General features: G+C 74.9%; 72 protein-coding genes, 1 tRNA gene and 1 riboswitch. Of the genes, 26 read left to right on the forward strand and 47 right to left on the reverse strand.

Annotation, left to right across the window (positions count from 1 at the left end):
• The first annotated feature begins 1,150 nt into the window (after window positions 1-1,150).
• A complete protein-coding gene (locus SCA03_RS22310) occupies window positions 1,151-3,349 on the forward strand; it encodes a DEAD/DEAH box helicase (protein ID WP_141275600.1) in 2,199 nt (732 codons plus the stop codon).
• Window positions 3,350-3,473: 124 nt separating this feature from the next.
• Window positions 3,474-3,546, forward strand: a tRNA-Lys gene (locus tag SCA03_RS22315).
• 885 nt (window positions 3,547-4,431) lie between these two features.
• On the opposite strand, the gene SCA03_RS22325 is transcribed toward SCA03_RS22315, so the two are convergent.
• The 20 genes from SCA03_RS22325 to SCA03_RS36420 all read right to left on the reverse strand — a co-directional run bounded on the left by SCA03_RS22325 (window position 4,432) and on the right by SCA03_RS36420 (window position 25,191).
• Window positions 4,432-4,776: a hypothetical protein gene (locus tag SCA03_RS22325; protein WP_086817919.1), complete on the reverse strand. Its 345-nt coding sequence runs from the start codon at window positions 4,774-4,776 to the stop codon at window positions 4,432-4,434.
• A gap of 297 nt (window positions 4,777-5,073) precedes the next feature.
• Window positions 5,074-5,739, reverse strand: coding sequence for a CatB-related O-acetyltransferase (locus SCA03_RS22330; protein ID WP_086817918.1), 666 nt, complete (start codon window positions 5,737-5,739; stop codon window positions 5,074-5,076).
• Window positions 5,740-6,021: 282 nt separating this feature from the next.
• Window positions 6,022-6,741: a DUF4232 domain-containing protein gene (locus SCA03_RS22335; protein WP_141275601.1), complete on the reverse strand. Its 720-nt coding sequence runs from the start codon at window positions 6,739-6,741 to the stop codon at window positions 6,022-6,024.
• A gap of 230 nt (window positions 6,742-6,971) precedes the next feature.
• Entirely contained in the window at window positions 6,972-7,958 is a 987-nt protein-coding gene (gene rfbB, locus SCA03_RS22340) for a dTDP-glucose 4,6-dehydratase (RefSeq protein WP_141275602.1), read from the reverse strand.
• A gap of 135 nt (window positions 7,959-8,093) precedes the next feature.
• Window positions 8,094-9,161, reverse strand: a complete 1,068-nt coding sequence (locus SCA03_RS22345; protein WP_030885483.1) for a glucose-1-phosphate thymidylyltransferase — start codon at window positions 9,159-9,161, stop codon at window positions 8,094-8,096.
• On the reverse strand, window positions 9,158-10,300 hold the full coding sequence (locus SCA03_RS22350) for a glycosyltransferase family 2 protein (RefSeq protein ID WP_230988850.1): 1,143 nt from the start codon (window positions 10,298-10,300) through the stop codon (window positions 9,158-9,160). Before SCA03_RS22350 ends, SCA03_RS22345 begins: the two co-directional genes overlap by 4 nt.
• 148 nt (window positions 10,301-10,448) lie before the next feature.
• Window positions 10,449-11,057, reverse strand: a complete 609-nt coding sequence (locus SCA03_RS22355) for a helix-turn-helix transcriptional regulator (protein WP_078873914.1) — start codon at window positions 11,055-11,057, stop codon at window positions 10,449-10,451.
• 318 nt (window positions 11,058-11,375) lie between these two features.
• Window positions 11,376-12,026, reverse strand: a complete 651-nt coding sequence (locus SCA03_RS22360; RefSeq protein ID WP_086816098.1) for a GOLPH3/VPS74 family protein — start codon at window positions 12,024-12,026, stop codon at window positions 11,376-11,378.
• A gap of 396 nt (window positions 12,027-12,422) precedes the next feature.
• Complete coding sequence (locus SCA03_RS22365; RefSeq protein ID WP_141275603.1) at window positions 12,423-15,203, reverse strand: class III lanthionine synthetase LanKC N-terminal domain-containing protein; 2,781 nt, start codon at window positions 15,201-15,203, stop codon at window positions 12,423-12,425.
• A gap of 58 nt (window positions 15,204-15,261) precedes the next feature.
• A complete protein-coding gene (mpaP, locus tag SCA03_RS22370; RefSeq protein ID WP_230988851.1) occupies window positions 15,262-17,106 on the reverse strand; it encodes a daptide biosynthesis intramembrane metalloprotease in 1,845 nt (614 codons plus the stop codon).
• Window positions 17,103-17,855, reverse strand: coding sequence for an ABC transporter permease (locus tag SCA03_RS22375; RefSeq protein WP_030885470.1), 753 nt, complete (start codon window positions 17,853-17,855; stop codon window positions 17,103-17,105). The genes mpaP and SCA03_RS22375 overlap by 4 nt, the downstream gene beginning before the upstream one ends.
• Window positions 17,848-18,606: an ABC transporter ATP-binding protein gene (locus SCA03_RS22380; protein ID WP_051845968.1), complete on the reverse strand. Its 759-nt coding sequence runs from the start codon at window positions 18,604-18,606 to the stop codon at window positions 17,848-17,850. Before SCA03_RS22380 ends, SCA03_RS22375 begins: the two co-directional genes overlap by 8 nt.
• The gene (locus SCA03_RS22385; protein WP_030885463.1) at window positions 18,603-18,836 is read right to left on the reverse strand and encodes a hypothetical protein; all 234 of its coding nucleotides are present in this window, start codon (window positions 18,834-18,836) and stop codon (window positions 18,603-18,605) included. The genes SCA03_RS22380 and SCA03_RS22385 overlap by 4 nt, the downstream gene beginning before the upstream one ends.
• Window positions 18,837-18,954: 118 nt before the next feature.
• Window positions 18,955-19,119, reverse strand: coding sequence for a daptide-type RiPP (locus tag SCA03_RS35210; protein ID WP_169729634.1), 165 nt, complete (start codon window positions 19,117-19,119; stop codon window positions 18,955-18,957).
• 72 nt (window positions 19,120-19,191) lie between these two features.
• The gene (locus SCA03_RS35215) at window positions 19,192-19,368 is read right to left on the reverse strand and encodes a daptide-type RiPP (RefSeq protein WP_158102286.1); all 177 of its coding nucleotides are present in this window, start codon (window positions 19,366-19,368) and stop codon (window positions 19,192-19,194) included.
• Complete coding sequence (mpaC, locus tag SCA03_RS22390) at window positions 19,365-20,756, reverse strand: daptide-type RiPP biosynthesis dehydogenase (protein ID WP_141275604.1); 1,392 nt, start codon at window positions 20,754-20,756, stop codon at window positions 19,365-19,367. Before mpaC ends, SCA03_RS35215 begins: the two co-directional genes overlap by 4 nt.
• Window positions 20,756-22,189 (reverse strand): daptide-type RiPP biosynthesis aminotransferase, encoded by a 1,434-nt coding sequence (gene mpaD, locus SCA03_RS22395; RefSeq protein ID WP_086815414.1) that lies wholly within the window; start codon window positions 22,187-22,189, stop codon window positions 20,756-20,758. Before mpaD ends, mpaC begins: the two co-directional genes overlap by 1 nt.
• A complete protein-coding gene (gene mpaM, locus SCA03_RS22400) occupies window positions 22,186-23,040 on the reverse strand; it encodes a daptide-type RiPP biosynthesis methyltransferase (RefSeq protein ID WP_030888627.1) in 855 nt (284 codons plus the stop codon). Before mpaM ends, mpaD begins: the two co-directional genes overlap by 4 nt.
• Before the next feature lie 4 nt (window positions 23,041-23,044).
• Window positions 23,045-24,205: a daptide biosynthesis RiPP recognition protein gene (gene mpaB / locus SCA03_RS22405; RefSeq protein WP_141275605.1), complete on the reverse strand. Its 1,161-nt coding sequence runs from the start codon at window positions 24,203-24,205 to the stop codon at window positions 23,045-23,047.
• 17 nt (window positions 24,206-24,222) lie between these two features.
• Window positions 24,223-25,191, reverse strand: a complete 969-nt coding sequence (locus SCA03_RS36420) for an LLM class flavin-dependent oxidoreductase (protein ID WP_030885450.1) — start codon at window positions 25,189-25,191, stop codon at window positions 24,223-24,225.
• 688 nt (window positions 25,192-25,879) lie between these two features.
• Between SCA03_RS36420 and SCA03_RS22415 the strand changes: the two genes are divergently transcribed.
• Window positions 25,880-26,941, forward strand: a complete 1,062-nt coding sequence (locus SCA03_RS22415) for a glycosyltransferase family 2 protein (protein ID WP_086815411.1) — start codon at window positions 25,880-25,882, stop codon at window positions 26,939-26,941.
• A gap of 228 nt (window positions 26,942-27,169) precedes the next feature.
• Window positions 27,170-27,655, forward strand: a complete 486-nt coding sequence (locus tag SCA03_RS22420) for a DUF3592 domain-containing protein (RefSeq protein ID WP_030885442.1) — start codon at window positions 27,170-27,172, stop codon at window positions 27,653-27,655.
• A 59-nt stretch (window positions 27,656-27,714) separates the two neighbouring features.
• On the opposite strand, the gene SCA03_RS22425 is transcribed toward SCA03_RS22420, so the two are convergent.
• The 13 genes from SCA03_RS22425 to SCA03_RS22485 form a co-directional block, all read right to left on the reverse strand.
• Entirely contained in the window at window positions 27,715-28,512 is a 798-nt protein-coding gene (locus SCA03_RS22425; RefSeq protein WP_230988852.1) for a DUF4232 domain-containing protein, read from the reverse strand.
• Between the two features lie 118 nt (window positions 28,513-28,630).
• Complete coding sequence (locus SCA03_RS22430; RefSeq protein WP_086818052.1) at window positions 28,631-30,301, reverse strand: GAF domain-containing SpoIIE family protein phosphatase; 1,671 nt, start codon at window positions 30,299-30,301, stop codon at window positions 28,631-28,633.
• 423 nt (window positions 30,302-30,724) lie between these two features.
• Window positions 30,725-31,903, reverse strand: a complete 1,179-nt coding sequence (locus SCA03_RS22435; RefSeq protein WP_086818050.1) for a methyltransferase — start codon at window positions 31,901-31,903, stop codon at window positions 30,725-30,727.
• A gap of 17 nt (window positions 31,904-31,920) precedes the next feature.
• Window positions 31,921-33,474, reverse strand: coding sequence for a histidinol-phosphatase (gene hisN / locus SCA03_RS37030; RefSeq protein WP_086818051.1), 1,554 nt, complete (start codon window positions 33,472-33,474; stop codon window positions 31,921-31,923).
• Between the two features lie 237 nt (window positions 33,475-33,711).
• Window positions 33,712-34,401 (reverse strand): methyltransferase, encoded by a 690-nt coding sequence (locus SCA03_RS22445; RefSeq protein WP_030885428.1) that lies wholly within the window; start codon window positions 34,399-34,401, stop codon window positions 33,712-33,714.
• A 166-nt stretch (window positions 34,402-34,567) separates the two neighbouring features.
• Window positions 34,568-35,851, reverse strand: coding sequence for a DegT/DnrJ/EryC1/StrS aminotransferase family protein (locus tag SCA03_RS22450; RefSeq protein WP_086817988.1), 1,284 nt, complete (start codon window positions 35,849-35,851; stop codon window positions 34,568-34,570).
• Window positions 35,841-38,339, reverse strand: a complete 2,499-nt coding sequence (locus tag SCA03_RS35555) for a hypothetical protein (RefSeq protein WP_086817987.1) — start codon at window positions 38,337-38,339, stop codon at window positions 35,841-35,843. The genes SCA03_RS22450 and SCA03_RS35555 overlap by 11 nt, the downstream gene beginning before the upstream one ends.
• Window positions 38,340-38,373: 34 nt before the next feature.
• Window positions 38,374-39,390 carry a Gfo/Idh/MocA family protein gene (locus SCA03_RS22460; RefSeq protein WP_030888602.1) on the reverse strand — a complete coding sequence of 339 codons (1,017 nt, stop codon included), beginning with the start codon at window positions 39,388-39,390 and terminating at the stop codon, window positions 38,374-38,376.
• Between the two features lie 309 nt (window positions 39,391-39,699).
• Complete coding sequence (locus tag SCA03_RS22465; RefSeq protein ID WP_030885416.1) at window positions 39,700-40,176, reverse strand: NUDIX domain-containing protein; 477 nt, start codon at window positions 40,174-40,176, stop codon at window positions 39,700-39,702.
• Window positions 40,160-41,656, reverse strand: a complete 1,497-nt coding sequence (locus tag SCA03_RS22470; protein ID WP_170223846.1) for a M28 family peptidase — start codon at window positions 41,654-41,656, stop codon at window positions 40,160-40,162. The genes SCA03_RS22465 and SCA03_RS22470 overlap by 17 nt, the downstream gene beginning before the upstream one ends.
• Window positions 41,657-42,155: 499 nt before the next feature.
• Entirely contained in the window at window positions 42,156-43,133 is a 978-nt protein-coding gene (locus tag SCA03_RS22475) for a LysR family transcriptional regulator (protein WP_086814947.1), read from the reverse strand.
• A 98-nt stretch (window positions 43,134-43,231) separates the two neighbouring features.
• Window positions 43,232-44,761: an MFS transporter gene (locus SCA03_RS22480; protein ID WP_086814946.1), complete on the reverse strand. Its 1,530-nt coding sequence runs from the start codon at window positions 44,759-44,761 to the stop codon at window positions 43,232-43,234.
• 174 nt (window positions 44,762-44,935) lie between these two features.
• Window positions 44,936-47,005: a collagenase gene (locus SCA03_RS22485; RefSeq protein WP_086814945.1), complete on the reverse strand. Its 2,070-nt coding sequence runs from the start codon at window positions 47,003-47,005 to the stop codon at window positions 44,936-44,938.
• A gap of 434 nt (window positions 47,006-47,439) precedes the next feature.
• On the opposite strand from SCA03_RS22485, the gene SCA03_RS22490 reads away from it, so the two are divergent.
• From SCA03_RS22490 to SCA03_RS22515, 6 genes are all read left to right on the forward strand, one after another.
• Window positions 47,440-48,141 (forward strand): GntR family transcriptional regulator, encoded by a 702-nt coding sequence (locus SCA03_RS22490; RefSeq protein ID WP_030885401.1) that lies wholly within the window; start codon window positions 47,440-47,442, stop codon window positions 48,139-48,141.
• 144 nt (window positions 48,142-48,285) lie between these two features.
• Window positions 48,286-49,023, forward strand: a complete 738-nt coding sequence (locus SCA03_RS22495; RefSeq protein ID WP_086814944.1) for a hypothetical protein — start codon at window positions 48,286-48,288, stop codon at window positions 49,021-49,023.
• 164 nt (window positions 49,024-49,187) lie between these two features.
• Complete coding sequence (locus SCA03_RS22500) at window positions 49,188-49,442, forward strand: acyl carrier protein (RefSeq protein ID WP_030885393.1); 255 nt, start codon at window positions 49,188-49,190, stop codon at window positions 49,440-49,442.
• On the forward strand, window positions 49,439-50,512 hold the full coding sequence (locus tag SCA03_RS22505; RefSeq protein ID WP_086814943.1) for a beta-ketoacyl-ACP synthase 3: 1,074 nt from the start codon (window positions 49,439-49,441) through the stop codon (window positions 50,510-50,512). The genes SCA03_RS22500 and SCA03_RS22505 overlap by 4 nt, the downstream gene beginning before the upstream one ends.
• A 55-nt stretch (window positions 50,513-50,567) precedes the next feature.
• Complete coding sequence (locus SCA03_RS22510; protein ID WP_141275608.1) at window positions 50,568-52,106, forward strand: wax ester/triacylglycerol synthase domain-containing protein; 1,539 nt, start codon at window positions 50,568-50,570, stop codon at window positions 52,104-52,106.
• 117 nt (window positions 52,107-52,223) lie between these two features.
• On the forward strand, window positions 52,224-54,482 hold the full coding sequence (locus SCA03_RS22515; protein ID WP_141275609.1) for an MMPL family transporter: 2,259 nt from the start codon (window positions 52,224-52,226) through the stop codon (window positions 54,480-54,482).
• A gap of 109 nt (window positions 54,483-54,591) precedes the next feature.
• On the opposite strand, the gene SCA03_RS22520 is transcribed toward SCA03_RS22515, so the two are convergent.
• The gene (locus SCA03_RS22520) at window positions 54,592-55,530 is read right to left on the reverse strand and encodes an NAD(P)H-binding protein (RefSeq protein WP_086814759.1); all 939 of its coding nucleotides are present in this window, start codon (window positions 55,528-55,530) and stop codon (window positions 54,592-54,594) included.
• A complete protein-coding gene (locus tag SCA03_RS22525) occupies window positions 55,527-55,964 on the reverse strand; it encodes a nuclear transport factor 2 family protein (RefSeq protein WP_086814760.1) in 438 nt (145 codons plus the stop codon). The genes SCA03_RS22520 and SCA03_RS22525 overlap by 4 nt, the downstream gene beginning before the upstream one ends.
• 306 nt (window positions 55,965-56,270) lie before the next feature.
• Here SCA03_RS22525 and SCA03_RS22535 point away from each other — a divergent pair, with 306 nt between their 5' ends.
• On the forward strand, window positions 56,271-56,855 hold the full coding sequence (locus SCA03_RS22535; protein ID WP_086814762.1) for a TetR/AcrR family transcriptional regulator: 585 nt from the start codon (window positions 56,271-56,273) through the stop codon (window positions 56,853-56,855).
• A gap of 36 nt (window positions 56,856-56,891) precedes the next feature.
• Here SCA03_RS22535 and SCA03_RS22540 read toward each other — a convergent pair whose 3' ends face one another.
• From SCA03_RS22540 to SCA03_RS22550, 3 genes are all read right to left on the reverse strand, one after another.
• Window positions 56,892-58,517: a bifunctional phosphatase PAP2/diacylglycerol kinase family protein gene (locus SCA03_RS22540; RefSeq protein WP_086814764.1), complete on the reverse strand. Its 1,626-nt coding sequence runs from the start codon at window positions 58,515-58,517 to the stop codon at window positions 56,892-56,894.
• A gap of 279 nt (window positions 58,518-58,796) precedes the next feature.
• On the reverse strand, window positions 58,797-59,579 hold the full coding sequence (locus SCA03_RS22545) for a phosphatase PAP2 family protein (RefSeq protein ID WP_051845959.1): 783 nt from the start codon (window positions 59,577-59,579) through the stop codon (window positions 58,797-58,799).
• Window positions 59,580-59,846: 267 nt separating this feature from the next.
• The gene (locus tag SCA03_RS22550) at window positions 59,847-61,175 is read right to left on the reverse strand and encodes a cytochrome P450 (protein ID WP_230988853.1); all 1,329 of its coding nucleotides are present in this window, start codon (window positions 61,173-61,175) and stop codon (window positions 59,847-59,849) included.
• Window positions 61,176-61,337: 162 nt separating this feature from the next.
• Between SCA03_RS22550 and SCA03_RS35790 the strand changes: the two genes are divergently transcribed.
• Together SCA03_RS35790 and SCA03_RS35230 are read left to right on the forward strand one after the other, a co-directional pair.
• A complete protein-coding gene (locus SCA03_RS35790; protein ID WP_230988854.1) occupies window positions 61,338-62,447 on the forward strand; it encodes an NUDIX domain-containing protein in 1,110 nt (369 codons plus the stop codon).
• Entirely contained in the window at window positions 62,368-64,383 is a 2,016-nt protein-coding gene (locus SCA03_RS35230) for a prenyltransferase/squalene oxidase repeat-containing protein (protein WP_051857141.1), read from the forward strand. The genes SCA03_RS35790 and SCA03_RS35230 overlap by 80 nt, the downstream gene beginning before the upstream one ends.
• Before the next feature lie 33 nt (window positions 64,384-64,416).
• Here SCA03_RS35230 and SCA03_RS22565 read toward each other — a convergent pair whose 3' ends face one another.
• Entirely contained in the window at window positions 64,417-65,955 is a 1,539-nt protein-coding gene (locus SCA03_RS22565; protein WP_086815883.1) for a cytochrome P450, read from the reverse strand.
• A 196-nt stretch (window positions 65,956-66,151) separates the two neighbouring features.
• On the opposite strand from SCA03_RS22565, the gene SCA03_RS35235 reads away from it, so the two are divergent.
• The 7 genes from SCA03_RS35235 to SCA03_RS22605 all read left to right on the forward strand — a co-directional run bounded on the left by SCA03_RS35235 (window position 66,152) and on the right by SCA03_RS22605 (window position 77,080).
• A complete protein-coding gene (locus SCA03_RS35235; protein ID WP_086815881.1) occupies window positions 66,152-67,924 on the forward strand; it encodes a cytochrome P450 in 1,773 nt (590 codons plus the stop codon).
• A gap of 21 nt (window positions 67,925-67,945) precedes the next feature.
• Window positions 67,946-68,221, forward strand: a complete 276-nt coding sequence (locus tag SCA03_RS22575; RefSeq protein ID WP_063764591.1) for an acyl carrier protein — start codon at window positions 67,946-67,948, stop codon at window positions 68,219-68,221.
• The gene (locus SCA03_RS22580) at window positions 68,218-69,480 is read left to right on the forward strand and encodes a beta-ketoacyl-[acyl-carrier-protein] synthase family protein (RefSeq protein WP_030885359.1); all 1,263 of its coding nucleotides are present in this window, start codon (window positions 68,218-68,220) and stop codon (window positions 69,478-69,480) included. Before SCA03_RS22575 ends, SCA03_RS22580 begins: the two co-directional genes overlap by 4 nt.
• A 505-nt stretch (window positions 69,481-69,985) precedes the next feature.
• Window positions 69,986-71,485 (forward strand): wax ester/triacylglycerol synthase domain-containing protein, encoded by a 1,500-nt coding sequence (locus tag SCA03_RS22590; protein WP_051845955.1) that lies wholly within the window; start codon window positions 69,986-69,988, stop codon window positions 71,483-71,485.
• 583 nt (window positions 71,486-72,068) lie between these two features.
• On the forward strand, window positions 72,069-73,577 hold the full coding sequence (locus SCA03_RS22595; protein WP_141275611.1) for a PP2C family protein-serine/threonine phosphatase: 1,509 nt from the start codon (window positions 72,069-72,071) through the stop codon (window positions 73,575-73,577).
• A 312-nt stretch (window positions 73,578-73,889) separates the two neighbouring features.
• A riboswitch (cyclic di-AMP (ydaO/yuaA leader) is annotated at window positions 73,890-74,057 on the forward strand.
• Window positions 74,058-74,397: 340 nt separating this feature from the next.
• On the forward strand, window positions 74,398-75,465 hold the full coding sequence (locus SCA03_RS22600) for a M23 family metallopeptidase (protein WP_371863975.1): 1,068 nt from the start codon (window positions 74,398-74,400) through the stop codon (window positions 75,463-75,465).
• Window positions 75,466-76,132: 667 nt separating this feature from the next.
• A complete protein-coding gene (locus SCA03_RS22605) occupies window positions 76,133-77,080 on the forward strand; it encodes an aldo/keto reductase (protein WP_030885347.1) in 948 nt (315 codons plus the stop codon).
• Between the two features lie 57 nt (window positions 77,081-77,137).
• On the opposite strand, the gene SCA03_RS22610 is transcribed toward SCA03_RS22605, so the two are convergent.
• Window positions 77,138-77,551, reverse strand: coding sequence for a PPOX class F420-dependent oxidoreductase (locus SCA03_RS22610; RefSeq protein WP_030885345.1), 414 nt, complete (start codon window positions 77,549-77,551; stop codon window positions 77,138-77,140).
• A 178-nt stretch (window positions 77,552-77,729) separates the two neighbouring features.
• Here SCA03_RS22610 and SCA03_RS22615 point away from each other — a divergent pair, with 178 nt between their 5' ends.
• Window positions 77,730-78,131 carry a (deoxy)nucleoside triphosphate pyrophosphohydrolase gene (locus SCA03_RS22615; RefSeq protein WP_030891124.1) on the forward strand — a complete coding sequence of 134 codons (402 nt, stop codon included), beginning with the start codon at window positions 77,730-77,732 and terminating at the stop codon, window positions 78,129-78,131.
• Window positions 78,132-78,189: 58 nt separating this feature from the next.
• Here SCA03_RS22615 and SCA03_RS22620 read toward each other — a convergent pair whose 3' ends face one another.
• The 4 genes from SCA03_RS22620 to SCA03_RS22635 form a co-directional block, all read right to left on the reverse strand.
• Window positions 78,190-79,461 carry a PrsW family intramembrane metalloprotease gene (locus SCA03_RS22620; protein WP_371863974.1) on the reverse strand — a complete coding sequence of 424 codons (1,272 nt, stop codon included), beginning with the start codon at window positions 79,459-79,461 and terminating at the stop codon, window positions 78,190-78,192.
• A gap of 614 nt (window positions 79,462-80,075) precedes the next feature.
• The gene (trmB, locus tag SCA03_RS22625; protein WP_086818400.1) at window positions 80,076-80,801 is read right to left on the reverse strand and encodes a tRNA (guanosine(46)-N7)-methyltransferase TrmB; all 726 of its coding nucleotides are present in this window, start codon (window positions 80,799-80,801) and stop codon (window positions 80,076-80,078) included.
• A 542-nt stretch (window positions 80,802-81,343) separates the two neighbouring features.
• Window positions 81,344-82,552, reverse strand: coding sequence for an L-2-hydroxyglutarate dehydrogenase (lhgD, locus tag SCA03_RS22630; protein WP_030885317.1), 1,209 nt, complete (start codon window positions 82,550-82,552; stop codon window positions 81,344-81,346).
• Between the two features lie 300 nt (window positions 82,553-82,852).
• Window positions 82,853-84,412 (reverse strand): NsdA family TPR-like regulatory protein, encoded by a 1,560-nt coding sequence (locus SCA03_RS22635; RefSeq protein WP_086815112.1) that lies wholly within the window; start codon window positions 84,410-84,412, stop codon window positions 82,853-82,855.
• A gap of 1,911 nt (window positions 84,413-86,323) precedes the next feature.
• On the opposite strand from SCA03_RS22635, the gene SCA03_RS22645 reads away from it, so the two are divergent.
• Both SCA03_RS22645 and SCA03_RS22650 read left to right on the forward strand, forming a co-directional pair.
• A complete protein-coding gene (locus SCA03_RS22645) occupies window positions 86,324-88,924 on the forward strand; it encodes an asparagine synthase-related protein (RefSeq protein ID WP_141275613.1) in 2,601 nt (866 codons plus the stop codon).
• A gap of 161 nt (window positions 88,925-89,085) precedes the next feature.
• Entirely contained in the window at window positions 89,086-92,982 is a 3,897-nt protein-coding gene (locus SCA03_RS22650) for an AfsR/SARP family transcriptional regulator (protein WP_141275614.1), read from the forward strand.
• A gap of 162 nt (window positions 92,983-93,144) precedes the next feature.
• On the opposite strand, the gene SCA03_RS37035 is transcribed toward SCA03_RS22650, so the two are convergent.
• Together SCA03_RS37035 and SCA03_RS22665 are read right to left on the reverse strand one after the other, a co-directional pair.
• Entirely contained in the window at window positions 93,145-95,931 is a 2,787-nt protein-coding gene (locus SCA03_RS37035; RefSeq protein ID WP_308698138.1) for a sigma-70 family RNA polymerase sigma factor, read from the reverse strand.
• A 553-nt stretch (window positions 95,932-96,484) separates the two neighbouring features.
• Window positions 96,485-97,363, reverse strand: a complete 879-nt coding sequence (locus SCA03_RS22665) for a TetR/AcrR family transcriptional regulator (RefSeq protein ID WP_030892363.1) — start codon at window positions 97,361-97,363, stop codon at window positions 96,485-96,487.
• Between the two features lie 843 nt (window positions 97,364-98,206).
• Here SCA03_RS22665 and SCA03_RS22670 point away from each other — a divergent pair.
• Together SCA03_RS22670 and SCA03_RS22675 are read left to right on the forward strand one after the other, a co-directional pair.
• Entirely contained in the window at window positions 98,207-99,619 is a 1,413-nt protein-coding gene (locus tag SCA03_RS22670) for an NAD(P)/FAD-dependent oxidoreductase (RefSeq protein ID WP_230988858.1), read from the forward strand.
• A gap of 173 nt (window positions 99,620-99,792) precedes the next feature.
• On the forward strand, window positions 99,793-101,646 hold the full coding sequence (locus SCA03_RS22675) for an ATP-binding SpoIIE family protein phosphatase (RefSeq protein WP_030892357.1): 1,854 nt from the start codon (window positions 99,793-99,795) through the stop codon (window positions 101,644-101,646).
• Window positions 101,647-101,762: 116 nt separating this feature from the next.
• Here the strand turns inward: SCA03_RS22675 and SCA03_RS22680 are convergent, their stop codons facing one another.
• Window positions 101,763-103,151 (reverse strand): MFS transporter, encoded by a 1,389-nt coding sequence (locus SCA03_RS22680; protein WP_169729680.1) that lies wholly within the window; start codon window positions 103,149-103,151, stop codon window positions 101,763-101,765.
• A gap of 207 nt (window positions 103,152-103,358) precedes the next feature.
• Between SCA03_RS22680 and SCA03_RS22685 the strand changes: the two genes are divergently transcribed.
• The gene (locus SCA03_RS22685; protein ID WP_030892351.1) at window positions 103,359-103,895 is read left to right on the forward strand and encodes a MarR family winged helix-turn-helix transcriptional regulator; all 537 of its coding nucleotides are present in this window, start codon (window positions 103,359-103,361) and stop codon (window positions 103,893-103,895) included.
• Window positions 103,896-104,038 lie beyond the last annotated feature (143 nt).

Raw genomic sequence — 104,038 nt, forward strand, 5'->3', positions numbered from 1 at the left:
AGCCCCGGTACCCCAACCTTCGTTCTCCACCCCCACCCGCGGGGCGGTGGTGGGGCGACGGAGACCAGCCCCGGTACCCCAACCTTCGTTCTCCACCCCCACCCACGGGGCGGTGGTGGGGCGACGGGCGGGCGTGACCTGTTGGGGTGACAAAGAGTTGGGCAAGACGCTCGCCGATGCCCCGCGTTGGAGGTCCCCGTGCGCCGTTCCCGTACCGCTCCCACAGCTGCCGCCCGGGCGACGGTGGGGGCGCTGATACTGGCGGCGGTCTCCACACTCAGTGGCTGTATGACGGTGTCCGGGGACGGCGGTGCGGGCGGCGGCGGCGACAACGCGACCCCGGTGGGCAACAGGTCGGACGACGACGGCGGTGCGGCGGAGCCCGAGGGCGGCGTGGACGGCCAGGGGCAGCGGGCCCGCGGCGGTGACGGGCCGGAGGGGCGCGGGCGCGGCGGCGAGGGCGAGGACGGCGAGCGCGGCGGCGCACACGGGAAGCACGGGAAGCACGGCGGGCACGGCAAGGGCGTGAAGCACGGCGGGGACGGGGGCGCGGGTGGAGGTCCGGGCGGAGGCTCGGACGGTTCGTCCTCGTCGGGTTCATCGGGTTCATCGGGTTCATCGGGCTCATCGGGGTCGTCCGGCTCGCCGGGTTCCTCGGGGTCGCCGGGTTCGTCGTCGGGGGGCGGGCCGGGCTCGCGGCCGACGCACTCCCCGGAGGATCCGGGGACCCCGGGCGGCGACGGCGGTGGAGACGGAGGCTCCGGTTCGCCCACGCAGCCGCCGGACCCGTCGCCGACGAAGACCGACCCCGACCCCTCTCCGACCCGGACGACGGCCTCCCCGTCGCTGTCCGCCTCGGATCACTCCCGCTCCCCGTCGGCCTGACGGGGAGCGCGCCGCCCCGCCCCCGCCGGCCCCGCTCCCCGGGGACAGGAGAGCGGTGCGGGCCGGTCGGGGGCCCATTTGCGTGGCTGCTCACCGGCCGCGTATGCTGGTAGATCGTTTGATCCCATTTGCCCGGCGCCGTCATCAGAGCGCGCCGCGTGGCGCGTTCCTCTCTGGCCGTGGCTGACCGCATGGAGGCGGTCTTTGCGAATTCACGGAGTTCTGGGCGCGTGCCGTATCGACTCCGGAAGGTTTCGCATTTCGCATGTCCGTCACCACGCATGACACCGTCCTGTCCGAGAACCCGGACAACCACCCCGAGCACCCCGAGCACACGGAGGCCGGAACCGTGGCCTCCGGTGCCTTCACCGCCGAAGCGGAGGCCACCGCCGACATCGCTGCCGACCACGACACCGACCACGACATCGACACCGCCGTCGAGGACGAGGACGTGGCGGCCGACGGCGGAGCCGAGGAGACGAAGATCACCTTCGCCGATCTCGGGCTGCCGGAGTCCGTCGTCCGCAAGCTGGCGCAGAACGGGGTGACCGCGCCCTTCCCGATCCAGGCCGCGACCATCCCCGACGCGCTGGCCGGCAAGGACGTGCTCGGCCGGGGCCGCACCGGCTCCGGCAAGACCCTCTCGTTCGGCCTTCCGCTGCTGGCCCGGCTGACCGGCGGGCGCACCGAGCGCAAGCGGCCCCGCGGCGTCATCCTCACGCCCACCCGCGAGCTGGCCATGCAGGTCTCGGACGCCCTCCAGCCCTACGGCGACACGCTCGGCCTCAAGCTCAAGGTCGTGTGCGGCGGTACGTCGATGGGCAACCAGATCTCCGCGCTGGAGCGGGGCGTGGACATCCTCGTCGCGACGCCGGGCCGGCTGCGGGATCTGATCAACCGCGGCTCCTGCTCGCTCGACGACGTCGAGACGGCGATCCTCGACGAGGCCGACCAGATGGCCGACCTGGGCTTCCTGCCCGAGGTCACCGAGATCCTCGACCTGGTGCCCGAGGGCGGCCAGCGGATGCTCTTCTCCGCGACGATGGAGAAGGAGATCGACTCGCTGGTCAAGCGGTACCTGGTCGACCCCGTCTCGCACGAGGTGGACGCCGCACAGGGCGCGGTGACGACCATGACGCACCACGTCCTCGTGGTGAAGCCGCGGGACAAGGCGCCCGTCACGGCCGCCATCGCCGCGCGCAAGGGCCGCACGATCATCTTCGTCCGCACCCAGCTCGGTGCCGACCGGGTCGCCGAGCAGCTGTGCGAGTCCGGGGTGCGGGCCGACGCGCTGCACGGCGGTATGACGCAGGGCGCGCGCACCCGCACGCTGGCGGACTTCAAGGACGGCAAGGTCAATGTCCTGGTCGCCACGGACGTCGCGGCCCGCGGTATCCACGTCGACGGCATCGACCTGGTGCTGAACGTCGACCCGGCCGGCGACCACAAGGACTATCTGCACCGCTCCGGGCGCACCGCGCGCGCCGGCGAGTCCGGCACCGTCGTCTCGCTGGCGCTCCCGCACCAGCGCAGGCAGATCTTCCGGCTGATGGAGGACGCCGGCGTGGACGCGTCGCGGCACCTCATCGCCCGCGGTGACGTCTTCGACGACGATGTGGCGCGGATCACCGGTGCCCGCTCGCTCACCGAGGTGCAGGCCGAATCGGCCACGAACTCCGCGCGGCAGGCCGAGCGGGAGGCACGGCAGCTGACCCGCAAGCTGGAGAAGCTCCAGCAGCGGGCCGGTGAACTCCGCGAGGAGGCCACGCTGTTGATCGCGCGCGCCGCGCGGGAGCGGGGCGAGGACCCGGAGACGGCCGTCGCCGCCGCGGCCGAGGCCGCGGCCGCCGAAGCCGCAGCCGAGGAGAAGGCCGAGGCCGAGCGCCGCGAACGCGCGGAGCGGGCCGAGCGGGAGAAGCGGGAGCGCCGCGAGCGCGAGCAGCGCGAGGGACGCGACCGGGACCGCGGCGACCGCGGCCCCCGGGGCGGCTCCCACGACCGCCGCGACGGCCGCCGGCCGTACGACCGCGGTGAGCGGCGGGACGACCGTGGCGGCTTCCGCCGCGACGACCGCAAGGACCGCGACCGCAACCGGGACGACCGCCCCTACGGCCGCGACCGTGACCGCAACCGCGACGACCGTCCCTACGGCCGTGACCGCGACGACCGCTCCTTCGGCCGTGACCGCGACGACCGTTCCTACGGCCGCGACCGGGACCGCGACCGCGACCGGGACCGCCGGGACAACGGCGCCAGGGGCGGCGGCTTCCGCCGCGAGGAGCGTCGCGACCGCGGCTTCCGCAACGGCGACCGCCCGTACCACCGCGACCACCGGGACCGCCGCGACGACCGTCGCCCCGGCCGCGGCGCCGACCACCGCTCCAGCTCCTACGGCCCCGGCCGCGGCCCGGCCCGCAGCTCGGACCGCCGCGCCGACAAGCCCCGCTGGAAGCGCAACAGCTGAGCCGTCCGGCCCGCCCGCGCACCCGGCCCGTGCTGTCGAAGGCATGGCCGAGTACAGCCTCGAAGGCGTTCAACCTGGAATGCCTTCGAGGCGCGCGCGGCAGCCGGGCTATGCTGCTCGGTGCGGGCCGTTAGCTCAATTGGCAGAGCAGTGGACTTTTAATCCATTGGTTGTGGGTTCGAGTCCCACACGGCCTACCGCGAGGGACGAGGGCTTCCCCCCTCCGACCTGCTGCGCAGCGCCCGAGATCACAGGAGTGTGGCTCGGGCGCTGCGGCGTTTCCGGGGTGTGTGCGGGGAGCCGGATGCGCCTGCGCCGCCCCTCGGGCCCGGGAGATCCCGGGCGGTGCCCGGCCCTCCAGCGTCCGCTTCCGCGGTGGGAGGTGTAGCAGACCGGTCGGCGGGCGCTCGACGAAGCGCAGAAAGTCACCGATCTCCACGGCCCCGTCCACGACGGCTCCCGCCTCCCTGAAGAGTGAGGAGCACGTCGGGGCTCCGGCTACGTCGCTCGTGGACTCCGGACGCTACGGGACGGGCGCTACGGGACGATCTCCGCTCCGACGGTCGTGATCGCCGCGTAGCCGAACTGGCCGCCGATATCGGCGACTTGCACGTGGTGCGATGAGAGAGGGGTAGAAATGTCGAACATCGAGGGCGCCCGCCTGTTCCGGGAGACCTGGATCGCCGGAGTCAACAAGCACTACCCGGGCGTTCCCAAGCAGAGCTATGTCACGCCCTGCTTCCGCAGTGCCTGCACCGTTTCCGTGCTACGCGGTCGGTCCTGCCGTGGGTGGCCGTCAGGGGACGCTGTTCGCTGATGAGGTCCCAGTCTTTCCTGTCCGGCCACATGACCCATCCCCACCCTGCTTCGGAATGGCTCACGTGGGGATGGTGATTGCACTTGTCCGGCAAGTGCGCCATGCCGTGCGGCGAGATCCAGATTCTCTCCGGTGCGGGGACGGCGCCGCTGTCTGTCTCGTCGGCCATGCCACGGATCCTGCCAGGCTTGGCGGCCGGGCAGGGAGGCATTGCCGGATCCGTGGTCCCGGTGGCCGGGCGGGTTCGGGCCGGGACCGGGCTCTGCTAGCGGGGGCGGGTGAACCAGTGTCGTGTCGAGGTCTGGGTCAGGAGTATGACGAGGACGAGGTTGCCGAGGAGGGGGACGACGCCGGCGGGGGTGCGGGCCAGCGACAGGAAGGACAGGACGAGTTGGAGGACGGCCAGCAGGACGGAGCCTCGTCGTACTCCGTCGCGTCCTGAGGTGTAGCGGAGGGCCAGCACTCCGGTGAGCACGTTCAGCAGGGTCAGCGGGGCGGCGGCTCCGGCGCTCCTCGCTCCGCCGTGGGAGGCGGCCAGCCACAGGTTCGCCAGGCACACCACGGCCAGGACGAGGGCCAGGACGCGGGCGGCCTGCGCACCGGCGGGCATGCGCGGTCTTCCGGTGCCGGGCGGGAACGGGCCGGGCTGGAGGGCGGGTTGAGGCCGGGATTCGACCGGTTGCCAGCCCGGGGACGGAGGGGGCTCCGCACTCATACGAGTCTCCAATGCGTCGGTGACGACCGGACGTCGCGCGTCGGCGGTCGCACCCTCATGGACATGTCCGTCCCATCCTCTACGGCCGGGCGCCCGCCGGTGCGGGGTTTCGCGCAGTGACCGGAGGTCGGGCGGAAGGCTCCGTCGGCGGGTCCCGGTTGCGGCGCGGGGTCCTCAACTCCGGGGGTGTGATCAGGAGGTGGGGGGTGTTGTGCGGGGTGCGGCCTGTTCCAGGGCTGTGATGTCGCCGGACATGACGGTGCGGAGGTGCTCGGTGAGGTGGGGGAGTGGCCAGTCCCACCAGGCGACGGTCAGGAGGCGGGCGATGTCGGCGTCGGTGTAGCGGCGGCGGATGAGCCGGGCCGGGTTGCCGCCGACGATTCCGTAGTCGGGTACGTCGTCCACGACGACGGAGCCGGAGGCGATGATCGCGCCGTGGCCGATCCGTACGCCCGGCATGATCAGCGCGCCGTGGCCGAACCACACGTCGTGTCCGACGACCGTGTCGCCGCGTCCGGGCAGCCCCGTGATGAGGTCGAAGTGGTCGGTCCAGGAGCCGCCCATGATCGGGAAGGGGAAGGTGGACGGGCCGTCCATGCGGTGGTTGGCGCCGTTCATCACGAAGCGTGTGCCCTCGCCCAGCGCGCAGAACCTTCCGATGACCAGCTTCTCCGGCCCGTAGTGGTAGAGCACGTTGCGGGTCTCGAAGGCGGTGGGGTCGTCGGGGTCGTCGTAGTAGGAGAACTCCCCCACCTCGATCAGCGGTGAGGTCACCAGCGGCTTCAGCAGCACCACGCGGGGCTGTCCGGGCATCGGGTGCAGGACGGTCGGGTCCGGGCCGGCCGGGGTGGCGGGCATGACGGCTGGCTTTCCTCTCCGGAGACGGACGGTTGGCGGGGCGCGGTGGTTGTCCGGGGCGGGGAGTCCGTCGTTCCCTCCCCGGCCCTGGACGGCCACCGTGCCGACCGGCCGGCCCAGTATGCGGCGGTCCGGGGGGCGGCACATCGCCTTTTCCGGCGGGGCCCTTCGGCCGGGGCTTTCGGCCGGTCTGCCGTCATGGCCTTCCGTCGTGGCCTTCCGTCATGCCGTCGCGGGTCCTGGTCCGAGCCCGGGCCGGGACCCGCGACGGCGGAAGTCCGGTCACTGCATGGCCAGTTCCGGGGTGGTGTTCCAGTAGGAGACGCGGCTGCTCTCGCCGCTGAGGGAGAGGCCGGCGCCGGGGGCCGTGAGGGTGGCGGTGTGGCCGGTGCCGTGCTGGTCGCGGGTGGCCAGTTCCACGGTGAGCTTCTTCTCGCGGTGCATGTTGGCGTTGTTGCCGGGTTCCAGGGAGAGCGCGGAGTAGGCGGACTTGCCCGGGTCGAGGGAGACCACGGACTGGGGCTGTCCGCCGCCGGCCTCGATCGGGGCCTGGGCGTCGGGGTAGCCGACGAAGGGGTAGCCGTACAGGTCGCAGCGGTCGCCGCCGGTGTTGGTGGCCTTGAGCAGGATGACCGGTGCGGAGCCGCCCGTCTGCTGGAAGCGGACGGTGGTGGTACGTACGTCGCACGGCTTGCGCTGGACGTCGCCGTCCCCGCCGCCCGATCCGGCGGTCGAGCCGCCGTCGCTGCCGCTGCCGGAGGTGGTCCGGTCGCCGCCGGAGCCGGTGTCCGAGCCGGAGGAGCCGCCGGTGCCGGAGTCGTCCTGGCCCGAGGTGCTGCCGCCGGTGTCCTGGGACGAGGCGGACGCGGACGGGGAGCCGGCGGCGTCGTCGGCGCCGGTGCCGTCGTCCTGGCAGGCGGTGAGCGAGAACGCGGCTGCCGCGGCCACGGCGACGAGGCCGGCGGTGCGGACGGTGCGGCGGGTGCGGCGAGCGGTCTTCATGGTGTGTTCCCCCTGGGTCGGTTCCGGCGCGGCCGCCCGCTTCCGCGGGGGTGTCCGGCCGCCTTCTCTGCTCGGTACGTCCTGTGAGATGGCGGTCGGCCGGGGGTTGTTCACGCGATCGTGTCCGTGTCCTGTAACAGCCTTCCGGGGCGCCTGTTGCCGGAGGTGTGCGCCGTCGTGCCGTCCGGGGTGCGGCGTCGTGCCGCCTCGATGCACGCCCGCGGGCGCGGTCAGCCGACGAGGGGTGCCCACCAGGCGCGGTTGGCGCGGTACCAGGCGACGGTGTCGGCGAGGGCCTCGTCGAACGTCCGGCGGGGTGTGTAGCCCAGCTCGTCGCGGATCTTCGTCCAGTCGACGCTGTAGCGCAGATCGTGCCCCTTGCGGTCGGGCACGTGCTCGACGCTGTCCCAGTCGGCGCCGCAGGCGGCCAGCAGCCGGTCGGTGAGCATCTTGTTGCTCAGTTCGGTGCCGCCGCCGATGTTGTAGATCTCGCCCGGCCGTCCGCCCTCCAGGACGAGCCGGAGGGCGCGGCAGTGGTCCTCGACGTGCAGCCAGTCGCGGACCTGGCTGCCGTCGCCGTAGAGCGGGACGGTGCGGCCCTCGATGAGGCGGGTGAGGAAGAGCGGGATGATCTTCTCGGGGAACTGGCGGGGGCCGAAGTTGTTGGAGCAGCGGGTGATGCGGACGTCGAGCCCGTGGGTGCGGTGGTAGGCGAGGGCGAGGAGGTCGGATCCGGCCTTGGCCGCGGAGTAGGGCGAGGCGGGGTCGAGGGGCTGGTCCTCGGTCCAGGAGCCGACGGGCAGGGAGCCGTACACCTCGTCGGTGGAGACGTGCAGGAAGGTGACGGGGTGTTCGGTGCGTGCCGCGGCCTCCAGGAGGGTCTGGGTGCCCAGGACGTTGGTGGAGGCGAAGGGGGCGCCGCCGGCTATGGAGCGGTCGACGTGGGATTCCGCCGCCAGGTGCACCACGGCGTCGTGCGCGGCGACGAGGGGGCCGACGCACTCGGCGTCGAGGATGTCGCCGCGGACGAAGCGGAGCCGTGCGTCGCCCTCCACCTCGCGCAGGTTCTCCGGATTGCCCGCGTAGGTGAGGGAGTCCAGGACGGTCACCGTCTCCGGGCGGCGGGTGCGGGGGGTGCGGGCGTGCGGGGCGGCCAGCAGGGTCCGTACGAAGTGGGAGCCGATGAAGCCGGCTCCTCCGGTGACGAGAACGCGCATGGTGGTCCTTGGTGGTCCGTGGTGGTGGGGGCGCGGGTGTGCGCTTCCGGGACAGGCGGCGCAGGCGGGGCGGTCGGTGGTGGGCGGGCCGGGTTCGGCGGGGACCGGTGTCGGGTCCGGCGGCGGCAGGCGGGGTCAGGTGGCGAGGTGGACGCGGCTGTGGTCGCCGAGGACCAGCCGGTGGGCGCGCGGCGCCCGTTCGGTGCCGGCGACCCGGACGGACCGGCCCACGAGGGAGCCCTCCAGCCGCCCGGCGTGCTCGATCGTCGAGTCCCGCAGGACGATGGAGAACGCGACCTCGCTGCCGGTGACGGCGCAGTCCTCGGCGACGGAGGTGAACGGCCCGATGTAGGCGTCCCGTACGACGGTGCCGGCGCCGATGACGGCCGGGCCGACGATGCGGGAGCGCTCGACGCGGGCCCCGGCGGCCACCCGGACCCGGCCGACCAGCTCGCTGGCGTCGTCGACGTGCCCCTCGACGGCGGGCGACAGGCCCTCCAGCACACGGCGGTTGACCTCCAGCATGTCCTCGACGTTGCCGGTGTCCTTCCAGTAGCCGGTGATCGTGGTGGCGCGGACGTCGCGGCCGGTGTCGATGAGCCGCTGGATCGCGTCGGTGATCTCCAGCTCGCCGCGGTCCGAGGGGGTGCAGGCGGCCACCGCCTCGTGCACCGCGGGTCCGAACAGGTAGACGCCGACCAGCGCGAGGTCGCTGCGGGGCCGGGCCGGCTTCTCCGCGAGGTGGACGACGGAGCCGTCGGCGTCGAGTTCGGCGACCCCGAACAGGGACGGGTCGGGCACCTTCGTCAACAGGATGTGGGCGTCGGGGCGTTCGGTGCGGAACGCGCGGACGCAGGCGCTGATCCCGCCGATCACGAAGTTGTCGCCGAGGTACATGACGAAGTCGTCGTCGCCGAGCCAGTCCCGGGCGACGAGCACGGCGTGCGCGAGGCCGCCCGGGCGGTCCTGCGGGAGGTAGGTGATCCGCGCGCCGAAGCGGGAGCCGTCGCCGAGAGCGGCGCGGATCTCCTCGCCCGTCGCCCCGACGACGACCCCGATGTCGGTGATGCCCGCCTCCACGATGGCCTCGATGCCGTAGAACAGCACCGGCTTGTTGGCGACGGGCACGAGCTGTTTGGCCGCCGTGTGCGTCAGCGGGCGCAGCCTGCTGCCCGTGCCGCCGGCCAGGACGAGCGCCTTCACCGGGTCCCCGCCTTCCGCCCGCGTGCGGACGCCGGCGCGGCCGGGGCGCACGCCGCGGCCACCTCCTCGATCAGCGCGCACACCCGGGGCTGGGTGGTGCGGACCAGCGCGGCGATCCGGCGGGCGTGTTCGGCGGTGCGGCAGCGCAGCGGCTGGGCCAGCACACAGCGCCGGTCCTTGCGGGTGACGACGAGATCGTGGAACGGCGGGGTGCGGGCCGTCATCGCGGCGGTCAGCTCCCTGGTCAGCTCCGCCGTGGGGACGGTGCCCCGGCCGCTCGGGGTGACGAACTCGGGGGTGCGGGCGAGCCGTTCGATCCACTCCGCGGTGTCGGCGGCGTGTGCCGCGCGGAACGGCTCGTCGTACCGCCCGTCCCGCAGCGCGCACAGGGTGGCGTGCGCGTGCCGCGGATCGTCGAACCAGGCGAGCGGCGCGTGGTGTGCGGGCCTGATGTGGTGGCGGCGGGTGCCGGTGTCGTCCAGCAGTACGGCCGTGCGGTCGAGCACCGTGGTCACGCGGGGCGCCAGGTCGGCGATGCGCAGCCACAGGTCCCAGTCCTCCATGCCGCCGCCCGCGTGCCAGGGCCCCGCGCGTTCGCCGAGGGCACGGCGGTAGGCGACGCGGGAGGGCTCCATGAGGACGCCCAGGGTCTGGAACTGAGGGTGCCAGCACATCTCGTGCGGACGGGAGCGCGCGGTGATCCGCCCGGCGCCGTCCTCCCGGACGAACCCGGTGACGACCATGTCGGCCCGCCCGGCAGGCCGGGCTCCCGCGCCGGAGGTCTCGCCGCCCTCGCCGCAGCCCGCGTCGCCGTCGCCGCTTCCGTCCCCGTCGAGGGCGGTGACGACGATCGACAGATGGTCCTCGCGCCATCGGTCGTCGTGGTCGAGGTAGGCGATGAGAGAGCCCCTGGCCTCTTCCAGCGCGAGGTTGCGGGGGCCGCTGGGGTGCCCGTGCCGGGCGGTGCGCAGCAGCCTGATGCGGGAGTCGGCGCGTGCGGCCCGCTCCACCCAGGCGTCGGTGTCGTCGTCGCTGCCGTCGGAGACGACGAGCATCTCCCAGTCCGGCATGGTCTGGGCCCGTACCGAGTCGAGCGTCGCGGTGATCGCCCGGGACCGGTTGTACGTCGGGCAGATCACCGACACCCGGGGAGGCACGCGGGAAGGCACGCGGGGAGACACCCGGGACGGCACAGGGGCAGGTGAGGAGTTCACGGATACCAGCTCTTCGCTTTCCGCCTCGGGGCGCCCGCCTCGCCGCTCGCGCGCGGGCGGGGCCGGGAGGGCGTCAGACGGCCCGCAGCCGCGGGGTCGGGCGGCCGGAGTTCAACAGGACGGCCAGCTGGGCCCGGTCCCGGCACTCCAGTTTGCGCAGCACGTTCGAGACGTGGAACTTCACGGTCGAGCGCTCGATGGTCAGCTTCTTGGCGATCTCCGAGTTCGACATACCGGCGGCGACCAGCGCGGCGACATCGTGTTCGCGGTCGGTGAGCTGCTCGAACCGGCCGCTCGGCGCGCTCTGCGGCGTCATGCCCGCCAGCACGTGCGGCACCAGCTCCGGTGAGATCCAGCCGCGGCCCCTGAGCACCTGGTGCACGGCCGAGACGAACCCCCGGTCGGGGTCGTCGCGGTCCACGACGCCCGCGGCGCGGCGGCTGAGCGGGGACCGCCAGAAGGCGTCGTCGCTCCCGCAGACGAGGACGATGAGCGGCACCGTGTCGGGCAGTACGGGCCGGGTCGTCAGCACCTCGGATTCGGCCACCACCACGTGGGCCTGCCGGGCCGGTACCTCCGTCGGGCCGTCGCAGGCGACGATCTCCCAGCCGGGCTCCGCCAGTGCGTCACCGACCCGGCGGTGCAGGGACGGTGTGGAAATGGCGAGGGCTATGCGCTCCATGTTCTCCCCCGATGATCCATGCCGGGGGGCGAGTGCCGAGCCCCTGGACGACCAGGCACTCGTTCCCCGTGCACTCACTTGAACATCGGTCAAAACCTAACATGCGTTTCGCGTGGTGCAGCCGGTCGTCCGGTGACGGTTGTGGAACGGGAGCGGAGCGGACATGTGCCCCGTGCCCGGCCGTCCGGGCAGGCCGGAGCACCGCGGGCCCGGGCCGGATGTCCCGGGTCCGCGGTGTCGTGGGGGCCGCGGTGTCGGCGGGGGCGCGGTGTCCGCCGTGCGCGGGCGGGGGTCAGGAGCCGTGCGCCGGGGCCCCGCTCAGGAGTTGACGATGATCGTCGCCGTCGTGGTGGAGGCGAAGGACGACAGCGTCGTCACGATGGAGTCGGTGATCTGCTGGAGCGCGGGATGCGCCCAGTGGCCCTGGGTGATCTCCGTGACCCGCCGTGCCAGCGCCTCCTGGTCGGCGTCCGGCAGCACCGTCTCCCACAGGCCGCCGTGGTGGATCAGCACCACCAGGCAGGCCGTGCGCTCGTCCGGCTCCTCGCCCCGGGTGGCCACGGCGGCCAGCCGCTCCCGGGTGGCCGCCACGGTCTCGCCCGCCAGCAGCTCGTACCGGGTGCGCCGCAGTGCGCCCTTGCGCTCCTCGCGCAGTGCGCCCTTGTCGGCCAGGGCGCGCAGCGCGGGGTCGAAGGCGGGGCGGCGCAGGGCGAAGATCCACCGGTGCAGATCGTCCTTCTCGCCCTGCTGGGCGAGCTGCTCCAGGGGGCCGTCCAGACCGGGCACGCCGAGGGGCGCGGCGTCGCGCACCAGCACGCGGTCGCCCTCCAGCCGGATTCTGTCCGCGAGCGCCAGCTCCAGGAGCGCGGCGGCCGAGGCGGCGTACTCGGTCTGGAGCTGGTGCCGGAACCGGCCGGAGTCGGCGTCGAGGGTGAGGAGAAGGAGCTGCTCGCCCAGTGTGAGGTCCATGGTGTCCTGCTCTCCGCCGTCCGGCGCACAAAACCTCCGGGTGGGCCGGACGGAACGGTCGAAGTGTCCTGGTGGAACGGGGTCGGTCGGGGTCGGTTGGAGACGGTCGGGGTCGGTCGGGAGTGGTCCGGGTCGGTCGGGGGTCGGTCGGCGGTGTGGCCGGGGGTGCTCGGTGGCGGTCGGGTGGAGCGGTGGCGCCGGCGGGGTGGCCCGGCGCTCCCGGACGGCCGGGGCGGGTGTGCCCGGGACGCCCGGACGCTCGGAGACGACGGATGCGGAACGAGGGGCTCGGGGGACGGGTTCCGTGCGACGGGCCCGGGTGCGGCGGGTGCGGTCGGGCCCGGGCGCGGCGGACCCGGGTGCGGGTGCGGCGGACTCGGGTGCGGGCGTGCCGGTTCAGAAGAACGGGAGCTGGACGCGTCCGCCCTCGAACACGGAGTGCAGGGCGAGCAGAACGCCCGCCGTGCCCGTCGCGACGTCCGTGGACAGCCGCAGACACTCCCTGCCGAGGAACGCGGGCCGGTCCTCGTGGCGTACGGCGTGCAGGCCGAGCGCCGCGAGCTGGGGCCGCAGCGCCTCGGCCGGTACCTCGCCGTCCGACAGGTGCAGCAGGGCCGTGAGCACCCCGGCCCGGCCGAGGAAGAGACCGGCTTCCGTGGTGAACCGCAGGGCCGTCGCCTCCCGCACGGTGTCGCGCACCGGCGCCCACCGGAAGTCCGGGCGGTGGACGAGGTGGTCGTGGAGCACCATGCCGGTGCCGCCGATGCCGACGGCGAGCAGCGGCAGCCGGCCGAGCGGCTCGGACGGCAGCGGGGCGCCGGGCCGCAGCCCGAGGGCCGTCAGATCCGCGTCGAGTGCGGCACCGGCCGCGTCCAGCAGTCCCGTCTCGCCGGTCTCCTCGTACAGCCGGAGCAGCAGCAGGGCCTCTCCCGTGGCGCCGTCGAGCAGCCCGGCCGGGGCCGGGCCGCGTCTGCCGGCGGGGTCGGCCGGTGCGGGCGGCTCTTCCCGTGCCGGCCGGGTGTGCCGCTCCGCGAGGCGGGCGCCGATCGCGACGGCCTTCTCCAACAGGTCGGTGGAGCCGGTGCGCCGGGCCAGGTCCAGATGTGTCAGGCCGATGCCGGCGAGGCCCTCGCCGAGCGCCGTGGCGGCGGGGCCGCCGTCCTCGGGGCCCGCGTCCGCCGGGGGTGTGCCGGCCCGGGCGAGGAGGTCGGCCGCCTCGTCGACGCGGCCGAGTTCGGCGAGCGCGTAGGCGATCCCGCTGTGCCCGTGCGCGAAGCCGGGCCTGGGGTCCTGCTGTGCGTGTGCGCGCTCGACGAGCCAGTCGGTCCATTCCGGTTCGACGCGGGCGCCGGTGCGGGCGAGCGCCCACAGCACACCGGCCGCGCCGTGGGCGAAGCCGGTGCCGCCACCGGTCCGCAGGAACTGCTCGGCGTCGCCCGGGAAGAGGCGGTCCAGGCGCTGCGGGGTGGCGGCGGCGCGGATGCCCTGGGCGAGGGCGTCGCGGAGCGCGGGCCAGGTGTCCCGCTCGGGGACGGTCCACAGGGGGGCTTCGTCCGCCGCCTCGCCGGGAGCAGGGGCGCGCCCTTCGGTGCGGGCGCGCCCCTCGGCCGGAGCGGGTGCCTCGGCGGGCGCGATCGCCCCGGCGGGAGCGGTGCCGGGAGCGGTGGCGGCCGGGGGCGGGGCGAGGGCGCTGCGGGTGCGGGCGGCGTAGTCGGTGGGGACGGGGAAGTGTGCGGTGATCAGGTCGAGGAGCTGTTCGACCTTCTGCGGGGACCACTGGAGGGCGCCCGCGAGCGGGGCGAAGACGGCGAGCCGGAGGCTGCCCAGCGCGTAGCGGTCGACGTGGGTGCCGGTGTAGCCGGCGGGCGCCATGAAGCCGACGGCGCCCATCTGCTGGACGGCGTCGTCCTCGACGGCGCTCGCCGTCTCGAAGTCGATGAAGGTGACGGCCGGGCCGCCCTGCCCGTCCGGCCCGCCCTGCCCGGCGCCCGGGGCCGTCCCCGCCGTGTCCGTCTCCGTCTCCGCGTCCGTGTCCGTCTCCGGGTCCGGGCCGACGAGGATGTTGCCGGGGTGCAGATCGCCGAAGACGACGCCGCGCTCGTGCATCCCGCGCACCCCCTCCTCGATGCGCTCCAGCACCCGCAGGGCCCACGCGGTGTACTCCGCGTAACTCTCCGGCGCGGTCACGCCGTTCAGCAGCGGGTTCCGCTTGCGCATCAGCTGGGAGAGCGGGGTGCCCTCGACATAGGCGCGGACCAGGAAGTGGTGCTCGTGGCCCTTGCGGTGGTCGACGAGTTCGGGGATGGCGGGCAGCCCGGCGAGCCGTTCGAGCGCCCAGTGCTCCTTGCGGTACCGGGCGACGGCGTCCCGCCCCTCGCTGTCCAGGCCCGCGTGCGGACGTGCCTCGCGCAGCAGCACCTGCCGGCCGGTGCGGGTGTCCGTCCCCAGGTAGACGCCGCCGCCGTTGGAGAAGTGCAGGGCCTTGGTGACCCGGTAGGGGAAGTCGCGCAGGGTGCCCGCGTTGCGCGCTGCCATCGCCTCCGCGAGGCAGTCGGGGAGGGTGACCCACTCGGGCGGGCGGAAGCCGGGTCCGCGCCGGTCGGGGACGAGTTCGCCGTCCGGATTCTCGATGCAGTAGACGGTCTCGCCGGAGGGCGAGCGCATGGTGCGCACCGCGAAGCCGCCGTAGCGCACGTACAGCGGCCCGGAGCGCCAGCGCAGATCGCTGAGGATGTAGGGGCCCGGCTCGCCGTCGAGCAGGCCGCCGAGTTCGTCGAGCACCCGGGCGAACTGCGCCTCGTCCAGCGGGTAGAGGGTGATGAACTTGCCGCTGCCGCTGCGCTCGCCGTACTTGCTGTTGCGCCGCAGCAGGGCGCGCGGGCTGCGCAGGAACTTGAAGGTGAGGCCCTCGGCCGTGCAGTACTTCACCGTGGTGCCGAGCACCCGCTCGGCGCTCTCCGGGGTGGCCGACACATGGATCTTCCAGCCCTGCCCGGGCAGTCGGACGCCGGGCGGGGTCAGCAGCACCCACTCGCTGCCCGGGGTGCGCTCCCAGCCGTCGGGGACGGGGTCGTGCGTGGCGGCGAAGTCCTCCTCCTCGGCCGCGCCGGCCGCCGCGTGGGTGTCGAACCAGGGCGTACCGGGCGGGCAGAAGCTGAGGTGTCGCAGGATGTCCATGGTCTCTTCTCCGGTGCGGTGCTGCCGGGTGCTGCCGGTGTGTGCGGTGCGCGGGCCGTCAGCGCAGGGCCGGCGCGATGTAGGTGAGGTACAGCCAGGAGCCGAGCGGCCGGTCACCGACCGGGACCTGGGCCATGCCGGCGCGGGCGCCGTCCGTCGCGCGCTCGGCGGCCGTCCGCTTCCCCGCGGACCCCGCCGATCCCGCGGATCCCGCGGAGCCCTCGGCCCCCGCGTCGGGGTCGTCGGGTGCTGCGGGTGTCTCCAGGCCGACGCGGTAGGCCGGTACGGGCAGGGCGCCCGCTTCCCGGACGGGGATGAAGGCGGACAGCGGTGCCGTGCCCTTGCGTGCCTCGCCGGCGGAGCCGTCCGCGACGACCGCCGTGCCGACGGGGGAGCGGGTGACCATGCCGCGCCGGATCAGGGTGACGTGGGTGCCGGGTGTGACGCTGTCCCGGTCCGCCGCCTCGGAGAGCACCAGCGTGGTGCGGTCCCCGTCGCGGACGAAGCCCGCCGTGATCTTGTAGGGCACCTGGACGAGGGTCAGCGCGGCGGTGACGGCCGCCGCCGTGAGCACCCCGGCGGTGACGATCCGCCCGGTGTGCGCGCCGCCGCCGCGGGCCTCCTGGACGATCTTCCGGCCGCCGGTCCACGCCCGGTACAGCAGATAGCTGATGCCGGTGAGCACGACGGCGGCGCCGATGACGCCCATGCCCTGGAGCAGGTCGAGCCAGAGCGAGGAGGCGAGCCCGATCAGATAGAGCGGGAAGACCATGCAGGCCAGCCCGAACGGCACCGACCAGCGCACGGAGGGCAGTTCGCGCTCGTACCGGCCGCCGAACAGGACACGGGCGAGGAAGCGGCGGGCGTCGGTCATCGCGCGGTCGCGCAGATGCGGCACGTCCAGATGCGTCATCAGCGCGATGTAGCCGTCGAGTTTGACGAACGGCAGCAGATTGAGCGTGCCCGTCACATAGGTGGAGACGGCGAAGACCAGCACGGCGTCCCAGGCGCCGCCCGTCCCGTCCGCGCCGGCGATCAGCGCGGCGATGGCGGCGCTGCCCGCGATCACCATCTGGGTGACGATGCCCGCGAGCGCCACATGGACGCGTTGTTCCTTGCGGGGCAGCCGCCAGCCGTCGGAGACGTCGCAGAAGAACGCGGGCGTCATGTAGAAGAGCATCACGCCCATCCGGCTGGGCCGCCCGCCGTGGTAGGTGAGGACCGCGCCGTGCCCCATCTCGTGCAGCGCCGTCGTCACCAGGGAGGCGACGCCCAGCACCATCAGGAAGGAGAGGGGCAGCGGCTTGCCGAGCGCGCTGCGCAGCACCGGCGCCTGGAGCGCCAGCGCGAGCAGCCCGCCCAGCGCGGCGCACACGGCCAGTACCGCACCGAACCTGTTGGCCACCGACCGCAGCAGCGGAGTGGCCGCACGCAGCAGCCGCTCCGGCTTGAGCATCGTGAACTGGAGGGTGAGCGGCGGGACGAACTTGAACCAGGTGCTGCTGCGGCGGCGCGGTGTGCCGTCCTCCAGCAGCCGCATCCGGTGCAGATTGCGGACCGCGCGCTCCACGTCCCGCTCGGTCCACGGCGGGCCGAGGGTGTCCACGAGCCCGGCGTGGTCGCGGGCGCCGTCCATGGTGTGCAGCAGCCGCACGAGGTCGCTGCCCACCCGGATGTACTGCTGCGCGCCGCGCTGCACCACCCAGGGTGCGCCCTTCTCGATCGGCTCGTGCACCAGCACGTCGGAGGCGAGGCGCGGGCGGGTCAGCAGCGCGGTGTCCGGCTCGGCGGTGCGGCCGGCCGTCGAGCCGTGCCCGCGGCGGGTGCCGTGGCGCAGGACCCGCTGGTAGCCGAAGCGGCGCTCGGGTACCCGGCGGTGCCGTCCGCGCCCGCGCGTGATCACAGCACGTCCCGCTTGTGGAAGAGGGCCCGCGCGGCGATGCCAGCGGCGACCAGCCAGGCGGCGATGGTCAGCGAGGCGGCGGGCACGGAGAGCAGCTCCGGCTTGCCGTCCCGGTAGACCGAGCTCATGGCGATGGTCAGGGTGAACTTGCCGACGGCCGGGGCCAGTCGCAGCAGCGCCTCGTCGACGAAGAGGGTCAGCCCGAGCAGGGTGGCCACGGTCGCCGCCTGGTTGCGGATGATCCAGCCGAGCAGCACGCCCCAGGGGGCGCCCAGCGTGGTCACGACGAACACGCCGATCAGCGTCAGCGTCGTCTCGTGCGTCCAGGCGGGCTCCAGCTGGGCCTGCGGCAGGAACACCGACGGCGAGGCGGCGGCCAGTGCGACGGTGAGCGCGCCGAAGACGACGCCCATGGCCAGGCCGACCAGCAGCTTGGCGGTGAGCAGCCGTCCGCGTCCGCCGCTCAGCAGCACGGATCTGCCGATCGCGCCGGACTGGTACTCACGGCTGACGAAGATCGCGCCGAGCAGCGCCGAGAACAGCAGCATCATGAACCAGGACCGCACGACCTGGTCGGTGACGCCCTCGATGGTGGTGGCGCCCTTGGCGATGTCCTTGTCGGCCTCGGTGACGTAGCCGCTGCCGGCCAGCGCCCCCATCAGCACGCCGATCAGCGCCATCGACCACCAGGCGCGGCCGGTCCACATCTTCGACCACTCGGCGGACAGGAGGCGTCGAAGGTCATGCATGGGCTCCGACCCCGCTTTCGTTTCCGTTGCCGACGAGGGAGAAGAACCGGTCCTCCAGCCGGACGGCCCCGTTGTCGGTCAGCTCGGCGAGCGTGCCGCTGTAGCGCAGCGACCGCTGGATGATCAGGACGTCGTCGACGGTCTGCTCCACCTCGGCCAGCAGATGGCTGGAGATGAGGACGGTGCGGCCCTCGTCGGCGAGCGAGCGCAGGAAGGTGCGCAGCCAGCGGATGCCGTCCGGGTCGAGTCCGGTGGCCGGCTCGTCCAGGACGAGGAGTTCCGGGTCGGCCAGCAGCGCGGAGGCCAGCGCGTGGCGCTGCCGCATACCGGTCGAGTAGCCCTTGATCTTCCGGTCGGCGCGGTCGCCGAGGCCCACCCGCTCCAGCACCTCGTCGACCCGGCGGGACGACAGGCCCAGCGTCTTCGCCCAGATGGTGAGATCGCGCCGGCCGCTGACGCCCGGCAGGGCGCCGATGCCGTCCATGCTGACGCCCACCCGGTGCGCCGCGTGCGGCAGTTCGTCGTAGGGGTGGCCGAAGACGGTGGCCCGGCCGGCGCTGGGCGCGGTCAGGCCGAGAAGCATGCGCAGCGTGGTCGTCTTGCCCGCGCCGTTGCGCCCCAGCAGGCCGACGATCCGGCCCGGCCGCACCTCGAAGGACACCGAGTCGACGGCGGTGACCGTGCCGAAGGTCTTGCTCAGACCTTCGGCGACGGCCACGGGCTGCCCGATCTGCCCGTGCTGCCTGGTCATCGCTTCCTCGCGGTACGGACGTTGAGCGCTGTACGCACCACGCAGGCGAGCAGGGCCACCGAGAACACCGCCATGCCGACGGTGCTCGCGCTGCCCTGGAGAGAGATCTGGCAGTAGGCGAGACCGATGACGAGGAACGGGATCAGAAAGCTGATCCTGCTGTTCGACTCGTACCAGGCCCCGTTCCCGCCTCCGGAGTTCCCGCTGGTACCGGGGTTCTTGTCGGGCATGGATCCCACATTCCTTTCGGCCCCGGGAGTGGGGCCCGGATACGTCCCAAGGCCCCGGATCCGGCAGGCGCCTGCCGGATCCGGGACTGCTTGTGCGTGCCTGAAGGCCGCGGCCTTATCAGGTGGCGATGGCGGAGGCCACGCCCCCGTAGACGGCGCTGACGGCGATCGAAGCCATCGTTCCGTCCTTGAAGTTGGACCAGAAGCCCGGGGCCTCCATGGCCTCCAGCTCCTGCATGTCCAGCTCCAGGGCGGACATGTCGTTCTTCAGCTCGTCCTGCATTTCCTCACCTCCCCCGAGGCTGCTCGACAGCAGTGGTGACGACGTGTCGTGGCGCTGATCAGGGGCTCCTGATCAGGTGACCACCGACGCGACGACGCTGTAGGTCACGGCGCCGCTGACGCCCGCGCCGCTGATGTAGCCGGTGACGGACCAGAAGCCCGGGGCCTCCATGGCCTCCAGCTCCTGCATGCCCAGCTCCAGCCCGGCGCCCTCGGCGCCGCCGAAGGTCTCGACATCCTGCACGTTCATCTCCCCCTCCCGGTCACTAGTTCCTTCTCCTGGCATCCGCCGCCCGGGACCGGAGGCCCGGCGGCGGAAGTCTGTGGACGGCGCTGAGCGTGCGCCGCGGGCCCGTGGGCCGCTTCTGTGCGAGCCGCTCCGGCGCGGGCCGTGTGCACCGTCCCGGTGCGCGCCGGCTCCTCGTGCTCCTGGTGCTCCTGGCGCTCCTCGTGCACCGCCCCGGCCAGCAGCCCCGCCAGGTCGTCGGCGGTGAGCCGGCCGAGCATCGGCAGCCCGGCGCCCCAGGCACGCACCGCACGGGCCGCGACCCCGGCGGCGGTACCGGCCGGCGCGGTGACGGTCCGGCCGATGTGCCAGCGGTCGGCGAGGTGCGCGATGCCGTCCGCCGCGTCGGCGGGCAGGCCCTCGGGGACGGCCGTGCGCAGCCGCTGCCACAGCCGGCCGAGCCGGCGGGCCGAGCCGTAGCGCTCGTCCCCGTCGGCCACGCGCCGCCACAGGGGCGGGAGCAGCGCGGCGACCGCGGTCATCTTGCGCAGCCCCAGCGCCGAGGACAGCTCGTTGGCCACGTACCAGCCGCGGTTGGCGTACGGCTCCCGGCCGAGCACCGTCCAGCCGGCGTGCGCGAGGCCGCTGACCTTGGCGAGTTCGGCCCGCACGGTGTCGTCCACGGCCCGGGACCGCTCGTGCGCGGCGCGTACCTCCTCGCCGAGCTGCACGGTGCGCACGGCCAGCGCCTCGACGAGCGCGTCCTCGGTGGGCAGGTCCGCGAGGTCGCCCACGTACAGTCCGGCCAGCCGGAACAGCACCTCCAGCGCACCCTCCGCCACGGCGGCGTACGGCAGCGTCGAGGTGGCCAGCGGATCGACGACGGCGGCGTCCGGCTGGAGCGTGGTGCCCATGACCAGGCGCTTGCCGCGCGGATGGTCCAGGCAGGCCACGGAGCTGAGTTCGGAGCCGGTGCCCAGCGTCGTGGGCACGGCGACCAGCGCCGGACGCGGCCCCTCGCCCCGCGGCGGCAGCAGGACCAGCCCGCTGCGCTGCGGCACCGCGAGCCGCTTGGCGGCCTGCGGGCCGGTGCACAGCCAGCCGGCGAGCTTGGCCCGGTCGAGCAGCGCGCCACCGCCGACGGCGACGACGAGCCCGGATCCGGCGAGCTGCCGGGCCAGTTCCCCGAGGGCCTCGACGCCGCCCGTGTCGTCGGGGCCGCCCGCCTCGACCGTGTGCACCGTGCGGCCGTGCCGGGCGAGCGTCCCGCGGATCCGCTCCGCGATCGGCGCCCCGGTGACGGCCGGGTCGGTGAGCACGGTGACGGACGTCTCGCCGCGGCTGCGCAGCCACGGACCGAAGCCGTCGAGCCCGTACATGGTGAGCGTGGGGCAGTGCCAGCCGAGCGCCATCAGCGGGCCCCGGCAGCGGTGTCGGCCGACGCGGTGTGCGCGGCGGTGCCCGTCGAGGTGTCCGTCGAGGTGTCCGTCGAGGCGTGCGCCGCGGTGTGTGCGCTGATGCCCGCCCGGACGCACTCCAGCAGTTCGTGCAGCTCCGCGTCGGTGTAGACGAGGGCGGGGAACAGCTGGACGCCGTGCAGCCCCGGGTGGACGAGGGCGCCCGCGTCCCGCACGGCGGCGACGAGCGCCGGGACCTCGGCCTGCGGCAGCGGCGCTCCGTCCGGGCCGCAGACCCGCACGGAGCGGAAGCAGCCGACGCCGGTGGTGCCGGTGACCCGCGGGTGCTCGTCGACCAGCCGGGCCAGTTCGGCGTCCAGCAGCCGGCCGAGCCTGCGCGCCCGGGCGACGGCGTCGAGCCGGTGCATCTCCTCCAGCGTCGCCAGCACCGCCGCGCAGGTGACCGGGGTTCCGGCCTGGGTCTCGCCGTGGCTGAGGAGCGCCCCGGCCGCGTCGAACGTGTCCGCCACCTCGCGGGAGGCGAGGACGGCCGCCGCCGCGCTCGTCCCGTTCGTCAGCCCCTTGGAGGTGATGAGCAGATCGGGACGCTCGGGCCAGCGCTCGGAGGCGAAGAACGCGCCGGTGCGGCCGAAGCCGGTGGCGACCTCGTCGGCCACCAGCAGGAAGCCGTGCTCGGCACGGAGCCGCAGCAGCGCGTCGATGTACTCGTCGGTCAGCGGGACGGCGCCCGTGCCGAGCACCGGTTCGACGACGACGGCGGCGACCTGTGCGCCCTGCCGGGACAGCAACTTCGCCAGGTCGTCGGGGTCGTTGGCGGCGACGTGCCGCACCAGCCGCTGGTCGACGCCGTACAGCTGCTGGCCCAGGTCCTCACCGGTGAGGGCGAAGCCGCCGAAGGTCAGCCCGTGGTAGCTGTCGCGCAGCCCGACGACCAGCTTGCGACGGCTCTCGCCCCGCAGCGCGTGATGGTGCCTGGCCAGCTTCATCACCAGGTCGTTGGCGGCGCCGCCGGAGGTGGAGAACAGCACCCGGCCGTAGTGCGCGGGCCCGGCGGCGTCGACGAGGGCCTCGGCGGCCCGGCGCGCGTAGCTGTTCTCGTAGCGGAAGACGCTCAGATAGGAGGCGTCGCGCAGCGCGGCGGCGGCTGCCTCGGCCACGGCCTCGTTGCCGTAGCCCAGGTTGGTGTTCCACAACCCGCTGGCGCCGCACAGCAGTTCACGCCCGTCGGCGAACCGCACCCGGGTGCCCTTGGCGGAGACGGCGCACAGCGCGTCGTCCCCGTGCGCGGACGGCTCCAGGAGCGCCGGCCACAGCGCACCGCCCCGCGCGGGCCCGGCCTGCGCCGTCCCGGCCGGGTGCGTGTCGGCCGCGTGCGCGTCCGCTGTGTGCGTCCCGGCTGCCGGTGTCCCGTGCCGTTCGCGGCTCATGCGGCCACCTCCGCTTCGAGCAGGACGTCCCGGTGGCGCCAGCCGCCGGAGGGCAGCGGGTACCGGGCGGTGACGGTCAGGCCGTGCGCGGCCAGTTCGGCGGTCAGCCGGGCGACGGGCAGCACGCCCACGGTGGACGTGGCCACCGGCACGGTGCCGCTCGCCGGTTCCTCGGCGGGGAAGACGGTGATCACCCGGGCGTCGGCGCCCGCGGGCCAGTGCTCGTGCATGCGGTAGCCGCGCCCGCTCGCGCCGACGACGTCCAGCACGACCTCGGTGTCGTCGGCCCCGTCGGTTCCGTCGCTCCCGTCCGTCCCCTCGGCCTCGTCGGCCGGCCGTTCGACCGTGGAGAGGAGGAACCGGCCGCCGGGCGCCAGATGGCCGCGTACCGCCTCGTACAGACCCGCCCGGCCCGCCGCGTCCAGCAGCGAGATCGAGGTGGTGCCGAGCACGACGGCGCCGAAGGTGCCCTCCAGCCGGAAGTCGCTCATGTCGCCGTGCACGGTCGTGCACCGGTTCCGGATCCGCGCGGGCGCCTCGTCCAGCCGCTGCCGCAGCAGCGCGAGCATTCCGGAGGACAGCTCCAGGGCCGTGACGTCGCGGCCCAGCGCGAGCAGCGGAAAGGTCAACCGGCCCGACCCGGCGGCCAGTTCGAGCACCGGACCGGGGACGGTGCGCACCCGGCCGAGGAGTTCCCTGACCTCCAAGGTGTCCTGGGCGGAGAGGTCGTGGTAGACGGCGGAGCCCGTCTCGTCGTACAGGTCGTGCAGCACGGCGCGGTCGCCGAGCGCGGCCAGCCGCAGGCCGGCGCTGCCGGGCACCGTGTGCCGGGCGGGAGCGGAGGTCGTCACCGGTTCACGCCCCCACGCCGGCGGGGCCGTCGCCGCCCAGCGGCATCCCGGCCTCGGCGAACTGCTTCTCGACGGCGATCAGCCGCTCCTGCCATCCGGCGCCGAGCGCGCCGGCCGCCGCCTCGGCCGAGCCGTGCACCACGACCGCCTCGGCGAGCTGCGCCCCGGCGGGGGAGACCCGCAGGGTGCGCCCGGTGCGCGGGCAGTGCACATAGCCGGTCTCGCCGCTTCCGCCGGCGGCACCGGGGGCCGGGGCGCCGCCGTCGGCCCACAGCACGAGCGGGACGGTCGGGTCGGCGCATTCGCGGGCGTCGTCGGCGTCGCCCAGCGCGGGCAGCGCCCGGCCGCCGAACCCGGAGGCCCGCACGCCGGAGGCACCGCGGGCCCGCAGCTCGCGCACGGCGTCCAGCGCGACGAGGTAGCGGGCCGCCCAGGGCCGCTCGTCCAGCGCCGCGTCGCGCACCGCGCCGGGCACGATCCCGCCCAGCGCGACGGCGCACGGGTGTGCGGCCTCGGCGTTGGCCTGCTCCCAGGCGGCGTCGAGGGCGTCGAGGCCGTCGCCGGGCACGCCGAGCCGGGTGCCGCCGGGCGCGGTGGAGACGGCGCCCTCGGCGTCGACGTGCAGGCGCAGGGCGGGGCCGTCGCCGTGCCGGCCGGCGCCGAGCGCGGTGACGTCGGCGAGCTGGACGGCCGGGTCGGTGACGAACGAGGCGAACTCGCCGGTGGCGCGGGCGTCGTCGGCGTCGGCGAGGAACGCCTCGAAGTCGGCCTCCTCGGTGATCCGGATCAGCGTGGCGCCGATGACGGACATGTACGCGGACGTGGCGTAGTCCTGCGTCTGGAGGTAGAAGGTGTCCGCGAGCGACATGTCGCCGCTGGGCTCGCTGAGCGACCCCGTGTAGCCGGCGATCCGCACCGGGCCGTCGGTGCCGTCGGGGCCCCCGGGAACCTCGGCGTCCCGGGTGGCCTCCTCGCCGCCCGGCACCAGCACGACACCGCCCGGTCCGGCCAGTCCGCCGTCGAGGACCGCGCCGAGGTGGGCCGCGTCCTCCAGGACCACCGTCGCCGCGCCCCGGGCGGGCAGCCCGCCGCCGAGCGGGCCGGGCCTGCCGGTGCCCCACGACATCACGTGGCGCTTCAGACGGGACATCTCTTCCCTGGTCATACTTGCTGGTCCCTTCGTCACGCGACCGCGGCCAGAATCGTCTTCAGCTCGCTCATGGCCGCCTTCGGCCCGTGCACGTTGCAGACGCCGGTCAGATTGAGGACGACCTCGTCCGCACCGGCTTCCCGGTACTCGGCGAGGAGCCCGGCGAGTTCCCCCGGATCGCCGTGGAGGAACGCCTTGCCCTCCACCATCCGCTTGCCGGCGGCGGGCAGTTCGTCACCGGAGATGTCGATCCCGCCGGTGCGCAGCATGTCGATGTAGTGCGGGGCCCGCATGTGCGGGGCGTTGCCGGCGACGACCAGTTCGGCCGGGTCGCGGTCCGGTGCGCGCAGCGCCATCGGCACCATCGCGGTGACGCGCGGAACGGGCCTCCCGGCCTCCTCGGCGCCCGCGCGCAGCGCCGGCACCAGCGTCTCCTTCAGATACGACGCCGGCGTGAGCCAGGTGATGGCGACATCGGCGATCTGCCCGGCCAGCCGGGCCATTCCGGGGCGCAGCACGCCCAGGCCCAGCTCGATACGGGGCGTGACGGCGGGCGTCATGGCGCCCTCGCAGGAGAAGTACGTGCCGGAGAAGGACAGGTTCCGCCCCTCCAGCAGCCCGCGGACGACCGTCAGATACTCGCGTGCCGCGGTCAGCGGGCTGGCGTAGGGGGCGCCCAGCAGGCTGCGCTGGAACGACCTGGCGCCCGGGCCGAACCCGGCGACGACCGGCTCTCCGGTGGTCAGCGCCAGTGAACGCGCCTGGTGCGCCGCCTCGTAGGGGTGGCGCAGCGGCATCAGCGTCACGCCGGTGCCGGTCGGCACCCGGAACCCGGAGCCGGCCGCGGCGGCGAAGCCCTGGAACGGCTCGACGAGCAGCGACTGGCCCTGCCAGAGCCGCTCTGCGGCGGTCCACTCCACCAGCGCCGCGTAAGGCAGCAGTTGTTCCGGTCTGCGTGGCAGAAACGGCAGCAGAACCGAACACGCCGGAAGTGCGCTCACGTACTCTCCCCCGATCGCACGCCTGCGGACAGGCGTACGCGTTGAACTCCCCGTTGTGCCGTGCGGCGCGCGGGCCGTGGCGGCGACGGGCCCGCTGGGGTCCCGGCTCCGGACGCGTCCGGACAGCTTCCGTCGCGCGTCGCCCGCCGGCTCGCACCGGCTACCCAGGAACCTAGAGCACGGGAAAGGGGCGCACCCCCGGCGGCGGAACGGTTTGTTCCCCGTCCGGGGACGGGGAACAAAAGGGCGACCGTGTGGCAAGATCGGCGGATCGTCCGTCCCGGCTCGCCCGGACCGCCCGCGCGGCGACGGCCGCCCCGGCGGCCGTGGAAGCGGAAGGGCTCCCGGGGGAACAACGGCCCGGTACCGTGCGGAAGTTCGCCCCGGCCGGAACCCGCACCCGGCGGGCACCCGGCCCGGCCCAGCCCGGAACGCCTCGCGGCCCGGGAGCGCGCTCCGGTCCGGTCCGCTTCCGTCCTGGACCCGCCGTCCCGGAACCCGTCCGTCCGGGAGCCCGCCGTGCAGGTGCCGGTGTCTCCCCGCGCGGGCAGCTCCGTGCCCGGGCGTCTCCCGGCGCCCGGTGTCCGCGCCCGTGTCCGTGCCCGGTGCCCGTGCCCGGCCGGTGGTGCGGCCGCCGTTGGGAGCGGTCCCCGCCGGGGGCGGGGGCGCCATCCGAGAAAGGTCAGCCATGCCCCGGTTCACCGTCGTCTGCCCCACCTACAACCGTGGTGCGGACATCGTCCCGACCCTCGACTCCGTGCGGGCCCAGACGGCCGACGACTGGGAGCTGCTGGTCGTCTCCGACGCGAGCAGCGACGACACCGACGCGTGGGTCGAGGCCGCCGCCGACCGCGACGCCCGGATCCGGCTGCTGCGCACCGAGCGGCACGGCCACCCCAGCGGCCCGCGCAACGCGGCGCTCGCCGAGGCCCGCGGCGAGATCGTCGCCTACCTCGATCACGACGACCGCTGGCTGCCGGGCCATCTGGCCACGCTCGACCGGCTGTTCCGTGAGCACGGCACGGGCCGGGACGCCGACGGTGTCCAGCTGGTCGCCACCGGCTGCGAGTACCGCACCGCCGACGATGCGACGACCTCGCTCACCGAGCCGCTGAGCCTGTGCTGGCACCCCGAACTCCAGCTGCTCGGGCCGCTGTTCGAGCCGTCCCGGGTCGCCCACCGGCGCGGTGTCGTGGAGGCCGTCGGCGGCTGGCGGGACGGCGCCGGGCTGGAGGACTGGGACCTGTGGCTGCGCCTGGCCGACGCCGGCGTCGCCTTCACCACTACGACCGAGCGCACGGCGCTGCTCCTCCAGGACACCGGCACCCGCCGGCACCGTACGGCCAGGCCGCAACGGCAGACGCTCGCCGAGTTCGACTCCGCCCGGTCCGCGCGCGGCGTGCTCGACGCGCTGGGCGACGCCTCGACGGAACCGGCGCTGCGCGCGGCGTGCGCGGCCGATATGCGGGAGTGGTTCGCCGCCATGGCCCGCGACGGCGCCTTCGTCCGTCCGCGTGGCTGGCAGGGCCCGCTCGACGAGGCCGTCGCCGCCACCGTCGCCGCCACCGAGGAACTCTGGCCCGACCTGGTGCTCTTCCGCCGCCCCGGACGCTTCGTGCTGGCCCAGACCCTCTGGTGCTCCCGGCCCGAGCACGCCCGCCGGATCGAGGAGCTGTCCCGCCGGGTGCATCCGCGTCAGTACGCGCTGCTGGACGAACTCGCCGCCCGCCACACCGCTTCCGCCGCCTGACCCCGGCCGGGCGCGTCTGCCCGAGCGCGCCCGCACGAGCGCGCCCGTTGGGCGCGCCCGCTGCTCGCGCGCCCGCCCGAGCGCGCGTGCCCGAGCGGGGACGGCGCCGGGACCGCAGGCGCGGTATGGGCGGTTCCGGCACCGGTTCCGGCACCGGTTCCGGCAACGCGCCCGGTGCGGCCGCCGGTCCGGGGTAGCGTCCCCGCAGTGACTGGTGAGGGGGCACGCATGCGGTTTCAGCGGCGGGGGCGCGGCGTCGGCCGGGCGGTCGCCTTCGGGATGCTCGCGCTGGGGACGGTCTTCCTGATCGTCGGCCTGGTCACGGCCGGGATGTCCGCCTCGCTGCTGGCGGACTCGGAGCGGGTACCGGGCACGGTCGTGAAGCTGGAGTGGCGGAAGGGCGGCCACGAGACGTCGCGGGACGGCCCGAGGGACCAGGTCGTGGCGTACCCGGTGGTCGCGTACACGCCGGAGGGCGGCGTACCGACGAGGTTCCGCGGCTCGACGGGCTCCAACCCGCCGTCGTACGAGGAGGGCGAGCAGGTCGAGGTGCTCTACCGGCCCGGCTCCCCGGGGGACGCGCGGATCAACGGCTTCGCGTCGCTGTGGATGCTGCCGCTGATCTTCGGCGGGACGGGACTGCTGTTCGTGGGGATCGGAGCGGCGACCGTGCGGGCGCGGCGCCGACGCGCCGCCGGTGCGTCGTCACCGTAGCGCCGCCCGGGCCCTGCGCGGACGGCCCCGCCGAGGCCGTGCGGACGGCCCCGCCGGGGTCACTTCCCGACGCCGACGGGGTCGACCGTGACCGAGGAGCCCGGGCCCTCGGTGACCGGCAGATTGAGGGTCGCCGGCACGGACTGCGACTGCGTCTCGCCGGGCGGGGTGACCACGAGGCCGGTGACGTTCACCCCGCTGCCGCCGGTGTCGTTCGGCGGGTAGTGCAGGGTGAACCGGGTCTCCTCGCCGGGTGCGACGCTCACCCGCGGGGCGGCGAGGCCGCTGCGGCCGGCGTTGAGCGCGCCGCCCTCCGTCTGGAGATCCACCCCGGGGAAGCCCTGGAGGGTGCAGGCCGCCGAGCCGTTGTTCCGCAGATTCACCAGCAGCGTGCCCTCGCCCATGCCGTGCGAGGTGCTGAACCCCAGCTCGGAGGTCTTGCAGGCGCCACCGGAGCCACCGGGCGCCGCCGGCCCCCCGCCACCGCCTCCCTTGCCCCCCGAGGAGCCCCCGCCGTTCTTGCCCGGGGCACCGGGCTGCGCCGTGTCGCCGCCCTTCTCGTCGCCGTGGCCGGAGTCGGCCGCCGAGGACGACGACGAGGGCGAGGCGCCCTTCTTGTGCGAGCCGCCGCCGGGCGAATCGCCGGGCGCGGGCGCCGCGTCCCCGGCCACCTTCTTCGGTGCGGAATCGTCCGCCTTCTCGTTGCCGCACCCGGCCAGCAGGGCCGCGGACAGCCCCGCGGCGACGACGGCTGCGAGCCGGGTGCTGGTGGCTGTGCGTCCTCGCGCGGGCCCGTGCCGTGCCGGCCGCCCGGTCGCCCGCTGCGCGTGCTGCTGCTGTTGCCTCACTACCGTCACTCCCTGGTCGCTCCTTCGCGAACGTACACCGGATGCCGGGAGCGGGGCTCGTTTCCGGCTTCCTCCTCGGGGACGCACCGGACGCCGGGGCGGTTCGGGGGAGGAAACGGTTCCGGCGTCAGCGGGCGTGCGGGGTGACGCGGAGCGCGAGGACGGCCACGTCGTCGTGCTGCGGGACGCTGCCGACCGCCCCGGCCAGCGCCTCCAGCAGCTCGTCCGGCGATCCGCCGCCGTGGGCCGCCAGCACGGACGCCGCCCGGTCGATACCGGTGTCGATGTCGCCGTCCGGGCGCTCGACCAGCCCGTCGGTGTACAGGAGCAGCGCGCCGCCGGGCGGGATCCCGCAGACGGACTCGTGCCTGTCCGGGGTGCCCGAGCCGTCGAGCAGCAGGAGATCGTGCCCCTCCAGGCGGGTGACCCGGCCGTCGGGCGTGCGCAGCAGCGGGGGCGGGTGGCCGGCGTTGGACCAGGTCAGCAGCCAGCCGTCGCCGTGCGGGTCCAGACGGGCGTGCACGGCGGTCGCGCCGGGGCCGAGCCCCAGCGCGTCGAAGGCCGCGTCGACGTCCCGGAGCGCGACGGCGGGAGAGCGTGCCGCGTGGCCGAGGGTGGCCTGGCGCAGCATGCTGCGGACCTGGCCCATCACCACGGCGGCGTGCATGTCGTGCCCGATGACGTCGCCGATCGACAGCATCAGACAGGGGCGCCGCTCGTCCCCGCCGGGCGGCAGCGGATAGGCGTCGTACCAGTCGCCGCCGACCATGTCCTGGTCGGCGGCCGGCAGATACCGGTGGGACATCTCCAGGCCCGGTACGTCCGGGAGTTCGGTGAGCATGGCCGACTGGAGCTGCTGGGCGACGCCGAGGCGGTTCTCCACGAACAGGGTGCGCTCCACGGCCTGGCTCACATAGCCGGCCACCGCGGTGAGCACCGCCTCCTCGGTCACGCCCATCCTGTGCGGGCCCGACCACGCCCACGTCAGCACGCCCCGCCGGCCGGCCAGGGGCACACAGAACGCGGAGCGCAGCCCCATCTCCTCGTACCAGGTCACCGCGTCGGGCCCGTAGCCGGCCGCCAGCTCCGCACGGTCGCGGACGAGGACGGTGCGCTGCTCCCGCATGGCCCGCGCGCTGGGGAAGCGGGCGTCCAGCTCGATGGTCGGGAGGGCGCTCTCCACGGGCTGGACGGTGTCCGGCTCCACGACGCGCCGCAGCAGCGGCCCGTCGGCGAGCAGCAGGCCCACATAGAACGGCCGGGTGGCGCCGTCGAACAGATGGCGCAGCCGGCGGACCAGGTCCGTCAGATCGCGGGAGCGGCCCAGCTCTACCGAGGCGCGCAGCAGTACACCGGCGTGGTCGCGGTCGCGGCAGATCTGCTCGCCGGCGATGCGCAGCTGTAGCTCGACGGAGCAGGCCGCCGCGAGGTCGGAGAGGTCCTGCAACTGGGTTTCCGACCAGTCGCGGGGCCGGTGGTCGATCGCGCACAGGGCACCGAGGACGTGGCCGTCGGCGTCCGTCAGCGGCATCCCCGCGTACGCGATGACCTGGAGGTCGGAGACCGCCAGGCTGCCCCGGGTGCGCGGGTCCTGCCGGGTGTCGGGCACGACGAGCGGTGCGCCGCTGTCGACGACGAGCTGGCAGAAGGAGCGGTTCAACGGCGTCTCGCGCCGCCCGGCCCACGGTTCCTTCAGCCCGGCCATGCCGGGGAAGACCTGCCGGTCGGTCTCCAGCAGGGACACCAGGGCGACCGGGACGCGGACGAACCGGGCCACGAGCCGGGCGAAGCGGTCCATGCCGTGGTCGGCCGAGGCCGTGAGGCCCGCCCGCAGGAGCGCCTCCGACCTGTTCAGTTCCCCCGTCAACGTCCCTCCAAGGAGAACCCGGCAACCGTGGGAGCTTTCGTCCCAGAATGCGGCCTGGCGGGGCCTTCCGCACCCGGTGTTCTCCGTCGGGAGGGGAAAGGGAGGAGAGGGGAGGAGAGGAGAGGGGAAGGGAGGAGCGAGGGGGAGAGGAAGCCCGCTGTCGAGGAGCGCTCCGCAGTGGCCTGCCGAGGGGGGCGGCCGGTCCGGCCGCGGAGCGCTCGTGCCGGGCCCGGAAACGGGTTCCGGGCCCGTCCTCATCACGGGGAGTCTCCAGGACACCAGCCCCGCGCTTCGCTGTCCAACAAGTCCGAAGTGGGCGGTGACAAGGAGCAGTTGTGGCGAGGGCGGCGCCGGTCAGGCGTCCGGCACGGGGACCGCCTCGACCAGGGAGAACGGTGCCAGCGCCGGCGGTGAGGCGACCCGGGTGGTGCGGAAGCCGGTCGCGGTCAGCAGCGCGTCGAGATCCCGCGCGCTGCGCTCCCGGCCGCCCATGTTCACCAGGACGTACAGATCGCTGAGGAACGCGAGCGGATGGGCGTCCGGCGTCGCCCGCTCGGGCAGCAGCACCTCGACGACGAGGAGCCGGCCGTGCTCGGGTACGGCCGCCCGGCAGGAGCGCAGGATCCGGGCGGAGCGCTCGTCGCTCCAGTCGTGGAGGATGCTCTTGAGCACGTACAGATCGCCACCCGGCGGCACGGCGTCGAAGAAGTCGCCGGTCTCCACCCGGCAGCGGCCGGCCAGCCCGGCCTTGCGCACCGTCGCGGGAGCGTCCCGGCCGCCGGCCGGCGAGTCGAAGACGACGCCGTGCACGCCGGGGTGGGCGCCGAGCACGGTGGTCAGCAGCGTGCCGTCGGCGCCGCCCACGTCGACGACGCGGCCGTGCGCGGAGAAGTCGTACACCTCGGCCAGCGCGGTGCTCAGCGTGCGCGTGGCCTCCCGCATGGACGAGGCGAAGGTCTCCGCCAACTCCGGCTGCCCGGCGAGATGGTGGAAGAAGTCCGTGCCGAACTCCTCGTCGAAGCCGGGCTCGCCGGTGCGGACGCTGTGCTCCAGCCGGGCCCAGGCCCGCCGGAAGACCCCGGAGCCCTGCCGGACGAACGCGTGCAGCGAATCGGGGACGTCCGGGCGCAGCCGGCGGCCCGCCGGGGTGAGCGCGAAGCGGCCGTCCTGCGTCTCCTCTGCGAGGCCGAGCACCGCGAAGGCACGCAGGAAACGCAGCGTCGCGACCGGGTCGGTGCCGGCCGCCGCCGCCACGTCCCCGGCGGTGTGCGCGCCGTCCGCGAGCTGCTCGGGGATCCCCAGCCGGACGGCCACGTCGACGATGTCGCTGGACATGTAGCCCCAGACCAGGCCGAGGATCCGCTCCTGGGAGGCGAACTGTTCGGCGTGCGGCGCGGCGGGCCGCTGTGCCTGTGCGGTCTGCTGAGCGTCTGCGGCGTGCTGTGCCCGCGCGGCGGGCTGAGCGTCCGCGGTGGGCGGTGCGGTGTGCGCGGGGCCGTCGGGCTCCGCGCGTACCGTCTCCGGTTCGGCCATGGCAGGGGTCCTCTCCGTCAGGGGCGACTGGTCATGCACCAGGTGCGGGGGCCGCCGTCCGGCACCGCGACCTCGGCGTCGACGGTGAAGCCGAGCCGCTGGTAGAAGGGCAGATTGCGCACGTCGGAGGTCTCCAGATAGGCGGGAACGCCCTCCTGGTGCGCGGCCGTCACGCCGGGGCGGACGACGGCGGTGCCCAGGCCGTGGCCCTGCCGTCCGGGGGCCACTCCGACGGTGGCCAGGAACCACACGGGGACGGTGGGGCGGTGCGGCCGCAGCAGCTCCTCCATCTGTTCGTGCGCGGCCAGCCGGGACCCGGCCAGTTCGGCCAGCCGCGGCCCGATCTCGGCGAAGACGGGGCCCGCCTCGCTCCGCGGGGTGGTCCACACGGCGACGGCGTCCCCGTCCCCGGCGACCCACACCCGGCCGACGCCCAGCCCGAGGCGGGTGAGCAGCAACTCCTGGATGGCGGTGACGCGTTCCTCGTGGCGCTCCGCGTCGACGGTGTGCCGGGTGGCCGGGTAGGCGGCGAAGGCGGCGCCGAGGGTCCGGGCGGCGTGCGGGATGTCGCTCTCGTCGGCGGGGCGGACGGCGGGCTCGGGCTGCTTCATCGTGCTCGGCTCCTCGTGGGATCTGACGGACGGGGTCGGGGAGAGGATCGGTGACGGGGCCCGTGAGGGCGTGGAAGCGGGCAGGGGCGCGGCCGCCGTGGCGTGCGCCGTGACGGTGTCCGGCCCGGGGTGCAGCAGCGCGAGGGCGCGGGTGTGCAGGCGCGGGTTGGCCGACAGCGCGCCCCTGCCGTGCTGCGGGTCGGCACCGTACAGATCGGTGCACACGCCGCCCGCCTCCTCGACGAGCACCTGGAGGGCGGCGATGTCCCAGGGGCTCACGACCGGCTCGGCCGCGATGTCCACCGTCCCCTCGGCGACCATGCAGTGCTGGAGGAAGTCGCCGAAGGCCCGGTCCTCCCAACAGGCGTCGGCGAGCCGGAGATACGCCTGCCGCACATGGAAGGTGTGCCAGGTGTGCACCCGGGTCGTGGACAGATAGGCGTCGCCCGGCTCGGTGACGCGGGAGACCGCCAGCCGCCGGGGCTCCGCACCCCGGGCCCGGCCACCGGCGGCGTCCGCGCTCCCGGTGTGCCAGGCCGGCGCCTCCGAGGTGCGGCGCAGCCAGGCGCCGCGGCCCGTGGCCGCCCACCAGCGGCTGTGCAGCGCGGGCGCGCTGACCACACCGACGGTGGGACGGCCGTCCTCCAGCAGCGCGATGAGCGTGGCCCACACCGGTACGCCGCGCAGGAAGTTCTTGGTGCCGTCGACGGGGTCGACGATCCAGGTGCGCCCGGCGCCGGGGCTGCCGCCGGTCTCCTCGCCGGCGAACCCGTCGGCGGGACGACGGGCGGCGACGGCCTCGCGCAGCACCGTCTCGACCGCCGTGTCGGCGTCGGTGACCGGGCTGCGGTCCGGTTTGCTGCGCACGCGCAGATCGCGGGCGCGGAACCGGCGGCGGGTGATCTCGTCGGCGATGTCGGCGAGGTGCAGGGCCAGATCCAGATCGGCGGGCTCGGGCATGGGCGCCTTTCGCGGGGTGACGGCGGGCGGCGGGGCGGGGACGGGTTCCGGTGCGTGGGTGGGCGGAGTTCCGGTGCGCGGGCGGACGGAGTTCCGGTGCGCGGGCGGACGGGCGGGGGCCGGCGCGGCGGGGCGGGCGTCGGCGCACCGGGGCGGGCAGCGGTGTGCGGCCGTGCGCCCCGTCCGGCACAGCCGGTGCGCCCGCCCCGGTCGCTCCGGTCAGGCGGGTCGCCTCGGTCAGGCGGGGTGGAGTTCCAGGAGGTGGTACTCCATGACGCGGACGACCTCGATCCGGCGCACCTTGCGCAGCAGTTCGACGCGCATCCCGTGCTCGGCGGCGAACCCGTCGAGCCGTTCGCGGTCGCCGAGGTCCGCGGTGCCCATCAACAGGCGCCCGCCGTCCGTGAGATGGTCCTGTGCGCCGGCGATGAACCGGGCCTGGCCCTGGTACCCGGGGTCGAAGACGGCCGAGTGCAGATCCGTGGAGAGCGGGAAGCCGTCCTCCACATAGGTCCAGGGCACGTTCCAGAAGATCGCGTCGAACCGTTCGCCCGGGTCGAGCGCCGCGTACAGATCGCTGTGCAGCGCGCGCACGCGGTCGCCGACGCCGTGCCGTTCGGCGTTGGCCTCGGTGTTGGCCACGGCCTTCTCGTTGATGTCCAGCGCGGTGACGGTCTTGCAGCCGTTCAGCGCCGCCGTCACCGAGATGACGCCGGTGCCGCAGCCGACCTCCAGGAAGGAGCCGTCCTGCGGGTAGGGGAGCACGGAGGCCATCACCTCGGTGGCCGCGGTGAGCGTGCCGGGGAACACGCCCCGGTGCAGGGCCCATTCACGGCCCAGCAGATGGAACGAGTCGGGCAGGTCGTCACCGGTGAGGGCGTGCTGGAGGACCTCTGCCGCCGCTTCGGGCGATTCCTTGACGGTCATGTCCGGCCTTTCTGCGAGCTGTGCTGCCGTGGAGAGGTGGTGTGGGTCGGGCTTCTCGGCTTCTCGGCTTCTCAGCGCCTGGGCTTCGGTGTCCGGAGGCCTCGCCGCGGGGCGTCCGGGGGTCCGGGTGTCCCGGTGTTCGGCGGTCCGGGGTGCCCGGCCGTGGTCAGCCGCGGGTGGCGGCGTGGCGGACGAGCGCGTCCCGGTTCCGGGCGATCTTGTGGAACGCCTCCGCGTAGGCGTCGATGAGCGGTACGTCGTCGGGCCAGGCGGTGAACGTCGGCAGGGACAGCGCGTGTTGTTCGACGTGTTCGGCGTGGGAGCCGGGCGCCGGGGTGCTCGGCCGTTTGTCCGCGCCGGGGAAGAGGGGGTTGTCCGGGCTGGAGTAGAGCGGCAGGGTCCCGAGCCGGGGCCCGGAGGGCGCGCCGACCTCCATGCCCTCGGCACGCAGCGCCTCGATCAGCGTGGCGCGCGGCACACCGCCCAGCGCCCCGGGGCGGTAGAGCGGTTTGTAGCCGTACCAGGCGCCCATGTCGGCCTCGTCCGCGACGTGCACGGGCTCCAGATAGGGCACGGTCGCCAGCCGCTCGCCGAAGTGGCGCAGACAGCGGTGCCGGGCCTGCTTGCGGGCGGGGAAGGCGGCGAGCGCGTGCCGGGCCACGATCGCGTTGAACGGCGACATGCGCAGCTTGAGGCCGTAGCCGGTGACCCAGAACGCACGTAGCTGAGCGTCGAGTACGGCGTCCCGTGAGCGGTCCCGGTAGTGGCCCAGCAGCGTGGCCCGGTCGTGCACCTGTGCGTCGTCGGTGACCAGGATGCCGCCCTCGCCCGCGAAGACGGCCTTGTTGGCCTGGAGGGAGAAGACGGCCGCGTCGCCGAACGTGCCGACGGGCCGGCCCCGGTACCGGCTGCCGTGCGCGTGCGAGCAGTCCTCCAGCACCCGCAGCCCGTGCCGCCCGGCGATGTCGAGCACGGCGTCCATGTCGCAGGGGTGGCCCCACTGGTGAACGGCCGTGACGACCCTGGTGCGTTCGGTGATCGAGGCTTCCAGCGCCTTGGGGTCGAGGCACCGGGTCGCGGGGTCGATATCGGCCAGGACGACGTCCCCGCGCAGCGCGAACACCGGGCTGAGCGCGGCGTGGTAGGTGAGGGCAGGGCCGATCACCTCGGCGCCCTCGCGCACACCGAGCGCGAAGTAGGCGGCGAACAGGGCGCTCGTCCCGGAGTTGAAGGTGACGGCGTGCCGGACGCGGCCGTCCAGGAAGCGCAGGAAGTCCTCCTCCAGCGCGCCGACGGGGCCCGCGTTGCCCTTGATGGAGATGTCGGTGTTGCGCTGGCGGGCCAGCTCGGCCAGTTCGTCCTCACCGGCGGGCGGTGGCCACACCTCGTGGGGCAGCGGCTGCCGGATGACGGGCTCTCCCCCGAGGAGAGCGAGTTCGTCAGTGCTCATGGGGCCTTTCCTGAAGGGTCGGTGCGGCGGGTGCGGCGGGTGCGGCGGGTGCGGCGGGTGCCGCGGGTGCGACGGGTGCTGCGGGTTCAGCGGGGGCGTCCATGGCGTGCGGGGCGAACCGGAGGTCGCGGCCGGCGAAGTCGATGCGGCCCTCGCCGACGGCGTAGCAGCGCAGCAGCATGGCGTGCCGCGTCGTGGGATGGCCGGTGGTCACGGTGAGCGCGGCCTCCGCGGTGGAGCCGGCCGGTACCCGGAGCCGTCCGGGGTCCAGCGCGAAGCCGAAGCCGTGCTGCTTGCCGCGGGTGATGCGCGCTCCCAGCAGGACGTCGAGCGCGTCCGGCCCGCGGTTGGCCAGCCGGACCCGCAGCCGGGTCGTGCCGCCGGGCACCAGCACCGCCTCGCCCTCCAGGGTGAGATCGACGGTCTCGTCCTCGGTGTCCTGCGTGGCGCCGCACACCGGGCAGCTGACCAGCAGCCGGCGCAGCCGGGGCCGCAGGACGTGCGCGCTGGTGTAGCGGTGTGTCGTCTCCGGGCAGTAGCGGCAGGCCGCGTACGGGCTCTCCACGTGGCGGACGGCGTAGGCGGGCCGGTAGGACTCGACGAAGTGGTACTCGCGGGTCTCGGTGAGCCGCAGCAGGGTCTCCAGCAGATGCCGGTCCAGCCGGGCGCAGTTGGCCAGCACCCGGTCGGTGGCCTTGGCCAGCGGCTCGGACCGGGTCAGCTCACCGGCCGCGTCCCGGGCCCTGCGGGCGATGGCGGGCAGGCTGTTGGCGGTGTCGGTGAGGACGGAGCGCGCCTTGTCGAGCTTGATGTCGAGGCAGGCGAGGTTCTCGTAGCGCTCGACGGCCCGGACGATGCGGTCGGCCGGGCGCGTGCCGTGCGGCGCGACGACGAGGGTGCGGGACTCCTCCGTGCCGGTGAGCCGGCGCTCCTGGAACCCGAAGACCAGCGCGCTGAGTTCACCGTCCGGGCCCTCGCCGAGGGTGCCGTAGAAGGGCAGCCGCCCGCCGAAGGGCACCAGCGGGGTGAGGGCGAGCCCGCCGCTCCGGTACGCCTCGCGCAGCTCGGGGTCCTTCAGCCGGACGCGGGCGAAGGCGGGCAGCAGCCCCTCGAAGGTGATCTCCGCGCGGCCGGGGGTCTCCTGGCAGCTCACCGCTTCCGGCAGCGGCCGGGCCCCGTCCGCCGTCCAGCGCGCCTCGGGGTCGCCGACGACCAGCACCTCGGGCGCGTCGATCCCCCAGTGCACCAGGCTGTCGTTGACCTGCCGGACGGCGCCGCCGACGGTGGCGCCCTCCTCCAGCAGATGGTGGAAGAGCAGATTCTCGCCGTGCGTGCCGTCCTTCAGCAGCGGGCTGGCGATGTACGCGCCCGCCCAGGCGTCGAGGAACCGCTGGGCGACGGTGAACCGGTTCCCGCGGCCGAACAGTTGCGTACCGAGCTTCACGGTCAGACAGGCGTTGGCGAAGACCAGCTGTGCCGGCACGGAGGCCGGGGACCAGCGGCGGGCGTCCGGGTAGACGCAGTCGTCCCCGTGCATACAGGCCGGCAGCGTCGCCGACTCGCGGCGTGCCAGCGCCAGTTGGGCGGCGTCCCCGGTACGGCCGCACAGCAGGTCACGCGAGGTGAGCCGGAGGTAGTCCTCGCTGCCGTGCGTGATGATGCTGAACATCCGCAGCAGGCCGGGGGAGTCCGGCCCGTGCCCGTGCGAGGACTTCGTCTGCGGTCCGGCACCGGCACCGGCACCGGCCCCTGCTCCGCTGCCGGGCGCGGGCCGGGCGAAGGCTGAGGCGTCGATCGCGTCCTGCGGGTAGACCGTCAGCCGGCCGCTGCGCAGCGGTGCGCCGCCCTTCAGCAGCGGGGCGACCAGCACGTCCTCGGTGCCCGGCAGCCTCGGGTACAGGAGCGCCTTGAGGACGAGTTCGCTCAGCTTCGCCGGCGTGTGCGCGTACAGCACGCCCGGTTCGACACCGGGGAACCGGGCCCGCAGCCGGGTGGTCAGCCCGAAGCCGAGGAGGTCGGCGGAGCCGACGAGCGTCACCCAGCGTGGCGCCGCGCGCCGGACGGCCCGCAGCACGGCGTCCTCGCTCCGGGCGATCTCCAGCCGGGCGTTCCTGGCCAGCGCGAAGACGGCCGCGGAATGGCCGAACCCGGCACCGCCGTCCGGGCCTCCGCCGGACGGGTCCGCGCCGGACGGGGCTCCGCCGCCCGCGGTGCCGCCGTCGGGCAGCAGGGCGACGACCAGGTGCTCGGCGCGGGCGTGGCGCAGTGCCGCGACGGCCTCGCCGAGCGGCGCCTGCCGGGCGCCGGGAGCCTCCGGCGGCCCGGTGACGGGCACACCCAGGCGGGCGGCGATCCGGCGGGGCCACACATGGTGTCCGCGCGGATCGAAGGCGGTGAGTACGGGGTCGCCCCCGGCGTCCCGGTACCGGTCCAGGGCGATCGCCAGGGACTCACCGGGGGTGCGTGCCAGCGTGATGGTCGGCGTCACATTCCCTCCCAAGGGGCCCGTCGGGGCGCGTGGTTCAGGCGCACCGGTCGGCGAGCGCGCCGGGCTCGGTGAGGTGGCTGCGGTAGATGCCGTCGATCGTGCGGACGGTCGACAGCTGGCGGCTCAGATGCGCGGCGCGGTACGCACGGTCCTCCAGGCGCGCGAGGTAGTGCGCGAACATCGTGCGCACCACCGCGCCCTTGGACACGGCACGCTCCCGGCTGTCCACCGCCGTCCCGCCGGGGGAGAAGAGCGTGCCGGCCTCGGGGGTGACGCTGAGCGCCCCCTCGGTGCCGAGGATGGACAGCCGTTCGGTCTTCTCGTGGTTGTGCCGGGAGATCCGCAGCGATCCCGCCAGGGACGGGGTGGCGTAGCTGCACATGACGCTGACGAGGTCTTCCAGCCGGCGGTCGCGCATCTCGCGGTAGTGGTGCATGAAGGCGGCGTGCAGCCGTGTCGGCTCGGGGAACATCCCGCCGAGCACATCGATGAGGTGGTAGCCCATGTCGAGCAGCACCCCACCGAGCGCCTGTTCCCGTGAGGCACGCCAACCGCTCGTCGGCTGGGCCAGGTTGAGGTGGTAGTCGTAGCTGAACCAGTACGGCTCGCCGATGCGCCGGAAATTCTGCTCGGCGAACGCGAAGACCGGATTGAAGTTGCGCTGGAGCAGGGTGAAGACGCCGCGGTCGGATTCCTCGGCGAGTTCCGCGATCTTCCGGGCCTCCGGCTCGGACACGGCGAAAGGCTTCTCCTTGACGATGTGCTTTCCGTGCAGCAGCAGTTCCCGGCACACCGGGAAATGCGCGCTGTGCGGGACGGTGACCACGGCCACGTCGAAATCCACGCGTTTGAGTGCCTCCCCGAGCCGCGAGAAGTGCGGAAACCCCCAGGAGTCGGCGAGCGCCGGAGCAGCCGGTGCGGAATCGACCCCGCCGACGACCTCGGCCAACTCGCCGACCACGGGTAGATATTCCTTTCCCTGATGGCCGGCGAAACCGACCATCAACACCTGGGGACGTGCCGGTTGTGCGGACAGTGCGCTCGTGGACATGCGGATGTTCCCCCTAGCTGAAATGTCCGGTGAGCAGGGTGCGAGCGACGGACCCAAGGACCGCACAGCGTGTTCGAGGACGGTTCGGCGTGGGCGCGGACACACGGTCTCCGGTGGAGCGGCCGGCGGCTGCCGGCCTTCCAACCGCTACCGGCGGCCGCCGGCCTTGCGACCGCCACCGGCGGCTGCCGGCCCTTCCAACCGCTACCGGCGGCTGCCGGCCTTGCGACCGCCACCGGCGAATGCCGGCCTTCCAGCCGCCACCGACGGCCGCCGGCCTTCCAGTCGCCGCCGGCGGCCGACGGTCGTTCAGCCCGCTCTGCCGCCCCGCTCCGGTGCGGTGGTGGCGAGCCATCTGTGTGCCGCGGACACGAGGTCCTTGATGAAGGTGCTCCCGGTACGACGGGTGTTCTCGTCGAGCAGGGCGAGCCCGCCGGGGCCCACCCAGGCGAAGTCGGTGTGCTTGCCCGCTTCCAGCCGGGGAGAGGTCAGGTCCCCGTCCACCTCGACGACGAAGTCCGTCTCGATGTGCCGGACGCCGCCGGCCGTCCACTCCTGGCGGGACACCTCGGCGAGCACCCGGCGCAGCTGCCAGCCGGTCTCCTCCGCGATCTCCCGGCGCAGCGCCCCCAGGGCGTCCTCGCCGTACTCCACCGCGCCGCCGACGACGTCCCAGCAGCCCGGGAAGAGGCGCCGGTCCGGGGACCGGCGCTGGACGAACACCCGGTCCTGTGCGTCCCGGATGAGCGCCCCGACCACGGGCCGTGGCTCAGTCCCGCCCGGCATACCCGCCCCCTCCCGTTCCCGCGCCGCCCGCGCCACCGGTCCCACCGGACTCACCGGCCTCACCGGACTCACCGGTCTCGCCGTTCTCACCGGTTTCCGGGCCGGGCAGCGGATGCCGTGCGTAGTGCCGCCGTACCTCGTCGAACGCGCGCCCGTGCAGCAGCGCGGCACGCGGGCTGTAGTGGTCCGTCCGGTCGCAGGGCAGGTGGTAGCACGCGTCGAACGGCGCCCCCGCGGCGCCGCCCCACAACTCCGCCTGCTCCTGGGTCTTCGCCTCGAACGATCCGCCGTACAGCCCGCCGGTCGGTATCCCGGCCGCCAGGAACGGCACGTAGTCGGAGCGGCCGTCGGCCGGTGCGTCCCGCGAGGCGGCGCCCTGTGCGGCGAACGCCTGCGTCAGCCGGCGGGCGATGCGGTCGGAGCCGGGGGCCGGGCGCTGCCCCGAGACCGGATCGGTGGCGTCCGGATCGAGGGTGAACAGCGCGTAGTTGGGGCTCCCGATCATCTCCAGGTTGAGATACAGCTCGGTCCGCTCCCGCTCCGGTGCCGACAGGGCGTCGACGTAGTGCTCCGAGCCGAGCAGCCCGAACTCCTCCGCGCCCCAGAAGGCGAAGACCTGGCGGTTCGCCGGCCCGGGACCGCCCGCGCGGGCCGCGGAGAGGGCGCTCTCCAGCAGCACGGCGGCGGCGACGCCGTTGTCGTTGATGCCGGGCCCGTCCGGTGTGGAGTCCAGATGGGCGCCGCTGACCACCGTGTGCTCCGGATCGCCCCGCGGGCTCTCCGCGATCAGGTTCTCGGTGGTCCGCCGTTCGGTCAGCGAGCGCAGCTCCAGGCGCACCGGGCGTCCCGCTGCCGCCTCCCGCACGAGCCGCTGCCCGGTCGTCGCCGAGACGCCGCCGACGGGGATGCGCGCCTCCCCCGGCTCGGCGAGCCAGGAGTGCAGCTCACCCGGGCCGGTGTTGGCCACGAGCACGGCGCCGGCGCCCACATCGGCCGCGACGCGTTCCTTGGTGTCCATGTCGCACGCACCTGCCTGTACGAGTGCTGTCCGCCCGGAGACCGGAGTGCCCCGGTAGTCGTCCGCCGAGCATCCCGTGGCCGGTCGGGGGCCGCCGGGTACGGCGAGTTGCCGCGCCGTCCCGCCCTTGGGTGTGGACGGCGAGTAGCCGGTGACGACGACGTCGGGCGACGTGCCGTCCCGCAGCGTGAGCTTCTCCTTCAGCGTTTCCGTGTAGAGAAAGGGGAAGCGCTGTCGTTCGGTCGTGAAGCCGGCCTTTTTCAGCAGGCGTTCGATGTAGTCCACCGATATCCGGTGCCCAGGGGTTCCGGAGGCCCGGTGGCCGCCCTGGGCTTCGGCTATGCTCTCGAACTTTTCCAGGTGCTTCGCTATGGCCTTCTCGGTGATACCGCCGTTCTTTCCGACGGCCTTCCCGGGCGCGTGTGCACCGGCCGAAGCAGCCGACGAGAATATGCACTGCACCGAGAACAGTGCGATCGTCGCGCCTATGACCGCGCCTTTGTGGATTCGATTACCGCTGGACACTCGACCACCACCACAGGATTTCCGAAGGGTCCGTACGAGTCGAGGGCGGCAGGGCAGGAGGAGCCGCTGCCGGAAGGGAAGAAGAAGGGAGTGAGAAAGGGAGCGAGAAATGCCGTCGGTGGCACGCCATTTCGGCAACGCGGTGGAACCCGCATTTCTGTGTCGACACTACATCGCCGGCGGCGGGGACGTTTCAGGGCACGGGCGGTACCGGCCGTCGCGGGATCGCCTTGACAGGAAAGGCGGGCTCATGATTGCCGCGTTCTGCCCGGAGTGGCCGGAACGGATTGTTCCTCCCGGGGAGACCGGCCCCGGGACGGTGCCGGGGCGCCGGGAGATCCCCACGGCGCCGCCTCGGGTTTCCCGCGGCGCCATGTCCCAAACCGGTTGTTATCGGCCGCAGTTGGCCGGTGGAAGCCTTGTGATGATGGCCGGATCAGCCGGGTGTGCCCTCGAAAACCCCCAGCAGGGCGCGGTCCGGGCCCGGCAGCCAGTCCCTGGAGGGGTCGCAGGCAAGCCATTCCGTGGCGGCCGCGCGGGCCAGCCCGATCATGCGCTGTACCAGCGGGTGCCGGTGCTGCCGCAGCCACACCAGCGACCAGGGGTAGACGGGCCGAGGCTCCACCAGGGGAAGGCAACGGATGTCCGGAGAATAACTGTACGACACGTCGGCCCCGCCCGGACAGGCCATCTCCCCGTGCTCCCACAGGAGTTCGACGAAGTGCTCCTCCGAGAGCGCCGGCCCCGACAACGTCAGCGACAGCCCGAACTCCTCGGCCAGCTGCCGCACAAAGGCGTTCCACTCCGACTCCTGGCCGTAGTGCGGCATCCAGATCCCCGTCTGCCGCAGGTCCGCCATGGTCAGCCGGTCCCGGTCGGCCAGCGGATGGGTCCGGGGCAGCAGCGCGCAGACGGGCTCCAGGCGCACCAGCCGGCTGGTGGCCTCGGGCGGGATACCGGCGCCGGGATGGACCCGGCCGAAGGCGCAGTCGATCTCCCCGCGGACGAGCGCGGGCAGCGAGGCGTGCAGCGCCTGCCGCATGCTGAGGTTCACCGGCAGCGCCGGGTCCTCCTCCAGCAGGGCGCGGACCAGGTGCAGCGGAGCCAGCCGGCCGTCGACCACATCGACCCGCAGGGGGTGCGGGACCGGGGGCCGGACGGCCTCCGCCGCGGCGCGGGCGGCGGCGAGCACGTCCCGCGCGGGCCCGAGGAACCGCTGCCCGGCGTCCGTGAGTTCGACGCTGCGGGGGCCGCGGTGGAAGAGCGCGGCGCCGAGCTGCGACTCCAGCCGGCGTACCCGCTGCGAGATGGCCTGCTGGGTGATGCCGATCCGTTCCGCGGCGCGCCGGAAGTGCATCTCCTCGGCCGTGACCACGAAGGAGCGCACCAGCGCGAGGTCCAGATCCAGGTCCACAACCGTCAACTGTCATGCGACAAGCGGAGGTTGTCAACGGAGGGAAACCGGCCGCGGGGCGACCGTGGGCCCCGCCTGCCCGCGTGGTGGCCCCGCTGTCAGGAGGCGCCGTCGGCCGCGGGCCGCGGGCCGTCCCCGGCGTCGGTGGGCGCTCCGGTCGCGTCCACCGCGGGGCGGGTGTTGATCAGGATCCAGGAGAGCAGCGCCGTGACGGCCAGGATGCCGACGGAGAGCGCGATGGCCACCGTGTAGCCATGGACGGTACCCGCCGCGACGGCGTCCGGTGACCTGCCGTGTGCCGCGAGGTAGCCGCCCGTCACCGAGGTGGAGACGGTGTTGAGCAGCGCCAGCCCGAGTGAACCGCCCACCTGCTGCGCGCTGTTGACCATGGCGGCGGCGGCCCCCGACTCGTCCGGCGCGAGCCCCGCCGTGGCCGTGCTCATGGCGGGCATCATGGCGCAGCCGATGCCGAGCCCGATGAGGATCTGGGCGGGCAGCAGCAGCCGGAGGTAGATGTTCTCCGCCCCCGGGCTGAGCTGGGTGAGCAGCCCCATGCCGAGCGCGACGACGAGCAGCGCGGGCACGATGAGGAACCGGGGCTGGGTGTGCGGCAGCAGCCGTGCCGCGATGACGGACGAGCCGAGGCCGATGCCGACGGCGAGCGGCAGGAAGGCCACACCGGTCAGCGCGGGCGGGTAGTCGAGGATCACCTGGAGGTAGTACGTCAGGAAGAGGAACAGCCCGAAGAGCCCGACCTGGGAGAGGGCCACGGCCAGGAACGAGCCGCCCCGCCCCCGGTCGGCGACCACCCGCAGCGGCAGCATCGGATGCGCGGAGCGCCGCTCGACGGCGGTGAAGCCCACCAGCAGCAGCACCCCGAGCAGCAGCAGACCGAGCACCAGCGGATCGCCCCAGCCGTGCTCGGCCCGCGCGAAGGCGTAGACGAGGGCGACCAGGCCGCCGCACCCGAGCAGGGCGCCGGGCAGGTCGAGCCGCCAGGGCCCGGCGGTGCCGCGGTCGCGGGGGAGCAGCCCGGAGCCGAGGGCGGCCACCAGCGCCACGGGGACGTTGACGTACAGGCACCAGCGCCAGTCCAGGTACTCCGTCAGCACACCGCCGGCCAGGAGCCCGGCGGCGGCGCCTCCGCCGCTGAGCGCGCCGTACACCCCGAAGGCCCTGCTGCGCTCCCGCGGGTCGGTGAACATCGTGGAGAGCAGCGCCAGGGCCGCCGGTGCCAGGGCCGCGGCGAAGACGCCCTGGAGGGCACGCGCCGCGAAGAGGACGGTGGGCTCGGGCGCCGCGCCGCCGACGGCCGAGGCGAGCGCGAACCCGACGAGCCCGACGACGAACACCCGCTGCCGCCCGGCGAGATCGGCGATCCGGCCGCCGAGGAGCAGCAGCCCGCCGAAGCTCAACGTGTAGGCGGTGATGACCCATTGCCGGTCGGCGTCCGACATGCCCAGGTCCCGCTGGGCCGAGGGCAGCGCGATGTTGACGATCGTCGCGTCGATGACGACGAGCAGCTGCGCCATGCTGATGACCACCAGCCCCCACCACCGGCGGGAATCGCCACCGGGAGCGGTGTGTGCTTCGCCGGTCGCGGGGGCGGATTTCGGGGTCCTGGCCATGGCGCAGCTTTCCGTCGGCGAGGGAAAAAGGGGGAAGGCGGGGAGGCCGGCTCAGGGATTCCGGCTCTCCCCGCTTCGGCCTCAAGAAGACCAGGACGGTGAGAAGTTGTCCAACAAGGCCCGCTCGGCTTTCAACAAGCTGCGATTGTTGAGTGATTTCCTTTCGCGTGGGCCTCAGTTTTTCGCCGCGGTGTCCAGCCAGGAGGCGAAGCCGGCGTCGTAGCGGGTGCCGATGGTCTCCTTCAGATGGCGTCGGGCCGCGGCCCAGTCGCCCGTCCGGTAGGCGGCCAGCACGGTGTCCACATCGCCGGGGTGGTGCGCGAACATGTAGCGCACGGCGAGGTAGCCCCAGCGGTAGACGCGCGTCGTGTCGCCGTTCTCATAGGTGGTGTCGAACAGTTCGCTGAGCGTGTAGGTCTTCTTGCCCGCCTCCTCCAGCGCCTCCTCGTACGGGAGTCCGCGGTACCCGTAGGAGACGTATTCGGCGAATCCCTCGATCCACCACACCGTCGGCGTGGACACCCCGGCCTCGAAATCCCCGTACATGTCGAAGCGGCCGTCGAGGTAGTGCGTGTATTCGTGGTTGAGGTTCCAGATCCGGAAATCCGGGCGCTGCCATTCCGCCTCGTAGGCGATGAAGCGGGGGAGGTTGCCCTCGGCGGACGGGTCGCCCTCCAGGTACATGCCGCCGTTGTCGGTGTCGATGCCGAAGAGCACTCCGGCGTAGGTCCGGTAGTCGGTGCTGGAGTCGAAGACCACCACCTCGATCCGGGTGTTCCGGTCGTCCGCGACGGGGCCCCGGTCGCCGGCCACGTCGTGGAACCAGGCGTCCTGCCCGTTCAGGCTCGTGCACGCCGCGGAGAAGTCGCCGGCCGCCATGGACTGCGCGGTGACGGTGATGCTCGCGCTGCACTCGTCCCGGTCGGCGAGCACGGCCTCCCGCAGCCGTTGCCGCAGATCGCACACCCCGTAGTAGGCGCAGTTGTCGCGGTCGTACGCGTCGGCCATCTCCGCGACGCCGACCCACAGCTGAGCCGTCGGCCCGGTCATCGACGTCGCGTCCAACAGGTCCCTCAGCTGGGGGCGCACCGTCTCGCGCAGTGCGGTGTGCTGGACGAACCGGCCCAGCTCCCGGCCGGCGTTGGCCGTCAGATGGGCGCGTTCCCCGTCGAGCAGGCCGAGGTGCTCACGGGCGAAGTCGTGCAGCGTGGTGAGCACGGTGGGGTCCGCGCGCACCGCGTCGACGAACTCCGGCAGCTGATGGCCCCTCCACAGCACCGTGTAGACGTTGTTGACGGCGGTCAGCATCCACCACTTGTCGTCGTAGGAGCTGTCGTAGCCGTTCAACAGGCGGGTGACGACGCCGAGATAGCGCGCGTTCTGCTCGGCGCTGTCGATCAGCGTCACCGCCTCCGCCAGCGTCTCGCCGTTGGCGTCGGTCACGTCCCAGGCGTGCTCGGCGGCGAAGAAGGCGTCGAGGCCGCCCTGTACGGCGGCGGTGAGTGCGGGGCCGTACTCGCCCACGTCCGGGCCGTGGTACCAGTGCACGTAGTAGCCGGCGCGCAGATACAGCACCAGCTGAGGCATGCCGGTGCTGCTGTCGCCGGGGTAGCCGGCCGAGCCGGTGCGCAGCGCGTCGGCGACGGTGACCATCTGCTCCTCGCGGAAGGCGCCCCGTGCGTCGGTGCCCGTCAGCGAGAAGAGGGTGTTGACGCACGCGGTCGTCGACGAGGTGATCAGGTCGACCAGCGCGGGGCCGGTGCTGCCGCCGAAGTCCTCAGGCGCGCACTCCGCCCGGCTTCCCGGCCGGTCGTCCGCCCCGCCGGCCCGGCGCATCGAGGGCCTCGGGTGGCCGGGCCGCGGTGGCGTGGCCGTCCGCGCGGAGCCGTCGGCCGGTGCCGCGGTGCGCGGAGTGGCGGCGAACGGGGCGCGGTGTGCGGCGTCGAGCCCGTCGCGGCGCCGGCCCGCGGTGTCCGGTGTGCCTCCGGCGGTCATCGGTCCGGGCTCGGGCAGCCGTGCGGAATCCGCCGTCGGGGACGGGGTGTCGAGCCGTGCGCCGGCAGGGTGCCGGGCGGCTGCGTGCGCCGGTGTCCGGTCAGCGGCGGCGGCGGGCCGCGGGCCCAGCGGGCCGGACGCGGGCCCGAGGGGGCCCAGCGTCAGTGCGGACAGCAGGGCCAGGGCGGCGGCGCCTGCCGTCCGGCCGAGCAGCGGTGTCGTGCGACGTCTTCGGCTGTTCCGGATCATCCGGGACTCCTGTGGGGTGTGTGCGGGCGGCGCGGGCCGGGGCGCGCGAGCGCGGACGCGGCCGGGCGCTCGTGCGCTCGTGCGCGTCCGTGCGGCTGCACCCAGCCGGCACCCAGCCGGCACCCGGCTGCACGCAGCCGCGCGCGGTTCACGCAGCCGCACGCGAGCCCGCGGCTCCGCGGCCCGAGCTGCCCGCATTTGACGTGGACACGCTGTGCGGGCAGTACAATTTCACACATCACATCGCTCCGGAACCCGCACGGAGGCCCGTTCCGCACCGGAGCGCCTGTCGTACCCCTGTCGTACGATCGGCCCGATCGCCCAGCGCGGGAGATCCCGCTGATCCCGCCGATCCTGTCCGCCCGGTCCGACCGGCTCCCACTCGGCACCACCGGCCGTCGGTTCGCCCCGCCAGCTGAGGAGCAGCGCGCCACATGACCGCCAAGAGCCCGCTCCAGCTGCCCGCCGTCCCCGAGCGGCTCAGCATCCGCGAGCACGTGGCGCACGCCCTGCGCGCGGCGCTGATCGCCGGCCGGCTGCGTCCCGGCACGGTCTACTCCGCGCCCCAACTGGCCGCCGACTTCGGGGTGTCGGCCACGCCTGTGCGCGAGGCGATGCTCGATCTCGTGCGCGAGGGCATGGTCGAACCCGTCCGGAACAAGGGATTCCGGGTCACCGAGCTGTCCCGCCGGGATCTCGCGGACTATCTGGCCGTGCGGGAGCTGATCGAGGTGCCGACGGTCGGCGAGATAGCCCGCAGCGCCGATCTCTCCGCGCTGGAGGAGCTGCGCCCCGTGGCCCGCCGCATCGTCACCGCGGCCCGCCGGGGCGATCTCGTCGCCTTCCTGGAGGCGGACCGGCGCTTCCATCTCGGCCTGCTCCAACTCGGCCGGAACAGACGGCTGGTGGAGGTCGTCGGCGATCTGCGCGGGCACTCCCGGCTCTACGGGCTGTCCCGGCTCGCCGAGAGCGGCCAGCTGATGGAGTCCGCACAGGAACACGAACGCCTCCTGGACCTGGTGTCGGCCCGCGACGCCGAGGCGGCCGAAGGCTGTATGCGCGGGCATCTGCGGCGGCTGCGCACCCAGTGGGAGGAGCCCGGGGAACCGGAGGGGCCGGCACCGCCGCCGGGCTGACCCCGGTTCGCAACTGCGTTCCCCCTGCTGCCCGTTCGTGGCCCCGACGGGTGAGAAGCACGTGTCGGCGCGCACCGGCCAGCAGAATGGACGGCTTCCGTCAGCGGTCGCGTCCGGCCGGGCGTCCAGGGGTTGATAGCGGTGATGACGCAGAGCACGGGGCACAGCCCGCCCCTTCCGGCACGGCTGCGCCCCGGCTGGCGGCAGACGTTCGCCGCGGGACGGCTGCTGACGCGCCGGCTGGGCCGGCCCCTCACCCCGCTCACCTGGCCCGTCGTCTACGCCCTGTGGGCGGTGCCGCTGCTGTCCGCACGGGTGCGCGGGGGCCTGCTGGTGTGCGACGGGGCCACCGTCGCGCTCGCCGGGTTCCGGCCCGCGCGGCGACGGCGGCTGACGGCGGCCGCCGGGTGCGCCGTGGCGACCGCGGCCGTCGCCGGGCTGCTCGCGGTGGTGGCCCTGCCCCCGCTGGCCGTGGCCGCGGCGACCTTCGCGCTGGGCGGGCCCTGGCCGCTCGCGCTCGCCGTCGCCTCGCTGCTCGCCGGTGCGCTCCTGCTCATCGAACTGGCGCGCTGTGCACCGGCGTTCGTGCAGGTGTGGCGGGCCCGCCGGACGGTGCGGCGGCTGCGGGGGCGGGGCGGCGACTGGTACCGCGCCGGGCTGCTGGCCGGGCCGGAGGGCCGCCCCGAAGCCCTCGGGCGGCTGCGCCGGCACTTCCTGGCCTGGGCCGACGAACACGGTGTCGGACTGGTGGCGTTCGCGACCGGGCCGCGCACCGCACGCGTCTACGCCAGCGTCGGCTTCGCACCGGACGCGCACCGCCCGACGGTCCTGGTGCGCCCCGCGTCCGTCCCCGCGCGCGGGGCGCGGGAGCGGACCGGCTGAGCGCGGCGGCCGTCCGTGCGCTGTGGTCGCCTGTTCGTGTGTTCCTGTTCCGTATCCGGAAGTTGTCCCTGTGCCCGCCGTCACAATGGCCGTCTTGAGCAACAGTTCGGCGCCGTACGGCGGGGCGTCCACCCGCCGGGCGCCTCGGGCGCGAAGGGAACCCCATGTACGAGTGGCTTCACAAGACGCTGGTCACCAGGCTCAACCTGCCCCAGGGCGGCATCACGCCCCAGGCGACGCCGGAGGAGGCGGGGCTGGACTCGCTCGCCGTGACGGAGCTGGTCATGGTCCTCAAGGACGAACTGGGCGTCACCGTCGACGAGGACGAGCTGTACGAGCTGCGCACGATCGGTGACATCGCCGCGTTCCTGGAGGCCCGGTCGGGCTCCGGGGCGCGGGGCGAGCCCGTGGTCCGATGAGCGCGGAGGGAGCCGCCCGGGGAAGCGCCGGCGCAGCCGCCGGGGGAGACCTCGGGGGCGCGGAAACCGGCCGTCCCGCCGCCGTGCTGTGCGGGCTCGGGTCGTGGCTGCCGCCCGTCGAGGTGCCCAACGAGCAGCTGTGCGACCGGCTGGGCGTCACGGCCGCATGGATCGAGCAGCGCATCGGGGTGCGCAGCCGGCGCCGCGCCGCATCCGGCACCGCCACCGTGGCGATGGCCGTCGAGGCCGGTGCGCGGGCACTGAAGTCGCAGGGCCACGCGCGTGTGGACGCCGTGCTGCTCGCGACGGTGACCTCCGACCATCTCGGTCTCGCCGGCGCCCCCGAGGTCGCCGCCGAACTGGGCCTGACGGGCGCCGCCGCCTTCGATGTCTCCGCCGCGTGCGCCGGCTTCCTGCACGGCCTGTCGGCCGCCGCCGGATATCTCGCCGCCGGCACCTTCGAGCGGGTCCTGGTGATCGGCGCCGACACCATGTCGGCCCTCCTGGACCCGGACGACCCCGGTACCGCGCCCATCTTCGGCGACGGGGCGGGCGCCGCGGTGCTGCGCGCCGGTGACGCGGCCGAACCCGGCGCTCTCGGCCCCTTCGTCCTCGGCAGCGACGGCGGGCGGCGCCATCTGATCCAGGCCGACGGCGGCGGCGCGCTCGACCGCTACCGCTGCACGGGCGGCGCTCCCCTGCCCTATCTGCGGATGGACGGCAGAGAGGTCTTCAAACAGGCACTCGGCCGGATGAGCACCGCCGTACAGGAGTCGGCGGCGCGGGCGGGCTGGCCGCTGGCCGAGGTGGACCGGTTCGCGCTGCACCAGGCCGACGCCCGGATCTCCGGTGCCCTCGCACGCAGCCTGGCGCTTCCCGAGCACAAGTGGCTGTCCAACATCGAACAGGTCGGCAACACGTGCGGCGCCTCCGTCCCCCTGCTGCTCGACCACGCGAACGCCGCCGGCGCCCTGCGGCCGGGGCACCGCACCGTGCTCGCCGCCTTCGGAGCGGGCCTGGCCTGGGCCGGTACCAGCACGGTGTGGCCCCGGCTGGCGTCCGGCGCGTGACGGACCGGCACCCGCGCGGGGCGCCGGGCAGGCACCGGGAGAGGTGAGGAGAGGCATGGTTGCGGCCGGCACCGCCGCGTTCCCGGCGGTGGACAGGGTCATCCTGGACATGGAGGACGACGGCGCGGGCCACTATCTGTACATCGGCGCCGCCCTGGAGATGGACGGCCCCGCGCCCGCGCTCGACGCGGTACGCGCCCACGTCCGGGAGCGGCTCGCGCTGCTGCCGCCGTTCTACGGCGAGCTCGATGTGGCCGGTCAGGTGCGGGAGTTGACCGTACCGCCGGGCCCCGACAGCCGGCGGCGCGCCTATGACGCGCTGCCCAATCTGACGGTGCCGGGCACACAGCCGTGGGGCCTGTGGCTGGTGCACGGCCACGGGGACGACGGATATCTGCTGTTCCACCGGGTCCACCACGGTGTGCACGACGGAGTGGGCCTCGCCCTGCTGCTGCGAGTGCTGTTCGCGCTCACTCCTCAGGCCGCGGCGCGCGCGGCGCACACCGAACGCCCGGCGCCCGCCGCCCCGTCTTCCGCGCGCCCGGCGCGGGAGGCGCACGCGGCGCAGGAGGCCCGGGCGGCGCCGCCCCCCGAGCGCGCCCCGGCACAGCGGCAGGTGCAGGGGCAGGCACCGGGGCAGGCGCGGGCCCGCGCGGGCGCACAGCTGCGGCACGCCGCCGACTCGGCACGGCTGTTCCTGCCCGGGCCGCGCCGTCCGCTGCCACCCGCCGAGCGGGCCGGGCGGCGGATCGTCTCGGCGGTCACAGTGCCCGCCGCCCAACTGCGCGGCGCCGCCGCGGAATGGGGGTGCTCGGTGCTCGGTGTGCACCTCAGCGCGCTCTCGCACGCCTGCCGGAGCACCGATGTGACCGGGTGGACACGGGAGCGCCGCTCGCGCGGTATCGCGCTGCCCGTCTCGCTCACCGACACCCGGTCGGGGCCCTACCGGGGCAACCGCTACTCCCTCGTGCGGCTGCCCGTTCCCTGGGACGAGCCCGATCTCGGCCGCAGGGCACAGCTGTTGGCCCGCGAGGTGCGGCGCTATCAGGACCCGGCGGTGCGTTCCGCGCTGGCCCGGGCGCTCGGCCGGCTCGGCACCGGTGCCACCCGCCGGTTCTCCGAACGCCTCTACGCCCGCTGCGGTGTGCAGACCACCGTGCTTCCGCTGGCCGGCGAGGTCGGGTTCGCCGGGCGCCCCGCCCGGCACTTCACCGGCCTCAACTGCCTGCCCGCCCACTTCCCGTACCAGCCCGTCCTCAGCCTGCACGGCGGCCGGGCCGTGTGCGCCTTCACCGTGGACGCCGCCACGCCCGGCGCCCGCGACCTGGCCGCGTACTGGCGCGAAGCCCTCGACGAACTCGCCCCGCCCCCACGCCCGGAGCGGCCCGCCACCCCGTTCCCGGCCGCACCCTCCGGCCCCTCCGCCGCCCCGCCTCCCGCGCCTCGCTCCGAGCCGCCCGCCGCTCCTTCCTCCGGCCCGTCCGCCGCTCCTCCTTCCGGTCCGTCCGCCGTCGCGTCCGAGGGTGCGTCCTCCGCCCCTTCTTCCGGACCGTCCGCCGGAGCGCCCGCCCCCGAGGGAGCGCCGCCGGACTGACTCCGCCCGGGCCCGCACACAGGTCCGGCCGCCGCCCCCGATCCGGCGCGCACGCCCCTGGCGCCCCCCCACGCCCCCGGGCACCTCCCCCCACACCTCCCTCGCAAGTGAGCACTCATGAAACGCCCCGCGTTCGACCCCCTCGCCCGTCTGGCCCGGCTGACGCTGCGCCGGCCCCGGCTGACCCTGCTGGCCGCCCTCTGCCTCGTCCTGCTGGCCGGGGTGGCGGGGGCCGGGGTGACCGAGCAGCTGCACCACGGTGGGACGGCCGTGGAGGACGCCGAGTCGGCGCGTGCCGACGAGACGCTCTCCCGCGACTTCCACGGCGGCAGCCCGTCGGTGGCGCTGGTGGCCACCACGTCCGGCTCGGTGGACGCGCCCGACGCCGCACGGGCCGGTGCCGAACTGGTGGCGCGGGCCCGTACGTTCCCGCACGTCGTGGCCGTCCACGGGTACTGGCCCGGCCGGGACGCGGCCCTGCGGGGGCGCGGCGGCCACGCGGCGGTCGTCCATGTGCGGGTGACGGCTTCGGAGTCGGAGGCGCACGAGAGGGTGCAGCCGCTGCTGGACGCGCTGACGGGCCGGCACGGGCCCCTCCAGGTGCGGGCGACCGGGCCGAGTCCGGTCCGGCTGGCCATCGAGGAGCAGACCAGGGACGACCTGGTGCACACCGAGCTGCTGGAGGCTCCGCTGGTCGCCGCCGTCCTGGTGGTCGTCTTCGGGGGTGTCGTCACGGCCGGGCTGGCGCTGATGGTCGGGCTGTGCGCGATGGTGGGGGCCGCCGCCCTCCTGCGGGCGCTGAACGGCTTCACCGATGTGTCCCTGATCGCGCTGAACCTGGCCACGGCCCTCGGCTTCGCGCTGGCCGTCGACTTCAGCCTGTTCCTGCTCGCCCGCTACCGCGAGGAGAGAGCGAGGACACCGGATCCGGCCGCGGCGCTGGAGGCCACGGTGCGCCGTACCGGCCGCACCGTCACCGTCTCCGCGCTGACGGTCATCGGCAGCCTGGCCGCCCTGCTGGTGTTCCCGGTGGACATGCTGCGGTCCGTGGCCTACGGCGGGATCGCCGTCGTGGCGGCGAGCGCGGTGCTGGCGCTGACCGCGCTGCCCGCGGCCGTCCTGCTGCTCGGGGACCGGATCGACGCGCTGTCCTTCCGGCGCCGCCGCACCCCGCGGTCCCCGGGGGACGGCCGCTGGTACCGGCTCGCCCACCGGGTGATGGCCCGCCCCGTGCCGGTGGTGCTCGTCCTCGGCTCGCTGCTGGCCGTGCTGGTGCTGCCGTTCGGCTCGGCCCGCTTCGGCAGCTTCGACGACCGTGCCCTGCCGGGCGATTCGCCCGTGCGGCAGGCCACCGACACGCTGCGCTCCGACTTCGACTACCAGGCACTCCACCCCGTCCAGGTCGCGCTGCCCGGTCTGGACGCCGAGCGGGACGGGCCCGAACTCGGCCGGTACGCACGGAAGATGTCGCGGATCGAGCATGTGCGGCGGGTGGAGACCGCCACCGGCGTCTACCGGGACGGGCAGCGGGTCGCGGGCCCGCCCGCCGGACACGCCTCCCCGGCGGGCGTCTGGGCGGCCGTCGTCACGGACGTGGGGCCGGAGAGCACCGAGGGCACCCGGGTCGTCCGGGACGTGCGGGCCCTGCCGTCCCCGGCGCCCGTCCTCGTCGGCGGCACCCAGGCGTGGCTCGTCGACCTCCAGGACACCCTCCGCGACCGGCTCGCACCGGCCCTCGCGCTGATCGCCGCGCTCACCCTGGCACTGCTCGGCTGGAGCACCCGCAGTCTGCTGCTGCCGGTGAAGGCGCTGGTCCTCAACACGGTGAGCCTGACGGCCACGTTCGGCGTCATGGTCTTCGTCTTCCAGGAGGGGCATCTGCACCGCTGGCTCGGGTTCACGCCGACCGGGGTCACCGACACGCTGCAACCCGTGCTGGTGCTGTGTGTCGCCTTCGGGCTGTCCATGGACTACGAGGTGCTGCTGCTGTCCCGCACCGTCGAGGAGCACGCCCGGGGCGCGCCGACCCGGCAGGCGGTGGCCCTCGCCGTCCAGCGCACGGCCGGGCTGTTCACCGCCTCCGCGCTGATCGTGGTCGTCGTCATGGCGGCGCTGGCCACCTCCGGGCTGATGGTGCTGAAGGTCGTCGGCGTCGGGGTGGCGATGGCGGTGCTGATCGACGCCACCGTCATCCGGCTGCTGCTGGCCCCGGCCCTGATGGCCGTCACCGGCCGCGCCAACTGGTGGCTGCCGCGCCTGCCGCGCACGCCCCGGCTGCTGCGCCGCTCGCGCTCCACGCTGCCGCGCCCCCGGGGCGCCCGGGGGTCCGCCGAGCCCGGTCCGGAACCGCGGGAGAGGGATCCGGCGGGCCGGTGACGGGGCCGCCGGGCGGACCGGGCTCCCCGGTGGCCGCCGGGCGGGCCGTGCTCCTCGGTGGCCGCCGGGCGGGCCGTGCTCCTCGGTGGCCGCCGGCGGACCGTGCTCCTCAGTGGGCCGCCGGGCGGTCGGTGGAGGGGGCCGGGAGGCCCAACTCCCGTGCGGCGCAGTCGGCGAAGCGGCGCGGCGGGTGGCCGGTGACGCGGTGGACGGTGTCCGTGGTGCGGTCCTCCGCGCCGCCGGCGATCGCGACGTCCATGTCGGCGAGGAGCGCGGCGAACGGGCCGGGGACGCCCGTCCGGTCGCGGAAGTGCGCGCACTGCTCGTCGCGGGTCAGCCGCTGGTGGACGACGCGGGACCCGGTGAGCGCGGTGAGGGTGGCGGCGACATCGGCGTAGTCGAGCGCCTCGGGCCCGGTGAGGACGAGGTCGGTACGGGGCGCCGCCGGGTCGGTGAGGGCGTGGACGGCGACGTCGGCGATGTCGTCGGCGTCGACGAACCCGACGCGGCCGTCGCCGGTGGCCGTCCGGATGACGCCCTCCGTGCGGGCGCTGTGGGCGTGCAGATGGTCACCGGTGAAGTTCTGCATGAACCAGGAGGGCCGCAGCACCGCCCAGTCCTCGAACAGCCCGGGCAGCTCCTCGTGCACCTGCCCGACGGCGGGCCCGCCGCGCGGCACCGAGGACGCGCTGAGCAGCACCACCCGGTGCGCCCCGGCCGCGCGCGCCTGCCGGAGGAAGGGCAGCATCGCGGCGGCGGGGTCGGTCGAGCCGACGGGCGGCACGAGGTACATCCGTCCGACGCCGTCGAGCGCGGGTGCGAAGGTGCTCGGATCCGTCCAGTCGAAGCGGACGGCGCGGGCTCCCGGGACCGGGGTGGCCCGGCGGGTGGCGGCCACGACGGGCAGGCCCCGTGCGACGAGCCGGGCGGCGACCCGGCTCCCGGTGGTCCCGCTCGCGCCGGTGACCAGCACGGCGTCGCGCACGGAGCCGTCCGCCGGTCCGTCCGTGTGGTGTGCCGGGTCCTGTGCGGGGTGTGCGGTGCTCATCGTGCGTCTCCTGCGAAGTCGAGGGAGCCCTCGGGGGCGGTGGCCGGGCTCCAGTAGTCGCGGTACCGGGTGAAGCGCCCGTCCTCGACGGTCACCACCGCGACGTAGTCCATCTGGAAGGGCGCGCCGGTCGCGACGATGCGGCCCGCGGAGCGCATCTCGACGACGAGGACGCGCGGGTCCGTGGTGCGGTGGATCTCCACCCGGGGGAAGTCGTGCAGGTCGATGTGGTCGGGGTAGTCGCGCATATAGGCGGCGACGGCCTCCCTGCCGTCGAGCCGGCGCGGCAACCCCTCGGCGGCGAACGGGAATTCCATGATCCCGTCCTCGTCCCACAGGGCGACCCAGCCGGGGATGTCCTTGTCGAGCAGCAGACGCAGGCTGTGCCGGAAGAGTGCGGCGGGGTCGGTCGGGGGCGCGGGGGCGCTCGGCATGGCGGTCTCCTGGTGCAGGCGGGGACGGCCGGCATCCGGACACGGGTTAGAATCCGGACCGACGGTCCGTTTGACGTCCGCAACAATACGGACCGCCGGTCCGTTTTTGCAAGGCCGGTCCGCGGCGTCGCGGACGACGGGGCACCGCGGACGGCTGGCGCCGACGGTGCCGACGCTGCTGACAGGGGGTGCCGTCGGCGACGACGGTGCCGACGGCGACGGCGACGGCGACGGCGACGGCGATGACGGTGCCGATGGCGACGACGGTGTCGATGGACGACAGGGGAGAGACGGAGGAGAGGAACCGTGCCCGAACGCAGACCGCGCGCGGACGCCGCCCGCAACGAGAAGGCCGTGCTCGACGCGGCCGACGAGCTGTTCGCCCGCTGTGCGAGCCCCGCCGAGGTGACCATGGCGGCCGTCGCCACGGCCGCCGGCGTCGGCAAGGGCACGCTCTTCCGCCGCTTCGGCGACCGCTCCGGGCTGCTGGTCGCGCTGATGGCGGCCCGGCTGGAGCCGCTGAGCCGCCAGGTCGAGGAGGGCGATCCGCCGCTCGGCCCGGGGACGCCGCCCCGGGAGCGGGCCGCCGCGCTGCTCGACGCGGTGCTCGGCTTCAAGCTCGCCAACCGCCATCTCTCGCTGGCCCTGGAGGAGTTCGGCAGCGGCAGCCCCTACCGGGCCCCGCACTACGAGCAGTGGCACCGCACGCTGAGCGACATCCTGGAGCGGATCCCCGGCTGGAGCGCGGCCGAGAGCGCCTTCGCCGCCGACGCGCTGCTCGCCACCGTCCGTGCCGACCTCGTCGAACACCTCGTCACCGAACGCGGGTTGACGCCCGAGCAGGTGCGCGAGCGCGTCGCCGGGTTCGTCGCGCGGGTGCTGGCCGGCTGACCGTCCGCGAGCCGCCCCTCTCCGCCCCCGTTCCCGTCAGGTGTCCGGGCGGAGCGGGCCGTCGAGCCAGGGCGGGAGCGGGCGGTAGACGGTCAGGGGAGTGCGCTCCTTGTCCAGGAGGAGGGCGGAGGGCGCGGGCGCCGTCTCGCCATCGTAGGAGCAGACCGTGCCGGCCTCGACGCCGGTCAGCCGCAGCCGCCGGCCGCGTACGGCGGCGTGGACGGGGGAGCGGTGCAGTACCCCGGCGAGCGCGGAGGCCACCAGGCGGGTGCGCGCCCAGCGGCCCGCCCGCACCAGATGGATGTCGAGCATGCCGTCGGCGAGGTTGAACCGCCGGGCGCCCCCGGTCCCGCCGCCCGGCCCGTGGTACGAGCAGTTCCCGGCGAACAGCAGCCACAGCGAGCGGGGCCGCCCGTTGACCCGCACCTCGAACGGGCGGGAGTGGCGCAGCACATGGACGGCCGCGATCAGCCCCGCGGCCCACGGCCCGACCCGCCCGCTCCACCGCTCCCGCACCTCGACGAGGTCCCCGTAGGCGCCGAGGCTGAAGGTGTTGACGAAGTGTCCGCCGGTCCCGCCGGTTCCGCCGCTTTCGTCAGTTCCACCGGTTTCGCCGCTCGCGCCGGTTCCGTCGGTTCCGCCTGCCCCGCCGTCGTCCCGGAGCGGGGTGAAGCGGGCCAGGTCGACCGCAATGGCGTGGCCCGCCGTCACGGCGTCCGCGATGTCCTGGCAACCGGTGACGCCCAGGTCCTGGGCGAGGTGGTTGTACGTGCCGCCGGGCAGTACGGCCAGCGGAACGCCGTGCCGGTGCGCGGCCCGTGCCGCGGCGCCGACACTGCCGTCCCCGCCGAACACGCCCAGCGCGCCGCCCTGTCCGGCGGCCCGGCGTGCCTGCTCGTCCAGCAGCGCGGGCAGGTCGCCCCCGCCGTCGGCGTCCGGCTCCCACCGGGTGACCGTGGCCTGCGGCAGCGCCCTGCGCACCTCCTCCAGGAGGTCGGCCGAACCCGAGCCGGGGTTGGCGACGACCGACAGGCCGCGGCCCTCCTCCAGCGCGGGCGCCTCGACCAGCGGCTGCGCCGGCGGGACGCGCCGCCGCGCCTCCAGCACGGTGCGCACCGCCAGCGCCGAGGCCGCCCCGAGCGTCACCCCGGCGAGGACGTCGCTGGGGTAGTGCACGCCCGTGTAGACGCGGGAGAACGCGACGGAGGCCGCGAGCGGCGCCACCGCGGCGCCCCAGCCGGGGGACTCCAGCGCGACCCCGGTGGCGAACGCCGCCGCGGAGGCCGAGTGGCCGGAGGGGAAGGACGTGCTGCGCGGCAGCCGCTTCAGCCGCCGTATCACCGGCACCTCGTCCAGCACGGGCCGCTCCCGGCGGAAGGCGCCCTTGCCGACGGTGTTGACGACGACGGACGCGACGGCCAGCGACGCCGTGCCGCGCACCGCCGCCCGCCGGGCACTCCGCCCGCCGACGCCGGAGAGCACCATGCCGGCGGCGACGCCCAGCCACAGCTTGCTGTGGTCGGCGCCGCGGCTCAGCCGGGGCAGCACCTCCTCGGCCCGGGGCCAGTGCCGCTCGGCCACCCGCCGGAACAGCGCACGGTCCCAGGCGCCGAGCGCCTCGGCGGCCCGGGTGCCGCCGCGGGCCCGGCGGGCGCCTGTCAGCCCCGCGAGCGCGGGGCGCGTCCCGGACGACGGTGCGCCCGTGCCCGCGCCCCCGCCCGTGCGCCGCGCGTCGGGCGCCCACTGCCTCTCCCACCACGGTCGCCGCCGTTCCGCCACAGCCGGCCCCCTCGTCTCCGTACACGATCACGAGCACGGAACGTCTGCCCCTCGGCGTCCGGAACACACCCGGGTGTGAGCCGACCGGCACGTCCGGGCGCGGGCGAACGCGTCCGGACACGGGCGGGCCGACCGGTCGGCCGCCTGGTTCGGCCCGGCCGGTCAGCCGCCCGGTGGCGGCAGCCCCGGGTCGACGTCGCGGTGGCGGGCCGCGGGGGTCGCGGCGGTGACCGGCGGCCCGGCGGCAGCGGCGAGGAGGGTCGCCGCGAGCAGCACGAGCAGCATCAGGCTCGCGCCCAGGAACAGCCCGGCGGCGATGTCCGTCGGCCAGTGCACGGCGAGATGGATCCGGCTGTACCCGACGAGGCCGCACACGGCGGCCGTGCCCGCCCACACCGTCGTCCGCGCCCGCCGGGAGGCGACCCGCTCCGTCCACACGAACGCCAGCATCAGCAGGACGGCCGTGCCGACGACGACGTGCCGGGACGGGTAGCAGTAGCCGTCCTCCGGAACGCCCCAGAGCGCCGAGGGCGGACGGCTGCGGTCCGTCAGATCCTTGGCGGCGGACGCCACGAGGACGGCCAGCACGCCCGCCGCGACGACCAGCACCAGCGGACGCCAGGAGCGCCGCTGCCGGGCGAGCCCCGCGGCGGCCAGCGCACACAGGACGCTCAGGGGCAGCTCGGAGAGCTGCGACACCCGCGCCATGAACGCGTCGAGCAGGTCGCCGCGCTGCCGCACCGCCTCGTGCAGCACCGGGTTGTCGACCGCGCCGGCGCCGTGCGCGAGCACGTAGTACGACAGGGCGGCGAAGGCCACCAGGCAGGCGGCCATCAGGGAGACCAGAAGGCCCGCGCACGGCGGCGCGGCACGGTCGGTACGCGCCGCCGGCCCGGCCGAGGGGGCGGCGGACGCGCTGCGGACGACGGGGAGTTCGCCGGTCATCGCGGCTCCTGCGGCGTATCGGGGTGAGCGGCCGGGCGCACCGGTCCGGCGGACGCGGAGGACCGCGCACGCGCGCAGGACGTCCCGCGCGGGGCGCGGCCGGCGCGGCCGTACGTCCAGTGCACCGTCGTCCGGCGGCACGGGCGAGCCGGGCGCACCGTCCCGCCCCCGTCCGGGTGACGACGGCGAACCCGCCCGCGCCCACGACGGCCTTCCCGCCGCTCGCCGCGTCGCCGCCCGTCGCCGTGTCGCCCGCTGCTCGTCCGGCTACCCGGCGCCCTCGCGGTCGCGCGGCTGTTCCTGGCCGGGCAGGGCGGCCGGGCCCGGTCCGTCGGGGGCCACCGGGTGCACGGTGGCCGTGCAGGGTCCTGCGGCGTACAGGGTGGCCGCGAACGTGGGGGAGAGGGAGGCGGGGGCCGTCGGGCGCGGGACGAAACGGGGCAGCAGGGTGGTGGTGAGGATCTCCATCTCGCGCAGGGAGAAGTGCTGGCCGAGGCAGGCGCGGGGCCCGGTCCCGAAGGGGTGGAAGGCGCCGCTCTGCGGCCGGGCCGCGGGGCGACGGGGGTCGAAGGCGAGCGGCGCGGGCCACAGCGCCGGGTCCCGGTGGGTGAGGTAGGGGCACACCAGGACGCGGGTGCCGGCCGCGACCGGCCGGCCGTCGAGGACGGTGTCCTCGTCCGCGTGCCGGGGGATCAGCCAGACCGGCGGGTAGAGCCGCAGGGTCTCGGTGATCAGCGCGCGGTGTCCGGCCGGGCCCCGGCGCAGTGCCCACGCGCGCCACCAGGGGTGCCGGTCGAGCAGGAGATGCAGCCAGGTGAGCGCGGTCGCGGTGGTCTCGTGACCGGCGACGATCAACGTGACCAGCTCGTCGCGCAGCAGCTGGTCGGGGTAGTCGAGCAGATCGTGCAGGATGCCGCGTCCGTCGCCCGGCCCGGCCGCGCGGGCCGCCGCCACCGCGCGGCGCGCGGCCTCCTCCACCCGCTCCGGCCCCTCGGCCGCGCCGTCCCGCTCCGGCGCCTGCCGGGTCTGCTGCGTCTGCTGTGTCTGCTGCGTCTGCCGGGTCTGCTGTGTCTGCTGGGTCTGCGGTGCGGCGGACGGGGTGCGGCCCGGTGCCGAGAGCGTGGGCAGGGCGGCGACGACGCGGGCGAGCGGCGAGAGGTCGTCGTGGGTGCGGGCGTCGAGGGGGGTCCCGGTCAGCAGCCGCCAGATGGTGTCGAGCGCGAAGTACCGCATGTCCTCGGCGACATCGGTCGGTTCGCCGGTGCGCGCGCAGCGTTCCCAGCGGTCGGCGATGTGCTGGGCGGCCCCGGCGATGTGCCGCTCGTAGCGGCGTACGCCGACCGCGGTGAAGTGCGACTGGAGGGCCCGGCGCTGGCGCTTCCAGCGCTCACCGGTCGCGGTGATCAGACCGTCCCCGAGCAGGGAACGCGCCCGGTGCGAGCGCTTCGTGCACCGGGCGGCGTCGTGGACGAGGACCTGCCGTACGGCCTCGGGTCCGGTGACCAGGACGGCGTCCTGGGAGCCGAGCCGGAGCGGGCTCACGGGCCCCCGGTGCCAAGCCTCGTACAGGTGATCGATGAGCGCAGTCTTTGACATAGCGCTGTGCATCTTATTCGATGCGCTGCGTAGTTATTTGTGGAGAGTGTTGTCCGCCCGGCCGCAGGGCCCGGGCCCGGCGCGAGGCCCGCGGGACCGGCCGCGCCGAAGGCGTACCGCGGTCGCTGTGCCGCCGGGCGAGCGGCTGAAGGGACGAGACACGTGGGGGAGTTGCCGGGGGGATCGGCGGACGGACGGGCGGACGAGCAGGTGGACTACGTGGATGCCGAGGACCGGCCGGTCCGTACCGGGCCGCGCGGCGGCGCACGCGCCATCGGACTGCACCACCGCGTCGCCGCCACCGTGCTGACCGACCCGGCGGGACGCGTCCTCGTCCACCGCCGCCCCGCACACGCCCCCGTCCTGCCCGGACACCACGACGTGCTGGTGGGCGGCTGTGTGCGCGCCGGCGAGAGCTACCGGGCGGCGGCGGCCCGGGAACTGGCCGAGGAGCTGGGCGTCGGAACCGGTGGCCCGCCGCCCCGGGAGCTGTGGCGGGAGCGCCTCGACGGGCCCAACGGGCCCTGCTGGCTGGCCGTGCACCATCTGCGCCTCGGCCCCGGCGGACCCCCGCAGGCCGACCCGGCGGAGATCGCCTGGCACGGGTTCGTCCCGTACGCCCGGCTGGTGCGGGGGAACGGGCCCGCAGCGGGGGAGGCGGGCGGGGTCCGGCCACCCGGTGCGGACGGGACGGAGGGGGCGGGCGGGACGGAGGGGCTCGGCTTCCGGGCGGTGAGCGGGCCCGGCGCACGGAGAACGCCGCCCCGGCACCCTCCGCGCCCCGCGCACCCCGCACGCTCCGCACGCCCCGCCTCGCCTCCACGCGCCGCCCGGCTTCCGCAACCTCCGCCGCCGCCGATGCCCTCTCCCCTCGCGCGGCCCGCGCGTGACCTCCCCTCGGCGCAGCCGGCGCGGCCGGCCCGGGAGCCGCGGCCCGGGCAGGGTGCGCCGGGCCCGTGGAGCGCACGGCCCGAGCAGCACCCGGATTCCGCGCGTCCGGCACAGACCCCGGCGTCCGCACCCCTGGGCGCCACCGACGGGGACGGCGGCGGCCGACCGGCCCACCCGTGCGCCGGGTTCGACCCCATCGCCCCGTTCAACCCCGTCGGCCTGCACGTCCTGCGCGTTCTCGGCCACCTGGAGCACCGCCGGGACGGTGTCCCCGCCGTCCCGGCCCTGACAAGAGGCACACATGATCACTGCTGGACTGTTCTCGGCCCCTGCCCCGCTGACCCTTGCGCCTGCGCCCACGCGGCTGACGGCCGCACGTGACCGGCTCGCCCGCCGGGTCGTCGCCCGGATCGGCCCCGACGGCCTGGTGGCGGCGCCCTGCGAGAGCCGCGTCCTCGAATCGGCGCTGCTGCTGGAGCTCGTCACGAGCCTCGTCCCCGCCGATCCGGCGCGCGACCAGCTGGTGCGCTACCTCAAGCACACCCTCGACACCGACCCACCGGACGCCGTGCAGACAGCCGTCGCCCGGGCCGTCCTCGGCGAGGTCCCGGCGGAGCTTCCGGACGAGATCCCGGTGGATCTCCCGGCCGAGGTTCCCGCCGAGGTCCCGGCCGAGGTCCCGGCGGACGCCCGGGCCGACGTGCCCGGGGCGCCGGCCCGGGTGCCGGGAGCACCGGGCGACGGGCCCGAAGCACCGGAAACACGGGAGGCACGGGAGGCACGGGAAGCACGGGAAGCGCCCGCCGGGGTGCCCGCGCAGCAGGCCGGGTCCGACGGCACCGCCCACCACACCGCCCCCCACGCCGCATCCCACTCCGCCCCCCGCACCGCCGCCGTCTCCGGCGGACGTGCGGCGGAACTGCTCGGCGCGTGCCCGTCCACAGCGCGCTCCACGGTGCCCCGGCAGGGCGGCGACGGGGTGCTCGCGGACTTCCCGCACTTCACCGCGGGACGCAAGCGGCTGATGTTCCAGACCCTGCTGGCCCACCTCGGCTCGGCGCCCTGGCCCCGCGTCCCGCTGGAGCGCTACGAGGCCCCGGGCCAGCAGACCTGGCTGGGCCTGGAGATGGCCGCGCTGAAGGTGATCGCCGCACACGGGACCGGCCGCACCGGGCAGCTGTGCGAGGGCGACTTCCTCGCGCTGTCGCCCGCCCTGCGCCCCGGCCCCGCCTGGGAGGCCAACCACCTGGCCCGGCTGCTGGCGCTGCTCGCGCTGCGCACCGACCCGGCCCGCCGGAACGAGACCGCCGCCGCCGTCACCCAGGTCGCCCGCCAGCTGCGGCCGGACGGCGGGCTGCCGTTCATCACCGGCATGGACGTCTTCGCCACCGCCACCGGCGGGCTCGCGCTCACCGCCGCCGGATACGGGGCGCACCCCGCCGTGCACTGCATGGCCGACGCGCTCGCCACCCAGCAGCACGCCGACGGCGGCTTTGGCTTCATGCGCGGGGTGCGGCAGAGCGACGCCGACGACACCGCGTACGCCCTGGAGTTCCTGCGCGCCACCGCGCCCCGCCGGCACGCGGGCGCCGTCGCCGCCGCCGAGGACTACCTCGTCGACCTCGCCAACCCGGATGGCGGGGTGCCCACGTTCGCGCGCGGCGTCGACTCCGAGACGGCCATGACCGCCGGCGCCGTCAACGCGCTCGCCCCCAGCAACCGTGCGCACGCCCGCGCGGTCGCCGCCGCGGGCGGCCGGTACCTCACCGGCTGCTGCCCGGACCGCACCCATGTGTGCGGGGCCGGCCGGGCCGACGGCTCCACCGCCCGCGACGACGGCTCCTTCCCGCACGACGGCCAGGCCGACCCGTTCGAGTGCAGCTGGAGCCGGAACGCCACCAACGCCGTGCACCGCACCGTCCTGGCGTGCGAATCCCTGCTGCGGGCCGGGCTGGCCGCGGACGGGCGGCGCACCGCCGGGCTGCGCGACCGGCTCGTCGAGCAGCTCGTCGCCCGCCGGCTGCCGGACGGCGGCTGGGGGCACGAGGGCGCCGGCGAGAGCGACCCGATCAGCACCGCCTACGCCGTCGTCGCGCTCACCCGCTCCCGGGGCGGCTCCCGGACCGGGGCGCTGCGCAGCGCCGTCGGCTACCTGGCCGGCCGGCAGCGGCCCGACGGCGGGTTCACCTCCGTGCCCGACCAGGCGGGGCCGCGTCCGCTGCTCTACGACGCGCCCGCGCTGGCGGACATCTGCGTCCTGCTCGCCTGGGGGCACGCCCTCGGCCGGCCGGGGCACCGCGCGCTGCGGCACCGCTGAGGACGGGCGCGCTGCCCCGCGCGCCCGTCCGCCTCACCGGGCCAGGTGCCGCCTGTCGACCCGCAGCCGCAGGCCGGACCGGCCGGCCGGCATCTGCATGGTGCGCAGCCGCGCGCGGGGCGGCGCGTCGGCCGCCGGGGTCAGCGTCCAGCGGTCCAACAGGGTGCTGGTGGCCACGGCGAGCGAGGTCAGCGCGAAGTGGTCGCCCAGGCACTTGCGCGGCCCCGCGCCGAACGCGAGGAAGCCGCGATCGCGTGCGGACGGCCCGCGCTCGGCCCAGCGTTCGGGATCGAAGCGGCCCGGGTCGGCGAACCCGTCCGGGCCCGAGGCCGCGTGCTGGATCTGGTGCGGGCTGAAGTAGAAGTCCGTGCCGGCCGGGAACCGGTAGCCGCCCAGGCGCACTTCGCGGACGCTGGTGCGCAGCAGCATCCACAGCGGTGGACGGCAGCGCAGCGTCTCCGCCGTCGTCCGGCGCAGCAGCGGCATCCGGCCGAGGTCGTCGAGGGTGACCGCGCGGCCCCCGGTCGCCTCGTGCAGCTCGTCGCGCAGCCGCTGCTGGAGCGGCAGATCGCGGCTGAGGTGGTGCAGTTGCCAGGCCAGCGCGCTGACGGTGGTCTCCGTGCCGGCCATCAGCAGCGCGACGAAGTGGTCGCGCACCTCGCTGTCCTCGGCCGGCCCGTCCCCGTGCGGGCTGGTCTCCAGCAGCGCGGCCAGCAGCCCCGAGCGCTCGTCGGAGGCGAAGGCGCGGGCTTTCGGCACGGCCGCGACGCACGCCTCCCGCAGGGTGCGCAGCGAGGTGTCGAACCGGCCCCGCAGCAGCCGGCCGGCGGCGGGCGGCAGCATCGTGCGCAGATACAGATCCTCGATGAGCCGGGCGGAGGCGGCGGCGAGCCGGTCGACCTCGTCGGTGGACAGCACGGGCAGCAGCGTGCGGACGGCCGTGCGGTGCGCGTAGTGCGTGGTGGCCTGGAGGATGTCCACGGCCCTGCCCGGCAGCCAGGCCTGCGCCGTGCGCTCGGCCTCCAGCCGCATCGACGGCACGGCGGCCGCGATCCGGGCCCGCCGGAACACCGGCTGGATCCGCCGCCGTTGGTGTGCGTGCTTGTCCGCCGCCGCCGTCACCAGCGTCTCCCCGAAGATCTCCCGGGCGTTGCGGTAGAACTGCCCGCCCTTGTCGAAGTCCGGTGCGTCCGTCACCAGGACGCGGTGCACCAGCTCCGGGTCGGTCACCAGATAGCTGGGGCGCCCCCACAGCCGCAGCCGGTGCAGCCCCTCACCCGACCCGGACCCGGCGCACTGCCGCAGCCACGACAGCGGATCCCGCAGGAACACCACCGCGTGCCCCACGACGGGCAGCGCGCCGGGCGCGTCCGGCAGCCGCGGCGGGCGCGGGGGGCGCTCGGGGCGGCCGGACGCCGACGGCGTACGCCGGGGCGGCGGCCGGTCGGCGGAGCCGCGCGTCCCCGGCTGCGCGGGGAGCCTCGTCAACGGATCGTGCCGCGCGGGCCCTTGGGCGGCCGGTCCGCCGGAACGCGGGTCGTGCGGGGGTCGGGCGATCTCGTCGGATGGCACGGGTTCTCCTCGGGAGCCGGCGGGTCGTCGGGGCCGTCCGCGGTATGCGCGGGCCGGACCTCAACGGGGCCGCTACCGAGCGCGTCTCCCCGCCACGCGCAGGGCCACCCCCAGGGGTGAAGCTCTTCACTCGTTCGAAGTGCCCTTCCCCCAGGGCCGTTTGGCGGACCGGGCTTTTTGCTGTGATGTCCGCGTTATGCCCATCGAACCCGCGCCCGCCCCGGGTGGGCTCCCCGTACTCGGCCACGCCCCCCGGATGCTCCGGGACAGGCTCGCGTTCCTCCAGTCCCTGCCCGAACTGGGCCCCGCCGCCACGGTCCGGCTGGGCCGGGAACGGGTGGTGGTGCTCAACGACCACCGGCTCGTGCGCGACGTACTGACCGCGCGCTCCGGCGACTTCGGCCTCAGCCCGCACTTCCGCGTGATGAAACGCATCATCGGGGACGGCCTGCTGGCCACCGACGGGGCCTTCCACCGCCGCAGGCGCAGCCAGCTCATGCCCGCCCTGCACCGCTCCCGGCTGCGCGACCACGCCGAGACCATGTCCCAGCTGTCCGACTTCACCGCCGAGCGGCTCGCCCACCTCGCCGGCCTCACCGCACCCGCCGTCCCCGCGGGATCCGCCGCCCGCACCGGAACCACCGGCCGCACGGGACGCACCGGCCCCACGGGCCGCGTGCCGGCCGCCCGGTACGCCGGTGTCCTCGGCCCGTTCGAGGCCGACCGCGCCCTGATGGCGCTGAGCACCGAGATCGTCACCCGCTGCCTGTTCTCCTCCGGCGTCAGCACCGAGCAGGTCCGCCGCGTCACCGAGGCCGTGCCCGTCCTGATGGAGTGGGCCGGCAGCCGCAGCATGGACCCGACGTCACTGCTGGCCCGCGTCCCCGCCGTCGCCAGCCCCCTCAACCGCCGCTTCCGCACCGCCATGCGCACCCTCGACTCCCTCGTCGGCACCCTCGTGGCCGACCGGCTGCGCGACGCCCCGCCGCCCGGCACCCGCCGACCCGGCGGCGACCTCCTCGACGCCATGCTGGGCGCCACCGACACCGCCACCGGGGAACGCCTCACCGCGCGCGAGGCACACGACGAGACGATGTCGTTCCTCGTCGCCGGCATCGAGTCCGTCTCCCGCACCCTCACCTGGGCGCTGCACCTCCTCGCCCGGAACCCGCGTGCCCGCCGCAGGCTGTACGAGGAGGTCGACACCGTCCTCGACGGGCGGGCCGCCCGCTGGGAGGACATCCCCCGCCTCCCCTACACCCGCTGCGTGCTCAGCGAGAGCATGCGCCTCTACCCGCCCGGCTACCTCGTCTCCCGCTCCGCCGTGCGCGACACCGCGCTGCGCGCCGACGGCCTGGGCGAACTCCCGCTGCGCGCGGGGCAGATGGTGATGTTCTCCTACTACGTCCTCCAACGGAACGGCGCCCTCTTCCCCGACCCGCACGCCTTCCGCCCGGAGCGCTGGGAGCCCGCCGGCGACGGCGGCGGCAACGCCGTCTGCGGGGCCGCCCGCGACGCCTATCTGCCCTTCGGCCTCGGGCCGCACGGCTGCCTCGGCGAGAGCTTCGCCTGGACGGAGATGACGCTCGTCCTCGCCTCCCTCGCCGCCCGCTGGGACCTGCGCGCCGTACGCCGCCGGCTGCCGCGCGCCGTGGCCGCCTTCTCCCTCAGCTTCGACGACGCCCGGATGACCGCCGTGCCCCGCCGTCCCGCTCCCGCGCGCGGCCCCGACCGGGCGCACGCGGGCGAGCGCGCACACGGCGAACCGCGCCCGTACGGCGACCCGCGTCCGCACGGCGTCGACCCCCGGACGCACGGCGGCGAATGCCCGTACGGCGAACCCCGCCCGTACGGCGGCGACCGCGCGCACGTACCCGGCCCGGCGCGCGCCGCCGCCCGGCCGCATCCCGCCGAGTGCCTGCACGGCGCCGGCCGGGTCGCGGCCCCCGCCCCACCGCCTCGCCCCTGATCCGTCCCGGAGGGAAGTGACATGACCGTCGAAGAACTCAAGGCCGTGCTGGTGTCCATGGGAGTCGACGGGGCGCTCGTCGTCCCGGACGCCCTGCGCGAGGAAGCCGGCCTCGACTCCCTGGGCGTGGCCGAACTGGCGCTCGTCATGAGCCGGGAGCGGGGCGTTCCCGTCTCCGAGGAGGAGCTGCACGCCACCGTGACCCTCGCCGACGTCGCGGCGCTGCTCAGCCGGGCCACCGTCCGCGCCACCGTCGAACCGGTGAAAGCCGGCCGCACGGAAGGCGACGCCGCATGACCGCCCCCGCCCCGGCCGTCGCCCTCACCGGGATCGGCCTGTACACCCCCGCGGGGGACGGCACCGAGGCCACCTGGGCACGGGTGTGCGCCGGCGAGCCCACCACCCGCCTGGAGACCGGGTTCGACGACGAGTTCGGCGGATCAGGCCCCGCCCATCTCGCCTGCCGTGCACCCGAGTTCGACCCCGAGCGGCTCGGCCGGGCGCTCACCCGCCGCCCGGACCGCTCCGCCGGATACGCGCTGCTCGCCGCCGAGGAGGCCGCCCGGGACGCGGGCCGCTGGCCCGGCGGCCTGGCCGGGGCCGAGCCGCCCGACTGGGGCGGCGCACGCGTGGCCGTCGTCGTCGGCTCCGGCGCCGGGGGCGCCCGCACCTACGAGGCACAGCAGCGGGCCTACGCCGAGCGGGGCCCCACCGGCATGTCCCCGTACGCTGTGCCCAGCGCCCTCGGCAACTCGCTCGCCGCGCAGCTCGCCGTCGCACTGCGCGCCGAGGGGCCCAGCTTCACCGTCAACACCGCCTGCGCCGCCGGGGCGACGGCCCTCGGCACGGCCATGGACCTGCTGCTCATGGACCGGTGCGACATCGCCGTCGCCGGCGGCGCCGAGGCCGCCGTGACCCCCTTCTACGTCGCCGGGTTCGACCGCATCGGCGCCCTCTCCCGGCGGTTCGACGACCCCGCCACCGCCTCCCGCCCGTTCGACGCGGGACGCGACGGCTTCGTCATCGGCGAGGGCGCGGGCGTCCTCGTCCTCGAACGCCTCGCGGACGCGACGGCGCGCGGCGCCCGCGTGCACGCCCGGCTCGTGGGCTACGGCGCCGCCGGTGACGCCCACCATCCCGTCAAACCGCGCCGCGACGGCGCCGGGATCCACGCCGCCGTCACCGAGGCGCTCGCCCGCGCGGGCGCCGCGGCCCACGAGGTGGACCACGTCAACGCGCACGCCACCGGCACCCCGCTCGGCGACGCCGTCGAAGCCACGGCGCTCGCCCGGCTGCTGCCCCACGCCCCGCCCGTGTGCTCCACGAAGGGCGTCACCGGCCATCTGCTGGGCGCCGCCGGGGCCGTCGAGGCCGGGCTGACCGCGCTCGCCGTGCAGCGCGGCACCGTTCCGCCCAACACCGGCCTCGTCGAGCCCTCCCCGGAGTGCACCCTCAACCTCCCCACCCGCCGCGTCGACCACAAGGCGGGCCTCGCCCTCTCCGTCTCCGCGGGCTTCGGCGGCCACAACACGGCCCTGGCCTTCGCCCCGGCCTGACCCCCCTCCCTGCCCCTCCCTGTTCCTCCTAGTTTCTCCTCGTTCCTCCTTGTTCCCTCCGGCCCCGCCCCGGCTCCGCTCCGACTCCGTGCTGCCGACGGGTCATCGGGCGCACGGCGCGGACTTCATGCCCCAACACGCGTGTCCGGTCGGGTCGTTGGCGGTCCCGTCCCGGCGGATGTGTCCACGGCGGGCCGTTCGGGACGCGGTCCGGGCGGGCGTCCCGGCGGGTCCAGGAGAGGCGGGTCCGGGAGAGGCGTGTGCAGGAGAGGGGGGTCCGGGAGAGGCGTGTACGGGAGAGGCGGGTGCGGGAGAGGGAGCGCAGGTGTGTCCCCGGCGTGGCGGGCGTCCGTGTGTGGTGTGCGCCCGGCGGAGTGCGCGCCCCGGTGTGCGCCCGTTGATGTGTGCGGGCCCCTCGCGCGATGCCGCGGCCCGTGCGCCGTCGTTGTCCGGGCGGTACCACCACCGCGCGCGGCGCCGCGCCCGACCGGAGAGAGCGGAGACCATGCCCGAAGCCCTCAGACCCGCACGGCCCCCGGCCGCCCCGGACGCCCCCCGGCCGCTGTCCGTCCGCGACCGGCTCATCCTCGACATCGCCCGGCGCGGACCGGACAGCGCCCTGCACCTGGGCGGTCTGCTGCTGTTCCCCGGCCCGCCGCCGGACCGCGAGGAACTGGTGGCGCACCTGGCCTCCCGCGTCCTGGCCGCACCCGAGCTGACCTACCGGCTCGGCGGTTCCGGCCGCCGCCCCGCCTGGGCGCCCGACCCGCGGTTCGACGTCCGCCGGCACGTCCACCGGATCACCTGCCCCGGGCGGCCCTCGGCCGAGAGCCCGGACGCCACCACGGCCTGGGCGGACGCGGCACTGCGGGCCGTGCTCGACCGGCCGCTCGACCGGGAGCACCCGCTGTGGGGCGTCTGGCTGATCGAGTGCGACCCGGCGGACGAGGCGTCCGGCGGCGGCCCGCTCCCGGACGGCGGCGGAGCAGGCGCCGGCGGGTTCGCCCTGTGCTACCGCGCGCACCACGGCTTCCAGGACGGTCGCGCCGCCGCCGAGACCATCGAACGCCTCTTCGGTCCGCTCGGGTACCAGCGTCCCGCCCCGCCGCACGCCACCCAGCTGGCCACCGGCCCGGCCCGCCGCGACTGGGGCCGCACCGTGCTGAGGGATCTGCTGCCACCGCTGCGCCGCGTCCCCGGCACCCGATGGCCGGCCATCGACGCCGTGGAGGGCCGGGAGCGGCTGGCCGTCACCGGCTCCTACCCCCTCGCCCCGCTCTACGACGTCGCGCGGGCCACCCGCACCGGGCTCACCCAGGTCTGCCTGTCCGTCATGACCGGCGCCCTGCGCGACTGGCACCCGGAGACCTGGGCCGACGGGAACACCGGCCCATCCGGCCCCTCCGGCCCCGGCACCGTGCCGCCCCCGTACGCCGATGGCCCGGAAGCCGCCGTGGCCACGGGCAGCGGGAGCGGCGGTTCCCGCGAGCGCGTCCTGCGGGCCACGTTCGGGATCAGCCTGCGGCCCCACGACGACCCGCTGCGGCTGCTCGGCAACCGCGGAGGCGTGGCCACGGTGCCGCTGCCCTGCGGCGAGCCCGCACCGCTGCGCCGGCTGCGGCTGCTCGCGCGGGACGCGGGCCACGCCCGGCTCAGCTCCATCGGACGACGCCACCGCGTGCTGTTCGAACGGATGCCGTACTGGTGCGGACGGCTGGGCCTCAGCCGTGGCATCGACCCCCGCCATGTGCCGCTCACCCTCGCGGACGTCCGGATGCGCTCCCGGCTCAGCTGGGCCGGACGCGACGCCGTCGCCTTCTTCCCGGTGCCGGTCTCCGTGCCGGGACAGCCGCTGTTCGTCGTCTGGTCGGTGTACGGGGAACGGCTGCACGCCACGTTCCTCGCCGACGCCGCCGTGCCCGGTGCCACGGAACTCCCGGCCCTGTGGCGGTCGTCCCTGGACACCCTGTGCCGGCACGCCCGCCTCCCGGAGCACGCACACTGACCCCGGCCGGGCCGGACCTCTGCCACGCGGTGGGTCCCCTGCACGGTGGTCCGCCCTCCGCCGGGGCTGCCGTGCGGTGCGGCGGCCCCTGCGGTGGGCGCGGTCGCGTGGCACGGGCCCGTCGGCCGGCGGGCGCCGAGTGGCCCCGGCCCTCCGCCCGGGCCACATTGGGACGGTGGAGGGCAGAGCGCAGGGGCCCGGCAGCCCGGAGGGACCGGCCGGTCCGAGCGGCCGAGCAGGTGGCGGTGCGGCCGGCGGCACCGGCCGTCCCGGCGGTTCGGGTCGTGCCGGTGGTTCGGGTCGTCCCGGCGGTTCCGGCGGTTCGGGCAGTCCCGACGGATCCGGCGGTTCCGGTGGTCCCGGCGGATCCGGCGGAGCCGGCGGTTCCGGCCGTCCCTCCGATCCGGGTGGCCCCGGAAGCCCGGGCCGTCCGGGCGGTTCCGGCGGTCCGGGCGGCGCAGACGGAAGCGCCGACCGCGCCGGGAAGGCCGAGGGAGGCGGGAGCACCGGCGGGGGCGAGGGAGGCGGGAGCACCGGCGGGGGCGAGGGGAGCGTCGGGGCGGACGGCGGGGGCGACGGTGCGGTGGCGGCAGAGGCGGCCGCGCTGGCCACCCCCGTCGGACCGGCCGGTGCGGTCGGCCCCGCCGGGCACCACGGCTACGACGAGACCATCGGCACGCTCCGCCGCTGGGCGGGCCGACTGCCCTACCTCATCATCGCGGTGGGGATCGCGGCGGAACTGCTCACGCCCCGCCATGTGACGGTCTCCGCTCCGTTCGCCGCCGCGCCGCTGGTCGCCGCGGCGTTCCTCTCGTTCCGGGGAACGCTCGCCGTCGGGGTGCTGACCTGCGGCTGCCTCGTCCTCGTCGTCGAGCTGCACGACACCGTGGGCGGCTACGAGGTGGGCGGCCGGACCCTGACGGTGGTGACCGTCACCCTGCTGGCCCTCGGCGTCAACTATGTGCTGCGCCGCAGCGGCGAACAGCTCGCCTCGGCGCGGGTGGTGGCCGAGGCGGTCCAGCTCGCGGTGCTGCCGGCACCGCCGTCGCACATCGACGGGCTGGCCCTCGCGGCCCGCTACCGTGCGGCGCGCGCCGACGCCCGGATCGGCGGCGACTTCTACGCCGCCGAGGAGACCTCGCACGGCATCCGGCTGATCATCGGCGATGTGCGGGGGAAGGGGCTCGGCGCGGTGGAGGCCGTCGTCATCGTGGTCGGGGCGTTCCGGGAGGCGGCCGAGCAGGAGCCGACGCTGGCCGACGTGGCCGCGCGCCTGGACCGGGCGCTCCAGCGGGAGGGCAGGCGGCAGTTGGGCACGGCACTGTTCGAGGGCTTCACCACGGCGCTCCTCGTCGAGATCCCGGTCCCCGCACCGGTCGGCCGGGGCGAGGCGCTCACGGGGCAGGAGAGCCGGGGCGGGCACGCCGGCGAGGAGGGCAGCGGGGGCGAGGGGAGCGGTCACGGGGGAGGGGGCGAGCGGGTGGTGCGGATGGTCAACCGCGGGCATCCGGGGCCGCTGCTGCTGCACCGCGGCCGGGCGACGCTCCTGGAGGCGAGCGAGGCCGCACTGCCGCTCGGCCTGGCCGAACTGGGCGTCTGGCCCGACCGGGTGGACGAGGTCGCCTTCCCGCCCGGTGCGCACCTGCTGCTCTACACCGACGGCCTGTCCGAGGCACGCGACGCGCACGGCGCCTTCTACGAGCCGGAGGTCCGGCTGGCGGGCCGCCGGTTCGCGGACCCGGACGAACTCCTGGACACGGTCCTCGCGGACGTCGCGGCCCACACCGCCGAGGCGAACGGCGGTCACGGACACGGCCATGGGCAGCAGGGAGGCGGGGTCGAGGCGGTCGACGCGGCGGACGACATGGCGCTGCTCGCGGTGGCGCACGCCCCCGGTGGACGACGACCACACGTCGTCGGCAACGGTCCGCCGGTCGGCCCGGCGGGCGGTGCGCCGGGTGGCCCGACAGGTGGCCCTGCGGGTGGCACGCCGGACGACGGTCCGAGGCCGGACGACGGTTCGCGGCCGGAGGACGGTTCGGGACCGGACGATGGTCCGCGGCCGGGCGGCCCGCAGGGTGAAGGCGTGTGAGGTGACGGCCCTTCCCCCTCCAGCGGGCGCACCCCGGGTTCGGCGGGCCTCGGCACCGAGGCCCGTCACCCTGTGCAGCGGCCGATACCAAATGGGTTGACAACCGGGCCCGTTGGGGCTTCGCACACCCGTCCGCGCCCCATGAATTCACCCGTACGGCTTGGAATCACGGCCGCGCTTCTATTAACGTCCGATAACGCAGCGCGGTTGTCACTGTCGTCACGGAAGACGGCACCGTGCGCCGTCGCCGAATCCCTCACGTACGGCTGTGCCGAGCACACACGGCACCACGTGCACCGAGCGCACCAGCGCACGGGTGCCGGGCACGAGCCGTACGGGGAACCGGGGAACCACCCCTTCCCGTCAGCGGTCAGGACGCGGAAGGACGGGGTGAATCGGGCCGTCTCGTACGAGGCGCCCGTAGGAGACCTTCCTGCTCCGAACCCGACAGCTAACCCGGTAGGCGAGAAGGAAGGAAAGGAGAGCGCCAGCCGTGGCGTCCAGGTCGAGGAGACAGGCCCCCGAGGTCTCGTACGGCCCCTACTACGACGACGGGGCTCCCGCCCCGTACGACGCGTACGCGCCCCACGACGCCCATGGCGTGGGAGGCCCGTACGCCCCCGGCGCCAAGGACGCCTACGCCGCCGACGCGTACGGCGCACACGCCACCGACGCGCACGCGGCCACGGGCCCGTACGGCGCCGGACCGGCCGCCGCACGCGAGGAGTTCGGCGCGGCCGTCCCCGGAACGGCACGTCCCGGCGTGCAGGCACCCGGAACGGGCGGCTCCGGCGCGGACGGTCCCCGAGTCGACGGTTCCGTGGCCGACGGTTCCGGGGTCTCCGGCTTCGGTGCCGACGGCTCCGGAACCGACGGGCCCGGCTCCGGTGAGGAGTCCTGGGAGGAGTGGAACCCCACCGAGGACTCCCTCCGCCCGGTCCGCGGCCGGCACCGCGTCGGCAAGCAGCGCTCCGGCGGGATGGCGCGCGGCGGTGCCGTGCTCGGCGTCGGAATGATCGCCGCGGTCGGCGCCGGCGGCATGGCCACGGCGCAGGACAAGGGCCCTGCCGCGATCTCCGTCCCGGACCTCGCCTCGGCCGCCGGCGCCGTCAAGGACCTCCCCGACCATCTGCCCGACGCCGAGGACCTCCCCGGCATCGGCCAACTCGTCTCCGACGACTCCGGATCCACCGACAGCGGCACACGGGTCGCGCCCTTCACCCAGGCCGGGCTCACCGAGGACGAGGCCGCCACCGGCGCCGACGCGGGCGAGGTCCTGCGCGCCCGCATCCTCGCCCAGGCCGAGCAGCAGCGCGCGGCCGACGAGGCCGAGGCGCGCGAGGAGGCACAGCGGGTCGCGGCCCGGCAGGCGGCCGAGCAGGCGGAGAAGCACGCGACCGCCGAGAAGAAGGCGGAGGCCGAACGCAAGCGGAAGATCGCCGAGGAGAAGAAGCGCAAGGCCGAGGCCGAGCGCCGCGCCCGCCTCGCCCGGATGTGGACGGCGCCGCTCGCCTCCTACCAGCTCAGCGCGGGCTTCGGCCAGGCCGGCGGCATGTGGCAGAACGACCACACCGGCCAGGACTTCGCCGCGCCCAACGGCACCCCCGTCAAGGCCGTGCACTCCGGCACCATCAAGGAGGCCGGCTGGGCGGGGTCCTACGGCTACCGGATCGTCCTGGAGCTGGACGACGGCACGGAGCTGTGGTTCTGCCATCTGTCGTCGATGACCAAGTCCGCGGGCGACAAGGTCCGTACGGGCGATGTCATCGCCCGCGTCGGCTCCACCGGCAACTCCTCCGGGCCGCACCTCCACGTCGAGGTCCGCCCCGGCGGCGGCGACCCCGTCGACCCCCTCCCCTGGCTCCGCGCCAAGGGCATCGACGTCTGACACCCCTGCCCCGCCGACCGCCGGGCCGATCGCACACTCGCGTACATCCGCACACTCGTGCGCATCCGCGATACCCGTTTCCGGCCCGGCACCGGCCCTGCTCCGGCCCGGCTCGGGCCTCGTTCCGGCCCGGAGCTTGGGCGGGCGCCCGGCCCCGGAACCTGGACGGGCTTCCGGCGTCGGGGAAACCGGGCGTGCTGTCCGCCCCTGGCAGCGACTCACCTCCCGCCCCCGATCCGCGTCGCCGCCTCGTACACGTCCGTCGAGCCGGGCCCGCCGCACCGCGGTGGTCGTCGTCCCTTGGCGCGCACAGGAGGGGACGGGGCGGCGACGCGCGGGCGGCTTCGACGGCACCGGCCACTCCTCCGGCCGCGAACCCGGCAGCACCGCCCCGACGCGGGTTCGGGCCCGGCGAGGATTCGGCACCGGGAGGGGCGGCACCGGCGAAGGTCCGGGCCCCGGGAGGGTTCGGTACCGGCGGTGGGGTTCGGCCCGGCCGAGAGGTGGGAGGGCGGGAAGGCGAGGGAAGGCGAGGGGAGGACGAGGGAAGGCGAGGCATCCGGAGGGCTTCCGTCCGGCACGCCACCTCGCGCGTTACCGTCAGCGCATGGCTGACAACCCGACCCCGCAGGCCGACGCCGATGCCGGCACCGCCGTCGGCCCGGCGATGCGCCCCGACCGGACGATCGGCGCGCTCACCGTCTCGCCGCTCGCGCTCGGCGGCAACGTCTTCGGCTGGACCGCGGACCGCACCGAGTCCTTCGCCGTCCTCGACGCCTACCGCGACAGCGGCGGCAACCACATCGACACCGCCGACGTCTACTCCGCCTGGGCCGAGGGCAACGAGGGCGGCGAGTCCGAGACCGTCATCGGCCAGTGGCTCGCCGCACGCGGTTCCGCCGTCCGGGACCAGGTCGTCATCGCCACCAAGGCCGGCGCCTTCCCGGGCCGCAGGGGCCTGGCGCCGCAGGACATCAGGCTCTCCCTGGAGGAGTCGCTGCGCCGGCTCGGCACCGACCACGTCGACCTCTTCTACACGCACTACGACGACGAGTCCGTCGAGGTCCCCGACTTCATGGCGACGCTGGACGAGCTGGTGCGCGAGGGCAAGGTCCGCGAACTGGGCGCCTCCAACATCTCCGCCGCCCGGCTGGAGGCGGCGCTGGCGTTCGCCGAGTCCCACGGCACCGCCCCGTACCGGGCCCTCCAGCCGCACTACAACCTCGTCTCCCGCGACACCTACGAGGGCGAACTGGAGAAGGTCGCCCGCGACCGCGCGCTGGCCGTCCTGCCCTACTACGCCCTGGCGTCCGGCTTCCTCACCGGCAAGTACCGGCCGGGCGAGGAGGTGCCCGAGGGCGCGCGCACCGGCAAGGCGGCCCGGTACCTGGCCACCGACCGCGGTCAGCGGGTGCTCGCCGCACTGTCCTCCGTCGCCGCCGCACACCGGGTGCCGGAGGCGTCCGTCGCCCTAGCCTGGCTGCTGTCCCGGCCGACCGTCACGGCGCCCATCGCCAGCGCCCGCACCACCGACCAGCTCCCGCCCCTGACGACCGCCGCGGGACTCGCCCTCACCGAGGACGAACTCCAGCTCCTCACCGACGCCTCGGCCTGACCCGGCCGGCGCCGCCCTCCCCGGGGGAGACGGGCCGGCCCCGTCTCCCCGGGCCGGTCAGCCCCTCGGCGGCTGCCCGTACACCCGGGCCACGTGCAGCCGCACCACCTGCCGGCGGTCGGCGACCATCGCGGACCGGTACTTGTCCCAGTCCGGGTGCTCCCCGAGGATCGCCCGGTACACCTCGACCAGTTCGTCGACCGTCGCATCGTCCGGCTCCCGCGCGACAGGAGTCAGCTCGGCACTGCCCTCGGCCACCGCCCACGCCCAGCCGTCATCGCTCATGACGTGGTAGCTCGCCCGCGGATCCCGCGCCAGATTCCGCGACTTGGCCCGGCTGTCCGTCACCGAGACCCGCAACACCCCCGTTTCCGGGTCATAGGTGTGGTTGACGTTCGACAACTGCGGCCGCCCGTCCCGCCGCAACGTCACCAACACCCCGAGCCTCCGCCCCGCCAACAACCCGTGCAGCGCCCCGTCCTGCCCACCCGCACCGAACCCTCCACCAACACGCACCACCACACCGACCTCCCACCCCCGCTACCGGACCGACACGTCCCACCACCACACCACATCGCACCCCGAGGCAGCAGGCCCCCGAGCGGGGAGCGGTCAGGGGACAGGGGAGGAGAGGGCCTAGGGTCCACCCATGGAGGACAGTCGGACGAAGCGGATCGTGGTGGCCGGAGCCGTCGTACGCGACGGGAAGCTCCTTGCCGCACGGAGGACGTCACCGAGCGCGCTGGCCGGCCGCTGGGAGCTCCCCGGCGGCAAGGTGGACCCCGGAGAATCTCCCCAGGCCGCCCTGACCCGTGAGCTGCACGAGGAACTCGGCGTGGACGTGACCGTAGGGGAGCGCCTTCCCGGCGAGGTCGAACTCGGTCAGGGGCTGGTGCTGTGCGCCTGGCTCGCACGGCTGGAGCGCGGCGAACCCCGACCGCTCCAGGACCACGACCAGGTGCGCTGGGTCGACGTACGGGAGGCCCCCAACGTCGACTGGCTGGAACAGGACAGACCCTTCGTAGCCCAGGCCGCCCGCTATCTGGACTGAGCTCGGTAGCGCTTCCGGCAGACATCTTGAGCCGTTGAGAGTGCTGCCGGGCCTGCCCTCAGCCTCCGTGCCCCGCCCCCCACTGCCGCGGTAGGTGGGGGCGGGAGAGGGCCAGGGCTGCGCTGGTGGTGGGTGGGGCTGCCAGGGGGCGGGTGGTGTGGAGGGTGTTGAGGAGGGCGTGCTCGCGGGTGGCGAAGTCGGGGGTGGTGGCGCCGTTGTCGGCGCGGGCGCGGAGGAGGGCCAGGGCGGTGGCGTCGTGCTGGTAGGCCGCGACGGTGCGGGCGGCCTGGGGGCCGTGGCTGCGGCGGGCCATCGCGCGGGCCATGGAGCGGGCGCGCATCGAGGAGAGCGACCAGGGCTCGGGCGGGCTGAACCAGCCTGCTTCGGCGTAGGCGGTCAGCGTGGTGCGGACGACGCGCAGTTCGTGCAGCCGGGACCAGATCGCCAGCCAGGTCAGCGCGCCGAACACCGGGATCATGAACAGGGCGTAGACGACGAGGAAGGTGACGTTCGGGAAGGACGCCGAGCCGTTCCATATGGCGTGCAGCAGGATCGCGGTGAGCAGCCCGAGCAGTGGAAGCAGGCGGCGCAGTACCCGGCGCCGTCGGGGGAGGGCGGCGACCATGCCGAACGAGATGCCCGTCATCGCCGTGAACAGCGGGTGCGCGAACGGGGCGAGGACGATACGGATGAAGAAGGTGGCGGCCGTCGCCGAGTCGGACAGGCTGTCCGGGTTGAGGAGGGAGTCCTCGCCGTAGGCGGTGCCGAGGTAGAGGATGTTCTCGGTGAAGGCGAAGCCGGTCGCGGTGATACCGGCGGCGGCGATGCCGGCGACCACGCTGTCCAGGTGCCTGCGGCGGAAGAGGAACAGCAGGAGGACCGCTGCCGCCTTGGTGGTCTCCTCGACGACGGGGGCTATGACCGTCGCGCCGAGGGTGTCCGCCTCGGTCGGTGAGTCGACGACGACGCTGCTCGCCAGCCAGTCCGTGGCGAAGCCGTTCGCGAGGAGGGCCACGAGCGTGGCCGCGCACGCGCCCCACGCGAAGGCGAAGACGTGCGCCTTCCACGGCGTCGGCAGGGCCGCGCTCAGCCAGCGGAAGGCCGCCACGAGCAGCGGCACGGGGAAGAGGGCGAGGCCGAAGCCGACCAGCAGCCCGCGGGTGCCGGTCTGCTGGCGGACCATGCCGAGTATCACCAGCCCGCACAGCCCCAGCAGGGCGGCCAGCGCCGTCGCCCGGATTCCGCGCTGGTTGCGCTGCCACCAGGAGGGGGTCGGGTGGTGCTGTCCGATCGGGGGGTGCTGTCCGAGGTGTGTGCCGGTCGGGTGCACGGCGCCGGTCGGGTGCACTGTGCCGGCCGGGGTCCCGGCGCCGGTCGTGTTTCCGGTGCCGGTCGTGTTGACGGGGCCGGTTGTGTTGACGGTGCTTGCGGGGTCCGTGGGGCTCGGGTGTTCCGTGGGGTTGGCGGGGCCCCACGGGGCGTGGCCCGGGGCGGCGAAACCGGGGACCTGGCCGGGGAACGGCGGTGCCGGGGCCGGGGGCGGCGTCGGGGCCGGATGCGGGGCGTGACCCGGGGGCGGTGCCTGGTGGAGGACCGGGGGGTGGTTCGGGGGCGGTGGCAGCGGCTGCGCCGGAGGGTCGGGCGTGGTGTACGGCGAGGTCGGTCGGCCTTCCGGAATGTGGTCCTCCGGTATTTCTCCGCGGGTGTCCGCCGGGGCGCCCGGCGCGGGTGCCGGACCGGGCGGGCGCCCCTCGGTCCTCGGATTCGACGGCGCGCCGGATGCGCCGGTCGCGCCGCTTGCCTCGTCATGCACGCATCGACACTAACGAGTGAAACGGGGGTGCGCTGGTGCCCGGAGGTTTCCTGCCGCACGGTCCGCGCCACCCCGCCCCGACCCGGCTCCCGGAACTGCTCCGGAAGGGCGGGCCGGGTCGGGAGGGCAGCTCAGCGGCGGCGGAAGAGGAGGTCGCGGACCCGGTGGCCCTTGTCGAGGCCCTGCCCCTCGAAGCGGGTCAGCGGCCGGGCCTCGGGGCGGGGCGCGAAACCGCCGTCGGGGACGGTGTTCTCGTAGTCCGGGTGCGCGGTGAAGACGTCGAGCATCTGCTCGGCGTACTCCTCCCAGTCCGTCGCGCAGTGCACCAGGGCGCCGGGACGCAGCGGGCCCGCGGCCAGATCGAGGAACTCGGGCTGGATGAGCCGGCGCTTGTGGTGCCGGGCCTTGGGCCACGGGTCCGGGAAGTAGATCCGCAGCCCGGACAGGGAGTCGGGGGCGAGCATCTCGCGCAGCAGGATGATGGCGTCGCCGTTGCCGACCCGGACGTTCGTCAGCCCCTGCTCGTCGGCGAGGCGCAGCAGATTGCCCTGGCCAGGAGTGTGGACGTCGACCGCGAGGATGCCCGTGCCCGGGTCCGCCGCCGCCATCCGGGCCGTGGCCTCGCCCATGCCGAAGCCGATCTCCAGGACGATGGGCAGGTCCGGGTCGTCGAAGAGCGCACCGAGGTCGAGGCGGCGCAGCCCGTCGATGTCGAAACCCCAGCGCGGCCACAGCCGCCGCAGGGCGTTCCGCTGGCCGGTGGTGACCCGGCTGCGGCGGGGCTGGAAGGTGCGGATACGGCGCTCGTGGTGGCCACGGGCCGGGTCGGGCGAAGGACCTTCGCCGGGCGGGAACATACGGGCACCTTCGCGGGGAGGACGGCTGTCGGGGGCGGTGGCCTCATCGGTGGCCTCGTCGGCGGACTCGCGGGCGTGGCTCGTGCCGTCGGCCCGGTCGCCGCCGCTGTGGTCGTCGTCGCCGTGGTTCCTGCTGCCGCCGCCGCTGCCGCCGGGGGTGCCGTCGGCCGGGTGGTGGGCGGTCGGGCCCGGTGCGGGGTGTTCGGCGTCCGGGGCGGGGGCGCGACGGTGTGTGTCGGGCGCTGTGCGGACCGTCTCCGGTGACCGGGCGGCGGGCCCGTTCGACGGCGGGGCCGAGGGGGCCGTCGGGGGTGTGGCGGCGGCGCGTGGGGGTGCGCTGTGCGCCGGGGCCGAGCCGGTCACTCCGGCGTGGACGCGGTCATCATGCTGGGGGAAGTTCTCGGGCTTGCACACAGTGCCCCGATTTTACGGGTGTCGGGTGGGACAGGAGGTGCGGCGCCGTGACGCCGCCGGTCGCCGGCCGCCGCTGGGTGCTGCCGGTTCCCGGCTCCTGGCCCGGCCCCGTTTCCCGGGCGGGGCGGTCACGCCGCCATCGAGGCCATCGCGCGACGGGCGATCTCCCGGCCGATGGGGAGGGAGGCCGTCGCCGCGGGGGACGGGGCGTTGAGGACGTGGACGGTGTGCGGGCCGTCCGCGAAGAGGAAGTCGTCGACGAGGGTGCCGTCCCGCAGCACCGCCTGGGCCCGCACCCCGGCGGGCGCCGGGCGCAGATCGGCGGGCGTGACCTCGGGCAGCAGACGTTGGACCGCGGCCGTGAACGCGGAGCGGGACAGGGAACGGTGCAACTCCCCCGCGCCGTACCGCCAGTGACGGCGTGCCAGCCGCCAGGCGCCCGGGTGGGTGAGGAACGGGCCCAGTTCCGAGGGGCGGACGTCCCGCCAGGTGTAGCCCTCGCGGGCAGGGGCGGGGACCGCGTTGGGGCCCAGATGCACCCCGCCGTGCACCCCTCGGGTGAGATGGACCCCGAGGAACGGGAAGGCCGGGTCCGGCACCGGGTACACCAGACCGCGCACCAAGTGTTCGCGCTCGGGGACCAGTTCGGCGTACTCGCCGCGGAACGGCAGGATCCGGGCGGGCGTCGCGTCCCCCGCCAGCCGTGCAATGCGATCGCAGTGCAGCCCGGCGCAGTTGACCAGGGCGCGCGCCCGCAGCACCGAGCCGTCCGCCGTACGGACGGCGACGCCGCGCCCCGGGCGGCGGTCGACCGCGGTGACGGTGCCCGCCGCGCCGTACCGCACCCGGGCCCCCGCGTCCGAGGCGAGCCGCGCCAGCGTGCCGGCCACCGCGCGGAAGTCGCAGACGCCGGTGGTGCCGACGTGGATCGCCGCCAGGCCGCGCACATACGGCTCGTGCTCCGCTATCTGCGCCGGACCCAACTCGCGCACGGGAAGGCCGTGTTGACGGCCGCGCTGGATCAAGGCGTGCAGCCGGGGCAGCTCGGAGCGCTCCGTCGCGACGATCAGCTTCCCCGTGACCTCGTGCGGAACGCCGTGCTCCGCGCAGAACTTCACCATCTCGGCGGCGCCCTGCACCGCGAACCGCGCCTTGAACGAGCCCGGCGGGTAGTAGATACCGCTGTGGATCACCCCGCTGTTCCGGCCCGTCTGATGCCGGGCCGGGCCCGGCTCCTTCTCCAGCACGGTGACGCGGACGCCGGGCTCGGCGCGAGTGAGCGCGTACGCCGTCGACAGCCCGACGATGCCGGCGCCGATCACCACGACGTCCTGCATCCGGGACGCGCCGGGCGCCGCGCCCTTCGGGATGCCGGAGACCTCGGGGGCGGCCGGGGCCGCGGATCCTGAGCTGCGCGCGGAGCCTGTCGTTCCGGCGGACCCGGCGGGCCCGGTGGATCCGGTGGTTCCGGTTGAGCCGTCGGGGCCGGTGGAGCCGTGGGAGCCGTGGGACGTCGTGGACACGGGTCCCATCATGGACCCCAACGGTGACACCGCGCAGCGGTGCCCGTCACGGTACGCACGATCTTGCGCCGACTCCCACCGCAGGTGGGACGGGCGAGACACACCCCGCCGCGGTCACGCCGGGGCGGCGAGGAGCGGACGCGCCCGCTCGCGCAGCTCGGCCACGCGCGGCTCGTCCCCGTACGGCTCCAGCCGGTTGAGCAGATCGCGGACGTACTCCGTCGTCCGCGCGGACGAGATGCGCCCGGCGACCTCGATGGCGCGGGTGCCCGCCGCACAGGCCGCGTCCAGATTCCCCGACTCCAGTTCGGCCACGGCCGAGACCACCAGCCGCAGCCCGTGCGACCGCACGAACTCCTCCGTGGGCTTCGACAACGCCTTCTCCGTGAACCGGCGCACCTGCCGCGGGGCCTTGAGATCGCGGTAGCACTCGGCGGCGTCGGCGGCCAGCCTGTCGTACGAGTAGAAGTCCAGCCAGGACGGATCCGGATCGCCCGCCCGGGAACGCTCCAGCCAGCTCTCCGCCGCAGCCAGCGCCGCCGCACACGCCTGCGCGTCGTTCGCCTTCGCGTGCGCACGCGCCTCGACCAGCTGGAAGAAACTCATCGTGCGGGCCGTCGCCAGACCGCGGTTGCGCTCCAGAGCGGCCTGCGCCAGATCCACCCCCTCGTCCGCGAACCCGCGGTAGGTGGCCTGGAGCGACATCGACGCCAGCACATAGCCGCCCAGCGGCACATCCGCCGCGGCACGCGCCAGCCGCAACGCCTGGATGTAGTACCGCTGCGCCGCCTCCTGCTGACCCGTGTCGAACGCCATCCAGCCCGCCAGCCGCGTCAGTTCGGCCGTCGCACCGAAGAGTGAACGTCCCACCTCGTCCGTGTAGGCACCCAGCAGCAGCGGAGCCGCGTCCACCCGCAGACACTCCGGCACCATCGACGAACGCCAGTCACCGCCGCCGTACTTCGAATCCCAGCGACGCGCCTCGTCGGCCGCCTCTCTCAACTTGGAGACATCCGCGTGCCCCACCCGCAGGGGCGCGGGCCCGGCGGCGTCCGCCTGACCGTTCCGCTCCTGCCGGGAATCACGGCCGCCGAGATCCTCGCCGTCGTCACCGTCGCGCTCGTCCACCGGATCCGGCCCGCCCGCCGCACCGTTGACCGCGTGCGCACGCGAACCCCCCGCGTCCTCCAGATGCTCGACATGGCGTGCGACCGAACTGTCCGCCGGGGTTATCAGCCACCGGGACGTCGGCGTGGCATACGCGCTCACGGAGAACGAGCCCGCCAGCGACTGCCAGATGCTGCCGCCACCGCGCCGCCCCGCCTGATCCAGCCGGTAGAGATCCGTCGCGGACTTGACGGCCGCCCCCACATCACGCGGGAAGGCCAGCCCCACCTCGGGCGTCGGATCCGCATCCGCGAGACCGATCTCGTGCAGCGGAACCGGCCGGCCCAGCTTGCTGCCGATGGCAGCGGCGATCAGATGGGGGGCCGCGCCCTGCGGCACCATCCCCTTCGAAACCCAGCGGGCCACCGACGTCTTGTCGTACCGGAGCGTGAGGCCGCGTTGGGCCCCGAGGTCGTTGACCCTACGGGCGAGCCCGGCGTTGCTGATCCCTGCTAGGGCGAGGACGGTGCCGAGCTTCTCATTCGGCCCGCGTGACTCCCTGGACATGCGCACCCCTGACACACACCGACGACCGCCCCGCGAGAGGCGCGGGGCCCCCTCCCGTGTCGTGACGCCTGCGCGCCGCACGGAAAGCACTGCCAACACAGCGTAGTTCGCCGGATCCCGACCGTTAAGGGGCGCTCTCCCGGATGGCGGGAACTGTGTCCGTACGCGTGTACGTGCGCGGGGCACGTGACAACCTCGCGCCGCACGCCCCCACCCGGCCGGAAACGAGTGCGCGACCCCCCGGGGAACGTGCTCCCGGCGTGTGGCCGTGCGCCTACGCATGCGCCTGCCCGGTACGGAGGGTGAGCGGTTCCATGAAACTTGCGTGGGTCGGCCCGCTGTTCAGGATCAGCGGGCTGGGGGACACCGCCGTCTCATTTCCCCGCGGACGGCGGTTCGGCCCGGGAGGCGCTCGGCCTCCCGGGCCGACATGCGTGCGAGCTGCTCCGCCGGGGTGCAGAAGTGGGGGCCGGACCGGGGCCGCGGCCGGGGCCTTTGGCCCTTTGGCCCTTTGGCCCTTCGGGTCTTCGGATGTGGGGTGGGGGCTTCGTCTCCCGTCTCCCGCCTCCCGTCTCCTGGCTTCTGCCTGGGGGGCTCTGGGTTCCGGGCTCTGGGCGTCGGCCGCTTGTCTCTGGCCGTTTGTCTCTGGCCCCTGCTGTCTGGGGTTCTGGTCGCTGGCCTTTCGGATTCCGGGCTCCTCCGCCCCCCATCCCGTCGAGGGGTGGTTGGTCCCTGCTCCTTCCATCTCTTGAGGGTGGCTCCTGTTGCCTTCTGGCCTGGGGTTTCGAGGCCGGTACGGGCTTGCGAGTCCGGCCTGGGCTGTAGCGGCTGGTGCGGCCCTGCCCCGGGGACCTCTCGGCTTCGTTGTGCTGCGGGGGTGGGGGCTACCGGGCTTGGGGCGGACCTGGGCGGGGTGAATCGCTGGGTCGGGTGGTTTGGGCGGGGGCTTGCGCATAAGGGAGTTGGGGGTGGGCGGGGCTGGGGGTGAGCCGGTGCGGGGTACGGTTTTTGCAGGTCAGGAGGTGGCGGGTGGTGGGCGCGGCTTCCTTGAAGGGTGGGCCCCGCGCACGGTTTTGGTATGCCCCCACCCGACCACCCCCCACCCCCACCCCACCCCTCCCTCCCCCGAAAGCAACACCCAGTCCGCCCTCCCCCGCCCCCACCGAATCCGGGGAGCAGACCCCGCGCATGGACGCGCTCCGTGAGCCCCGCGCATGCTGTGATCGTGAGCCGTGAGGTCCGTCGGTGCGCCGCTGGAGTCGCCGGTTCGCCCCTTGTGCGGGAGCCCGTCAAGGCTCTGTTGGCCCCGGGGCGAGGTAGGCCGGATTTGGCCGAATGACATCGGTCGGCTGTGCGGTGCCCGTGGCCGAAGCCTCCGGTATATGCCCGGCTTCACGGTCGTAGGCCCTCACCCCGACCCTCGCGAGGCGACCCCCGGGCGGAGGCAACGGCCCTCCCCAGGAGTACGGCGCGACGACCCGCGGCACACGCACACCTCCGCACGGCGCACAGCCTCCGAGGCACGCCCTCCGGAGGGGCGTCCGGCCTCAACTCCCCCGGCCCGGGCCCCGGCGGAAACTCCCCGGCTCGGACCCCGGCAAAAGTCCGGCGCACGCTGCATGGGCGCGCGCCCCAGGTACGCCTCCCGTGCGCCACTCTCGTGGCAACATAGCGCTGAGGTGAGCCCGTTGCGGCGCCGAGGCACTCAACGTCGCGCAGCCCGGAGTGCGTCTGGGAAACCGGGCCCGGCCGACAGCGGCGGGGCGGTGGAGAGTCGTAAGGGAGCCATGGGCGACCGGGGCTGCGGGAACAGCGGGAAGCCCGAGCCGGCCCGGGTCGGCGGTAACAGACAGGAAGGCCGGGGCGACCGGCGGGAACAGCGGCAAGAGCACGAGTGAAGGCGGGCCGGCGATGCGTTGGTTGGTGGGGTGGAGCGGCGCCGCGGTGCCCCACGGGCGGAGCGGTGCGCGGGGCCCCGGCGCCAACGACACGGCGCACGGCCGGGGTTCGTCCCGCGGCGGCTCCGGCGGCAACGGGTTCGGCGGGGACGCCGGGCGCGGCGGATCCGCCGGGCACGGACGTGCGCAGAGGTACGGGAACGGGCAGGACGGGCCCGACGGGCGTGCGGGGCGGGGTGCGTACGGCGGGTACAGCCCCTATGACTCCTATGGTCCGTACGGCTATGCCCCGCACACGGCGTTCGTGCCGGACGGGAGCGAGTTCGACGACGGGGCGTTGCAGCCGGTCGGCGCCCAGGTGCTGTGGGGCGGGCCCGATCCGCTGTGGGCGGTGGGGGACTGGCGGCCCGACGAGATCCGCGTCGTGGAGGCCGAGCCGGGCAACAGGCTCGCGGTGTTCGGCTGTTGTGGCGCGTCCGACGAGGAGCTGCGGATCGGGCTGGTGGCGGCCCGGGGCGGTGCGTTCCGGCATCTGTCGGCCTGGCCTGGCAGTTACACGGCTGTGGCCTGCGTGGGGCGCCGGATCACCGTGCTGGCCGATCTGGCCGGTGTGCGCCCCGTCTTCCATGCGCCCTGGGCCGGTGGCACGGCATATGCGACGGCGGCGCTGCCGATCGCGGATCTCATCGAGGCGCAGCTCGACATAGGGCATCTGGCGGCGATGCTCGCCTGCCCCGATGCTCCCGAGGCGCTGGGCGACGGTACGCCGTATCAGGGGGTGCGCCGGGTGCCGCCTGGGCACGCGCTGATCGTCCGGGACGGCGGCAGCCGGGAGATCGCCGCGTACGAGACGTCCGGTTCGCTGGTCGTCGGTGCGCCGCCGACCGATCCGGAGACGGCGGTCGAGGGCGTGCGGGACGCGCTCGTCGAGGCGGTCCGGACCCGGCTGACGGCGCCCCGGCATGCGACCGAGCAGGATTTCGACGGGCCCGGCCAGGGAGCCGGGGCGCGCGATCCGGGCCCGGTCCCCGGTATGGGGCCGGCCGAGCGGCGTGCGGCCCGGGGCGGCCCGGCCCCCGGGGTCGGCGCCGATCTTTCCGGAGGGCCTGCCTCCGGCACCCTCGCACTGCTCGCCGCCGGGCTCCCCGGGATGCCGGGCACGGTCTTCGGCGCCGGCGCGGCGGGCGCGGGCGAACGCCTCCTCGCCGTCACGTTCAACGACCTCACCTACCACGGCCGTACGCACCACGGCTCCGCCGACGGCAGCCCGCACGGCGGCGGCTCCGCCCCCGGCGGCACGCGGCCGCACGGGGACACCGGGCACCACGACGACACGAGGCGTCAGGGCGGTGCGCGGCGCGGGGACGACGGGCAGCAGGAGCACGACCCGGGGCGCCGTCCTCTCGACGAGAACGCCGAGTTGGAGCGGGCCCGCGTGCTCGCCGAGAATCCGCGCCTGCACCACGTCGTGGTCACCGGACGCGAGGAGGCGTTGCCGTACGCGGACCTCGCGGCGGGCCCGCTGACCGACGAGCCGGGGCCCTCCCTCGTCTTCGCCGAGCGCCATCGGCACCGGCTGTCGGCGGGCAGCGCCGACCACTTCGTGGGGCTGGGCGCGCGTGAGGTGCTGGACGCGCATCCGGCCCGGCTCGCCGATCTGTTGCTGGACCGGCGCCGTCGGCATCTGGTGCGTCCCGTGGCCGCGCTCGCCCGCGCGGAGGGGCGGACGGCGGGGCGCGCGCTGCTCGTCCCGGTCACCGTCTACCGCGCCGCGCGCCGTCTGGGGCGTACGTCCTACCGGGACGGTCTCCAGGAGACGGCGGCGCAGTTGCGCGACGGGACGGTCGCCGCCACCGCGTCCGACGCCTACCCGGACGGCGGCCGGAGCGCAGCGGAGGCGTCCGTCGCCGCGCTGACCTGGTGCCGTCCGGGCCCGGCGGCGCGCTGGCTGACGGGCGAGGCGCTCGCCGAGGTCGCACTCCGCCTGGACGCCGCCGCGCACGCCCGGCCCTCCGTCGAACGGCCGGGGGAGCGCAGGGCCCGCGCGGCCCTCGCCCGCCGCGCCGCCGATCACCGCGTCTTCGAACAGGCCGCCGAGATCCGGGGGCAGCGGCTGCACGCGCCGTACTTCGACAACCAGGTGGTGCGGGCTGCCCGGGCGCTGCCGGAATCCCTCCGGGTGAGACCGGGCGCCCGCGCGGCCGTGCTGCGTTCCGTGCTCGCCGGCGCCGGCATCCACGAACTGCCCCCGGGCTGGGGCGCGCCCGTCCACGCCCCGCACCACGCCGCCGAACGCGCCGGCCTCCGGCTGGCCGCCGATCAGCTCCTCCAGCTGTTCGAGGCGCCGCTCCTCGCCGACGCCGGGCTGGTGGAGGCCCGCGTCGTCCGCAAGGCCATCCGTCGGGCGGCCGACGGGGAGGCACTGGCGCTGGACGGGCTGGCCGATCTGGTCGCGATGGAGCTCTGGCTCGGCCGGCTGCTCGCCCGGCGCGGAACCTGCTGGACGGGCTCGACGGCTCCGCGCGCCGCCGCCGCGGGGGTCGTCCCGGCAGGCAGCCGGCCCGGCCGTCCGCTGCCGACGACGCCGACGCTGCCGCCCCCGCCCCGCGGCTGACCGTTTCTGCACCCGCCCCGCCCTGCCCTGGGCGCCACCGTCCCCACCGCTCCCCACCCCGGGCGTCCGGCTTCGCCCGACCGGCAGCGCCCCTGCCTTCCCTGGTGCCGGGCCAGGAAAACCCCTGAGACCGTCGTCGCCCGTGAGGCGACAATGGGAGGGTGCGGTATCTGATCCTGGGGGCCAGCGAAGCCCGTGACGAGGCAGGGCGGACCCTCCCTCTGGGAGGCCAGCGGCTGCGGGCGCTGCTGGCGGCGCTCGCGCTGCGGGCGGGCAACCGCGGCCCGGTCTCGCCCGAGACGCTGATCAGCGAGGTGTGGGCGGACACGGAGCCGGAGGCCCTGCCGGAGAACACGGCGGCGGCGCTCCAGGCGCTGATCGGCAGGTTGCGCAAGGCGCTCGGCAAGGAGAGCGTCGAGTCCGTCCCCGGTGGCTACCGGCTGGGTCTGGCGGGCCGGAAGCCGGAGGACGAGGTGGATCTGTTGCGCTTCCAGCGGCTCGTCGCCGATGGGGAGCGCGCCCTGGAGGAGGGCGACCCGGCGGAGGCCGCCACCGTGCTGTGCTCCGCCCTCGCGCTGTGGCGCGGACCGGCCCTCGCCGATCTGCCCGACCGCCTGTCCGCCGCCGCCCGCGTCGAGGCACTGCGCCGGACGGCCCTGCACCGCCGGATCACCGCGGACCTCGCGCTCGGCCGCGCCGCGCAGGTCCTGCCGGAGGCGCGCGAACTGGCGGCCGAGCGCCCCCTCGACGAGCCGGTGCAGGCGCTGTATCTGCGTGCGCTGCGGGACAGCGGCCGTACGGCGGAGGCGTTGGAGGTGTACGAGACGATCCGGAATCGTGTGGCGGACCGTCTCGGCGCGGACCCGGGCGCCGAACTCCGCGCCCTGCACGCCGAACTGCTCCGCGGCGACACCGACCGCACCGACCGCACCGGCCGTATCGACCGTATCGACCGCCCCGGCCCCGCCGATCCCGCCTACCGCACCGGTCACGCCGGAGCCCACGGACCCCGTCCCCTGTCGGCCCCCGGCAGCAGCGTCACAGCCCCCGGCGACGCTCCGAGGGCTCCGGCAGACAGCGTGACGAACGCGGTAACAGAGGCGCAGACCCCGGCAGTTCGCCACGCGACGGACGCGGACACACGAACCCCGCCGGGACCGGAGCCGACCCCGCCGGGACATGCGGCAGACCCGACAGCACGTGCGGCACAAGCGACGGGACATGCGGCAGACCCGACAGGACGAGCGTCAGAAACGACGGGACGCGCGGCAGATCCGACAAGACGCGCGGCAGATCCCGCGGGCGAGGGGCCCGGTCCGGCAGCACGAGCGGCGGATCCCGGCGACATCGCGCCGGGCATCCCGTACCGGAGCGGCTCGTCGAACCGGCCGGGCAATCTCCGGGCCCGGCTCACCAGTTTCGTCGGCCGGGAGTCCGACATCGCGACGATCACGGCGGATCTCGCGGGTTCCCGCCTCGTCACGCTCACCGGCCCGGGCGGCTCGGGCAAGACGCGCCTGGCCGAGCAGGTCGCGGCGACGGCGGCGTCCGCCCCGCAGGTGCCGTACCGGGACGGCACATGGATGGTGGAGCTGGCGCCGCTCGACCATCCGACGGCCGTCCCCGGCGCGGTGCTGAGCGCACTGGGGCGGCGCGAGACGGCGCTGTCGACGGCCGGGAAGGAGGGCGCCCGCAGCCACGGGGACGGCGATGCGACGAGGCTGCTGGTCGAACGCCTGGAGCACCGCAGGCTGTTGCTCGTGCTGGACAACTGCGAACACGTCGTCGAGGCCGCGGCACACCTCGGCGAGGTGCTGCTGGGCCGCTGTCCGGGGCTCACGGTGCTGGCGACGAGCCGCGAGCCGCTCGGTGTGCCGGGGGAGACGGTCCGCGCCGTCGAGCCGCTGCCGCCGGCGCCCGCGCACCGTCTGTTCGCCGACCGGGGCGCCGCCGCGCGCCCCGGCTTCCGCGTCGAGGAGGACGCGGACGCGGTGGCCGAGATCTGCCGGCGGCTCGACGGGCTGCCGCTCGCGATCGAACTGGCCGCCGCCCGCCTGCGCTCGCTCACCCCGCGGCAGATCGCCGACCGGCTGGACGACCGGTTCCGCCTGCTGACCAGCGGCAGCCGCACGATGCTGCCCCGTCAGCAGACGCTGCGCGCCGTCGTCGACTGGTCCTGGGATCTGCTGGACGAGCGCGAGCGCACCGTCCTGCGCCGGCTGTCCGTCTTCGCGGGCGGCTGCACCCTCCCCGCCGCCGAACACGTGTGCGCGACCGCACCCCTCGACCCCGACAGCCCGGAGGGCCCGGACGGTCGTTACCGCACAGCAGCACGGGACGGCCAGGACGGACACGAAGTACAGGACAGGCGGGAAGACCGGGAAGACCGGGAAGACCGGGAAGAGGAGGACATAAAAGGCCAGGCGAGCGACGGGGACGGACTGTGCGAGGAGGACGTCCTCGACATCCTCTCCTCCCTGGTCGACAAGTCGATCGTCGTCGCCGAGCAGCCCCCGGCCTGGTCCAGGGCAGGGGTGCGCTACCGCATGCTGGAGACGATCCACGAGTACGCGAACGAGCGTGCGGCCGAGTACCCCGAGGAACGCGAGCAGGCCGAGGTACGGCACATCCGGCAGATGGCGCGCTTCCTCGACACCGCGTCCGTCCGCATCCGCACAGCCGACCAGCTCACCTGGCTGCCCCGGCTGGAGGCGGACCTGGACAACGTCCGCGCGGCCCTGCACCGCACTCTGCGCCGCGGCGACCGCGAGACCATGGCCGAACTGGTGCGCGGCGTGGGCTGGTTCTGGTGGCTGCGCAACTACCGGGACGAGGGCGCCGACTGGGTCCGCGCCGTCATGCGGATGCTTCCCGCACGGCAGGACGAGCGGGACGAGCACGAGGAGGGGCTCTACCGCGAGTTCCAGCTGCTGAGCTACTTCCTCGTCGTCGAACAGCAGAGCCAGTACCTGCTGGACGACCCCGCACACCGCCGAATCGCCCGCGAGCTCATCGACTTCTTCAGCCGCCCCGGACCGGCGTCCGCCCGCTTCCCCGGAATGCTGTGGCCGTTCGCCGCCTACCTGGGCGACGGGTTCGCCACCGTCCTCGGCATGATGGACGAGTCGGTCGACAACTGCCGTCGCTGGAGCGAGCAGTGGGAGCTGGCCGTGGCCCTGCTGTTCCGCGCTCACGTCCTGATCGACCAGCCCGACGGGCTCGCCGCCGCCATGGAGGACATCACCGAGATCCAGGGCATCGCGGAGCGCACAGGAGACCGCTGGCTGCTCAGCCAGCTGTGCGGGCTGCGCGCCGAGGTCGCCATCGAGGAGGGCCGCTACGACGACGCACGCGCCGAGTGCGGGTCCGCCCTGCGCTACGCCCAACAGCTCGGCGCGCTCACCGAGATCCCGGTGCTGCTGACCCGGATCGCCGACATCTGGTACCGGCAGGGCGACACCGTCCAGGCGGACTCGCTCGCCGTGCGCGCCCACGAGGACGCCGAACGGCTCGGCGTCCGGGACGCACAGACCCTCGCCACCTACCTCCGGGCGCTCGTCGCGATCGAGCGCGGGGACGCCGTCCGGGCCCGGCTCCTGCTGACCGAGTGCGACAAGAACGCCTCGGCCGGCACGCCGCCGCCCATGTTCCGCCTGGTGATGCAGGTGCTCGACGCCCGGGTCCTCGCCGAGGAGGACGCCGACCGGATCACCGAGGCCCTGAGACGGATCCGTACGGCGCTGCACACCGCCCTGGAGGGCAGTGCACCGGAGAGCATCGTCGTCAACACCCTGATGGTCGCCGGATATCTGCTGCATCTGCACGGAAACCGTGACGAGGCCGTCGAGTTCGCCGACGCGGCCCGTGCCCTGCGCGGCGAACTGCCGCTCAGCGTCCCCGAACTCCGCCTCGACAGCACCGTCCGCGCCCACTCCACCACCTCTGCCCCCGGCCCCGGCACCCCGGACGCCGCCGAACCCAGCGCCCGGACGCCGCGCCGTGAGCCCCTCACCCCGGCCCGGGCCGCCGCCCGCCTGGACGCCCTCTCTCTGCGCTGATCCGCGTCGGCCCGGTCAACGGCTCACCGGTCGGGGCCCGTTCACCGACCGGCCGTCCCGCGGCGGAAGAAGAGCAGCGCAGCCGCCGGAGGCGCCGGATCAGCCGCCCCGGAAGCGCTGGATCAGCCGCCCCCGGGGGGAACCGGACCCCGGGCGGCCGGATCAGTCCCCGGAGGAGCCGGACCCGCCACCGGGCGGCTTGCCACCACCCCAGGGCGCTCCGCCGCCCCCGCGCCCCGGCCCGGCACCACCACCGGAACGTCCCGGAGACCCGCTCCCCGGACCGTACGGACCGACGCCCGCATCCGCTGTGCCGCCGCCCGCGTCCGACGGCCCGCCGTCCGAATCCGACGGAACGGCATCCGACGTCGACGGCCCGGCATCCGACTTCGACGGTCGGACGTCCGACCCCGATGGCCCGCCGTCCGAACCCGACGGATCGCCGTCCGAACCCGACAGGCCGGTGTCGGAATCCGACGGGCCGTCCTCAGAACGTTCCGGCCCGACGTCGCCCACCCCGGAGGGGGCGTCGGATCCCCGTCCCGGCCCGGCGTCGTCGGCGCGTCCCCCCTCGCAGGCGATCCGGGAGCGCGCCCAGTCGGCCAGCGCCGGCCGGTCGAGAGGCGTGCGCGGTTCGACGACGAGGCGCAACGTCCGCTTTCCGGTCAGCGGCACCTGCACGGGCACCGGCGCCTCACCCCGCCGCAGGTAGGGGGACTGCCACAGCCGGTCGCCGTCCCCGTACACGGTGAACCGCACCGCGCCGGGGCCTGCCGTCAGATCGTCGACCCCGGCCAGCGCGGCGTAGCGGGTGCACGGCCGGTTGAGGTCGATCGTCACCGACGAGTCCGGGTGCACGCTGATCCCGTGCGCGTACCGGGTGCCGGCGATCTCCGGCCCCTCGCGCTGCCACACCCAACTGCTGCCCCTCGTGCGGATGGTGGGCGCCGTCGGGGGATCGTCGGGGGAGAGGAGGTCCCAGTCGAGCTGGTTGAGCTGGTGCTGTTCCGGCGGTTCCGGCCGCGGCGGCTCGGGCGCCGGGTGCGACGGCTCGGGCGGAGTGGGTGTGGGTGTCGGCGTCGGCTCCGGGCTCGGCCGCTCCTGCGGAGGGGTCGGGCGCGGCGTGGGTTCCGGCTCCGGCTCGGCAGGCGGTGCGGAGGGCTCCGGCCGGGGCGAGGGGCGCTTCGGAACGACCGGCGCCGGCGCCGGCTTCTCCGGCTGCTGGGGCTTCTCGGACGGTGGCCGGGGCGCGGGCGCGGCCGGACGCGCCTCGGGCTTCTTCGGCGGTTCGGCGCCGCCGCCGGCCAGTGCCCACGCCAGCGCGGCGCCCGCGACGGCCACCACACCGACCCCGATGCCCACCTTCGCCGGCGCCCCCAGGCCCTCGGCCGCCGCGCCCCCGGAAGCCCCGGAGCCACCGGCGCTCCCCGCCGCGCCCCCGGACGCTCCCGCACCGGCCGCCCCCGCAGCGGCGGCGGCACCGGTGCCGCCGGCCGCCGCACCGCCGCCGAGCAGCACCGCGAGCCCCTTCGCACCGCCGGCCGTCGCGAACCAGCCGATCAGCGCGACCGGGACGAGCAGCCTGATGTGCTCGTTCAGGTCCTTGACCTCCAGCGCGGCCTGGCGGCACTGCGCACACTGGTCCAGATGCTGGGCCAGCCCCCGCTCGGCCCGCATCCGCAGCCCGCCGCGCGCGTACGCGCCCAGCCGGTCCGCCCAGCGCGCGCAGTCCCCGCTCTCCGTCCGGGCACGGCTCACATGCGCCTGGAGGTACGCCTGTTTGAGGTTCTCGCGGGCACGGTGTGCGGCGGTGGTCGTCGCGCCCGTGCTCTTGCCGAGCAGCGGCGCCACGTCCTGCGGCTTCGCGCCCTCCACCGCCGTGTGCCACAGCAGCATCTGATCGGCCTCGGACAGGCTCTTGAACGCCTTGACGACCAGCGTCTGTTCGGCCTCGTGCATGGCGCGCACATCGGCACCGAGATCGAGCGTCTCCGCTTCCGCAGCCGTCACCGCGGTGTCCGAGGACTGCACGAACACCGCGAAGTCCTCGACGAGTTGCTCCCGCCGCCGGGTGCGTGCCCAGGCCGCCGCGACATGCCGTACCGAGGTCAGCAGATAGGCGCGCACCGAGCTCTCGGGGCCCTTGCCGCCCCGCACGGCCTGGAGCGTGCGCGCGAACACCTCGTTGGTGAGGTCCTCGGCGGTGTGCGCGTCCCGGCAGCAGGTACGGGCGTACCGGCGGACGGGCGTCGCGTGCCTGCGGTACAGCTCCTCGTAGGCGGTGGCGTCCCCCTCCCGCATCCGTGCGACGAGCAGCGCGTCGGACACCCCGGCGTCCGCCGCCGCGCCGGGCCCGGCCGTGGGGTCGTCGCCGCCCCGCGTCCCCGGGCGCCGCCACGGCCGGCTGCGGGCACGCGGCACCTTGCCGTCGGCCCGGCGCCGAGCCGCCCCGGCAGCCGCGTCCGTCCCGGTCGCGCCGGGGGCCCCGGCGGTCTCGGCAGCCCCGACGGCCCCGGTGGAACCGGTGGCCCCGGCTGCGCCCGGCCCGTCGGACCCGGCACCGACAGCCGGCGCCGGATCAGCGGCCCGTCCCCCTCCCGAGCGAGCGGACTCCCGGTGCCCGGTGCCTGCCGGATTCCCCTGCGCCGGTACCTGCTCCCCGGACTGCCGCGTTGTGGTGTCCGTCCCGGCGGTGCCCTGTCCGGGGCTCGCGCCGGAGCCGTGTTCCTGTCCTCGCGCGGGTCCGCCGGTCCGCTGGCCCTGCTGCGGGACCTGCTCCGACCTGGCCTCACCGGGCTCGTCGCCGCCGCCGGACGGGCCCGTCAGGTCCTGGCCGTGCTCCGCCGCCTCCGGCCGCTGCTCGTGCGACGGCGCGCCGCCCTGCCCGGGCACCTGGCGTGACGACTGACCCGACTCCTGCTCCCGGCCCTGCCCTTCGTCAACACCCATGGCCCCCGCTCCTGTGCCCGCCGCTGTTGGACATCGTGTCAGCGTGTCACAGTGTCCACGAACGTGAACCCGACAAGCACACCAACCACCCGTCCGGGGAACACCGCACAGCCGTCCGAACTCTCCATGGTGAGCGGCGGTCGATGGTGAGTGCAACGAGCAGCGGACAGAGCACCCCCCGGACCCCGACCGCAGCCCCCGGACGGGCCGAAGCCTCCGGTGGGCCGCAGCTTCCGTCCGTCAGCAACCCAGCCAAGGGCAGCGCACCGGCGACAGTGACAGACGGCCGACAACAAAGGCTGGCAAGGACAACGGTTCGGCGAGGACGACGGCTGGCAAGCGCGGCGAGGCAGCAAGTACGACGGCCACGACAACAACGCCCGGTAGCCAGGCGGCAGCAGACAGCCGTCATCCCGCAGGGGCGATCACCGACCGCACGCCAACCGCCCGGCATACAGGGCGCGATGACGGCCACCCGACCGCTCGGCGCACCACACGCCTCCACGCGGCCCGGCAGCCGTCCTCACAGGCGAGGTCGGCGGTGCGTAACCCCTCAGTGTCCGGCGGGACGCGAGCGCAGCCCCTCCAGCAGGATGTCCAGCAGCCGTGTGGAGGCCGCGGCCTGCTGTGCCGCATCCGGCAGCGACGGCGCCGCGGTGGCGATCACCAGCAGCACATCGCCCACGGTCACATCGGTGCGCAGCTCGCCCGACTCCCGCGCCCGGTCCACCAACTGACCGACGACGTCGAGCAGTTCGGCGGCGCCCGGGTCCTCGTCGAGCTCCTCCGACGTCGGTGCGGCGTCCCGCGCGGGCGCGACGGCGGTGACCGACGGCTGCTCCATCAGCCGCAGACCCGCCCGGCCGTCCTGCCCGGGGGTGCCGGGCAGCCGCTGCTGCGGCACCCGCACCGCATCGTCCATCCAGCCCTCGGCGCGCAGTATGCGCGGCGGCAGCAGCCGGCCGGCCCCCGAGGCGACGGAGGTGCGCAGGAAGCGGGAGAGGGCCGACCACGGCTCCTCCTCCTGCCCCAGCGCGGCCCGGGCCTGTTCGGTCAGCCGGGCCGTCTCCTCCTCGGCTATCCGCCGGACCAGGACGTCCTTGCTCGGGAACCGCCGGTACACCGTGCCGACGCCGACCCGGGCCCGCCGGGCCACGTCCTCCATCGGTGCGCCGTAGCCGAGTTCGCCGAAGACCTCGCGTGCCGCGCGCAGCACGTGCTCCAGGTTCCGCTGGGCGTCCACGCGCAGCGGCGCGGAGCGCTGTCCCGTTCCGTCCCGGCCTGCCGGGGCGTGACCGACGCCCGAGGAGCCGCGGTCCAGGGGACCGCGTTCGGCGCGCGGGCTGGTCGAACCCGCGGCGGCCCTGCTGTCGCGCACGCCAGGGACGGCCGTCGGAGCAAGCTGGGAGCTGTGGACACTCTGAATGTGCATATCTGTTCCCCCGGTTATGAAAAAGTCTCCCCCCGGAGACCCCCGCCTCGTTGCGGTGCGCGACTGTGCGCTCACGGCGCCCCCACGTCGCGGTCACGTCGTGGGCCAAGCAACATCAGCATCGTCACATGTCGCACCCGCTAGGGTACGAACATAGTTGAGCCCGGGAGTTGAGAGAAGGGGGCGGTTCCGTACGGAGCGTCCGGCGACGGGCCGACAGGCCCGATGCGCCCCGCTCGCCCGGCCGTTGCACTCCCTTCACGCCCCTGGTGACCTGCAAAATTCCCGCTCCGCGCGGCCCCGGATGCACAACCGGCGCGCGGCGCACGGCAGTCACATGATTCCTGGGGCCTGTGGACAAACCCGGGGCTGAGGGTGCGTCATGGACGCGTGACGAAGGCCACGAAGGAACCTGCGCACATCCTCGTCGTCGGCGGCGGCTACGTCGGCATGTACACCGCGCTGCGCCTCCAGCGCAGACTCAAGGGCCGCCTCGTACCGGCCCACGACCTCCTCCGTGACCCTGCCCAGCAGCCCGTCACGCCCCCGGACGCCGCGCCCAACGCACGGGAGTTGCAAGGGAGTTCGGACACGCAGCCGGAGCACCGGCCGCCCCGCCCCCGCGGCCCGGCAGACCACGCCGACACGGCACCGCACGCCGCGGAACCGGCCTCCGGCGCGGCCCGGGACGACGCCGCGCTCCCGGGCCCGTCCGGGGCACCGCACGGCGGGCACGCCGGTACGGCGACGGACGGCGGGACGGAGCACGCGGACGACGGCGCGGAGGGCGACGGGCAGCCGCCCTCCGAGGTCACCATCACCGTCCTCGACCCCGACCCGTACATGACGTACCAGCCGTTCCTGCCGGAGGCCGCCGCCGGTTCGCTCTCCCCGCGTCATGTCGTCGTACCGCTGCGCCGCGTCCTGCCCGGCTGCCGGGTACTCGTCGGCGAGGCCCGCCGTATCGACCACGACCGCCGCATCGCCTACGTCAGCACGCTCGCCACCGCCGAGACGGACACCGCCACGCGCTCCGACGCCCCGGTACCGCCCCCGCTCGGCGCTTCGCCGCAGGGCGCCCGCCCGGCCGGCGGCCCGCCGCGGTCCGACGACGGCGGACGCGCCCCCGAACCCCGGACCCTCGAACTCCCGTACAGCGAACTGGTCCTGGCGCCCGGCTCGGTGTCCCGCGCGCTGCCCGTACCCGGCCTCGCCGAGCACGCCATCGGGTTCAAGACGATCGAGGAGGCCATCGGGCTGCGCAACCACGTGCTGGAACAGCTGGACATCGCCTCCTCCACCCGCGACCCCGCCGTCCGCGACGCCGCCCTCACCTTCGTCTTCGTCGGGGGCGGCTACGCCGGTGTCGAGGCGCTGGCCGAGCTGGAGGACATGGCCCGCTACGCCTGCCGCTACTACCACAACGTCTCCGCCGACGATCTGCGCTTCCTGCTGGTCGAGGCCGAGGACCGCATCCTGCCCGAGGTCGGCGCGGAGATGGGCGGCCACGCACTGCGCGAGCTGCGCTCCCGCAACATCGATGTGCGCCTCGGCACCCGCCTGGACTCCTGCACCGGACGCGTCGCGGCCCTCAGCGACGGCAGCCGCCACCCGGCGCGCACCATCGTGTGGACGGCCGGGGTGAAACCGCACCCCGTCCTGGCCGCCACCGGACTGCCGCTGACGGAAAAGGGCCGACTGCTGTGCGAGCCCACCCTGCGCGTGGAGGGCACGCCGCACGCCTGGGCAGCGGGCGACGCGGCGGCCGTACCCGATCTGGCCGCCGCCGAGGCAGCCCGCGAAGACGGCGCGGGGGAGCAGACCGAAGAGCCGGAGAACTCGCACAGAAGCGGAAGTTGCGGCGGAGGGGACCCGCACGCACAGCTGTGTGCGCCCAACGCGCAGCACGCCGTGCGCCAGGCCCGCAGACTGGCCGACAATCTCGTCGCCTCCCTCGACGGCAAGCCGCTCACGCCGTACCGTCACGCGCACGCCGGCTCGGTCGCCTCCCTGGGGCTGCACAAGGGCGTCGCGCGCGTGTACGGACGGAAGTTCAAGGGCCGTCCGGCCTGGCTGCTGCACCGGATCTACCACCTCAGCCGCGTCCCGACCTTCAACCGCAAGGCCCGCGTGCTGTCGGAGTGGGTGCTCTCCGGGCTGTTCAAGAGGGAGATCGTCTCGCTGGGTTCCCTGGAACACCCGCGGGCCGAGTTCGAACTGGCGGCCGGAGGCAGGAGACCTTCCGAGGACAGCTGAGCGCGGAGCGGAACTGCCCGCTGCACGGCGGCGTCTGACGGATGTTGCAGCGGTGGGCCACACTGGTCGTGTGACCATGGGTGGGCCCGCATCTGCGAAGAGTGATCCCGCCCAAGAGCGGTTCGCGACCCACAGCGAGCGAACCGAGCGAACCACACGAGGAATCGGACGACGTGAACTTCACGCGCTGGAGCGCCCGACTGCCCGGCACACAGCGGCGCACCGCCGCCCGGGCGGCGATAAAGGCGCAGCAGCCGTCCGACGCGGCCCGCGCAGCGGAAGCCGGGGCGTCCGGCAGCGGCACATCCGACGGCCGCTCGCACTCCCGCGACGGCACCGGCCGGGACGACGCCGAAGCGGACGGCCCGCTGCTGCCCGCGGGCCCCGCCGTCCCCGTCACCGGTGAGGCGCCGACCGTCCCGGGCGCCCGCACCCGTGCCGGCACGGGAGACGGCTCCGGAGCCGGAGCGCGCCCGCCGCGCGAGCCGAGCGCGGGCCCGGGCGCCCGCGGGCTCGACGAGCTGTCCGTGCACCATCTGCTGGGCCAGGTTCCGGCGCTCGTCGCCGTCGTCCACGGGCCCGAGCACCGCATCGTGTTCGTCAACGACGCCTATGCGGCGGTTTTCGGCAGCCGCCCGGCGGGCGCGCCCGCGCGTGAGGCACTGCCCGAGCTGGCGGAACTCGGACTGCTGCCGCTGATGGACCAGGTGCTGCGCAGCGGACGGCCCCGCACCGTCAAGTCCCGTCGCGTCCGTGCTCGTTCGGACGGCGGCGCGAGGGACGGCTACTACACGTTCACCTGCACCCCGCTCAGCACGGGCGGCAGCGGCGGTGTCCTGGTGTTCGCCGCGGACGTCACCGACCAGGTGGAGGCCGCCGAACGGCTCCGCGCCAGCGAGCGCAGGCAGCGCGAGGCCGCCGTCACCCTGCAACGCAGTCTGCTGCCGCAGGAACTGGAACAGCCCGACGACCTCCGCGTCGCCGCCACCTACCAGCCCGGCGGGACCGACGCAGCTGTGGGCGGGGACTGGTACGACGTCATCACCCTCGGCGCCGGCCGCACCGCCCTGGTGATCGGCGACGTCATGGGGCGCGGCGTACGCGCGGCAGCCGTGATGGGCCAGCTGCGCACCGCCGTACGCGCCTACGCGCGTCTCGACCTCCCGCCGCACGAGGTGCTCCAGCTGCTGGACGGACTCGCCGCCGAGATCGACGCCAACCAGATCGCCACCTGCGTCTACGCCGTCCACGACCCGAACGAGGGACTGCTGAGCTACGCCTCCGCGGGACACGTCCCCGTCCTGGTACGCGACCCGGACGGCACGGTCCACCGCACCGGCGAGCACACCGGCCCGCCCCTGGGCACCGGCGGCTGGCTGCACACCTCAGGCAGCCTGCCGCTCGCGCCCGGCGCCACCGCCGTGCTCTACACCGACGGCCTGATCGAGCGCCGCGACGCCGACATCGACGAGGGCGTCGCCGCCCTGGAGCACGCCTTCTCCGGGGCCACCGGCTCACCCGAGATCATCTGCGACCGTCTGCTGCGTTCCCTCGGCATCACCGCCGAACACGACGACGACGTCGCCCTGCTCGTCCTCCAGCACCCGGTGCGCACCGGCCCGGACGCCGAGCTGTTCCACAACGCCGCGCTCGACCTGCTCGGCGGCACCGAAGCCGCCCCGCGCGCCCGGGCGTTCGCCTCCGGCGTCCTCGCCTCCTGGCGCTTCCCGCCCGAGCTGTGCGACCTGGGCGTCCTGGCCGCCAGCGAACTGGTCGCGAACTCGCTCCAGCACGGCACCCCGCCGATGCGCCTGCGGCTGCGCCGCACGGACCGCCGGCTGATCGTCGAGGTGACCGACGGCGACGAGCATCTGCCGCGGCGCCGCCGCGCCGAACCGGCCGACGAGGCGGGCCGCGGCATCTCGATCGTGGCCACGATCGCCTCGAACTGGGGATCGCGCCGCACCCCCGACGGCGGCAAGTCCGTCTGGTGCGAGTTCGCCCTCCCCGCCGCCGGCACCCCGTAACGCCGGCTGAGGCAGAACTGCACACAGCTGCGGGGCCGGGACGGCACACACGCCGCCACGGCCCCGCACTCGGCCCACTCCGGCCCCTGAGCCGGTTCCCACCGGCCCGGCCTCCGTCAGACGGCGGCCCGAACCCGGGGAGAGGCCCCGTCCTGCGCTTGGCCGTCGTCCGCCGGCAGATCGTCGGAACCCGGCTCCGCGCCCGCGCACACGGCCTGCCCCTCGCGCTCCGGCACGGCGGTCTCCGGCTCCGCGGGGCGCTCACCGCCCCGTGCGACGACCACCGAGACGGGCCGGTCCACCCCCGGCGCGAGGCGACGGCCCAGCACCAGCGCCAGCGCGGACACGGCGAGCGTGCACACCAGCAGCATCCCGATGTAGACGCCGTAGGCGCCCGCGGCGGCCATCATGCCGCCGATAGCCGGCCCCACGGCCAACGCGAGCTGCTTGACCAGGGCGAACGCGGAGTTGTACTGGCCGACGAAGCGTGCGGGAGCCAGGTCGGCCACCAGCGGCGCCATGGTCGGCGACAGCATCGTCTCCCCGACGCCGAACAGCGCATACGTGGCGATCAGCAGCGCCGTGGCGACCGCCTGCGCCCCGTGCACCAGCCCGGACGCCCCCGCAGCGAGCCAGGCGACGGTCCAGATCAGCCCGACCAGCGCCACGATCCGGCTGCGCCGCCGCCGCTCCACGGCCCGCAGGACGAAGAACTGCGCGAGGACGATCGTCGCGGTGTTGGCGGCCAGCGCGACCCCGAGCGTCGAGGTCGAGATCCGGGTGACCTCCACCGCGTACGCCGACAGCCCCGACTCGAACTGCCCGTAGCAGGCGAAGAAGACGACGAACCCGAGCACGCACAGCAGCACCATCGAACGGTCCCGCAGCAGCACGGCCCAGCCCGAGCCCTGCCCCGCCGCTGCCCCGGCCTGCCCGCCGGCCGGCGCGGGCCGCGCCACCCGCACCGTCATCAGCACGGTCAGCAGCACGAGGAACATGGTCGCCTCGATGGAGAACAGCAGCGTGAAGCTCGCCGGATCGCTCTCGTCCACCAGGAACCCGCCGAGCAGCCCGCCGACGCCCAGCCCCAGGTTGTTGAGGAAGAACTGCGTGGCGAACGCCCGCGAGCGCGTGGCCGTCGTCGAGCACCACACGATCATCGTGGCGAGCGCCGGTTGCAGCACGGCGATACCGGCCCCCATCAGCGCCGAGGAGGCGAGGACGGTCGGCGCCGTCGAGGACAGCCCGAAGCCCAGCGCGCCGACGGCGGCGGAGACCGCGCCGACGACCACCATCGTCAGCGGTCCGCGCCGGTCGATCACCCGCCCCGTGAAGGGCAGCACGACGAGCGCGGCGGCCGCGAACACGGCCAGCACCGCGCCCGCGGTCCCGTCGCCGAGATCGCGTACCCGCGCGACGTACACGAACAGGAACGGCACCGTGAAGCCGTTCCCGAACGCGGCCAACGCGTTACCGAGCTGGATCCGCCGAAGGGCGGCCGCCATCACCGTGGACAACACTCACCTGCTTAGGTCGTCGTGGACATGCCGCGGCACCCCGCGGCGGAAGAGGGAGTTTCGAAGGAAGACGGGGACGCTCCCAGTTGTTACACCGGCGTACAACCGCATCGACCTTCGAAGCTAAAGTTCGATGCTAAAGAGTACACAGAGCAAGCGTTTAGGTCCAACGGGTTCACATGCGATACTCCGCACATGCCTGACCGCCACCCGACGCTCGACGAGCAGATCGCGATCTACCAGCGGGAGTACCGCGACCTGGACCCCCAGGTGGAGAAGGTCGTCAACGCCGTCAGCCGTCTCGACCGCCGCATGAACGTCGCCTACGGGCGCCAGCTCGCCACCCTCGGACTGAGCAACCCCGAGTGGGAGGTCCTCAAGGAGCTGGTCATGGCCGGCAGCCCCTACCAGCTGTGGCCGGGCACCATCGCGAAGCGGCTCGGCCTCACCCCGGCCGCCATGACCCACCGCATCGACCGCATGCTCGGCCAGAGCCTGGTGACCCGGGAACGCGACCCGGACAACCGGGTGCGCGTCATCATCGGCCTCACCGACACCGGCCGTGAGAAGTGGCTGGAGGTCATGCGCAAGGCGTCCGTGTTCGAGGAGGACCTCCTCCAGGACCTCACCACCGACGAGCGCGCACACCTCGGCGACATGCTCACCCGCCTCCTGCGCCGCGTGGAGGACGCCCAACCCGACGCCGGCGGCCGCCTCACCGACCTGGACTGAGCAGCCGCCCGACTCCCACGCCTCCGCGGAGCCGGGAAACCCGCGCCCCGCTGTCCCCGCTGGGCCATCCGGTTGACACCGGTAGCACCGGACCGTAAAGTCTCCCGGGTTGCCATCGAGCCCACGGGCTCCCCGGCAACCCG

Source organism: Streptomyces cacaoi (assembly GCF_006539165.1).
Classification (GTDB): domain Bacteria; phylum Actinomycetota; class Actinomycetes; order Streptomycetales; family Streptomycetaceae; genus Streptomyces; species Streptomyces cacaoi.

Excerpts from the sequence above, each read along its gene's own strand:
- SCA03_RS22310 (WP_141275600.1), top strand. The coding sequence starts at position 1,151 with ATGTCCGTCACCACGCATGACACCGTCCTGTCCGAGAACCCGGACAAC.
- SCA03_RS22325 (WP_086817919.1), bottom strand. The coding sequence starts at position 4,776 with ATGCCCGCCGGTGCGCAGGCCGCCCGCGTCCTGGCCCTCGTCCTGGCC.
- SCA03_RS22330 (WP_086817918.1), bottom strand. The coding sequence starts at position 5,739 with ATGCCCGCCACCCCGGCCGGCCCGGACCCGACCGTCCTGCACCCGATG.
- SCA03_RS22335 (WP_141275601.1), bottom strand. The coding sequence starts at position 6,741 with ATGAAGACCGCTCGCCGCACCCGCCGCACCGTCCGCACCGCCGGCCTC.
- rfbB (WP_141275602.1), bottom strand. The coding sequence starts at position 7,958 with ATGCGCGTTCTCGTCACCGGAGGAGCCGGCTTCATCGGCTCCCACTTC.
- SCA03_RS22355 (WP_078873914.1), bottom strand. The coding sequence starts at position 11,057 with ATGGAGCGCATAGCCCTCGCCATTTCCACACCGTCCCTGCACCGCCGG.
- SCA03_RS22360 (WP_086816098.1), bottom strand. The coding sequence starts at position 12,026 with ATGGACCTCACACTGGGCGAGCAGCTCCTTCTCCTCACCCTCGACGCC.
- SCA03_RS22365 (WP_141275603.1), bottom strand. The coding sequence starts at position 15,203 with ATGGACATCCTGCGACACCTCAGCTTCTGCCCGCCCGGTACGCCCTGG.
- SCA03_RS22375 (WP_030885470.1), bottom strand. The coding sequence starts at position 17,855 with ATGCATGACCTTCGACGCCTCCTGTCCGCCGAGTGGTCGAAGATGTGG.
- SCA03_RS22380 (WP_051845968.1), bottom strand. The coding sequence starts at position 18,606 with ATGACCAGGCAGCACGGGCAGATCGGGCAGCCCGTGGCCGTCGCCGAA.
- SCA03_RS22385 (WP_030885463.1), bottom strand. The coding sequence starts at position 18,836 with ATGCCCGACAAGAACCCCGGTACCAGCGGGAACTCCGGAGGCGGGAAC.
- SCA03_RS35210 (WP_169729634.1), bottom strand. The coding sequence starts at position 19,119 with ATGCAGGACGAGCTGAAGAACGACATGTCCGCCCTGGAGCTGGACATG.
- SCA03_RS35215 (WP_158102286.1), bottom strand. The coding sequence starts at position 19,368 with ATGAACGTGCAGGATGTCGAGACCTTCGGCGGCGCCGAGGGCGCCGGG.
- mpaC (WP_141275604.1), bottom strand. The coding sequence starts at position 20,756 with ATGGCGCTCGGCTGGCACTGCCCCACGCTCACCATGTACGGGCTCGAC.
- mpaD (WP_086815414.1), bottom strand. The coding sequence starts at position 22,189 with ATGAGCCGCGAACGGCACGGGACACCGGCAGCCGGGACGCACACAGCG.
- mpaB (WP_141275605.1), bottom strand. The coding sequence starts at position 24,205 with ATGACCAGGGAAGAGATGTCCCGTCTGAAGCGCCACGTGATGTCGTGG.
- SCA03_RS22415 (WP_086815411.1), top strand. The coding sequence starts at position 25,880 with ATGCCCCGGTTCACCGTCGTCTGCCCCACCTACAACCGTGGTGCGGAC.
- SCA03_RS22420 (WP_030885442.1), top strand. The coding sequence starts at position 27,170 with ATGCGGTTTCAGCGGCGGGGGCGCGGCGTCGGCCGGGCGGTCGCCTTC.
- SCA03_RS22430 (WP_086818052.1), bottom strand. The coding sequence starts at position 30,301 with ATGGACCGCTTCGCCCGGCTCGTGGCCCGGTTCGTCCGCGTCCCGGTC.
- SCA03_RS22435 (WP_086818050.1), bottom strand. The coding sequence starts at position 31,903 with ATGGCCGAACCGGAGACGGTACGCGCGGAGCCCGACGGCCCCGCGCAC.
- hisN (WP_086818051.1), bottom strand. The coding sequence starts at position 33,474 with ATGCCCGAGCCCGCCGATCTGGATCTGGCCCTGCACCTCGCCGACATC.
- SCA03_RS22445 (WP_030885428.1), bottom strand. The coding sequence starts at position 34,401 with ATGACCGTCAAGGAATCGCCCGAAGCGGCGGCAGAGGTCCTCCAGCAC.
- SCA03_RS22450 (WP_086817988.1), bottom strand. The coding sequence starts at position 35,851 with ATGAGCACTGACGAACTCGCTCTCCTCGGGGGAGAGCCCGTCATCCGG.
- SCA03_RS22460 (WP_030888602.1), bottom strand. The coding sequence starts at position 39,390 with ATGTCCACGAGCGCACTGTCCGCACAACCGGCACGTCCCCAGGTGTTG.
- SCA03_RS22465 (WP_030885416.1), bottom strand. The coding sequence starts at position 40,176 with ATGCCGGGCGGGACTGAGCCACGGCCCGTGGTCGGGGCGCTCATCCGG.
- SCA03_RS22480 (WP_086814946.1), bottom strand. The coding sequence starts at position 44,761 with ATGGCCAGGACCCCGAAATCCGCCCCCGCGACCGGCGAAGCACACACC.
- SCA03_RS22485 (WP_086814945.1), bottom strand. The coding sequence starts at position 47,005 with ATGATCCGGAACAGCCGAAGACGTCGCACGACACCGCTGCTCGGCCGG.
- SCA03_RS22490 (WP_030885401.1), top strand. The coding sequence starts at position 47,440 with ATGACCGCCAAGAGCCCGCTCCAGCTGCCCGCCGTCCCCGAGCGGCTC.
- SCA03_RS22495 (WP_086814944.1), top strand. The coding sequence starts at position 48,286 with ATGACGCAGAGCACGGGGCACAGCCCGCCCCTTCCGGCACGGCTGCGC.
- SCA03_RS22500 (WP_030885393.1), top strand. The coding sequence starts at position 49,188 with ATGTACGAGTGGCTTCACAAGACGCTGGTCACCAGGCTCAACCTGCCC.
- SCA03_RS22505 (WP_086814943.1), top strand. The coding sequence starts at position 49,439 with ATGAGCGCGGAGGGAGCCGCCCGGGGAAGCGCCGGCGCAGCCGCCGGG.
- SCA03_RS22510 (WP_141275608.1), top strand. The coding sequence starts at position 50,568 with ATGGTTGCGGCCGGCACCGCCGCGTTCCCGGCGGTGGACAGGGTCATC.
- SCA03_RS22515 (WP_141275609.1), top strand. The coding sequence starts at position 52,224 with ATGAAACGCCCCGCGTTCGACCCCCTCGCCCGTCTGGCCCGGCTGACG.
- SCA03_RS22520 (WP_086814759.1), bottom strand. The coding sequence starts at position 55,530 with ATGAGCACCGCACACCCCGCACAGGACCCGGCACACCACACGGACGGA.
- SCA03_RS22525 (WP_086814760.1), bottom strand. The coding sequence starts at position 55,964 with ATGCCGAGCGCCCCCGCGCCCCCGACCGACCCCGCCGCACTCTTCCGG.
- SCA03_RS22545 (WP_051845959.1), bottom strand. The coding sequence starts at position 59,579 with ATGACCGGCGAACTCCCCGTCGTCCGCAGCGCGTCCGCCGCCCCCTCG.
- SCA03_RS22550 (WP_230988853.1), bottom strand. The coding sequence starts at position 61,175 with ATGTCAAAGACTGCGCTCATCGATCACCTGTACGAGGCTTGGCACCGG.
- SCA03_RS35230 (WP_051857141.1), top strand. The coding sequence starts at position 62,368 with ATGATCACTGCTGGACTGTTCTCGGCCCCTGCCCCGCTGACCCTTGCG.
- SCA03_RS35235 (WP_086815881.1), top strand. The coding sequence starts at position 66,152 with ATGCCCATCGAACCCGCGCCCGCCCCGGGTGGGCTCCCCGTACTCGGC.
- SCA03_RS22575 (WP_063764591.1), top strand. The coding sequence starts at position 67,946 with ATGACCGTCGAAGAACTCAAGGCCGTGCTGGTGTCCATGGGAGTCGAC.
- SCA03_RS22580 (WP_030885359.1), top strand. The coding sequence starts at position 68,218 with ATGACCGCCCCCGCCCCGGCCGTCGCCCTCACCGGGATCGGCCTGTAC.
- SCA03_RS22590 (WP_051845955.1), top strand. The coding sequence starts at position 69,986 with ATGCCCGAAGCCCTCAGACCCGCACGGCCCCCGGCCGCCCCGGACGCC.
- SCA03_RS22605 (WP_030885347.1), top strand. The coding sequence starts at position 76,133 with ATGCGCCCCGACCGGACGATCGGCGCGCTCACCGTCTCGCCGCTCGCG.
- SCA03_RS22615 (WP_030891124.1), top strand. The coding sequence starts at position 77,730 with ATGGAGGACAGTCGGACGAAGCGGATCGTGGTGGCCGGAGCCGTCGTA.
- trmB (WP_086818400.1), bottom strand. The coding sequence starts at position 80,801 with ATGTTCCCGCCCGGCGAAGGTCCTTCGCCCGACCCGGCCCGTGGCCAC.
- lhgD (WP_030885317.1), bottom strand. The coding sequence starts at position 82,552 with ATGCAGGACGTCGTGGTGATCGGCGCCGGCATCGTCGGGCTGTCGACG.
- SCA03_RS22635 (WP_086815112.1), bottom strand. The coding sequence starts at position 84,412 with ATGTCCAGGGAGTCACGCGGGCCGAATGAGAAGCTCGGCACCGTCCTC.
- SCA03_RS22645 (WP_141275613.1), top strand. The coding sequence starts at position 86,324 with ATGCGTTGGTTGGTGGGGTGGAGCGGCGCCGCGGTGCCCCACGGGCGG.
- SCA03_RS37035 (WP_308698138.1), bottom strand. The coding sequence starts at position 95,931 with ATGGGTGTTGACGAAGGGCAGGGCCGGGAGCAGGAGTCGGGTCAGTCG.
- SCA03_RS22665 (WP_030892363.1), bottom strand. The coding sequence starts at position 97,363 with ATGCACATTCAGAGTGTCCACAGCTCCCAGCTTGCTCCGACGGCCGTC.
- SCA03_RS22670 (WP_230988858.1), top strand. The coding sequence starts at position 98,207 with ATGACGTACCAGCCGTTCCTGCCGGAGGCCGCCGCCGGTTCGCTCTCC.
- SCA03_RS22680 (WP_169729680.1), bottom strand. The coding sequence starts at position 103,151 with ATGGCGGCCGCCCTTCGGCGGATCCAGCTCGGTAACGCGTTGGCCGCG.
- SCA03_RS22685 (WP_030892351.1), top strand. The coding sequence starts at position 103,359 with ATGCCTGACCGCCACCCGACGCTCGACGAGCAGATCGCGATCTACCAG.